Here is a 115,343-nt window from a genome sequence, read left to right on the forward strand (position 1 = left end):
GTTCGACACCGCCGACGTGGTCGTGGTGGTGATGGGTCACCAGGATATCGCTCAGGGCCCAGCCCGGGTGCCGCGTCAGCCAGTCCTGCACCGGGGCGGCGTCGCCCGGGTCGACCACCGCGCAGCGTTGCTGGCGATGATCCTGTAACAACCAGATGTAGTTATCGGTGAACGCGGGCAGGGCACTGATCTGTATCATCGTTGGAGTCGCCAAGCGGAAAACATTGGCGCATCTTAGAACTTCTTGGCGGGTTGGAGAATGCAATGACCGATAAAGCGTTCGCTCAGGCCGATCCTGACTGGCTGGCCCTGATCAGCTCGGCCCGTGAGTGGCTGTCCGGGCCATTGGGGCAATTTCTGCTGGATGAAGAGCGGCGCATGCTCGACGACGAGCTGGGGCGTTTCTTCGGCGGTTACCTGGTGCATTACGGCCCGTCGGCGCAGACCCCGCCCGCCGCGCCCCAGGTGCAGCGCAACGTGCGCCTGGGCGCGCCGTTGCCCGGCGTCGAGATCGTCTGCGAGGAACAGGCCTGGCCGCTTACCGAGCATGCCGCCGATGTGGTGGTGCTGCAGCACGGCCTGGATTTCTGCCTGTCGCCCCATGGCCTGCTGCGCGAGGCCGCCAGCGCCGTGCGGCCGGGCGGGCACCTGTTGATCATCGGGATCAATCCCTGGAGCAGTTGGGGCCTGCGCCATGTGTTCGCCCATGACGCCCTGCGCCAGGCGCGCTGCATTTCGCCGTCGCGGGTCGCCGACTGGCTGAACCTGCTGGGCTTCGCGCTGGAGAAACGCCGCTTCGGGTGCTATCGTCCGCCGCTTGCTTCGCCAGCCTGGCAGGCCCGGCTGGCCGGCTGGGAGCGCAAGGCCGGCGATTGGCAACTGTCCGGCGGCGGCTTCTACCTGCTGGTGGCGCGCAAGATAGTGGTGGGCCTGCGCCCGGTGCGCCAGGTACGCCGCGAGCCGATGGGCAAGCTGGTGCCGTTGCCGATGGCCAAGGTCAACCGCCGGCACAGCGAACCTCCTCTTTAATTCGGCCGGGCCCAGTCAGCCCGGCCTTGGCGTTGCCGATCGACGATCGGCGAGCCACAGGTATTTTCGATTGGAAGTCTGGCATGAGCGATAGCGTAGAAATCTTCACCGACGGCGCCTGCAAGGGCAATCCTGGCCCGGGGGGCTGGGGCGCGTTGCTGGTGTTCAAGGGCGTGGAGAAGGAACTCTGGGGCGGCGAGGCCAACACCACCAACAACCGCATGGAGCTGATGGCGGCGATCCGTGGCCTGGAGGAGCTCAAGCGCGAGTGCCAGGTGATCCTGGTCACCGACTCGCAGTACGTGATGAAGGGCATCAACGAGTGGATGGCCAACTGGAAAAAGCGTGGCTGGAAGACCGCCGCCAAGGAGCCGGTGAAGAATGCCGACCTGTGGCAACAGCTCGACGAGCAGGTCAATCGTCACCAGGTCACCTGGAAGTGGGTGCGCGGCCATACCGGGCACCACGGCAACGAGCGGGCCGACCAGTTGGCCAACCGCGGTGTCGACGAAGTGCGCGGCTACAAGCAGGTCTGATCGACCGACCGATGCCCCGCGGGGGCATCAATCACAGCGCGGCGGCCATTCGAGCTGCCGTTTCACAGCCCCCATGGCGCGGGGCGAATCCACCAGCACCGCCTCCATGTTCAGGCAGGCGGCTGCGCGGTAATCCTCGGCCGTATTGACCCCTATCGCCAGCAAGGCCACCTTGCCCCGGGACTGGAAACAGTCGACCGCGGCGGGTGTCCAGAGCAGGGCGTTCGCCTTCGAGCGGGCCTCGCCCAGGGTAAAGGTCTCGACCAGTTGCACCGCGCGCCGATATTCGAAGGCCGCCCAACTGCCGGGCGCTGGCGGCAGGGTGCAGCTATGGGCCAGGGCGACATTGGCCAGGCGATCCCGGGTCGCGTCCCGGGACTCGAACAGCCGCGCCTGCGGATAGGCGGCGAATGCCTGCTGGTAGCTGGCATCGGTGGAGTAGATCAGCACCCGTCGCCAGGCGTGCAGGCGCTCCAGCAACTGGGCCACCGCCTTGGCCTGGGGCGCGGCGGGCAAGGCTTTCATGTCGAGAATCACCGGTACCGTCTCGGGGATCGCCGCCAGGGCCTGCTCCAGCGACGGGATGTTCACCGCCTGGCTGCGATAGGGATAGGTCACTTGGCCATCGGCCGCGGTCTGCTTGAAGTTCCAGCCGGCATTGAGCTTCTGCAACTGCGCCAGGGTTTTCTCGCTGACCGTGCCGGACTCCGCGGTATTGGCGTTCAGGTCGGCCGGTCGATAGAGCACGGGCACGCCGTCGCGGCTCAGTTGCACCGTCAGCCAGAGCATGTCGACGCCATTAGCCAGGGCATTGTCGATGGCCAGCAGGGTGTTTTCCGGAAAGTCCGCGGCGCCGCCGCGATGGGCGACGAGCAGGGGGCGTTGCCCTGTGTCGGGATCGCTGGGCGGAACGGAGGAGCAACCGCTGATGAAGGCTGTGGCCAGCAGCGATGCGATGATCTGTCGGGTTTGAATCATGGGGGACTCCCGGCATGGACGGACCGGCAAGGCGGTACATCGGCAAGTGGATGCTCGACCACGACAAAGCCCTTGGCCGGTGCGTCAGGGGGAGTACGGTAGCGCACTACCGCGGGTCGAGCACGCTCATTTGAAGAACGCATTCGGCACAGGTTAAATTAGCCGCCCACCATCGCCGAAGCCCGTCATGTCTGCCGCATCCGATGCCGATACGCTGGAGTTCCTGCGCGAGTCGCTGGACACCGAACCTGAAGGCTTGAGTTATAGCCCGCAGGGCATTACCCAGATGATTCACCGGCCCCTGCCGCCCTGGGGTGTGATCGAGTGTGTGCGGGTGGCTGAGCAGCCGCATCGGTTCGAGATGCGTCGCAGCCAGCATCAATTTGTGCTCTACCATCAAGGCGCTGTCAGTGATGGTGAGGTCAGCATCGATGGCCAGCGCATGGCAGGGGCCCGGATGCTCGACCAGGTCATCGATTTCGTGCCCGCAGGGGTAGTGTTCGAGGGCTGGACGGGCGAGCGGGCCCGGATAGGTTATGTCCTGGTATCCATCGATGACGAGCAACTAAGCGAGATTTCTCCGGCCTACCAACCCCAGCAGAACCTCAACCCGCTGATCAGTTGCCATGATGTGTTCCTGCGAGGGCTGTTGGAGCGCCTGTACCGAGTCACGCGTGCAGCCGGCACCGAGACGCTGTATCTGGAGTCCCTGGTCATGCTGTTGATGTACGAGGTCTGCAAGTTGCAACAGTTGCCCGACAACCTGCCGGCCAGCGACGGAATGCTGGGGGTGCAACAGCGCCAGCGCCTGGACGACTACATTCGCTCGGCGCTGGCCAGTGATGTACGCCTGGCGGACATGTCGAACGTCGTCAACTTGAGCCCCTATCATTTTTCTCGGGTGTTTCGACGTTCTTACGGGATGTCGCCGTATCAGTACCTGCTGCACTGCCGGATCGAGCGGGCCAAGGCGCTGATCAGCACCAGCGATCGCAGCCTGTTGCAGATTGCCCTGGATACCGGGTTTGCCGGTGCCAGCCAGTTCTCCCGCACCTTCCGGCGCATTGTCGGTCTTGCGCCGAGCGAGCTGCGCCGGCCCTGAGGGCGAAGTCAGCAAGAAACATCAACACAACAGCAAACGCTGCAAAGCCCGCGTGGGGCCCGCTGGTTAGTCTGCTCCTCACTGACCGTCGGTGCCCCGCCAAGTAGGGCTGGAGCGACCTGACTGTTGCATTTGTCGATGTGTTTGCTGAGAGACGCTCCCATGAAAATTCTTGCTGCCGTGACCGAGGGTCAAGGCCCTCTATTCGATCTGCGCCACCTGCGACTGGGTACTCCGCGCAGCGGCGAAGTCCTGGTAAAAATCATCGCCACTGGCATCTGCCATACCGATCTTGCGGTCCGCGACCGGCAGATCGAGGTCACCATGCCGGTAGTCCTGGGCCATGAAGGCGCAGGAGTGATCACGCAGGTGGGCGACAACGTCGGTCATTTGCGGGTCGGTGACAAGGTCATCCTCTCCCTCGGCTCCTGTGGCCAGTGCAGTCATTGCGCCAGTGGGCTGCCGACCTATTGCGACCAGCATTTCGACTACAACTGGAAGGCCTCGCGGGCTGACGGCACGGTGGCGCTGGATGACGACGGGCAACCGGTGCATAGCCACTTTTTCGGCCAGTCTTCCTTTGCCAGTCATGCCGTAGTCTCCGCCAGCAGTGTGATCAAGGTCGCGGAGGATGTGCCGCTGGAATTTCTCGGCCCCTTTGGCTGCGGCATCATGACGGGCGCCGGAGCAGTGATGAACACTCTGAAGCCCGCACCCGGCACCGCGCTGGTGGTGTTCGGCATGGGGGCGGTGGGCCTGAGTGCGGTTATGGCCGCACGGGCGATCGGTTGCTACCCGATCATCGTCGTGGACCGGCACCCGTCTCGCCTGGCCCTGGCCGAGGAAGTCGGCGCCAGCCACCTGATTGACGCCAACGAGGATGATCCGGTGCAACGGATCATGACGCTGACGGCAGGCCGGGGAGTGCCCTGTGTACTGGAGTGCGCCGGTCACGTGGCGGTGATGGCCGATGCCGTCAAGGTGCTGGAGGAGGGTGGGCAGGCGCTGCTGACGGGAGTGGTCGCGCCTGGAACACCGTTACCGTTGGACATCATGCATCTGATCCGTGGTCGTAGCGTGCGTGGCAGCATCATGGGCGATGCCGCGCCATCGGTGTTCCTGCCCAGGCTGGTGGCGTTGTTCCAGCAAGGCCGCTTCCCGGTGGACAAGATGATGCGCTTCTACGATTTACGCGATATCAACCTGGCGGTTTCCGACCTCGAGTCGGGCAGCACCATCAAAGCCGTGCTGCGTATGCCGCACTGAGTGCCGGCCACGGCCGTGGCTCACGCTCTATAAACCCGAATTCTTCCCTGGCAGCCAAGCGCCGGGAGAGTCGCACCCGCCTGTCGGGCAACCTAGTGGGCCAGGCCCACGATCAAACCTAATGGAGAAACAATGATGAAGAAGATTCGTGGATGGTGGTTCGTTGTGCTGGCGAGCATGCTGTTCGCCAGCATCGCGAGTGCGAAAGTGCAGGGCGAAATCAAGAGTAAGGACGGGTTGTATTACCTGACCGAGGGCTACACCGCGGCACAGGTGGCGGATTTCTACTGGCGAAGTCTCAATGGCTGGTCCGAGCATCCGGAGCAGTTGGCCAAATACTACACCGCGGATAGTACCTTCGAGCTGGCTTATGCTCCCGTTGCCGATTTTCCCAACAGTGGTTTCAAGCGTGTCAATCGCGGGCGACAGGAAATGACCGACTACTTCACCAATTTCAGCAAGCAGCTCGGCAGCCTGAAATACAGCGCCCCCGGTAGCTGGACGATTCTGCAGACTACCGACAAGAATACCTATGTGTTCGAGTACAGCAGCGATGGCGTTATCCGGGCCAGTGGCAAGCCCTATCACCAGAACTTCATTGCCATCCTGCGTATGAGTAACGGCCAGATCCAGCATGTGCGTGAGTACTACGATCCCTATGTGGCCCTGCGAGACTTCAATCTGATCCAGAAGACCCAATAATCGACCGATGACCCGGGGGCGGTGGCTTCCGGGTCATGGCGTGTGTCATAGCGTCAGGATGGCCGCAGCCAGTTGCAGGTCCGAATGAAGGGGGTGCCCGAGCGCTTCGCGGATATACCTCAAGGCCGCTTCCAACTGGGCGCCGCGAATATCGCCCGCGCTGGCGACAAAGCTGGCGGCGTCGCTCTTGGCCGCGAGAACCAGTTTGTCGTCCTTGAACGAACTGGTGGCCTTGGAGCTGCTTTCGGTGCTGCTCAAGGCCATGCTCATGGTGATATCGGTGCTGATCACCAGGCTAGTGGCCTGGCCGCTGCTGGCCAACAGGCAGGCGCAGAACAGTAACGGGAGTCGGATGGTATGGGGTGTCATGACAGGGAAAGTCCGCAGGAAATATCGGCGGGCACCCTAACAAGGCCCCGGGCGGCGAACTTTATGAGCTTTGCTAATGATTGTTAAAAACTGCGCAACGAGCGCTCGCCCGCGGGCAAAAGTGACAGCTCGACCTTGGCTGGTCAGAGCCTCGGGAACGGCCCTTGGCCTGTGCGCACAGGCCAAGGGTGTTGCATGCGGCGCTAAGCCTCCCAGCCTGCGCCGCTGACCGCCGCCTGCGCCAGAGGGTGCAAATCCGCCCCCTGGTGCTCGGTTTGCCAGGCCAGCAGTTCCTTGCGCATGCCGGGCGTCCAGAACATCTGCAAATGGTTGCGCACGCTGAGCACTGCTTGTTGCTGGTCCGGTTCGCCGGCGAAGTACTGGGCGATCTGGTTGGCCATTTTGATCAGGTTGGCGGTGCTCATCGGCGTACCTCCGCTTTGCTGCCCGCGGCGCGTGCCTGGCGGCGCTGGTCGAGCAGGCGTTGTTGTTCGTCGCTGAATGCCTGGTAGCGTTTCTGCCACTCGGAAGGGTGGTAGACGCGGCTGACTTCCACGGCCGTCACCTTGTACTCCGGACAGTTGGTGGCCCAGTCGGAGTTGTCGGTGGTGATCACGTTGGCCCCCGACTCAGGGAAGTGGAAGGTGGTGTACACCACGCCCGGGGCGACCCGTTCGCTGACCCGCGCCCGCAGTACGGTCTGCCCGGCGCGGCTGCCGATACCGACCCAGTCGCCTTCGTTGATGCCGCGGCTTTCGGCGTCGGTCGGGTGGATTTCCAGGCGGTCCTCGTCATGCCAGGCGACGTTGTCGGTGCGCCGGGTCTGGGCGCCGACGTTGTACTGGCTGAGGATGCGTCCGGTGGTCAGCAGCAGCGGGTAGCGGTTGTTGATCTTTTCCTCGGTGGGCACATAGCCGGTGAGCATGAAGCGCCCCTTGCCGCGCACGAATTCCTCGATGTGCATGGTCGGCGTACCGTCCGGCGCCGCGGCGTTGCACGGCCACTGCAGGCTGCCGTGGCTGTCCAGGGCTGCATAGCTGACATGGGTGAAGGTCGGCGTCAGGCGGGCGATTTCATCCATGATCTGCGACGGATGCTGGTAGTTCATCGGGTAACCCAGGGCGTTGGCCAGGGCCACCGTGCCTTCCCAGTCGGCCTTGCCGCCCAGCGGTTCCATGACCTTGCGCACCCGGGAGATGCGGCGTTCGGCATTGGTGAAGGTGCCGTCCTTTTCCAGGAACGAGCTGCCCGGCAGGAACACATGGGCGAACTTGGCGGTTTCGTTGAGGAAGATGTCCTGCACCACCACGCACTCCATCGCCGACAGGGCCGCGGTGACGTGCTGGGTATTGGGGTCGCTCTGGGCGATGTCCTCGCCCTGGCAGTACAGGCCCTTGAAGCTGCCGCCCAGGGCCGCCTCGAACATGTTGGGGATGCGCAGGCCCGGGTCGGGTTGCAGGCTGACGTTCCAGGCCTGCTCGAATTGCGCCCTGACGCCTTCGTTGGAAATGTGCCGGTAACCGGGCAGCTCGTGGGGGAAGGAGCCCATGTCGCAGGAGCCCTGCACGTTGTTCTGCCCGCGCAGCGGATTCACGCCCACGCCTTCGCGGCCGATGTTGCCCGTGGCCATCGCCAGGTTGGCGATGCCCATGACCGAGGTGCTGCCCTGGCTGTGCTCGGTGACGCCCAGGCCGTAGTAGATCGCCGCATTGCCGCCGGTGGCATACAGCCGGGCGGCGGCGCGGATGTCTTCGGCGGGCACGCCGCAAATCGGGCCAATCACTTCCGGTGCGTTCTCTGCACGGCTGACAAACTCGCGCCAGCGGGCGAAGTCGCCGGCCTCGCAGCGGGCGTCGATAAAGGCCTGGTCCTGCAAGCCTTCGGTGATGATCGTATGGGCCAGGGCGTTGAGCATGGCGACGTTGGTGCCCGGGCGCAGGGCCAGGTGCAGTTCGGCGCGGGCATGCACCGAGTCCACCAGGTCGATGCGCCGCGGGTCGATGACGATCAGCCGCGCACCCTCGCGCAGGCGGCGCTTGAGCTGGGAGGCGAACACCGGGTGGGCGTCGCTGGGGTTGGCGCCCATCACCAGGATCACGTCGGCCTGCATCACCGAGTCGAAGCTCTGGGTGCCGGCCGATTCGCCCAGGGTCTGTTTGAGGCCATAGCCGGTCGGCGAATGGCAGACCCGGGCGCAGGTATCGACGTTGTTGTTGCCGAAGGCCGCGCGCACCAGTTTCTGCACCAGGTAGGTCTCTTCGTTGGTGCAGCGGCTGGAGGTGATGCCGCCGATGGAGTCGCGGCCGTATTTCTGCTGCAACCGGCGGAATTCACTGGCGGCGTAGGTGACCGCCTCGTCCCAGCTGACTTCCTGCCACGGGTCGTTGATGTGCTTGCGGATCATCGGCTTGGTGATGCGATCCGGGTGGGTGGCATAGCCCCAGGCAAAACGCCCCTTGACGCAGGAGTGGCCATGGTTGGCCTGGCCGTTCTTGTCCGGGACCATGCGCACCAGCTGGTCGCCCTTCATCTCGGCGCGGAACGAGCAGCCGACGCCGCAGTAGGCGCAGGTGGTAATCACGGCGTGTTCCGGCTGGCCCAGTTCGACCACGCTCTTTTCCATCAGGGTCGCGGTCGGGCAGGCCTGCACGCAGGCACCGCAGGACACGCATTCCGAGTCGAGGAAATCCTCGCCGCCGGCGGCCGCGACCCGGGACTCGAAGCCGCGCCCGGTAATGGTCAGGGCGAAGGTGCCCTGGGTTTCCTCGCAGGCGCGTACGCAGCGGTTGCAGACGATGCACTTGCTCGGGTCGTAGTCGAAGTAGGGGTTGGAGGTGTCTTTCCGCTCGGCCAGGTGGTTCTCGCCTTCATAGCCGTAGCGCACTTCCCGCAGGCCGACCTGGCCGGCCACGGTCTGCAGCTCGCAGTTGCCGTTGGCCGAGCAGGTCAGGCAGTCCAGTGGGTGGTCGGAGATGTACAGCTCCATGACGTTGCGCCGCAGGGTGGCGAGTTTCGGCGTCTGGGTGTGGACCACCATGCCCTCGGTCACCGGGGTGGTGCAGGACGCCGGGTAGCCGCGCATGCCGTCGATCTCCACCAGGCACATGCGACAGGAGCCGAAGGCTTCCAGGCTGTCGGTGGCGCAGAGTTTGGGAATGCTGGTGCCCAGCAGCGCGGCGGCGCGCATCACCGAGGTGCCTTCGGGCACGCTGATGCTGCGGCCGTCGATGTTCAGGGTGACCTGCACCTGGCTGTCGCGGGCCGGGGTTCCAAGGTCAAGAGCGCCCAGGACGATATCGGCTTTCGGGTCGAAGATAGTAATCATTGGTCGGCCTCCGAAGGCTGCAGACCGAAGTCGGCGGGGAAATACTTGAGGGCGCTGGCCACCGGGTAGGCGGTCATGCCGCCCAGGGCGCACAGCGAACCGTACTGCAGGGTGTCGCACAGGTCCTTGAGGATGATCGCCTGTTGATCGCGGCCGCCCTGGTCCGGCGCGGCCAGCAGGCGATCGATCACCTCCACGCCGCGAGTCGAGCCGATGCGGCAGGGCGTGCATTTGCCACAGGATTCCTCGGCACAGAACTGCAGGGCGAAACGCGCCATGCGCGCCATGTCCAGGCTGTCGTCCGCCACCACTACGCCGCCATGGCCGAGCATGGCGCCGATGGCGGCGAAGGCTTCGTAATCCAGCGGGGTATCGAACTGCTCCGGCGGCACCCAGGCGCCGAGCGGGCCGCCCACCTGCGCGGCCTTCAACGGCCGGCCGCTGGCAGTACCGCCGCCGTAGTCTTCCACCAGTTCCCGCAGGGTCAGGCCGAAGGCCCGTTCCACCAGGCCGCCGTGACGGATATTGCCCGCCAGCTGGAAGGGCATGGTGCCCAGGGAGCGGCCCATGCCGTAGTCGCGATAGAACTGCGCGCCCTTGGCCAGGATCAGCGGCACCGAGGCCAGGGTCAGCACGTTGTGCACCAGGGTCGGCAGGCCGAACAGGCCTTGCAGGGCGGGAATGGGCGGCTTGGCCCGGACCACGCCGCGCTTGCCTTCCAGCGAGTCCAGCAGGGCGGTTTCCTCGCCGCAGATATAGGCCCCGGCACCGACGCGCACTTCCAGGTCGAAGGCCAGGCCGCTGCCACAAACATTGGCACCCAGGTAGCCGGCGCCGCGGGCGATCTCCAGGGCCTCGCGCAGCACGGCCACGGCCTGCGGGTATTCCGAGCGAACATAGATGTAGCCGTAGTTGGCGCCGACAGTGAGGCCGGCGATGGCCATGCCTTCGATCAGCAGGAAGGGGTCGCCTTCCATCAGCATGCGGTCGGCGAAGGTGCCGGAATCGCCTTCGTCGGCGTTGCACACGACGTACTTCTGCACCGCCTGGGTGCCGCGCACCGTGCGCCACTTGATGCCGGCCGGGAAGGCCGCGCCGCCGCGACCGCGCAGGCCGGAATCGAATACCGCGGTGGCGGTCTGTTCGCCGCCCAGGGCGATGGCCCGGGCCAGGCCCTCGAAGCCGCCGTGGGCGCGGTAGTCGTCCAGGGACAGCGGCCGGGTGATGCCGGCGCGGGCAAACAGCAGGCGTTGCTGGGTCTTCAGGTAAGGCAGCTGCTCCACCGGGCCCAGGGCCAGGGGATGGCTGGAAGGCTCGCCTTGCAGGGCATCAAGCAGGGAAGGAAGGTCGGCGGCGGTCAGCGGGCCGAAGCCGAGCCGGCCTTGCGGGCTATCGATTTCCAGCAGCGGTTCCAGCCAGTACAGGCCGCGCGAGCTGGTGCGTTGCAGTTCCAGCGGCAGTTGGCGCTCCCGGGCCTGGGTGGCGAGGGCCTCGGCCACCTCATCGGCGCCCACGGCACGGGCCAGGGAATCGCCGGGCAGATAGAGGATCGGCATCATGCGTCCTCCTGGCAGGCGTCGAGCAGGGCATCCAGGCGCTTGGCGTCGAGCCGTGCATGCAACTGGCCATCCAGCTCCAGGGCCGGAGAGCAGGCGCAGGCACCCAGGCAGTACACCGGGCGCAGGCTGATGCTGCCGTCGGCGCTGCTGCCGTGGTCGTCCAGTTGCAGGCGTTCGCGCAATTGCGCGGCGAGCTGTTCGGCGCCGCGGCTCTGGCAGGATTCCGCCCGGCACAGGCGCAGGATATGCCGCGCGGGCGGCGCGGTACGGAAGTCATGGTAGAAGCTGATCACCCCGCGAACCTCGGCCTGGCTCTGGTTGAGCGCGTGGGCGATCTCGGGGATGGCGGCATCGGGGATATAGCCGATGCCCTCCTGAATCTCATGGAGGATGGGCAACAGTGCGCCGGGGGAGCCTTTGTGGCGTTCCAGCAGGCTGTTGACCATGGGCAGGTGCAACATCTCATCAGGCATACGGCATTCCTCACGGTCACGGACGACCAGGCGGTTGTCCGAAAATGTTCGGCTGCGGCATTCACACCACGTCACGGTAGCGTGGTTTTTCAGGCCGTTGGCCAGGCACCCTGAGCGGGCATCTTGTCGGGCCCGGCGCGGTCTTCGCCGCACCTCTTCGGGGCATAAAAGGCAGCTTGCCACGCCACCCTGGATTCATCTGCACCAAAGCGACGTGTTCGGTTCTCTCAGCGACCACGGCTTGAGTCTAGAAGGTCGCGCCCGGATACGGGCGGCGGGAGTGCATCCGGATGTGTGGGCGTTTGCTTGCCCTCTTATATAGGCAGGCAGGAATGCGCCGTGCGGCGCTGATGTCGATCCGATATCGACGCCGCTCGGGTGGCGAGATCAGACAAAACGATGGCGCGCTCAGGCAACTGAGCCGCCGGGCGGGGCAGGTAAGGTGGCCCACCGATTCATTGCAGCGCCCGTGTTGCGATGGCTGACAGAGCAGGGCGTGGCTGGCACGGGCCGCACCCGAGCAGCGGTCAGTGCGTTCCTGCATCGATCACAAGGGAATAAACCCAATGGGCCTCATGGATTCGAGCGGTCAGTTGGCGCAGGGCTTCAAGCCGCGTCACGTCACAATGTTGTCTATCGCGGGCATTATCGGCGCCGGGCTGTTCGTCGGTTCCGGGCATGCCATCGCCGCCGCGGGGCCGGCGGTGATGCTGGCGTATCTGTTCTCCGGGTTGCTGGTGGTCCTGGTGATGCGCATGCTCGGGGAAATGGCCGTGGCCAACCCGGATACCGGTTCCTTCTCGACCTACGCCGACCAGGCCATCGGGCCATGGGCGGGCTTCACCATCGGCTGGCTGTACTGGTGGTTCTGGGTGCTGGTGATTCCGATCGAGGCGCTGGCCGCGGGCCATGTGCTGCACCAGTGGTTTCCCCAGGTCGATGCCTGGCTGTTCGCCCTGGCGTCGATCATTGCGTTGGTGATCACCAACCTGTTCAGCGTTGCCAAGTACGGCGAGTTCGAGTTCTGGTTCGCGATGGCCAAGGTCGTGGCGATCATCGGTTTCATCGCCCTGGGCTTCGCGATTCTGATGGGCTGGGTGCCCGAGCGCCAGGCCAGCGGCTTGAGCCGCCTGATGGCCGAGCACGGCGGCTTCGCCCCCAACGGCCTGTCGGCGGTGGTGGGCGCCTTCATCACCATCATGTTCAGCTTTATCGGCACGGAAGCGGTGACCATCGCCGCCGCCGAGTCCAGCGATCCCGCGCGGAACATCGCCAAGGCCACACGCTCGGTGATCTGGCGCATCGGGGTGTTCTACGTGCTGTCGATTTTCGTGGTGATTTCCGTGGTGCCCTGGAACGACCCGCTGCTGGCCTCGGTCGGTTCCTACCAGCGGGCGCTGGAGCTGATGAACATCCCCCATGCCAAGTTCATGGTGGATGTGGTGGTGCTGATCGCCGTGGCCAGTTGCATGAATTCGTCGATCTACATTGCCTCGCGCATGCTGTTTTCGCTGGGGCGGCGCGGCGATGCGCCGCAACGGCTGAAGGCGACGTCGGCGGCCGGGGTGCCCAGGGCCGCCGTTCTCGCCAGCACGGTGCTGGGGGCCGGCGTGACCCTGCTGAGCTACTTCATGCCCGCCGGCCTGTTCGAATTCCTGCTCGCCAGTTCCGGCGCGATTGCCCTGCTGGTGTACCTGGTGATCGCGGTGTCGCAGTTGCGCATGCGCGGCAAGCTGCGCCGGCAGAATATCGAGCCGACCTTCCGCATGTGGCTGTTTCCCTGGCTGACCTACCTGGTGATCGTATTCATCGTCGCAGCCCTGTCGGTCATGCTGGTGACCCCCGAGCACCGTTCCGAGGTGACCACCACCATCGGCCTGGCCTTGGCGATTTCCTTCCTCGGCCTGGTGCTGACCCGCCAGCATGCCGAGCCCGAGAAAGTGGCTTCCGCAGGCTGACTCCGGGCTCCGGCGAAAGCCCCGAGGCAAAGGCGTTCCGTCGCCCGGCGAGCGGCCGCTGACGGCGGATGGGGGCGGCGGCGACGCGATAGGGCGTGCCGCAACCCCGTCGGCGCGGTTATCATGTCGCACCGCGTCCGCCGCCGAGGGTCGGGCGATTCCTCGCCAGATGCCCGTCGGGGCGTGTTTCAGCGGATTTTGTGTCTCTGGTTTTTACCTTTTATATTTCCTGGCCGGATTCTGGCAGGTGCCTTCTGCTGGAAGGCCGACCCCAGGGCTCCCAGGTTGAGGTTGTTGACGGTTTATGGCTGAAAGGAAAGTAGTACTCGATACCGAAACCACCGGCATGCCGGTGACCGACGGGCATCGGATCATTGAAATCGGTTGCGTGGAGCTGATCGGCCGACGCCTGACCGGCCGCCATTTCCACGTGTACCTGCAACCGGATCGCGAGAGCGACGAGGGCGCGATCGGCGTCCACGGCATCACCAACGAGTTCCTGGTGGGCAAGCCGCGTTTCGCCGAGGTCGCTGATGAATTCTTCGAGTTCATCCAGGGTGCGCAACTGATCATCCACAACGCGGCGTTCGACGTTGGCTTCATCAACAACGAATTCGCCCTGATCGGCCAGCACGACCGCGCCGACATCACCCAGCATTGCAGCATTCTCGACACCCTGTTGATGGCCCGGGAACGCCACCCCGGCCAGCGCAACAGCCTCGACGCCTTGTGCAAGCGCTACGACGTCGACAACTCCGGCCGCGAACTGCACGGCGCCTTGCTCGACTCGGAGATTCTCGCCGACGTCTACCTGACCATGACGGGTGGCCAGACCAGCCTGTCCCTGGCCGGCAACGCCTCGGACGGCAATGGCGACGGCTCGGGCAACCGCGCCAGCGAAATCCGTCGCCTGCCGGCGGATCGCCAGCGCGGCCGGATCATCCAGGCCAGCGAGGCGGAACTGGCCGAGCACCTGGTACGCCTGGAACTCATCGCCAAGTCCGCCGGCGCACCGGCGCTCTGGACCCAGCTGGCCGAAGCCGAAGCCCAGCAGTCGTAGTTGTTCGAGGGCGACCTTTTATTACAGGAGGTCGTTGACGGGGTTACGCGGCGGGCCGCGAGCTTCTACCCTGAGGGCATTGGCGGACGTTTGTCCGCCGCCTCTGGATGCCTGCCCCATGTATAAAGACCTGAAGTTCCCCGTCCTTATCGTGCATCGCGACATCAAGGCCGATACCGTCGCCGGCGACCGGGTGCGGGGGATCGCCAGGGAGCTGGAGCAGGAAGGCTTCAGTATCTTTTCCGCCGTCGACTACGCCGAAGGACGCCTGGTAGCCTCGACCCACCACGGCCTGGCCTGCATGCTGATCGCCGCCGAGGGCGCCGGGGAAAACACCCACCTGCTGCAAAACATGGTCGAGCTGATCCGCCTGGCCCGGCTCCGCGCCCCGCATTTGCCGATCTTCGCCCTGGGCGAGCAGGTGACCCTGGAAAACGCCCCGGCCGACGCCATGAGCGAACTCAATCAGTTGCGCGGCATCCTCTACCTGTTCGAAGACACGGTGCCGTTTCTGGCACGGCAGGTGGCGCGGGCGGCGCGCAATTACCTCGATGGCCTGTTGCCACCCTTTTTCAAGGCCCTGGTGCAGCACACGGCCGATTCCAATTATTCCTGGCACACCCCGGGGCACGGCGGGGGCGTGGCGTATCGCAAAAGCCCGGTAGGGCAGGCGTTCCATCAGTTCTTCGGCGAAAACACCCTGCGCTCGGACCTGTCGGTATCGGTGCCGGAGTTGGGCTCGCTGCTCGACCACACCGGCCCCCTGGCGGAAGCCGAGGCACGGGCGGCGCGCAATTTCGGCGCCGATCACACCTTCTTCGTGATCAATGGCACCTCGACCGCCAACAAGATCGTCTGGCACTCCATGGTCGGCCGCGACGACCTGGTACTGGTGGATCGCAACTGCCACAAGTCGGTGCTGCACTCGATCATCATGACCGGCGCGATCCCGCTGTTTCTCTGTCCGGAACGCAACGAGCTGGGGATCATCGGCCCGATTCCGCTGAGCGAATTCAGCCGCGAGTCGATCCAGGCCAAGATCGACGCCAACCCGCTGACCCGCGGGCGGCCGGCCAAGGTCAAGCTGGCGGTGGTCACCAACTCGACCTACGACGGCCTCTGCTACAACGCCGAGCTGATCAAGCAGAGCCTGGGCAACAGTGTCGAGGTGCTGCATTTCGACGAGGCCTGGTACGCCTACGCGGCCTTCCATGAGTTCTTCGACGGGCGCTACGGCATGGGCACCTCGCGCAGCGCCGACAGCCCGCTGGTGTTCACCACCCATTCCACCCACAAGCTGCTGGCGGCCTTCAGCCAGGCATCGATGATCCACGTGCAGGACGGCGGCGCCCGGCAGCTGGACCGCGACCGCTTCAACGAAGCCTTCATGATGCATATCTCCACCTCGCCGCAGTACAGCATCATCGCCTCGCTGGACGTGGCCTCGGCGATGATGGAGGGGCCGGCGGGGCGCTCGCTGCTGCAAGAGATGTTCGACGAGGCCCTGAGTTTCCGTCGGGCGCTGGCCAACCTGCGCCAGCACATTGCCGCGCACGACTGGTGGTTCTCCATCTGGCAGCCGGATCGGGTGGAAGGCATCGATCAGGTCAATACCGCGGACTGGCTGCTGGAACCGGAAGGCGAGTGGCACGGCTTTGCCGGGGTGACCGACGACTATGTGCTGCTGGACCCGATCAAGGTCACCCTGGTGATGCCCGGACTCACGGCCGGCGGCGCGCTGAGCGAATGCGGGATCCCGGCGGCGGTGGTCAGCAAGTTTCTCTGGGAGCGCGGGCTGGTGGTGGAGAAGACCGGCCTGTATTCGTTCCTGGTGTTGTTCTCGATGGGCATTACCAAAGGCAAGTGGAGCACGCTGCTCACCGAACTGCTGGAGTTCAAGCGCAACTACGACGCCAATGTCGGCCTGGCCGCCTGCCTGCCGAGCATCGCCCAGCAGGATATGGCGCGTTACCAGGGCATGGGTCTGCGCGACCTGTGCGATCAACTGCACGCCTGTTACCGCAGCAATGCCACGGCCCGGCACCTCAAGCGCATGTACACGGTGCTGCCCGAGGTGGCGATGAAACCGGCCGACGCCTACGATCAACTGGTACGGGGCGAGGTCGAGGCCGTGTCCATCGACGCGCTGGTGGGCAGGGTCGCAGCGGTGATGCTGGTGCCTTACCCGCCGGGCATTCCCCTGATCATGCCGGGCGAGCGCTTTACCGAGTCGACTCGCTCGATCATCGATTACCTGGCTTTCGCCCGTACATTCGATAGCAGCTTTCCCGGCTTTGTCGCGGATGTGCATGGATTGCAGCATGAAGATGAGGGCAATGGGCGGCACTACACCGTCGATTGCATCAAGGTTTGAGGACGTTTCCCGCTATGCAGCCAATGATCCACCCCCAGTACCCCGGCCTGTCGGTGCGGGTGGCCGACGACGGCTTCGCCGACTACGTCTGGAGCAGTGATTTCAGCTTCGAGGTCAGCGCCTACGCCCAGGTCGTGAGCGGCCAGGCCGTGGCCAAGTGGCCGTTGCGGCACGTCGCCCCTTACCGCAAGTGCTACGGCATCGACCCCGAGGAGTTCGCCAGCTACCGCGACGCCGCCGACAGCGCGGTGTTCATGGCCTACCTGGACGACGAGCCGGTCGGCCATGTGGTGGTCAGCACCAACTGGAACGGCTATGCCCATATCGACGAACTGGCGGTGCACGCGGCGGCGCGCCGGCACGGGGTGGCCAAGGCCTTGCTGGATGTGGCGCTGTTCTGGAGCCGCAAGAAGAAACTGCCGGGCATCATGCTCGAGACCCAGAACAACAACCTGGGCGCTTGCCGGCTGTACGAGCGCTGCGGCTATCAGGTCGGCGGTATCGATCATCTGCGTTATCGCGGGATCGATCCGACCACGGCCGAGGTGGCGATTTTCTGGTACCGGCTGTTCAGCGACGAGTTGGCGCGGGAAGCCGAGGGCTAGCCGGCCAGCATGGCTTCGGCCTTTTCCGTGAGGGTTTCCAGCAGCGTCGCCAGGGTCGCCGAGGGCGCGCTGCCGCTGCGGGTCAGGGCATAGAGCGTGACCGGGATCGGCGGCGACAGCGGGCAGACGTCCAGGCCGCTGTCGCGGGCGCCGAGCGCGGTGAAGGGGTCGACGATGGCCAGGCCTTCGCCGGCCTCGACCATGCTGCGCATCATCTGGTGGGTCTGCACGCGGGTATGGATGACGGGGGCCGGGCGCAGGTTCTGCAGTTTGCTGTCCAGGGTCACGCTCAACGGGTCCTGGCCTTCCAGGCCGACCATGGCCTGGCCGGCCAGGTCCTGCAGGGCCATGTATTTCTGTTTCGGTTGCAGCCAGCCGTGGGGCGCCAGCAGTTGCAGCTTGCCCTGGGCCAGGGCGGTGCAGTGGATATCGGCATGGTCGGGGTCGTGCAGGCTCAGGCCCAGGTCGCATTCGCGCAGCAAGAGGCTCCTGACCATCTCGCGAGTGCCCTGGCTGGCGAGATTGCACGGGGTATCGGGAAAACGCCGGCGCAGGGCGGCGATGCTCTGCGGCAACAGGCGTTGGGCCAGGGGCGGGGTGCCGATCACGCGCAACGGCGGCGCCTGGTATTGCCTGAGGCTGTCGGCCAGGCGTTGCACAGGGTCGAACGCATCGTAGACGGCGGTGATCGCAGGTTGCAGTTCCCGTGCTTCCCGAGTGGCTTGCAGGCGTCCGCGAACGCTGGCGAAGAGCATGAAGCCGAGCTGGCTTTCGGCATCGCGCAGGATCGCTTCCACTTCAGCCACCGACAGTTGCAGCAGCTCGGCGGCCGTGCCCAGGTGGCTGGTTTGCAGGATGGCCTGAATCACTTCGATGTGACGTAAACGCATGCTTGAAGTCCATGTCCAGCCGGTGAGGGATTCTGGCTGAATCCTAACTCAAGTCCACGTCCATGACTTCTGCTCATAACGCTGCGTTATGAAGGAATGGCCTCGGGCTCGCGAATGAGGGTGATGCCCGATTGCACGAGCAAGAACTGGTTGTCGTCCATTTTGTTGACGCGGTCGCCTATGGCCAGGCGGTAGGTGGTGACTGGCTCCGAGCCGGCGCTGCCCTCTGGCGAGGGGGTGGATTCCTGGAACTCATGCACCGAATAGACACGACCTTCCGCATCCCGCGCATGAAACTGCCCGACGAGTACTGCTGCCATCTTTAGAGCCTCTGGAAATAAAACACTCAATTCGCGGTGCTGTAGACCCTGTAGGGACGAACTAAGTTTAGCGGCGTGAAAAAAATAGTCCGGGGCCCCGGATGCCGCGGCGGCGAGCCGCAAAAGCCGGCGATTTCCTTGCGTGCGGGGTGGCTGGAGGCGGGGTGGATCATCTATAACTACCAGCTTCCTCAACCAGAAGTCGGGAATTCACTATGAGCAACGTCTACACCATTGCAGTGCTGGTCGGCAGCTTGAGAAAGGCCTCGATCAACCGGAAAGTGGCGCTGGCCCTGGCGGAACTGGCGCCGGCCAACCTGCAGCTGAAGATCGTCGAGATCGGCGACCTGCCGCTCTACAACGAAGACATCGACGTGAATCCGCCGGCTGCCTACCAGACGTTTCGCGAGCAGTTGAAAGCCGCCGACGCCGTGCTGTTCGTGACCCCGGAATACAACCGTTCGGTGCCCGCGCCGCTGAAGAATGCCATCGACGTCGGTTCGCGCCCTTATGGCCAGAGCGCCTGGAGCGGCAAGCCGGGGGCGGTGATCAGCGTGTCCCCGGGCGCCATCGGCGGTTTTGGCGCCAACCATCACCTGCGCCAATCGCTGGTGTTCCTGAACGTGCCGTGCATGCAACAGCCGGAAGCCTACCTGGGCGGCGCCGGCTCGGCCTTCGACGAGGCGGGCAAGCTGTCCGAGTCGGTCAAGCCGTTCCTGCAGAACTTCATCAATGCCTACGGCCAGTGGGTCGAGCAGCACAAGAAAGCCTGAGCCGTGCTCGGCGGGAGTCGCCAGCCCGGCTCCCGCTTCGTGCGAAGCGCTTTACCGCCCGCCCGGGCATCCCTATATTGCCCCTCGTTCCGCCAGGTGCGCCCCTGCCCATGGCCCGCTCGGGCTTGCAGGTCTTGAGCCTGACCGCGAACGCCCCATTCACTTCCCCTGTTTCGCTCAAGGCTGTCCGGCATGCTGACTGCATCACTGATTTTCCTGTTGACCATCACCCTGGTGATCTGGCAGCCCAAGGGCCTCGGCGTGGGCTGGAGCGCGGTGCTCGGCGCGGTGCTCGCCTTGCTGTCCGGGGTGGTGCAACTGACCGATATCCCGGTGGTGTGGCAGATCATCTGGAATGCCACCGGCACCTTCGTGGCCCTGATCATCATCAGCCTGTTGCTCGATGAAGCCGGCTTCTTCGCCTGGGCTGCCTTGCATATGGCGCGCTGGGGGCAGGGCCGTGGACGCCGGCTGTTCGCCTTGATGGTGCTGCTGGGAGCCCTGGTGTCGGCGCTGTTCGCCAACGACGGGGCGGCGCTGATCCTCACCCCGATCGTGATTTCCATGCTCCTGGCGCTGCGGTTTTCCCGGGCGGCAACCCTGGCGTTCGTCATGGGCGCGGGGTTTATCGCCGATACCGCGAGCCTGCCGCTGGTGGTGTCGAACCTGGTGAACATCGTGTCCGCGGATTTCTTCCGGATCGGTTTCAACCAGTACGCGGCGGTGATGCTGCCGGTGAACCTGGTCAGCGTGGCGGCGACCCTGGCGGTGCTGCTGTGGTTCTTCCGCCGCGACATCCCGCGGGCCTACGACCCTGAGGAACTGGAGGCGCCGGGCAGCGCGATCCGCGACCGGGCGACCTTCGTTGCCGGCTGGTGGGTGCTGGCGATCCTGTTGCTCGGGTGTTTCGCCCTGGAGCCGCTGGGCATTCCCGTCAGCGCGATTGCGGCGGTGTGCGCGGCCTTGCTGCTGGGCATCGCCGCCCGTGGCCACAGGATCTCGACCCGCAAGGTGCTCAAGGAGGCGCCGTGGCAGATCGTGATTTTTTCCCTCGGCATGTACCTGGTGGTGTATGGCCTGCGCAATGCCGGCCTGACCACCTACCTGGCCGGCTGGCTCGATCGCTTCGCCGAGTACGGCATCTGGGGCGCGGCCTTGGGCACCGGGCTGCTGACGGCGGTGCTGTCGTCGATCATGAACAACCTGCCGACGGTGCTGGTCGGCGCGTTGTCGATCGATGCCAGCCAGGCCAGCGGGCTGGTCAAGGACGCGATGATCTACGCCAACGTGATCGGCAGCGACCTGGGGCCGAAGATCACCCCGATCGGCAGCCTCGCCACCTTGCTCTGGCTGCATGTGCTGGAGCGCAAGGACATCCATATCGGCTGGGGGCGCTACTTCAAGGTCGGCATCGTGCTGACCCTGCCGGTGCTGCTGGTGACCCTGGCGGCGCTGGCCGTGCGCTTGTCGGTGATGTGAGGGGCGCTGCAGGAACTCGTTTGATGTGTGGAGGGCAGGGACGACGTTATCGCGAGCAAGCTTCGCGCCTACAAGGATCGAGGCGTGCTTGCGATGGCGTGCGAAGGCCGACTACTGAAACTCAAGCGGTTCCGGGCACGTTCGGCCAGAGGTCGGCCACCAGGAACAGGCGTTCGGCCTCTTCCCAGTCGCCGCTGTCGTTCTGCGTCAGGCGCACCAGCAGTTGCGCCGGGGCGTGGGGATCCAGTTCCTGCAGCCAGCCCTCCAGCTGGGCGGCGCTCCAGGCTTGTTCCGCCGGGTAGCGCGCGGGTGCCAGCCAGGCCTGGCGCGGCAAGGGTTGCCAGCGTCCGGGTCGGCTTTGCGCGATAAAGGCGGGCCAGTCCCGCTGGTGCAGCCAGCGCCCGCGCAGGTGGTGCGGGTGGGCGCCGCACGGGGGCAGGGTGGTGCCGGGCCAGGGGTAGAGCAGGTAGCCGCCGAGCCACAGGTGGGCGCTGAAGTCGCGGATATCCAGGGCGGCGAGCACCTCCAGGCTGTCGGCCCGGGTGGAGATCGGCAACTGGTGTTCGCTCAGGTGCGCCAGCTTGCGGTCCAGGCGGTCGTGGCAGCCCGGGCCGAGCCAGGACGAGGCTTGCGTGCCGTCGCCGTGCTGCGGTCCGAGGTAGAGCTTGATCGCCAGTTCCAGGTGATGGATGCCGTCGCGGTCGCGCAGCAGCATGTCCAGCTCGCCGAGGGTATGGCCGGCGCGGCGGATCGGCAGGTTCGCCGCCAGCAGCTCGACGCCGGGCGCCTGCTGCACGGCAAATTGCCATAGGCGTTCATAGTAGAGGCCCAGGCGGCGGGTCGGTCCGAGAGCCAGCCAGCGCTGCAGGGCGCGGCTGTCCTGGTCCAGTTCGCGCAGCCAGTGCGCCAGCCGTTGCGGCGCCTGCACCCAGTCGCTGCCCGCCAGCGGATGACGTTGCGGCCAGGGCGTCTGCTCGAGCATCGGCGGGGCGAGGATGACCCAGGCCAGGTCGCGCACTTCGGGGTGGCGCAACTGGCGGGGAAGGTCGAGCAAGCCGGGGAACAGGATCATTCAGCGAGCATAGCGCCTAACGTCGCGGCTGAAAGGATTTTGTCTATGGCCGGCTTTCGCCCATAATCTCTGCTTTGCCCGTCCCAGAACCCCGCAGGAGCCCCATGGAGCAATTTCGCAATATCGGCATTATCGGTCGCCTGGGCAGTTCCCAGGTGCTGGACACAGTTCGCCGACTGAAAAAGTTTCTGCTCGCCCGCCACCTGCACGTGATCCTCGAAGACACCATCGCTGAAGTCCTGCCCGGCCACGGCCTGCAGACCTCCTCGCGCAAGCTGCTGGGCGAAGTCTGCGACATGGTGATCGTGGTCGGCGGCGACGGCAGCCTGCTGGGCGCGGCCCGGGCGCTGGCGCGGCATAACATCCCGGTGCTGGGGATCAACCGCGGCAGCCTGGGCTTCCTCACCGACATCCGCCCGGACGAGCTGGAGGTCAAGGTCGCCGAAGTCCTCGACGGCCACTACCTGGTGGAAAACCGCTTCCTGCTGCAGGCCGAAGTCCGCCGCCACGCCGAGGCCATCGGCCAGGGCGACGCGCTCAATGACGTGGTGCTGCACCCGGGCAAGTCGACGCGGATGATCGAATTCGAGATCTACATCGACGGCCAGTTTGTCTGCAGCCAGAAGGCCGACGGCCTGATCGTCGCCACGCCGACCGGTTCCACCGCCTACGCCTTGTCCGCCGGCGGGCCGATCATGCATCCCAAGCTCGACGCCATTGTGATTGTGCCGATGTACCCCCATACCTTGTCGGGAAGGCCGATCGTGGTCGATGGCAACAGTGAGCTGAAAATCGTCGTGTCCAAGGATATGCAGATCTACCCGCAGGTTTCCTGCGACGGGCAGAACCACTTCACCTGTGCCCCCGGTGACACCATCACCGTGAGCAAGAAGGCGCAGAAACTGCGCCTGATCCATCCGCTGGACCACAATTATTACGAGGTCTGCCGCACCAAGCTCGGCTGGGGCAGCCGCCTGGGCGGTGGAGGCGACTGATGCTCGATCCCGCGCGTAGCTACGACCTGATCGGTGACGTGCACGGATGCGCCCTGACCCTCGAGCACTTGCTGGACCGGCTCGGTTACCACAAGCAGGGCGGCGTCTGGCGGCATCCGTCGCGCATGGCGGTATTCCTCGGCGATATCATCGACCGCGGCCCGCGTATCCGCGAAGCCCTGCACATCGTGCATGACATGGCCGAAGCCGGCCAGGCGCTGTGCATCATGGGCAACCACGAGTTCAACGCCCTGGGTTGGACCACCCCGGCGCCGCCCGGCAGCGGCCAGCAGTTCGTGCGCGAGCACACGCCGCGCCATGCCCGGCTGATTCACGAAACCCTGGTGCAGTTCGAGCAGCACCCCGGCGACTGGCACGACTTCCTCGGCTGGTTTTATCAGATGCCGCTGTTCGTCGACGCCGGGCGGTTCCGCGTGGTGCACGCCTGCTGGGACGCCGGGCTGATCGAGCCGCTGCGCGGGCAATACCCCGACGGCTGCATCGACGAGCCTTTCCTCCAGGCCTCGGCGGTGCCCGGCAGCTTCGCCAACACCGTGTTCGACCGCCTGCTGCGCGGCACCGACATGCGCTTGCCCCACGGCATGACCATGACCAGCGGCGACGGCCTGACCCGTTCGTTCTTCCGGACCAAGTTCTGGGAGGACAACCCGCAGACCTACGGCGACATCGTGTTCCAGCCCGATGCGCTGCCCGAACCGGTGGCGCGCACACCGCTGTCCGCGGCGCAAAAGAACAACCTGCTGCGCTACGGGGCCGACGAGCCGATGCTGTTCGTCGGCCATTACTGGCGCAGCGGCAAACCGGCGCCGATCCGCGCCAACCTGGCCTGCCTGGACTACAGCGCTGTGCTCTACGGCAAGCTGGTGGCCTATCGCCTGGACCAGGAAACCCGCCTGGACCCGAACAAATTCGTCTGGGTCGATGTCGAGCGGCCGGAGGTCGTGCAATGAGTGCGGTGGCGGTATTGCGTCTGCCGTTGAGCGTGGACCTGAGCGGTTTCGTCAAGCTGTTGCAGCGCATGCAGGTGCCGCACCGGGTCAGCGAGGAGTCCGGGGAGCAGGTGCTCTGGGTGCCGGACGCCATCAGTGCGGACGTGCGCTCGTTGTATGAGCGCTTCCCGGCGGGCGATCCCGAGCATCAGCTGGACATTCCCGAGGCCGGCACCGCGCTGCGCCGCCCGGGCTTCGTCGAGCAGCTGCGCCAGAGCCCGGCCACCGCGCTGATCCTGCTGCTGAGCCTGGTCGTCGCCGGCCTGACCCTGCTCGGGGAAAACCTCGACACCCTGCGCTGGCTGACCTTCCTCGAATTTCGCGTGGTCGGCGACTACCTGCAATTCACCCCCCTGGCCGACAGCCTGGCGGCGGGGCAGTGGTGGCGCCTGGTCACGCCGATGCTGATCCATTTCGGTTTCCTGCATATCGCCATGAACGGCATGTGGTACTGGGAGCTGGGGCGGCGCATCGAGGCGCGCCAGGGCAGCATCAACCTGCTGGGCCTGACGCTGCTGTTCAGCCTGGTGTCGAACTACGCGCAATACCTGTTCGGCGGGCCGAGCCTGTTCGGCGGCCTGTCCGGCGTGCTGTACGGCCTGCTCGGGCACTGCTGGATCTATCAGTTGCTCTCGCCCAACCCGGCGTATCGCCTGCCTCGCGGGGTCCTGGCGATGATGCTGGTGTGGTTGCTGATCTGTCTGTCGGGGCTGGTCTCGATGATCGGCTTCGGCCAAATCGCCAACGCCGCCCATGTCGGCGGGTTGCTCGTCGGATGCCTCACCGGTTTGTTGGGCGGCTTGTACAGTCGCCGTAAACTGGCCCTCTAATGCTGGAGACCGCTTATGTCGTCCTTTATCGAAATGATTGAAAACATCACCCCGGACATCTACCAGAGCCTGAAACTGGCGGTGGAGATCGGCAAATGGTCCGATGGCCGCAAGCTCACCGCCGAGCAGCGCGAGCTGTCGCTGCAGGCGATGATCGCCTGGGAAATGCACAACCTGCCCGAGGAAGAGCGGACCGGCTACATGGGCCCGCAGGAGTGCTCGTCGAAGTCGATCGAAGTGCCGAACATCCTGTTCAAGTCGGATGCCATCCATTGATCGAGATCGGCCGTGGCTCCATCAGCAAAATGTCGGCGCGCCTGGACGGGCCGAACGTGCAATATGCCTTCCGTCTCGGCGACAGCGAGGTGCCGGTCAATCCGTTGATCGGCCGCACCCTGCGCCTGGAATACCTGGGGGCGATCCACTGTACCCACTGCGGGCGCAAGACCAAGACCAGCTTCAGCCAGGGCTACTGCTACCCGTGCATGACCCGGCTGGCCCAGTGCGACGTGTGCATCATGAGCCCGGAACGCTGCCACTACGACGCCGGCACCTGCCGCGAGCCGTCCTGGGGCGAGCAGTTCTGCATGACCGACCATGTGGTGTACCTGGCCAACTCGTCGGGGATCAAGGTCGGCATCACTCGCGCCACCCAGCTGCCCACCCGCTGGCTCGACCAGGGCGCCAGCCAGGCGCTGCCGATCATGCGCGTGGCGACTCGCCAGCAGTCCGGTTTCGTCGAGGACCTGTTCCGCAGCCAGGTGGCCGACAAGACCAACTGGCGCGCCTTGCTCAAGGGCGATGCGGCGGCGGTGGACCTGCTGCAGGTTCGCGACCAGCTGTTCGCGACCTGCGCCGACGGCCTGCGCGCCTTGCAGGAGCGCTTCGGCCTGCAGGCCATCCAGCCGGTGACCGACGTCGAGCCCATCGAGATCCGCTACCCGGTCGAGCAGTACCCGGCCAAGATCGTCAGCTTCAACCTGGACAAGAATCCGATTGCCGAGGGCACGTTGCTGGGCGTCAAGGGCCAGTACCTGATCTTCGATACCGGGGTGATTAATATTCGTAAATACACGGCCTACCAGCTCGCCGTGCATCAGTAGAAGGAATTCGCCATGCGCACCGAACAACCGAAGATGATCTACCTGAAGGACTATCAGGCCCCCGAGTACCTGATCGACGAGACGCACCTGACCTTCGAGTTGTTCGAGGACCACAGCCTGGTCCATGCGCAACTGGTGATGCGCCGCAACCCGGCCCGTGCCCAGGCTGGCGCAGCGCTGCCGCCGCTGGTGCTCGACGGCCAGCAACTGGAGCTGTTGTCGGTGTCCCTCGGCGACCGCGAGCTCACAGCCGCCGATTACCAGCTGGACGCCAACCACCTGACCCTGCAGCCGACTGCCGAATCCTTCACCGTCGACACCAGCGTGCGCATCCACCCGGAAAGCAACACCGCCCTGGAAGGCCTGTACAAATCCAGCGGCATGTTCTGCACCCAGTGCGAGGCCGAGGGTTTCCGCAAGATCACCTATTACCTGGACCGCCCGGATGTGATGAGCAAGTTCACCACCACGGTGGTGGCCGAGCAGCACAGCTATCCGGTGCTGCTGTCCAACGGCAACCCGATCGCCAGCGGCCCGGGCGAGGACGGCCGGCACTGGGCGACCTGGGAAGACCCGTTCATGAAGCCGGCCTACCTGTTCGCCCTGGTGGCGGGCGACCTGTGGTGCGTCGAGGACAGTTTCCGCACCATGAGCGGCCGCGATGTGGCGCTGCGCATCTATGTCGAGCCGGAAAACATCGACAAGTGCCAGCACGCCATGACCAGCCTGAAGAAATCCATGCGCTGGGATGAGCAGACCTATGGCCGCGAGTACGACCTGGACATCTTCATGATCGTCGCGGTCAACGACTTCAACATGGGCGCGATGGAGAATAAGGGCCTCAACATCTTCAACTCCAGCGCCGTGCTGGCCCGCGCCGAGACCGCCACCGACGCCGCGCACCAGCGGGTCGAGGCGATCGTCGCCCACGAGTACTTCCACAACTGGTCGGGCAACCGCGTGACCTGCCGCGACTGGTTCCAGCTGTCGCTCAAGGAAGGTTTCACCGTATTCCGCGACGCCGGTTTCTCCTCGGACATGAACTCGCGCACGGTCAAGCGCATCCAGGACGTGGCCTACCTGCGCACCCACCAGTTCGCCGAAGATGCCGGCCCCATGGCCCACGCCGTGCGCCCGGAAAGCTTTATCGAGATCTCCAACTTCTACACCCTGACCGTGTATGAAAAGGGCTCGGAAGTGGTCGGCATGATCCGCACCCTGGTCGGCGCCGAAGGCTTCCGCAAGGGCAGCGACCTGTATTTCCAGCGCCACGACGGCCAGGCTGTGACCTGCGACGATTTCGTCAAGGCCATGGAAGACGCCAACGGCGTCGACCTGACCCAGTTCAAGCGCTGGTACAGCCAGGCCGGCACCCCGCAGCTGGTCGTCAGCGACGCCTATGACGCGGCGGCGCAGACCTACAGCCTGACCTTCCGCCAGAGCTGCCCGCAAACCCCGGACAAGGTGGAGAAGAAGCCGTTCGTGATCCCGGTCGAGCTGGGCCTGCTGGATGCCACAGGCGCGGCGATTGCCCTGCGCCTGGCCGGCGAAGCCGCCGCGCAAGGCACGTCGCGGGTGATCTCGGTGACCGAGGCCGAACAGACCTTCACCTTCGTCGACATCGCCGAGCGCCCGCTGCCGTCGCTGCTGCGCGGCTTCTCGGCGCCGGTGAAGCTGAGCTTCCCGTACGACCGCGACCAGCTGATGTTCCTCATGCAGCACGACAGCGACGGCTTCAACCGCTGGGACGCCGGCCAGCAACTGGCGGTGCAGGTGCTGCGCGACCTGATCGCCCAGCAGCAACAGGGCAAGGCGCTGCAGATGGACCCGCGCCTGGTCACCGCCCTGGGCACGGTCCTGGCGGACGAGCGCCTCGACCAGGCCATGGTCGCGGAGATGCTCTCGCTGCCGGGCGAGGCCTACCTGACTGAAATCAGCGAAGTGGCGGATGTCGAAGCCATTCATGTGGCGCGCGAGTTCGCCCGCCGGCAACTGGCCGACAGCCTGTTCGATGCTCTGTGGCGGCGTTACCAGGCCAATCGCGAAGTGTCCCGGAGCACCGAGTATGTCGCCGAGTCCGCGCATTTCGCCCGGCGTGCCCTGCAGAACATCGCGCTGTCGTACCTGATGCTCACCGGGAAGCCGCAAGTGCTGGCGGCGGCCATCGAGCAGTTCGATGCCGCCGACAACATGACCGAGCGCCTGACGGCCCTGGCGGTGCTGGTCAACTCGCCGTTCGAGGCCGAGAAGGCCAAGGCCCTGGCGGTGTTCGCCGAGCACTTCAAGAGCAACGCCCTGGTCATGGACCAGTGGTTCAGCGTGCAGGCCGCCAGCCCCTTGCCGGGCGGCCTGGAGCGGGTCAAGGCGTTGATGCAGCACCCGGCGTTCAACATCAAGAACCCGAACAAGGTGCGCGCCCTGATCGGCGCCTTCGCCGGCCAGAACCTGGTCAACTTCCATGCGGCGGACGGTTCCGGCTATCGCTTCCTGGCCGACCTGGTGATCCAGCTCAACGGCTTCAATCCACAGATCGCCTCGCGGCAACTGGCGCCGCTGACTCGCTGGCGCAAATACGACAGCGCCCGCCAGGCGCTGATGAAGGCCGAGCTGGAACGCATCCGCGCGTGCGGCGAGCTGTCCAGCGATGTCTTCGAGGTGGTGAGCAAGAGCCTGGCCTGACTCCTCCCGGCAGGGGGTGAGCTTGCTCGCGAAAAAACACGTCAACGCGCGGCCTCGGATGCCGCACGTTTTCGTTACAGGGGCGGGCTGGCGGGGCGCTCGCTCTGCAACGCCTGCGACAGATTCCGGTGATAGTTCTGCGCGCCTATGGCGTGCAGGATGCCGACCCGCTCCAGTTTGGTATGCACCTTGAGGTTGGCTTCGCACAGCTTCACCACAATCCCGCGCTTGTGCAGTTCGCCTATCACTTCCTCCAGGGTCTGCAAGCCGGTGATGTCCATGAAGGGCACGTGTTTCAGGCGAATGATCAGCATCTGCGGGTCGCTGTGGGTCTGGGCCAGGGCGCGTTCGAAGGTCTCCGCGGCACCGAAGAACAACGGCCCCTCGATGGCATAGATCAGCACGCCCGGTGGCAGGTAGCGCTGGCCGTTGCCCAGCAGTTCGTGTTGCAGGTCCTGTTCCACCACTTGTTGCACCTCCACCGAGGACGCCATGCGCCGCAGGAAATGCAGCATCGCCAGGATCACCCCGATGTTCACGGCGATCACCAGGTCGCTGAACACCGTGAGGGCAAAGGTGCACAGCAGGATCGCCACGTCCGCCCGGGGCGCCCGTTGTACCATGCGCTTGAAATGGTGCAGTTCGCTCATGTTGTAGGCCACCACGAACAGGATCGCCGCCAGCGCGCACAGCGGGATATCGGCCGCCAGCGGCGCGAGAAACAGGATGATCAGCACCAGGACCAGGGCATGGGTGATGCCCGCCAGCGGGCTGCTGGCGCCGTTGCGGATATTGGTGGCGGTACGGGCGATGGCGCCGGTGGCGGCGAATCCGCCGAACAGCGGCGTGGCCAGGTTGGCGAGGCCCTGGCCGATCAGTTCCTGGTTGGAGTCGTGGCGGGTGCCGGCCATGCCGTCGGCCACCACCGCCGACAACAGCGATTCGATGGCGCCGAGCATGGCGATGGCGAAGGCCGGACCGATCAGGTCCAGCACCCGGGGCAGGCTGATCGCCGGCAGGTGCAATTCCGGCAGGCCCTGGGGAATGCCACCGAAGGCACTGCCAATGGTGGCGACGCCTTCGAACTGGAACAACGACTGCAGGAGCGTGGCCAGGGTCATGGCGACCAGGGGCGCCGGCAGGCGTTTGAGCCGGGGAACCTTCGGCACCCACAACAGCAGCGCCAGGCTCAGCAGGCCCAGCAGGGTGGTGGCCAGGTGCAGGTCGGGCAGGGCCAGCAGCAGGTGCCAGAGTTTCTGGTGAAAGTAGTCACCCTGGACAGCGGGCAGGCCGAAGAAGTCCTTCCACTGGCTGACCCAGATGATCACCCCGATCCCCGCGGTAAAACCGAGAATCACCGGGTCCGGGATGAACTTGATCAGTGCCCCCAGGCGGCTGATGCCCAGCAGGAACAGGATGATCCCGGCCATCATCGTCGCCAGTTGCAGGCCATCGACCCCGTACTTGGCTGTGACCCCGGCGAGAATCACGATAAAGGCCCCGGTGGGCCCGGCGATCTGCAACCGGCTGCCGCCGAACAGCGACACCAGCAGGCCCCCGACGATGGCGGTGTAGATACCCTGTTCCGGCTTGACCCCGGAGGCGATGGCGAAAGCCATGGCCAGGGGCAGCGCGACCACGCCGACGATCAGCCCGGACACCAGGTTGCGGGTCCAGTGGGCGCGTCCCAGCAACCCGGCTTTCCACGCTTCGCGTATGGCAATCATGGCCCGCTCCCGAAGTCCGACTCGCTCATCATAGCCAAGCCGGGGAGTGGTGGCCCTGGTCCTGGATCAGTCTTTGCGCGATGGCCCGCTACAGGCGCCTGGATCGGCCGTGGCCATGGTTAACAAAAGATAACGTGGTGTCGATTGTCAGACGTTTCTAAAGCCCGATAGGATAGGCCAGCTTCCGAAGGGGCTCTAGATGGCAGGTTTCAGGACGATGTCCGGGGATCCGCAGTCGATTGGCATGCCTCGAACGGCGCCCTGTAAAGGTTGAACGACCTAACAATAATAAATGGGGGAAAGGTCTATGAGTGAGCCTGTCATGGGTGTGGGTTCCTGCCGCCCGCCGGTGTTGCGCCGAGTGGCGCTGCTGGCTACAGCGCTCTCGCTGTTGGGGGCCGCCCTGTTGCCGGCGCCCGTCCTGGCTGCCGCGTCCGCGGCGGACACTGTCTATTCCACCGAATCGGCCAAGGCCAGCAAGGGCCTGATGCTCGATGTCGCGCATGCCGGCGCGCGCCTGGTCGCGGTCGGCGACCGCGGGCACATTCTCTATTCCGACGACCAGGGCCAGACCTGGACCCAGGCCAGGGTGCCGACCCGGCAACTGCTGACCGCAGTGTATTTCGTCGATGACAAGCACGGCTGGGCCGTCGGCCACGATGCCCAGGTCCTCGCCAGCGAGGACGGCGGCGCCACCTGGAGCAAACAGTTCGAGGATCTCAAGCGCGAAGCGCCGTTGCTGGATGTCTGGTTCCAGGACACCCGCAACGGCTTTGCCGTGGGCGCCTACGGTGCGCTGCTGGCCACCACCGACGGCGGCCAGCACTGGGAAGACGCCAGCGACCGCCTGGACAACGAAGACCAGTACCACCTCAATGCCATCGCCGCGGTCAAGGATTCCGGGCTGTTCATCGTCGGCGAGCAGGGCAGCATGTTCCGTTCCGCCGACTGGGGGCAGACCTGGGAACGCCTCGAAGGCCCGTACGAAGGTTCCTTCTTCGGGGTGATCGGCACCGCCCAGCCGGCCACGCTGCTGGCTTACGGCCTGCGCGGCAACCTCTATCGTTCCACCGACTTCGGCAGCACCTGGGAGCAGATCGAGCTCAAGGCGGCCCGCGGCAACCTGGAGTTCGGCCTGTCTGGCGCGACCTTGCTGGACGACGGTTCGCTGGTGATCGTCGGCAACGGCGGCAGCGTGGTGCGCAGCACCGACAACGGCCTGACCTTCAACGTCTACAACCGTGCGGACCGTATCTCCCTGGCCGCGGTGACGGCGGCCGGCAATGGCAACCTGATTCTGGCGGGGCAGGGCGGCGTACGCTCGACCACGGCGGACGGCGCCGATCTGGGAAAATAATCAGGGCAAGCAAGCCGGGCCAATAATAAGAAGGCGGGAACACTTCCATGAGCAGTCATCAAACCGACAAGGCGACGTTTCTCGAGCGTCTGATTTTCAATAACCGCCCGGCAGTGATCGTCATCTGCCTGCTGGTCAGCATCTTCCTGTTCTGGCAGGCGACGCTGATCCGGCCGTCCACCAGTTTCGAAAAAATGATCCCGCTCCAGCATCCCTTCATCGAAAAGATGATGGAGCATCGCAACGACCTGGCGAACCTGGGCAACACCGTGCGCATTTCGGTGGAGGCCAAGGATGGCGACATCTTCACCAAGGACTACATGGAGACGCTGCGGCAGATCCATGACGAGGTGTTCTACATCTCCGGCGTCGACCGCTCGGGCCTGAAATCGCTGTGGAGCCCCAGCGTGCGCTGGACCGAGGTGACGGAAGAGGGATTCGCCGGCGGCGAAGTGATTCCGCAGAGCTATAACGGGTCGGCCGACAGCCTCGACCTGCTGCGCAACAACGTGCTCAAGTCCGGGCAGGTCGGGCGCCTGGTGGCCAACGACTTCAAGTCGAGCATCGTCGACATCCCGCTGCTGGAGTCCTACCCGGACCCGCAGGACCAGGGCAAGCTGCTGGCCCTGGACTACCAGAAGTTCTCCCACCAGCTGGAAGAAAAGATCCGCGACAAGTTCGAGGCGCAGAACCCCAATGTGAAGATCCACATCGTCGGTTTCGCCAAGAAGGTCGGTGACCTGATCGACGGCCTGATCATGGTGGTGATGTTCTTCGGCATCGCCTTCCTGATCACCCTGGTGCTGCTGTACTGGTTCACCTGGTGCATTCGCAGCACCATCGCCGTGCTCATCACCACCCTGGTGGCGGTGGTCTGGCAACTGGGTTTGATGCACGCCGTGGGCTTCGGCCTCGACCCGTATTCGATGCTGGTGCCGTTCCTGATCTTCGCCATCGGCATTTCCCACGGGGTGCAGAAAATCAACGGTATCGCCCTGCAGTCCAGCGGGGCCGACAATGCCCTGACCGCGGCCCGGCGCACATTCCGCCAGCTGTTCCTGCCGGGGATGATCGCGATTCTCGCCGACGCGGTGGGCTTCATCACCTTGCTGATCATCGATATCGGGGTGATTCGCGAGCTGGCCATCGGCGCCTCCATCGGCGTGGCGGTGATCGTGTTCACCAACCTGATCCTGCTGCCGGTGGCGATTTCCTACGTCGGCATCAGCAAGCGCGCGATCGAGCGCAGCAAGAAGGACGCCACCCGCGAACATCCGTTCTGGCGCCTGCTGGCGAACTTCGCCAGCCCGAAAGTCGCGCCGGTGTCGATCTTCCTGGCCCTGCTGGCCTTCGGCGGCGGCCTCTGGTACAGCCAGAACCTGAAGATCGGCGACCTCGACCAGGGCGCGCCGGAACTGCGTCCGGACTCGCGCTACAACAAGGACAACAACTTCATCATCAGCAATTACTCCACCAGTTCCGACGTGCTGGTGGTGATGGTCAAGACCGCCGCCGAAGGCTGCTCGCGCTACGAAGCGATGGCGCCGATCGACGAGCTGATGTGGAAGATGCAGAACACCGAGGGCGTGCAGTCGGCGATCTCCCTGGTGACCGTGTCCAAGCAGATGATCAAGGGCATGAACGAGGGCAACCTGAAATGGGAAACCCTGTCGCGCAACCCGGATGTACTGAACAACTCCATCGCTCGCGCCGACGGCCTGTACAACAACAACTGCTCGCTGGCGCCGGTGCTGATCTTCCTCAACGACCACAAGGCCGAGACCCTCGACCGCGCGGTGCATGCGGTGCAGGAATTCGCCAAGGAGAATAACAAGGACGGCCTGGAGTTCCTGCTGGCGGCGGGTAACGCCGGGATCGAGGCGGCCACCAACGAAGTGATCAAGACGTCCGAGCTGACCATCCTGATCCTGGTGTACATCTGTGTGGCGGTGATGTGCATGATCACCTTCCGCTCCTGGGCGGCGACCCTGTGCATCGTGCTGCCGCTGGTGCTGACCTCGGTGCTGGGCAACGCGCTGATGGCGTTCATGGGCATCGGGGTCAAGGTCGCGACCCTGCCGGTGGTGGCGCTCGGGGTGGGGATCGGCGTGGACTATGGGATCTACATCTACAGCCGCCTGGAGAGCTTCCTGCGCGCGGGCCTGCCGTTGCAGGAAGCCTATTACCAGACCCTGAAATCCACCGGCAAGGCGGTGCTGTTCACCGGCCTGTGCCTGGCCATAGGCGTCGCCACCTGGATCTTCTCGGCCATCAAGTTCCAGGCCGACATGGGCCTGATGCTGACCTTCATGCTGCTGTGGAACATGTTCGGCGCACTGTGGCTGCTGCCGGCGCTGGCGCGGTTCCTGATCAAGCCGGAAAAACTGGCGGGGCAGAAGGGCAACTCGCTGTTCGCCCACTAAGCAGCGATGGGCCAGACAAAACCGCGACCCAGGTCGCGGTTTTTTTATGCCCGCCGCCCCGATCCTGTAGCCGCTGCCGAGCGACAGCGAGGCTGCGATCGACCGGCACGGTCGTAGCGCTCTTCCGGGCGCAGGAGGGCCTGCGGCCCTTACGCAGCCTCGCTGGCGCTCGGCAGCGGCTACAGGGAACAGGGAACAGGGCGTAAGGCATAGGGGGGCAGGGGGTGGAATAGCGGGCCAGCGAACTTTGTCGTGCCACTACAGCCGCGCCGCGTCGGACCCGCTATCATGGCCGCTTTCCAACCGATGATTGAGCACCATGACTGCCGCCACAGACACCTTGCTGACCGCCCTCGAAGCCTGCGACATGCTGGAAATCGACGGGCTGCATGCCTTCGACTTCACCCTGGACGACCAGCAACTGCTGATCGAGTGCATGGACGGCCGCGCCGCCAAGCGCTGGAGTTTCAGCCTGGCGCAGGTCAATGCCGCGACCTTCGACGCCAGCCTGCAAAGCTGGACCCTCGTCGGTGACTCGGGTGAGCACCGCCTGGTGTGCATGAACGCGTTCAGTGGCCGTAACGACGAGGAGGATGAACATGAGGATGCGTAATTTCTGGCCATTGCTGATGGCGGGCAGCGTCGGCGCCATGTCCGTGCAGGCCGCGCCGGTCGAGACCCAGGAACTGCTGGTCGGCTCCTATACCCAGGGCCAGAGCGAAGGCATCTACCGCTTCAGGTTCGACGGCCGTACCGGCAAGATCGACGCCAAGCCGTTGCAAGTGGTCAAGAGCGCCAACCCGTCCTGGCTGACCCTGTCCAAGGACCAGAAGCAACTGTTCGCGGTCAACGAGAACGGGCCGGGGCAAGCCGACCCGGTCGGTCGCGTCAGCAGTTTCAGCATCGAGGCCAAGAGCCATAAGCTCAGCCCGATCAGCCAGGTGCAGAGCCTGGGCAACGAGCCGACGCATTCCAGCCTGAGCGGCGACGGCCGCTACCTGTTCGTCAGCAACTATTCGGTGGTCGCGGACCCGGGCGGCAGCCTGGCGGTATTGCCGGTCGGCACCGATGGCAAGCTGTCGCCGGTGGTCCAGCTCAGCAGCCACCCGGGCAGCGGGGTCAATCCCGAGCGCCAGGTGTCGGCGCATGTGCATTCGGTGGTGTCGTCGCCGGACGGCCGCTTCGTGTTCGCCAGCGACCTGGGCGCCGACAAGGTCTTCGTCTATCGCTACGACCCCAAGGCCAACGCCGAGTATCCCCTGAGCGCGGCCGAGCCGGCCTTCGTCGAGCTGCCGCCGGGCAGCGGTCCGCGGCACCTGTTGTTCAGCGCCGATGGCAAGCACGCCTACCTGACCATGGAAATGAGCGCCCAGGTGGCGGTGTTCGACTACCAGGACGGCAAGCTGACCCAGAAGCAGATCCTCGACTTGACCAGCGGCTCCAAGGACAAGAAGGCCGCGGGGGCGCTGCATGCCTCCAAGGATGGCAAGTACCTGTACGTCAGCAACCGTGGCACCGCCAACCAGTTGCTGGTGTTCGCCATCGACGAGGCCTCGGGGGAGCTCAAGGAGATCCAGCGCCGTTCGGTGGAGGGCGATCACCCGCGTGAGTTCAGCCTCGACCCGAGCAACCGGTACGTGCTGATCGGCAACCAGAAGAGCAACGAAATCGTGGTGATCGAGCGCGACGCCAAGACCGGTTTCCTTGGCAAGACCGTGCAGAAACTGCCGTTCGATTCACCCAGCGATATCAAGTTTCTGGTGCGTCAATAGGCCGCAGGCCCCGGTCGACGGGGCCTGAGCCGTTCTATTAATGACGCTGATATCTGCTACTGCTGGAAAAAATTTCAACCGCTCGACCCTCGGGCGTAGTTTTGCTTCACGGCCCGGCGCAACAAGGCTTCCGGGCAAACAAGCCGACTGCATCCGAGGGTTACCGACATGAACTTCAATCTCTTCTCCGTCATCGCCGCTTCCGCCATCTCCGCCAGCGTGGCCCTGCCAGCCAGCGCCAACGTGGAAATCAGCGAGAAAAAATCCGCGACCAACACCTACACCCAGAAATACCTGCAACAAAGCGCCAACTTCTACGCTGCCCTGGATCACAAGATCCAACACTGAAATTCCCCGCACCGCCCTGGTATGCAGGAGCGAAGTCACTGGCTGCCCTGGAGGGACGTGTTTCCCCAGGGACCGGCAGTGATGTCGCTCCTGCATCACCTGTCTGCGACGTTTTCGCTGCTGCCGGGCAAATTGGCTTGGTAATGTCATATCGCCATGTGTTTAAATTTGACGCTGATTTATTGACTCCTTCGCTCTAAGGATCGACAGCATGGTGATGCGTCTGGCAGTGATTCTTCTGTTCCTCTATTCCACCCCGATCCTCTCCGCCGCCCAGCCTGTCGAAGGCGAGCCGGAAACCTCGCGCGAGCGCCTGTTGGCCTTGCTGCACGATTGATTTGCCGCAGCGTCACGATCAATCCAACTGATGGTGACTATGCTCCGCGGTTGTTTTTACGGCGGGGGTTTTTAACGGATTCTGTGGGCACGCAAACCTGCCCACGGAGAACCCCATGGCCCGTTCGATCCTCACTTCTGCCAAGCGCGGCGCCTATGTCGCCATTGGCCTGTACCTGGCCATGGTGCTGCTGGTCAGCCTCTCGGCCCAGACCCAATCGGTGCTGCAAGCGCCGATCCAGGTCGCTGCCCCGGCCATTCCGTTCGAACAGCCAGTGAACGGCGCTCACGCGGCCCATGCGGGAGCGGCGTTGTCATGAAAGGGCGGGGATTCTGGGTCATCGCCTTCCTGGCGTTCATGACCAACGGCGCTTCGTTGCTGGGAGTGGGGCAGGGATCGGCCGGGTCGCTGGCGCGGGCCATCGAGTGCAATCACAACATCGCCCACAACATTGAAACCGCCCGGGCCCACGGCCTGCTGGCCGGTAACCCGCCGGCCAAACCCAGGGCGGCGTCTTTCGGGCCGTTCAGCGTCGATTGCTCGGCCTTGCAGATGTGCGGCGTGCTGGGCTGAGCCCAATTCTCGAAACAACCCCCAACCTGTAGGAGCGAAGCTTGCTCGCGATAGCGGTATTTCCATACACCGCGTCAGCGTTGTCGATTTATCGCGAGCAAGCTGCGCTCCTACAAAAGCGCGGCGGGTTCAGGGTTTGGCCATCACCTGGATGAACAGCTCGGAGTCGAGAAACCGCTGCAACCAGCGCTGCAGGTTCCGATAGGGCGTCTGCTCGAACCATTCGCGGTCGACATGGGCGAACTGCCGCACGAAGGGGGCCAGGGCCATGTCCGCCAGGCTCGGGTGGTCGGCCAGCAGGTAAGGCCGCTCGTTCAACAACGCCTCCAGTTGCCGCAGGAACACCTCGCCCTGGGCGCGGTAATGCTCCATCGAGTGTTCCGGATAACGCTCGGCGTACTTGTAGCGATTGAGGTGCAGCTTGAACACCTGGTCGTTTTCCGCGATCAGCGCCTCGATGTGTTGCCGGGCCGGCTCGTCGTCCTGCAACAGCCAGTCCTGCGGATCGTGCTGGGCCAGGGCCCAGCGCATGATGTCCAGGCTCTCATCGATCACCCGCCCGTCGACGCCCCGCCCGTCGACGCTCAGCACCGGCACCGTGCCCTTGGGCGACAGCGCCAGCATCTCGGCCGGCTTGGCCTTGAGGCTGACCTCGACGATCCGCAGCGGCACCCCGCTGTAGCGCAGCGCCAGGCGAGCGCGCATGGCGTAGGGGCAGCGGCGGAACGAATACAGGGTATTCATTTCACCTCCAGGGTGCTCAGGCCGTTGCCCTGGCGCCGTACCTGAATCTGCACCGGAATCCGCTCGTGCATTTCCTGCACGTGGGAAATCACCGCCACCTTGCGCCCCTGGGCCTGCAGGCCGTCGAGGGCGTCCATCGCCAGTTGCAGGGATTCCGGGTCGAGGCTGCCGAAGCCTTCGTCGATGAACAGCGACTCGATCTTCAGCGTGCTGGACGCCATCGACGCCAGGCCCAGGGCCAGCGCCAGGGACACCAGGAAGGTCTCGCCGCCGGACAGCGAATGCACCGAGCGCAGTTCATCGCCCATTTCCGTATCCAGCACCAGCAGGCCGAGCATGCTGCCGCCGCGCTTGAGGCGGTAGCGCCGCACCAGCTGGCGCAGTTGGGCGTTGGCGTGATGCACCAGCAGGTCGAGGTTGTAGGCCTGGGCGATCTTGCGGAAGGTATCGCCGCTGGCCGAGCCGATCAGCGCGTTGAGGCACGCCCAGCGTTGCCATTCGGCATAGGCCTGGGCGATCTGCGCGGCCAGCGCCTGGTTGGCGTCCTGGCGGCGCTGGTCCTCGGTTTGCTGGGCGCGCAGTTCGGCGCTCAGTTGTTCGCTGGCGGCCAGTTGCTCCTGCAGTTCGCGCAGGGCAGTGGCCAAGTGTTCGGCGTCGGGCTGTGCGTCGGACTGGGCCTGGTGGCTGTGCAGGCGCTGCTCGCGTTCGGTGAGCAGGACCCTGGCCTGTTCCACCGCCTTTTCGCTGGCTTGCAGGTGCTGGCGCAGGGCGGCGACCTGCTGGTCGTCGAGGCCCAGCAATTGTTCCAGCCCGCCATCGTCCAGTTCCGGGTGCTGCTGGCGCCAGTCGCTGATCTTGCCGCTCAGTTCTTCTTGCTCGGCCTCCAGCGCCCGCAGGCGTTCCTCCTTGCCTTGCAGTTGCGCGGCCAATTGCACTAGCAGCCGGCCGGTTTCCTGCAACTGCTGGCTGGCCAGGGCTTCGGCGGCCCGGGCCTGTTCGACGGCCTGTTCCAGATGCTGTTGCCACTGCTCGGCACTGGCGTGTTCTCCCAGCAGTTGCGCGAGCTTGTCCCGGGCCGCCTGCTGCTGCCCGGCCAGGCTGTCGAATTGCGCCTGGGCCTCTTGCAAGTGCTGGACGCGGGCCTGCTGGCGGTCCTGTTCCTTGTCCAGGGCCAACTGGCGCTGTTGCTGCTCCTGCTGTTCGTCCTTGTGCTGTTCGAGTTGTTCCAGGCGCTGCATGACCTGCTGGTCGATCTGCATGAAGGTCGCCGCCGGGTCGCTGCGCAGGGCTTCGAGGGTGGCGGCCGGCAGCAGGGTGGCGAAGGCAGAGAGTTCTTCTTCCAGGCGCTGGCGGTCCGCGCCCAGTTGCTGTTGCTGCTGGGTCAGGTGGTGCGAGGCTTCCTGGCTGGCCTCGACGGCCGTCTGCAATTGCTGTTGCAGGCGCCCGGCATCCTTTTGCAGTTTCAACAGGGCGTCCTGGCGTTGCTCGTCCTGCTGGATGCGCTGGTTCAACTGGCTCAGTTGCTGGTTCAGCCAGGCGTCGCGCCGGCCGGGGTCCTGGTCGAGCAGCGCCGCCGACAGCGGGTGGGCCTCGATGCTCGGGGCGAGGGCCTGCTGCTGCGCTGCCAGTTGCTCCTGTTGCTGGAGGAATTCCTTTTGCTGGGCGATCAGGCCGCCGACCTGGCTGCGCAGCTCCGCGAGTTTTTCCTTGAGTTCATCCACCGCCTGGCGCGCGCTGGCTTCTTCGCTTTCGTCGTGGCGGCCCAGGCTCTGCAACAGTGCCTCGGGCTGATGGTAAGGATGCTCGATGCTGCCGCAGACCGGGCAGGGCTGGTCGTCCTGCAATTGCCCACGCAGCTCTTCGACGCTGGCACTGCGCGCCAGGCGCTGGCGTTCCAGCAGTTGCCGGGTCACCGTCAGGGTCTGTTCGGCGATGGTCAGTTCGGCCTTGCCTTGCAGGCCGAGGCGGTTCAGTTCTTCGCGCTCGCGTGCGGCGTTCTGCAACTTTTCGCTCAGTTGCGCGCCGCGGCTGTCCAGTTCCTGCTGGCTGGCCCAGAGGCGCGCCAGTTCTTCGAAGGCGCGCTGTTGCTTGCGGTTGTCCTGCAGCAGTTCGCTGAGCAGTTGCAGTTGTTCGGTCACCGCTTCGGGCTCGGCGCCGGCTTCGCTGTACAGCACCTGCAGCTCGTCACGCTGCGCGGCCAGTTGCTGCGCCGCGCTGGCGGCCCGCTGTTGCAGGGCGGGCAGTTCTTCCTGGCCCTTGTTCAGCCGGTTGCCGGCCAGCATCAGCTGTTGCAGGCGGTCGCGATAGGCATTCCAGGCATCGCTGAGCGGTGCCAGGTGGCTGCTGTGCTCCAGTTGCTCGGCGATCCGTTGCAGGCGCTCGGCCACTTGCCGTTGCTGTTCGAGCATGCCCTGGATCGCCTGCTGGCCCTGGTCGCTGGCGGCTTGCAGCTTGTCCTTGAGCTCGCCGGCTTCAGCGCAGCGCTGGCCCAGGTGGGCGAGGCTGCCTTGCTCGGCAAAGGCTTCGCGCAAGGCTTGCGCGCTGGCGCTCTGTTGTTCCTGGGCGGCGAGCAGCGCGGCCTGGGCCGTGGCCAGTTGCTGCTGCAACTGTTCCTGGCGTTGCTGCTCGGCGTCCTGTTGCTCGCGCTGTTGCTGCAGTTGTTCGCGCAGCGGCGTCAGTTGCTGGTTCAGCTCCACTTGCCGGGCGAACTGATGACGTTGCGGCGCCAGCTGTTCCAGGCGTGTCAGCCGCAGCCGGTCGCTGGCCAGGCCGTCCCAGGCGGCCTGGGCCTGCTGCACTTGCCCGGCGGCGTCCTGCTGCTGCGCCTGCAACTGCTGCAGTTCCTTGAGCCAGGCGTGTTGCTGCTCCAGTTGCCTGAGCCCGGCCTGCTGGTCCTTGAGCTGTTGCTGGGCGGCGTCGAAGCGCTGGTCGAGCTCGGCGCGGGCTTCGGGTTCCAGCGGGGTGATGCCGCTGGCCTGGGCCTTGAGGGTCTTGTGCTGTTCCTCGGCGTCCTTGCTCTTGCTGTAGGCGCGCCGCCCGAGCTGGCTGTAGATCGAGGTGTTAGTGAGCTTTTCCAGGAGCTCGCTGCGTTCCTTGTCGTCAGCCTTGAGGAAGGCGCTGAACTCGCTCTGGGCCAGCATCACCGCGCGGGTGAATTGCTCGAAGTTGAGCCCCAGACGCGCTTCGATCAGTTGTTCGTACTCGCGCTTGCTGCTGGCCAGCAATTGGTTGCTGTCGAGGTCGTGCAGGCTCTGCTTGCTGGCTTGCAACTTGCCGTTGGCCTTGTCCCGGGCGCGGTTGGTTTCCCAGCGGGCGCGGTAGCGGTGGCCGTCGATGCCGACGAAGTCGACCTCGGCGTAGCCGCTGCCGGTGCCGCGGCGCAGCAGGGTGCGCGGGTCGCTGGTGAGCAGTTCGCTGTCCACCTCCGGCACCTTGGTTTCGCGGCCGATGTTATTCAGCCGCGGCACCGCGCCGAACAGCGCCAGGCACAGGGCATCGAGCAGGGTGCTCTTGCCGGCGCCGGTGGGCCCGGTAATGGCGAACAGCCCGGCGCTGGCCAGGGGCTCGGCGGTGAAGTCGATCTCGAACGGGCCGGCCAGGGAGGCCAGGTTCTTCAGGCGGATGGCCAGGATCTTCATGCGTGCTCCTCCTCGTGCTGCACTTCCTGGAGCAGTTGCGCGAAGTCCTTGAGGGTCTGTTCGTCCACCTCGCTGCCGTAGCTGTCCTGCCAGGCGCGGCTGAACAGCTCCTGGGGGCTGAGCTGGTCCAGTTCCACCAGTTGCGCGGCGCCGTCGTCGCCCTCGCGGCCGCCGCTGCCGGCGTACTCGGCGGCGATGCGCACCAGGCGCACGGCCTTGCCGTGCAGGGCGCTTTCCACCTGCTGGCGCAGGTCCGGCTGCGGCTCGTTCAGGCTCACCCGCACTTCCAGCCAGGGCTGGCGCTGTTCATCGGCCAGCAGGTCGATGTCCGGCAGTTCCGCCAGTTGCAGCAGGATCTGCGTCAGCGGCGCCGGGCCCAGGCGTTGCAGGTTGACCGCGCGGGGGATCAGCCGCGGCTCGACGCTGACCAGGGTCTCGCCGTCGAGCTGGATATCGAGGATCTGGTGCTGATAGCCGATCTCGGAGAACGACAGCGGGATCGGCGAGCCGCTGTAGCGGATGCGTTCCTCGCCATTGACCTTCTGGGGCTTGTGCAGGTGCCCCAGGGCCACGTAGCTGATGCTCGGGCCGAACAGGCTGGCGGGCAGGGCCTCGGCGTTGCCGATGATCAGGCTGCGCTCGGAGTCTTCCGAGACCGAGCCGCCGGCCATGTGCGCGTGGCTGACGGCGATCAGCGCCTGGCCCGGCTGGCGCTTGGCATTGGCCGCGGCGATCAGCCATTCGTGCACCTGGGCGATGCCCTTGAGGTAGTCGTCGCCCAGCTGCGGGCCGGTGACCTCCGCCGGTCGCAGGAACGGCAGCGCCAGGCACCAACCGGCAATCGCGCCGCTGGCGTCGGGCAGCGGCAGCAACAGGCGCTCGCTGTCGAGTTGGCCGTCGTCGAGCCACAGCACCCGGCCCAGGGCATGGGTGCGCAGGCGCCGCATCAGCGGCGCCGGCAACTCGATACGCGAGCCGGAATCGTGATTGCCGGCGATCATCACAATGGTCAGCCCGGGCTGCTGCTCATGGGCGCCGACAATAAAGTCGTACAGCCGCTCCTGGGCTTTGACCGGCGGGTTGACCGTATCGAAGATATCGCCGGCGATCAGCAGCACATCAGGGCTGTGCAACGCCAGCTGGCGCAACAGCCACTCAAGAAAACAGGCGTGCTCGAAATCGCGTTCCTGGCCATGGAGGTTCTGCCCCAGGTGCCAGTCGGAGGTGTGAAACAGACGCAAGGCAAACTCCGCAAACAATCGGGTGGGCCGCAAAAGAAAGTGACCGCGGCGTGGAGGGGGAGAGTTTACTGGCAAATCCGTCGTGGGGCTCGGTCCGATGCTGCGGCCTTGCCGGCTAATGCCCTGACGGGTTGCCCTCAGGCTCCACGGGCTAACTGACTAGAGTCTGAAGCGGCACGCATGACTACCGAGGAGCATGCACTCGTGCGCGACCTCTGCGTCGCCCAGCGTCCCGATCAACGCCAGATCCAGTTCGCAGACCACCGGGTGGGCCGCGGCTAGGCGATGGAACACGCAGTGTGGGCGACGATTTTCGGGGCGTCGGAGAAGTGATAGAACACCTCGGTTTCGTAGCACAGCTGGTTTATGTGCTGAAAGGTTCTGGCTTCGTTGACCACCTCGCGCGATCAGTCCCAGGCCAGCGGTACTGGCAGCCGTCTGGTCTCCGTTAGCCGTGAGGATCGCTGATGGTCGCAAAGAACTCTCGAGTCTTAGGAGGCATTCCACCAATCGCCTCCAGCATGTTCATTAGTTGATAGGCTTTGTCAGCGTAATATATGAGAACAGGCGCAAAACCTTTTGCCTTGTATTTTGAGTAATGTTCCAGGAATTCTTGCAGCTTGTTCACGAGGTATTTGATTTCACGGACGGGAGCTTCCACAACTGAACCGGGAGAGTTTGCATAGTGCAGGAATTGGGTAAAAGCGGGAGAACTCCCTCCTTGCATCTCAATGCGATCAGCTTCTGCAACCATTTGAGATATGGTAATTGCTTGAGATGCATTCGGAGGAGATATGACCTCCAGAAGCAGGGCGGAAAGCCGCTGGTCAATATCCCGAATCACGTGCAGAAACTCCTCTCCGAGCCTCTCGGAGCTGAATGCCTCCAATTCTTTCCGTGCAATTTCGGTTTGTGCCGCCAATTGTTTTGAGGCCGCTCGGGATTCCCGCTGCTGCAAGCTAATCGACCAAAGAGCAGACAAGAATGCAGCAAGGGCGAACAAGGGATTCAAGACCCCCCCAAAGTAGTCACCAAACTGTCCCCAGATTGCTGGGTCAGTAGAGCGAGCTGTTCCGAATGCAATGATGTAGATGATGCAAACTATCCCGATCGCGGAGATGGCGGCAATTGCGGCGACAGCGAGAATTCGTAGGTTCATGGCGTTGACGTTTGACGTGAATGGTCCACAACTTTAGCTCACCGCAGATTGCAGGGATAAATTACTCTGGAGCTGCTTCTGGCTGTTTACTGGCCTCGCGAATGGCTCCTATGGATTGCAACCGTTAGCGACTGTCAGCTTCTGACCCGGTTCCGCTTATGTGCCAGACGTAGGGCTAGCCCATTGGCTGATAAAGTCGCCAACTCTCTGCGTAATGTCACTCTCGACTGTCCGCAGCCGCAGGATGGGAATGCCGCTTTTAGCCAAAATGTCATTCTTCAAGGCGTCCCGAGCCGCCTGCTCGGGGCGGTCGTGGTACCCGCCATCGACCTCGATTACCCCTAGTGGGGTCTTGCCTACTTTGAAATAGATCACGAAATCGCAGCTGGCACGCCTCATGAAAGCCCGCTGGTGCTCCGTCCATTCTGGATTACCCGGCGATGCAAGCTGATCCAGCTTGATCTGAGCGTGGTACATCAATGCTTGGCACGCTGGGGCGGACAGTGCTTCGCGCAGCAACTGCGCCACGATCTGCTCGGACTTGTAGCGCGAATCCTCGGGTCGCAGGCGGGCGTCCAAGCGTGCCAGGGACTGATCGTACTCGCGGTACAGCAAATCGAATGCCGACACCACCGGCGCGCGCACGATCTGCTCGTCCTGCGCGTAATAGCTGATGTAGCGGATCAGCGCGGCGATGTGGCCATTGTTGTCGGCGAACACCTCGTCGCCGGTTACTAGAGTGAAGCGATGTTTGGCCCGCGACACTGCCACGTTGATCATGCGTGGGTCGTCGACGAAATCCAGGCGTGTTCGCGCCTGGTTGTAGCGCTTCTTGTCCAACACGGTGGAGAAGACGATTTCGTCGCATTCGCGCCCTTGAAACTTGTGCACGGTGTCCTTGACGAAATCCGCCGGCAGGCGCGTCTCGGAAAGGTTGACCTGCGCCCGGAATGGGGCGATGTAACCGCGGCCTTCGCCGTCCATTTCGACGGGCTGCCCCTCGTCCTCAAGCACCTTCAACAAGGAGTCCAACTCCCGAAGGTTGGTGTTTTTACGTGCGTGATTGCCCTTGGCCGTCACCACGAGGCGCAGGGGTTCTTCGCCCTTGTCCTCCGTCATCGGCACTAGTGCGTTGTCGTAGAACTGCTGGTTGCAGAACTGGATGATCCTAGGGTGGCAGCGGTAATGCTCTTTAAGCAGAGTTCTGGGCAACGCATCCTGGAAAACGGCAATGCACGAATCCAGCAGGCTGTACTGCTCGCAATCGTAGGCCTCGGCGGGCGCTTGAAGCCCCAGTGCCACTGGGATGTGCGGCAACTGGCGGTTGTCTCCAACGACGATCAGATTCTTTGCGCAGCCCAGTGGCAGGATGCCTGGCACGATATCCTGCAAAGAGGCTTCGTCGATGATCACATAGTCGAGGATCGCCCCCCGTGCGATCGAATTAACGATGGAGTGCGTGCCGCTGCCCAGGATAGGGAAACGCTGTAGGAAGGCATCGAAACTCTTGCGGTAAGTTTTAGCATCGAAGCTGTCTGACGGCGGCACCTGACAATGCAGATGCTGCTTCAGATGGCGCATCGATGCTGTTGTTAGTTGTTCCAGTAAGGCTGTGAAATTTGCGCTTGCTAAGGATTCACGGCACGCCAGCAGCTCTGCTTCCTTGTCCCGTAGTGACTTGTCGTAATAATGCATCTGCAGGGCATGGAACACGGCCATGCGCGAGTCGCCCTCAGCAAAGGGTTTGGCACGCAAAATTCTGAACTTGAACAGTAGCTCGATGCGGTCTTTGAGATGAATACGCTGCTCGCCGAGGTGAGCCAGATAGGCCATGAGGTCCGCAGTCTTGCGCGGGGTCAGCCCGTACTTGTCCAGAGAGCCTGTGACCCGCACCTCGTTTTCTATCTGCCACTGCTGCAGGTAGCGCCGCTCGATGACCAGTTCGTCAAGCTCGATTTGCAGTTGTGCCGCCCTGTTGTGGTCTTGCAGGTGCTGCTTCAAGCGAGTCAGCAACGCCTGGATCTCATCTAGGGACGGCGCTGGCTCGGGTGCGTTGGATGGCCAAGTAGGCAGGTCGGCGAAGAACGCCTCGCGGTTATCCTGGTTGCCGAGCTTGGCGATCAAGTGGCCCAGGTCGTATTTCTCCAACTTTTCGTAGACGTTTTCCACGGCAGCATTGTTGTTGGACAGCACTGCTACCGTCTGCCCGCGTAACAGAATATTGGCGAGGATATTGAGGATGGTTTGGGTCTTGCCTGTCCCCGGCGGGCCTTCGATTACGCTGATCTGTGCGCTGAACGCCCGCTCGACCGCCTGGACCTGGCTTTCGTTCAGCCCGAACGGATAGATGAATCCCTGGCCCGCCCCCCGTGTACCGTTGGACCCCGTGCAATAGGCTTGCAAGGCAGTGCCATCGATGGCGGGCAGGTTTTCAAGCTGGCGCACGACATTGCTGGCGATTTCTCGATCAGTCTTCGACTCAGCGTGTTCCTGTCGGGCATTCGCCACAGTAGTGAGATAGCGGAAGACCGGTGTGTCCTTAATCGATGTCGGGACGGTAAAGCCAATGCCGTCCATTTTGTAGACATAGGGCCTAGCGGCGCCCGGATAATGCACGATGGCATAGCGCTCACCGTAGATTGTTGCTTTGGCAATGGGCTTGACGATCCTGCTGCCGGGCTTGTGCAGAAATACATTGGTCAGCTCGCGGGTAGGCGAAACTTGGCAGTTGCTGAGTGGGCGGGTGTATTTTTTCTTGGAGGGGAAGTGACAGGTCAATTCCAGGGCTTCGTACTTGTCGCTCCAGCGAATCGCCCAGTCGCTGATCTTTGCAGTCTTGTCCTCACCATCCACCTGAATCGAAGTCATATTCCCTTATTCCTATGCGCACGATATCCGGCTTCGCCCCACGCCGGATGCTACTTTCTCCAAGAGGAGTCATTTTGCCATTATTGCGCGTAGGGTCGATAGCCGACTCATGCTTTTAGTCAACTTCCGAGTTGGTGGCCGAAACTAGTCCATCGCTACCGCCCACTTTTGGTCGATTGCCGTCTCTCATGACGAGCTGCAATCAAGCAAAGTGGACATCACATCTTTATAGAGACAAACATCAATCACCTAATCTGAAAAAGACCAGCAATCACGACCAACGCCTTCCCACCGTCAGCCTCATAGAGCCCCCGCAAACAAGCTTGGTCTGCAAGTCGATGCAGGCGAAAATGATTGTAGAAGGCCTGGCCCAGGCGTTGCTTCTCGAATTTTCCCTGGTCCCAGAGGCGTAGAAAATCGTCATAAGCCGCGTGCTCTATTTCCAGCTTCGGTGGGTTGTTCATGTGCGCAGTCTCTCTATTCCGGACAGGCTGCCGCGGCAGCGGGCAGGTTATCGAGAAAGGCGGCGATTTCCTGCGCACCGCGCAAATGCAGCGTGGGAATCTGTGGCGCTACGGCCAGGCGCACGGCTTCGATGCCTGGGCGGTAGCCGCGATCGAACGTCCAGACGAAGTCCAGGAAGGTGAGGAATTTCCGGTCGAGTTTTTCGCGGCAACCTGCTGGAAGGTCGGGGCGCGGGCGGTTCATGAGGCTGCGCAGGATTACCCGGGTGAAGCAGGTGAGCCGGGGCGTGTCGAGCCAGATGACCAGGTCAGCGCGGGGCAGGCGCAGGTCGAAGGTGCGGCGGGCATAGTTGCCTTCGCAGATCCAGGCCGGCGATGAGATGGCTGCGCGCACCCGGGTGCGGAACTGTTCGGCATCGGGTTCGACCCAGCCGGGTTCCCAGAACAGTCGGTCCAGGTGCACCACGGGAAGGTTGAGGCGTTCGCCGAGGGCGCGGGCGAGGGTGGATTTGCCGCTGCCGGCGTTGCCCAGGATCACAATCCGTTGCATGGGGAGCTTCCTGTCGCGAAAAAAGCCGGCCATTGTGCCTAATGTCGATGCGTTTACCCAGTCGGTGCGCGCTAATGCTAACGACTATCGCGAGCAAGCTTCGCTCCTACAAGCGATCACCTTCGCTTGACTGACCGGCGCACTCCGTGGCTCTCAAGCAAACGCTCCCTCGATAAACGCCTCCAGCGTCCGCTCCTCCAGGATCTCGATGGAGAAATGCCCGAACTGCTTGGGCAGCCAGAGGATGCGTGTCCCGGAAGGCGACTGCAGGTCGGCGCGGGCCAGGGGATTGCCGTTTTCGTCTTCGGGCTGGACCCCGGAGGCGATCAGTTCGTCGTAGGCGAACTCGATGTCCGGGGTCGAATAGCAGTGGCGGTAGATCATGCCTTCGCCGGCGCAGTCCAGCAGTTGCTTCAGGTTGCCGGCCAGGGGCTGGACCAGCATGAAGCGTTCCTGGCCGATCAGTGCGACGGCGTAGCGCACGTGCAGGCCGCCCCGTTCCCAGACTTGCGTCCTGGAGATCCGCGCCTTGAGTATCCGGGCGTAGTAGGCGCAGGCCGCTTCCAGATCCTGTACCAGTACATCGACGTGACTGAATTTCAACTCCATTGAATCGCTCCTGATGAATCGGCGCCCATGGTAGCCAAGCCCGCCAGGGAACTCGATGGCCCACGCATGACAAAAGGCCCGCACGCTATGCGCCCGGGCCTTTTGTCGTTGCTGGAGCGGGCGGGCTGTTACGCCGCGTCGCTCAAGGCGGCGTCGGTGGCCTTGCCGCGCCCGCCGACCCACACCAGCAGCAACCCCGCCGCGGCCAGCAGGCCGCCGGCGACCGGTACGACGGCGTAGCCCAGCCCCTGGCTGATGACCGCGCCGCCCAGCGCCGCGCCCACCGCGTTGCCGAGGTTGAAGGCGCCGACGTTGATCGACGAAGCCAGGCCCGGGGCCTCGGCGGCGGCGATCATCACGCGCATCTGCAGCGGCGGCACCACCGCGAAGGTGAACACGCCCCAGACCAGCAGCGCCAGGGCCGCGCTGACATGGCTGCCGAGCAGCAGCGGCATCAGCACCATGATCACCGCCAGGGCGCCGAGGAAGATCTTCGCCGCGCCGTCCAGCGACCAGTCGGCCAGGCGGCCGCCCAGGCTGTTGCCGAGGGTGAAGCCGACACCGATCAGCACCAGGCCGAGGGTGACGAAGCCGTTCGAGGCGCCGGTCAGCTCGGCCAGCACCGGGGCCACGTAGGTGTAGAGGGTGAACATGGCACCGGCGCCGAGCACGGTGGTGGCCATGGCCAGCAGCACGTTCGGCCGGGCGATCACCGCCAGTTCGCGACGCACATGCGGCACGCTGCCGCGCTCGCCCTTGGGCAGGGCGTACCACAGGGCGGCGATCGCGATCAGGCCGAGTACCGCGGTGCCGGCGAACGCCAGGCGCCAGCCGACCTGCTGGCCGATCCAGGTAGCGGCGGGCACGCCGCCGATGTTGGCGATGGTCAGGCCCATGAACATGGTGGCCACGGCGCTGGCTTGCTTGTCTTTGGGCACCACGCTGGCGGCCACTACCGCGCCCAGGCCGAAGAACGCGCCGTGGTTGAGGCTGGTGACCAGGCGCGAAGCGAGCAAGGTGTAGTAGTCCGGCGCCAGGGCTGAGAGCAGGTTGCCGAGGGTGAAGATGCCCATCAGCATCATCAGCGCGGCGCGCTTGCCGAAACGGCTGAACAGCAGGGTCATGATCGGCGCGCCGACCATCACGCCGATGGCGTAGGCGGTGACCAGCATGCCCGCGCTGGGAATGCTGGCGCCCACGCCTTCGGCGATCACCGGCAACAGGCCCATCGGCGCGAACTCGGTGGTACCGATGCCGAAGGCGCCGATGGCCAGCGCGAACAGAACGCGTCCGGATTTCATTGTGGCTGCTCCTCGTGGTCCCAGACCGGCGCCAGGCCTTCCGGGCTGACTTCGCGGCCGTTGCGTTCGAGCGTGGCGATCAGGGTCATGTCTTCGTCGTCCAGGCGCAGGCCGATGGCAAGCAGGTTGCTGGCCAGGTTCTCAGGCTTGGTCGAGGACGGAATGACCGCATAGCCCAGTTGCATGGCCCAGGCCAGTGCCACTTGCGCCACGGTGGCCTTGTGCTTGGCGGCGATGGCGGCCAGTACCGGGTCCTTGAGCACCTTGCCGTAGGCCAGGGTCATGTACGAGGTGACGCTGATCCCTTGTTCCTTGAGGAACGCGGTGAGGCGGCTGCCCTGCAAGTAGGGGCTGAGCTCGATCTGGTTGGTGGCGATCTGGTCTTTGCCGACCACTTCGATGGCCTGCCGGGTCAGCTCGATGTTGAAGTTGGAGATCCCGATCTGGCGGGTCAGGCCCAGCTTCTTGGCTTCTGCCAGGGCGGTCATGAACTCCGGCAGCCCGACGCCGTTGCCCGGGGCCGGCCAGTGGATCAGGGTCAGGTCGACGTAGTCGGTGCGCAGCTTCGCCAGGCTTTCGCGCAGGCTCGGGATCAGCTTGTCGGCGGCGTAGTGGTCGACCCAGATCTTGGTGGTGAGGAACAGCTCGGAACGCGGCACGCCGCTCTCGGCGATCGCCTGGCCGATATCGGCCTCGTTGCCGTAGATCTGCGCGGTGTCGATCGCCCTATAACCCAGGGCCAGCGCGGACTTCACCGAGTCGATGACAGCCTGGCCAGTCAGACGGAAAGTGCCGAGGCCGAAGGAAGGAATACTCATGAATCTGCTCCAGATGATTGAGGCGGTTAGACGACTGCCGTGGCGCCGAGCGTTGTGGCCCGTGGTGGGGTAGCCGTTTGGATGGGGCCTAGTATGTCGATCCGCGGGAGAGGGATTAAGCCGCGGGCGGACCAAAGTCTTTTGACTTGGAGTCACGAATCGGAGGGGTAAGGGTGGGGTTTTGGAATGGATTCGGGGTTTCAGGCGACCCGTTGCGCAGCTGCCGGCCGAGAACTCCCAGGGCGGCTCGGAACAACAGTTGCCCAACTAAAAATCCAACTTGCCCCCTCAATATAAAAAATGAATGTTCCTGTTTTTATGCAGGGAAAAGATATTTTTAGTTGAAGTTAGATTGGTGTTTTAGAGTTTTGTTAAAGCTTTAAACTATTAATGCCAAGTTTTTAACAAAGGTTTACATCGATGCTTTATTTCATTGGATATAGTTTTTCGCAACTAGAGAACTTGGAATGATTCAATGCAGTTGGGCAATAATCTGCTGGACCCTGAACGGATAAAGATCCGACGATTGTTCGCAACTCCGCTGGCGAGTATCCAGCATCCCGACGCCGAACGACTCAATGCCGAATTGAAAGCCGTGGTCATCCGCCGGATGGCCGAGGATCGCGGTGGCGCGCAGCGCAGCAACGACGGTGGCTGGCAATCGGCGAACGATTTTCCTGAGTGGGGAGGCGAGGCCTGCGACGCGCTGGTGAAGTTCGCGAAAGAGTTCGCCCGGCAACTGACCGCGGTACACAGCGAGCAATACGGGCTGATCGAGCCCGGTTTCGAATGGACGCTCAACGCCTGGGCAAATGTTAATGAGGCGGGCCACAGTAATGCGCTTCATGGACACCCGGGCGCCTTCTGGTCAGGGGTTTACTGGGTCGACGCCGGGGGCAGGGAAGAGGACCCGGCGGTCGGCGGGGATATTGAGTTCATCGATCCGCGCGGCATGGTCGCATCGACCTATAACCCGGCTCTGCGAATGAGAGTCGAAGATTGCCTTGCCGCAGGTTTCAGCAGTACCTGTGCGGCCAGAAGTGGAACCTTCATCCTGTTTCCTTCATGGCTGATGCACTCGGTTCAACGCTTTGAAGGAAACCGGCCGCGCATCTCCATCGCCTTCAACTTCGGCGTTTGAGAAGTTGTCGTTGGCGCGCAGCGCTATCCGTTTCCTCGACATGCTCCCATGATTGTTTTGGTCGTTAGCAGTCCGTCATGACTGGCCGCTACCGGCCGAAAGTGCACTCCCGTCATACGCCCGCTTACACCTGCATCAACAGCCGCAAGCGCATCCTCCCGGCCAGGCTACGGCACCAGCGCCAGGCAGCCGCCAATCCGCGCTGTTGGTATTGCTCGAACAGTTCGAAGCGCTCCAGGCGCAGTCCGGCGGCCTGCAGTTCGGGGCTGTCGGGCTGGGCCAGCCGCGCCAGGCCGGCGTCCAGCCCGCGGTAGTCCCGGTCCGACTGAACGAGCCAACCCAGCTCGCCGCGTTTTTCGTCGCAGAACAGCAACCGGCAGCGGCTGTGCAGTTGCCGGTCGAGGATCGCGTTCAAGCGCTGGCCCAACTGCGCCGTCTGCAGCGACGCGCTGCGCACTTGGGTGACCAGTAGAAAACGGTGGTTATAAGAGGGAATCAACGCCAGCCCAGCCTCGATGGGAGAGGGCAGGAATTAACACATTCTCATGACGGATTGAGGAATAGGAAGTGTCCTAAAGTGGCCCTGGGCCATTCTGATCGGCCCTGGCCGGCGCGGCTTTCAGGGGGGATCTGGGGTACAGCGGAGTCAGGCTGCTGGCTTCCTGTTGCGGGAGGACAAAGTATGAGCGTCTGCTAGCCTTAGCCAAGTCATCGAGGTCGGCCGTTCTCACTCCCTGACATTGATCCAGTCCTCTCAAGCCTGTCTGACCACATGAGGTGGGACGATGCGCATTTCATTACTGTACGCGGTGTCGGCTGCACTGCTTCTAAATGGCTTTTCTTGCCTGGCGCAGACACCGGAGGCGCCTGCCAACGCTGCCGCTACGGCGCCCCTGACGACACCGGCCAAAGAGGCCGTGTTTACCCAGGAGCAGTTGGATCAAATGCTGGCGCCCGTTGCGCTGTATCCGGATCCGCTGTTGGCGCAGGTCTTGATGGCCAGTACCTACCCCGGGGAAATCGCCGAGGCGGTCACCTGGTCCAAGGCGCATCCGGATGCCAAGGGCGACGAGGCGGTCAAGCAAGTGGCGAACCAGACCTGGGACCCGAGCGTCCAGGCGCTGGTGGCCTTTCCGCAGGTGCTGGCGACGCTGGGGCAGGGCCCTGTCTGGGTCCAGCGCCTGGGCGATGCCTTCCTGGCGCAACCCGACGATGTCATGGACGGCGTGCAACGCTTGCGGCATCAGGCGCAAGCCGCAGGCAACCTGCAGAGCAACCAGTATCAGAACGTGACGGTCCAGGCTGCGCCGGCATCGGCACCGGCCGCCCCCGCCAGCCGCTCTAGCACCATTGTCATCGAGCCTGCCGACCCGCAAGTGGTCTACGTCCCCGCGTACAATCCGACCACGACCTATGGCACCTGGGCCTACCCTGCGTCGCCACCCGTCTACTATCCGCCGCCGCCCGCTTATTATCCCGGATCGGCCTTGGTGGCCGGGCTGGCGTTCGGCACCGGAGTGGCGATCGTCGCCTCGCTGTGGGGCGACTGTGACTGGAACAACCACGATATCGACATCGACGTCGACCGCTACAACAACCTCAATCGCAACACCCAGATCAACAACAACCAGAACAAGTGGCAGCACAACGCCATGCATCGCGATGGCGTTCCCTATCGAGACAGCAGGAGCCGCGAACAGTACGGTCGCCAACTGGACGGCGCCCAGCAGCGTGAGGCCTTCCGCGGGGATGATGCCCAGCGCGCCCGGGCGCGTGAAAACGCCCGCAGCGCAATGGACAGGCACGGCATCGAACGACCGGCCACCAGCAATCGCCAGGCCCGTGAGCAAGTGCGCCAAGCCGAATCCGCACCTTCCGGTAATCGCCTGCAAGCCGGGGCAGATAGGCCAAAACAGGGCGCCCAGGCGAATCAGCGTCGCCAGGAATCCTTCCAGGCGCGCCAGGAACCGCCAAGGCGCCCGACCGCCAGCCCCGGCAGCGCGCGCAACAACGCTTTTGCCGGCGCGCGCGCGCCGGCCCGGTCGAACGACCAGGCCCGCCGTGGCCAAGCCAGCCAGGCATCGGCCATGCGCCCCAACGCTGCGCGAGCCGCCGGCCATCAGGTCAGCAGGCCGTCCAGCGCGCCCATGCGCCAACGAGGAGGGGGCCGGCGGTGAAAACACTTCCTCGAGTGAAAGCCTTCATGGGCTCGTTCCCGCGTCTCCTGATGATCGGCGCCAGCCTGGCATGGGCCTGCACGGCCACGGCGCAGCAGGCCTTTCCCACCCCGGAAAAGGCCGCCCAGGCGTTCGTCGAAGCCTTGGGTACACAACAGGCCGACCAGGCGCGCCTGGTGCAGTTGCTGGGTGACGACTGGCGCAGTTTCATCCCGCGAGAAGGCGTCCAGCGCAGTGACGTGGATGCGTTCTTGACGCTCTACCGCGAGCGCCATGCCATTGAACAAACCGGCGACGGCAAGGCAGTCCTGTCGGTTGGCAATGCCCACTGGACGCTGCCGATACCCCTGGTAAAAGCCGCAACGGGTTGGCGCTTCGACATCAAGGCCGGTAGCGCCGAAGTCCGTGCGCGGCGCATCGGTAGCAACGAACTGGCCGCGGTGCAATCGGTGCTGACCTATCACGATGCCCAGATGGACTATGCGTCGGTGGATCGTGACGGTGACGGTGCCCTCGAATATGCGCGGAAAATCTTCAGCACGCCCGGCAAGCACGACGGACTCTATTGGGCGGACGACGATAGCGGTCAACTCAGCCCGCTGGGGCCGCTGTTCGGCAATGCCATCGGCGATGAAGACTGGCATGGCTACCGCTTCCGCATCCTCGAGGGCCAAGGCCCCTCGGCGCCGGGTGGCGCCTACAGCTACCTGATCGGCGACAAGATGAGCCGTGGCTTTGCCCTTATCGCCTGGCCGGCGAAATACGCCGACACCGGGGTGATGAGTTTCATGATCAGCCATGAGGGCCAAGTGTTCGAGAAAGACTTGGGACCCGAGGGCGATAAATGGGCGCAGTCGGTGAAGCGGTTCGATCCCGATGACAGCTGGCAGGAAGTCAGCGTGGATCAGAAGCCGTAAACGGGGCTGTCCCGGGGTTATTTCGGATACAGCGGCGGCAGGCTGCTGGTGTCGGCCACCGGGTCCTGCACGCGTTCGGTGATGGGGATGGTACGGATCGCGCGCCACAGTTCCTCGCCTTGCCAGTACTGGCCGGTCTCGCTGTAGAGGGCGCCGTTGAGGCCGTCCAGGGCGTCGGACAGCGGCACGAAGCGCGCGGCCATGTCGGCCAGGGTTTCCGGTTGCTGGCGGGCCCAGGCGTCGAGGGCCTGGCGCGTGGCTTGCGGGTCGTTGGCCAGGCAGGCGCGCTTGAGGTCGTCGAGCAGGGTCCGCGGGCTGGGGCCGGCTTGCACGGTGCGCAGGATCGCCGGCTGCCAGCGCGCGCGCCACCACAGGCCGAAGCCGAGCAGGGTGGTGCAGGCCAGGACCAGGGTGCTGAGTTTCCAGGCCCAGAGCGTGCCGTCTTCGCTGCCCAGGCCGGTCGGCGCGGCACCGGCCGGGGTGTCCACCACCAGGCTCGGGTTGTTCGCCACCTGCAGGGTGCGCGCCGGCAGGCTGCTGCGTTCGAGATGATCTTCGTGGGTGTTCCACCAGACCACTTCCACCGCCGGCAGCTCGATGCTGCCGCTACGGTTCGGCACCAGCGCCTGGCTGTCTTCGCGGCTGCCGATCAGGCCGCGGTCGCCGATCTGGTTGCTCAACTGCGGCTGGTCCGGGTAGCTGCGCAGGCCGTTGGCCTCGGTCAGCGGCAGGGGCGGCAGTTGCGAGCTGGACAGGCCTTCGGCCTTGAGGGTCAGGCTGCGGGTCAGCGAGTCGCCGACCTGGCTGTGATCCGGCTCGGGGTTCCAGCTTTCGCCCAGGCTCAGGCTGCGGGCCGGGAGCCAGGGCGTGTCGGCGGGGTATTCGGCCGGCTTGGCCTTGACCGTCAGCGGCATCTGCGCGGAGCTCACATGCATCAGCTTGCCCGGCTTCAGGCCCAGGGGTGCGGGGCTCTGGGGGGCGGCGTCGGCCAGGGTGGCGCTGAAGGTCAGCGGCGGAATGTCCAGCACGCCGCTGTGCTGGGGGAAGATCGCGTAGCGGACTTCGATCACCCCATGGCGCACGCCGTTGATGACCTTTTCATAGGTGCGCGACTCGCCGAGCTGCTCGACCCGGGCATCGCCGATCTGCAGCGGCGTCAGGCTGCTGTCGTCGTACAGCGACACCGAGTGATAGATGTGCAGGGTCAGCACGGCCTGGGCCTGCACGTAGACGCTGTCCTGGTCGAGGCTGGCGTCGATGAACACCGGCTCCAGCGGCGCGCTGTCGTCACGGCTTGCGCTTTGCAGCACTTGCAGGGTGATCGGCTGGCTCCGCGCTTCGCCCAGTTGCAGCGGCGGAATCACCACGCTGCCGGTGGTCCGCGGCAGCAGGGTGACGATCCAGCGGGTGATGGCGCGGTTGTCGCCGTTGAGGCTGGTCAACTGGTTGACCTGGCGCGTGCCCTGGACCTCGAACTGCGCTTGCAGCGGCGCCAGGTCCGGCTTGCCGAACAGCGTGACGTCATTGGATTCCAGGGTCAGTTCGACGGTTTCCCCGGAGTTCACGCGGCTGCGGTCGACACTGGCGAGCAAGTCTGCGGCCTGGGCCTGGACGGCGCCGAGCAGCAGGGTCAGCACAAGCGTGAACGCACGGGTGGTGAAGCGGGTCATCGAATTTTTCCCTGATCCTGATGTTGTTGCTGTTCGTACCAGAACTTGCGGCGCAGCAGCTCGCCCGGGTCGTCCGGGATCTTGCGCAGCCATTGTTCCAGTGCCTGGCGGCGTTCGCCGTCGAAATCTTCCTGGGCGTTGCGCAGCGGTGGCGTGGTGGTCTGCTCGTCATCCAGTTCGCTGCCCGGGACGCTGTCGTCGTCGGGGGTGGTGAGCTCGTCGTCGGTCGAGGCCTCGGCGCTGGCCGGGTGGCTGTTTTCCGGCGGCTGCTGGCCCGGCGTGGCCGGCGCCTGGGTGGCGGCGCCGGCCTGTGGCGGCTGGCGGGTTTCGTCACCGTCTTCGGCGCCCTTGCCGGGCGGGTCTTGCGGCGTCGGCGCGGCTTCTTGCAGCAGGCGCTCGACCAGGGCCTTGTTCTTTTGCGCGACGGCCAGCTCCGGTTGCAGTTCCAGGGCCTGTTCGTAGGCATCCAGCGCGGCCTCCAGCTCGCCGCTGCGGGCCAGGGCATTGCCACGATTGTAGTGGGCGCGGGCGTCGCTGCCTTCGGCAAAGCGCTGAGCGGCAGCGGCGTAGTCGCCGGCCTCGTACAGCGCCACGCCTTGCCACTGCGGGTCCTGGAAATGCCGCGCCGCGTCCTTGGGGCGGCGCTGTTCGAGCAGGCGCTGGCCCTGCTGGTCGGGGCGCAGCCACAGGTCGCTGAACTCGAAGGCATAGCTGGGCTGCGGCGCGGCGAACAGCAGCAGCGGCAGGCAGAACAGCCAGCCACGGCGCCCGGCGCAGGCCGCCAGCAGCAACAGCGGCAGGAGCAGCCAATAGCCCTGGTCGGCCCAGGTGTCCAGGCGCAGGGTCTGGCCGTCGGTGCGCAGGTTCTGCGGGCCGCTGAGCAGGCCCAGGCCGCGCAGGTCGGCATCGTCCAGGCGCGCGGGGCGGTAACGGCCGCCGACACTGCCGATGAATTGCCGTAGGTCCGCGCTGTCCAGGCGCGACATCAGGATCGCGCCCTGGTCGTCCTTGAGAAAGCTGCCGTCTTCCAGGGTCACCGGCGAGCCCTGGCGGCTGCCGACGCCGAGCATCAACAGTTGCGGCGCCTGGCCGCCGAGAGCCTGGCGGATGCCCTGGCGTTCCTGTTCGCTCAGGGACGAGCCGATCAGCAGGATCCGGCCCTGGCCCAGCGCGCCCTGGTCCAGCAGCTGCAAGGCCTTGTGCAGCGCCAGGTCGGCGCGCTGGCCGGGCTGGGGCATGATCGACGGCTTGAGCGCTTCGAGCAGGTTGCGGCTGGTGGCCAGGTCGTCCGACAGCGGCACCAGGGTATGGGCGCTGCCGGCATAGACCACGATCGCCGTCTGCGCGTCGCTGCGCGCCTGCAACAGGTCCAGCAGCTTGCGCCGGGCCTGTTCCAGGCGATTGGGCGGGACGTCGCCGGCGAGCATCTGCGGGGTCAGCTCCAGCAGCACCACCAGCGGGTCGGCGGGCTTCTGGCTGGTCTGTTCCACCCGCTGCCAGCCGGGGCCGAGCAGCGCCAGCACGGCCAGGAACCAGGCCAGGCCGAGGGCGATCCACGGCAGCTTGCTTTCGCGGCCGTTGCCGCCGCTGAGCAGGGCGGCATGGAAGGCCGGCGGCAGGATCATCTGCCAGCGGCCGGCGCGTTTCTGCCGGTGCCACAGCTGCCACAGCAGCCAGCCGAGCAACGGCACCATCAGCAGCCACCAGGGACGGAACCAGTGGGGCCAGAGTTCGGCCCAGAACGGCACGCTCATCGACGCCTCCGCAGACGCAGGCGCTTGAGCCGTTCGCGCCAGTGGGGCAAGGGTTGCAGCAAGCGCTCGCGGCTGAAGAAGCGTTGCAATGGATGGTCCGGCCAGCGTTCGCGCACCACCAGCAGCAGGCTCAGCAGCAGCGCTGCGGCCAGCGGCCAGCTGTACAGGGCCTGCGCCGGGCGCGCCTGGGTCGGCTGCTGGGTCACCGGTTCCAGTTGGTCGAGGGTGTCCTTGATCGCTTGCAGTTCCTGGCCGTCGCGGGCGCGGAAATAACGCCCGCCGGTGACCTCGGCGATGGCCTTGAGGGCCGGCTCGTCCAGGTCCAGGCTCGGGTTGATGCCGAGAAAGCCCAGGCTGCCGTTTTGCTCCGGGTCGGCACCGATGCCGATCGGGTAGATCTTCACGCCTTCTTCGGCGGCCAGGCGGGCGGCGGTCAGCGGGTCGATCTCGCCACCGTTGTTGGCGCCGTCGGTGACCAGGATCAGCACCCGGCTCTGCGCCGGGCGCTGGCGCAGGCGCTTGAGCGCCAGGCCGATGGCGTCGCCGATGGCGGTGTTCTTGCCGGCGATGCCGATCTTCGCTTCGTCCAGCCACACGCGCACCGTGTGGCGGTCGAAGGTCAGCGGCGCCTGCAGGTAGGCCTTGCTGCCGAACAGGATCAGGCCGACCCGGTCGCCTTCGCGGCTTTCCAGGAAGTCGCCGAGCAGGTGCTGGACCAGGTCCAGGCGGCTGACGTCCTCGTCCTGCCACTGCATGTCGGGGAAGTCCATGGAGCCGGAGACGTCCACCGCCACCAGCAGGTCGCGGCCGCTGGCAGCCACCGGCAGCGGTTCGCCCAGCCATTGCGGGCGAGCGGCGGCGAGCAGCAGCAACAGCCACAGCAGCAGGAACGGCGTCTGCTGGCGCCAGGCCGGCAGGTTGGCCCGGGCGCGCCGCCGGGCCAGGCCTTCCAGGTCATCGAGGAAGCTGACCTTGAGCGCCGGCTCGCCGCTGTCGGCCGCCGGCAGCAGCACCCGCAGCAGCCAGGGCAGCGGCAGCAGGACGAAGATCCACGGCCAGGCGAACTCAAACATGTTTGCGGATCCAGGTTTCGACCGCCTGGGTCAGGCCGGCGATGGCCTTGTCGTCGAGCTTGCATTCGGGCTTGTAGGCGCCTTCGACCAGCACCATCCAGCGCGTCAGGCCGGCCGCCGGGCAGCGGTTGTCGAGGAACGCCAGCCACTTGCGGCCGTTGAGGGTATGGCTCTGGCTGTAGGGGTAATGGTTGCGGCACAGGCGCTTGAGCAGACCGTTGAGCTGTTGCAGCCAGGCGCCGGCGGGCGCGCCGTCGTAGGGCTTGGGCAGCAGCGCGAGTTCGGCCAGCGCGGCCAGGCGCACCGGGTCCAGGGGCTGTTCGGCGCGGGGCAGGGGTTGCCGGCGCGGCCAGAAACGCTTGAGCCGCCACAGGCCGAAGCCGAGCAGCGGCAGCAACGCCAGCAACAGCCACCAGCCCGGCGCCGGCGGCCACAGGCCGATGACGGGCGGGGCGAGCAGCGGTTGCAACTGGTCCAGGCTGCTCATCGGGTTTTCCCCGGGCGTTGCGGGTTCAGGTATTCGCGCAGTTGCTCGACCATTTCGCTCTGGGTGCTCAGGGGCATCAGCAGCACCCGCAGTTTCTGCGCCAGCAATTCCCAGCGGGCGATGCGCGCTTCGCTCTGCGCCCGGTAGGCCTGGCGCAGTTCGTAGTTGAGGGTGTCCAGTTCCAGTTGCGCGCCGCGTTCGGCGAAGCGCAGCAGGCCGGCGGCGGGCAGGGCGTGGTCCAGCGGGTCGGACAGCGGCATCAGCAGCAGGTCGCAATGGCGCGACAGCAGGCTCAGTTGCTGCTCGGCGGCGTCGCTCAGGGCGCGCTCGTCGCAGATCACGATCACCAGGCTGCCCGGGCGCAGCACTTCGCGGCCACGGCGCAGGGCGGTGCCCAGCGCGTCGCGCTCGGGTTCGGTCTCGCTGTGCAGCGACTGGTTGACCCGCACCAGGCGGTTGAGCAGTTGCAAAAGGCTCTGCTTGCTGCGCCGCGGCTTGATCTCGTAGTGCTCGTTGTCGCCGAACACCAGGCCGCCGACCCGGTCGTTATGGCCCAGGGCGGCCCAGCCGATCAGGCTCGCGGCCTGGGCGGCGAGCACCGACTTGAACATCAGCCCCGAGCCGAAGAACAGCTGGCGGCTCTGCTCGACCATGATGAAAATCGGCCGTTCGCGTTCTTCGTGGAACAGTTTGGTGTGCGGTTCCTGGGTGCGCGCGGTGACGCGCCAGTCGATGCTGCGCACGTCGTCGCCGGCCTGGTAGACCCGCACCTGGTCGAAGTCGACCCCGCGCCCGCGCAGCTTGGAATGGTGCAGGCCGATCAGCGGGCTGCGCTGGCTCGGCGTGGAAAACAGCTGCACCTCGCGCACGCGATGACGCATCTCGATCAGTTCGGCGAGGCTGGTGCGGATGCCGGGGGCATCGACGGGGCTGGCGTTCATCGGGGTCAGGCGACGGCGACGACGTCGAGGATCCGCTGGACCACCCGGTCCTGGTCGATGCCGGCGGCCTCGGCCTCGAACGACAGGATGATGCGGTGGCGCAATACGTCGAACAGCACGGCCTGGATGTCCTCGGGGCTGACGAAATCGCGCCCGGCCAGCCAGGCGTGGGCCCGGGCGCAGCGGTCGAGGGCGATCGAGCCGCGCGGGCTGGCGCCGTAGGCGATCCACTCGGCCAGTTCCGGGTCGAACTTGGCCGGGTTGCGGGTGGCCATCACCAGTTGCACCAGGTATTCCTCCACCGCGTCGGCCATGTACAGGCCGAGGATTTCCTTGCGCGCGGCGAAGATCGCCTGCTGGCTGACGCGGCGCTCGGGCTTGGTTTCGCCGTTCAGCGCTTCGCCCCGGGCCTGTTGCAGGATGCGCCGCTCCACCGCGGCATCGGGGAAGCCGATTTTCACGTGCATCAGGAAGCGGTCGAGCTGGGCTTCGGGCAGCGGGTAGGTGCCTTCCTGCTCGATCGGGTTCTGCGTGGCCATCACCAGGAACAGCGGCGACAGCTCATAGGTGCTGCGCCCGACGCTGACCTGACGCTCGGCCATGGCCTCGAGCAGCGCCGACTGGACCTTGGCCGGGGCGCGGTTGATTTCGTCGGCCAGCACCAGGTTGTGGAAGATCGGCCCTTGCTGGAACACGAAGCTGCCGGTTTCCGGGCGATAGATTTCGGTGCCGGTGATGTCGGCCGGCAGCAGGTCGGGGGTGAACTGGATGCGATGGAACTGTGCCTCGATGCCTTCCGCCAGATCCTTGATGGCCTTGGTCTTGGCCAGCCCCGGGGCGCCCTCGACCAGCATGTGGCCGTCGGCGAGCAGGGCGATGAGCAAGCGCTCGATGAGCTTTTCCTGGCCGAGAATCTGCGTTGAAAGAAAGGTTCGCAGCGCCAGTAGCGCTTCACGATGTTCCATCGATGACTGTTCCTGCAGAGGGGGACCGAAGGCGTTCGGATAACGCCAGGGCTGGGGGCGTTACTTTAATCCATCCGGGCCCCCGGCGACTAACGGCAGCAGGCAAATTTGTGCAAATAACTGTAATGCCGCTCCGCCGGCGGAGCGGCCTGGCGCGCCGCCAGGACGGCGCGCCAGCGGGGTGGGGCTCAGTTCTTGAAGCTGGAGTGGCGGCGGCCCTGGTCGCACAGGGCGAAGACCACCACCATCACCCCCGAGATCGCCAGGATCAGCGCCACGCCGTCGGTCGAGTGGGTGGCGGAGCCGGCCACCAGCGCCAGGCCACCCAGGGGCGCCAGGCCGCCGGCGATGGCGGTGCCGATCTCACGCCCGGTGCCGAAGCCGGAGGAGCGGGTCTGGGTCGGGAACTGGCGGCTGAGGAACGAACCCTGGGGCGCGAACATCATCGGTGCGAGGATCCCGGTGCCGATGGCGATGGCCAGGTAGATCATCAGCGGCTCGCCGGTATTGAGCAGGCTCAGGAACGGATAGGCGAACAGCGCCGAGCACAGGCCGCCGAGCATCAGCACCTTCTTGCTGCTCCAGGTGTCGCAGAGCCAGCCGAAGCAGGGCACGGCGACGATCGCCACCAGGCTGGCGATGGTCACCGACAGCGAGGTGACGTGCGCCTCGATGCCCTTGTACTGGGTCAGGTAGGCCAGGGAGAAGGTCTTGAAGATGTAGCTCAGGGCGTTGTAGCCGATGGCGACGAACAGCACCACGGCCAGGCCCTTGAGGTCGTTCTTGAGCAGCAGCTTGAGGGGCGAGGCCGGGGCGCTGTCCTTGCCGGGCGCCTGGTCGAGTTGTGCGAACTGCGGGGTTTCCGGGATGCTGCGCCGCACCCACAGGCCGACGCCGACCAGGGCGATGCTGCAGATGAACGGAATGCGCCAGCCGCCGGCGAGCAGGAACTCGTTGCCGTTCATGGTCAGCAGGTAGACGGTCAGCGACGACAGCAGCAGGCCCAGGTTCAGGCCCAGCGCCGGCCAGGCACCCTGGCTGCCGCGCTTGCCTTCGCTGGCATGCTCGTAGGAGGTCACCGCCGCGCCGGACAGTTCGGCGCCGGCGCCCAGGCCCTGGATGATCCGCACCAGCACCAGGATGATCGGCGCCCAGATGCCGATCGAGGCATAGCTGGGAATCAGGCCGATCAGGGTGGTGCACACGCCCATCATGCAGAAGGTGATCACCAGCACCTGCTTGCGTCCGAAGCGGTCGCCCAGGTAGCCGAACAGGATGCCGCCGAAGGGCCGGGCGATAAAGCCGATGGCGAAGGTGGAGAAGGCCAGCAGCGAGGCGACTTTCGGGTTGCCGGGATCGAAGAAGATTTTCGAGAAGACGATGGCCGCCATGGTGGCGTACAGATAAAAGTCATACCACTCCAGCATCGAGCCGAAGATGGTCGCCGCCGCGACCTTGCGCAGGCGTTTCTGCTGCTGGCGTGGTGTTTCGCATGCGGCCGGGGCCGCCTCATGTACTGACATCCGGGGATTCCTTGTTGTTTGTAGTTATTTTCAAGCGGGCGCCAGGCGCCCGTGCAGCGGGGTTCAGCGGGCCTTGAGAATCCTCTCGGCAATCATCTGGCCGATGGGGATGGCCGAGGTCGCGGCCGGCGAGGGGGCATTGCACACGTGGACCATGCGCGGGGTTTCGGCGAACAGGAAATCGTGCACCAGGGTGCCGTCGCGCATCACCGCCTGGGCGCGAATCCCCGCCTCGTAGGGCAGCAGGTCGGCGATTTCCAGGGACGGGCAATATTTGCGGCACTGTTCCAGGTAGCCGCGCTTGAACAGCGAGTTCTTCATTTCCGCGGTGCCGGAACCCAGGTTGTTCCAGATGGTTTTCCAGAACCCGGGGAAGGTCGCGTATTGGGCTACGTCGCGCCAGTTGACGGAGAACTTGCGGTAGTTCTCCCGACCCAGGCCGAGCACCGCGTTCGGCCCGACCGTGACGCTGCCGTCGATCATCCGGGTCAGGTGCACGCCGAGAAACGGCAGTTGCGGATCGGGGATCGGGTAGATCAGGTGGTTGACGATCTGGTTCTTGGTTGCCGGCAGGCGGAAGTATTCGCCACGGAAGGGGATGATCTGATGGTCGATCCTGACCCCGGCCAGGGCCGCCAGGCGATCCGACTGCAGGCCGGCGCAGGCCACCAGTTGGCGGGCATTCCAGACCTTGTCCTGGCTGCTGATGACCACCTGGTCGGTGCTTTCGCGGATGGCGGTGACGCTGGTCCGCAACTGGATCTCGCCGCCCGCGGCCTCGATCTCCCGGGCCATGGCCTGGCAGACCTGCCGGTAGTCGACGATCCCGGTGGCATCGAGGAACAGGCCGCCGAGGCCGACGATGTTCGGCTCGCGCCGGCGCAGCTCGGCGGCGTCCAGGCGTTCGACCTTCAGCCCGTTCTGCTGGGAGCGTTCGTACAGCGCGTGCATGCGCTCGACTTCCAGGGGCGTGGAGGCCACCAGCAGCTTGCCGCAGACCTCGAACTTGATCCCGTGGCGGCTGCAGAAGTCCTTGGTCGCCTGGGCGCCGCGCTTGCACAGGTCGGCCTTGAGGCTGCCCGGGGCATAGTAGATGCCGGCGTGGATCACCCCGCTGTTATGGCCGGTCTGGTGCCGGGCCAGGACGTCTTCCTTTTCCAGGATCAGCAGCGAGGCGCCGGGCTGGCGCTCGAGCAGCGCCATGGCGGTGGCGAGGCCAACGATGCCGCCGCCGATGATGCAGTAGTCGTAGATCATGCAGATGTCACCTTGGTGGTTCTTGTTCGAGTCTGATCAGCAGGTTGTCAGACAAATACAGGTAAACGAATAAAGGACGCCGTATGGCAGCGTCCGTCCGGGCGTTCTCAGGGGATCAATCGGTGCTCAGGTCGATGTTCAAGCGCTTGGCCGCGGCCCGCAGGTGCGCCTCGGCGCAGGCGGCGGCTTGCAGCCGGTCGCCGGCGGCAATGGCTTCGTACAGCGCCTGGTGTTCGCGACCGGCATCGGCAGAACCGCCGACCGAGTGCGCCGCCGAGTTTTCCCAGGCGGTGCGCCGCGCTTCGGCCAGCTGGCCGCGGAGAAAATCATGGAAGGCGACGAAATAGTGGTTCTTGCTGGCGTCGGCGATGGCCCGGTGGAATTCCACGTCGGCCAGGGCCGCCGCGGCGAAATCGCTGCGCTTGTCGTGCATCTCCTGCAGGGCGCTACGCATGCGTTGCAGATCGGCGTCGTCGCGGCGCTGGGCGGCGATGGACGCGGCCTGGGTCTCGATCCACAGGCGCATTTCGAACATCTGCGCCAAGTCGGGCTTGCGGCCTTTCTGGCTAGGAAAGCGGAACACGCTGCCGCTGGGGTTCTGCGAAATGAACGAGCCCAGCCCCCGGCGGCTGACGAGGATGCCGTCGGCCTTGAGCTGCGCCACGGCCTCGCGCACCACCGAGCGGCTGACATTCAGCTGCTCGGTCAACTGCTGCTCGGTGGGCAGGCGCGATTCGGCGGTCAGGCGGCCGGAGTCGATTTCCTTGCGGATGGCATTGACCACTCGTTCGACCAGGGTATCGGGGCGCTGGAGCTGAAGCATGGAGGAGGGGGCTCGTAAGTCAGGTTGTCAGACAATGCCGGGGCGCCGGTTGCTTGTCAAGAAAGGAGCTCCAAGCTGCAATTCATAAGCTTGGAGCTTGGAGCTTGGAGCTTGGAGCTTGCGGCTTAGAGCTTATAGCTCGCTGACATAGGTGCCGGTGCCGTCGAGGATATTGCGCAGGGTCTGCTCGACTTCCGCCAGCTCCGCCGCCGCGGTGCCGTGCAGGATCTCCAGGTGGTCGCTGCCGTTGAGTGCGTCGGCGTCGGCCGCGGCGATTTCGATCAGCAGGCGGGTCGGGCCCAGGGTGACTTTCACCCCGTCCAGGGTCGAAGGTTCGCCGTCCAGGGTGATTTCCAGTTCGTCCTCGTCCGGGTAGCGGGTCATCAGGAACATCTCGCCGCGGGTGCTGTGGCAGCACAGCATGGCCATGTTGTCTTCTTCGTCGTCGCAGGGATTGGCGATCAGGTGGGCGGTGGTCATTTGCATGGGGCAGGTCCTGGGGCTGGCTCCGACGGAGAGCGGGAGCGAACAAAAAGGCAATTCTGCCAGCGCGGAGGAATTTCTGCTGCCTTGTGTGTCAGAGGACAGGTCGGGCGGGCGCCGCTGGCACCTGGCGTTCCTGGCACGAAAGTACCGTAAAGCCGGGTGGCGGCCGCGGTTTTTGCCGCTGGCTGCTAGTGTTGTTCAAGGCCTTGCCCGCCAATGACCGAATATGTCGCAGCACCGCAAGCAGCGTGCTTGCCGCTCTCGTTAAGCTGCGCAACGGATGTGCACCTGCCAAGGCGTTGCCCGGTGGCTCGGGGCAGTGGTTTTGAGCGATGCCCGTCCGGGACCGGTGAATGTGACCTGAGCGTCTCGTACAGCTTCACCACCCTGTCGTCCTGCGACCTCTGCCCGAGATCCAGGAGCAGGATGACCGGCCCCCCGAAAGAATGGGGGGCGCATGCGACGCTTTCATCAATAACAAGCCCAAGCGGAGTACCACAGATGGCGTTCTTCACCGCAGCCAGCAAGGCCGACTTCCAGCATCAACTGCAAGCGGCACTGGCGCAGCACATCAGTGAACAGGCACTGCCACAAGTGGCGCTGTTCGCTGAACAATTCTTCGGCATCATTTCTCTGGACGAACTCACCCAGCGTCGCTTGTCCGACCTGGCGGGCTGCACCCTGTCTGCCTGGCGCCTGCTTGAGCGCTTCGACCACGCGCAACCGCAAGTGCGCGTCTACAACCCCGATTACGAACGTCATGGCTGGCAGTCGACCCACACCGCGGTCGAAGTGCTGCACCATGACCTGCCGTTCCTGGTGGACTCGGTCCGCACCGAGCTGAACCGCCGCGGCTACAGCATCCACACCCTGCAGACCACCGTGCTGAGCGTGCGTCGCGGGAGCAAGAACGAGCTGCTGGAAATCCTGCCCAAGGGCACCCAGGGCGAAGGCATCCAGCAAGAATCGCTGATGTACCTGGAGATCGACCGCTGCGCCAACACCGCCGAGCTCAATGTGCTGAGCAAGGAGCTGGAGCAGGTACTGGGCGAAGTGCGCGTCGCTGTCGCCGATTTCGAGCCGATGAAAGCCAAGGTCCAGGAACTGATCGATGGCATCGGCAACAGCCAGTTCGTCATCGACAGCGATGAAAAGGTCGAGATCAAGAGCTTCCTGGAATGGCTGGTGGGCAACCACTTCACCTTCCTCGGCTATGAAGAGTTCGTGGTGCACGAGGACCAGGACGGCGGTCATATCGAGTACGACCAGAACTCCTTCCTCGGCCTGGCCAAGCTGCTGCGCGCCGGCCTCACCGCCGACGACCTGCGCATCGAAGACTATGCCGTGAACTACCTGCGCGAACCGACGCCGCTGTCGTTCGCCAAGGCGGCCCACCCGAGCCGCGTGCACCGTCCGGCCTACCCGGACTATGTGTCGATCCGCCAGATCGATGCCGACGGCAAGGTGCTCAAGGAATGCCGCTTCATGGGCCTGTACACCTCCTCGGTGTATGGCGAGAGCGTGCGGGTGATTCCTTATATCCGCCGCAAGGTGCAGGTCATCGAGCAGCGCTCCGGCTTCCAGGCCAAGGCGCACCTGGGCAAGGAACTGGCCCAGGTCCTCGAAGTGCTGCCGCGCGACGACCTGTTCCAGACCCCGGTCGACGAACTGTTCAGCACCGTGATGTCGATCGTGCAGATCCAGGAACGCAACAAGATCCGCGTGTTCCTGCGCAAGGACCCGTACGGCCGCTTCTGCTACTGCCTGGCCTATGTGCCGCGCGATATCTACTCCACCGAAGTGCGGCAGAAGATCCAGCAGGTGCTGATGGATCGCCTGAAGGCCAGCGACTGCGAGTTCTGGACTTTCTTCTCCGAATCCGTGCTGGCGCGCGTGCAACTGATCCTGCGGGTCGATCCGAAGAACCGCATCGACATCGACCCGCTGCTGCTGGAAAAGGAAGTGATCCAGGCCTGCCGCAGCTGGCAGGACGACTACGCGGCGCTGACCGTCGAGAGCTTCGGCGAAGCCCACGGCACCAACGTCCTGGCGGATTTCCCGAAAGGCTTCCCGGCCGGCTACCGCGAGCGCTTCGCCGCGCATTCGGCGGTGGTCGACATGCAGCACCTGCTGAGCCTGTCCGACGCCAACCCGCTGGTGATGAGCTTCTACCAGCCGCTGGGCCAGGTCACCGGCCAGCGCGAGCTGCATTGCAAGCTCTACCACGCCGACACCCCGCTGGCGCTGTCCGACGTGCTGCCGATCCTGGAGAACCTCGGCCTGCGCGTGCTCGGCGAGTTCCCGTATCGCCTGCGCCACACCAATGGCCGTGAGTTCTGGATCCACGACTTCGCCTTCACCGCGGCCGAAGGCCTGGACCTGGATATCCAGCAGCTCAACGACACGCTGCAGGACGCGTTCGTCCACATCGTCCGCGGCGATGCCGAGAACGATGCGTTCAACCGCCTGGTGCTGACCGCCGGCCTGCCATGGCGCGACGTCGCGCTGCTGCGTGCCTACGCCCGTTACCTGAAGCAGATCCGCCTGGGCTTCGACCTCGGCTATATCGCCAGCACCCTGAACAACCACACCGACATCGCGCGCGAGCTGACCCGGTTGTTCAAGACCCGCTTCTACCTGGCGCGCAAACTCACCAGCGACGACCTGGAAGACAAGCAGCAGCGCCTGGAACACGCGATCCTCACCGCCCTGGACGAAGTCCAGGTGCTCAACGAAGACCGCATCCTGCGTCGCTACCTGGACCTGATCAAGGCCACCCTGCGGACCAACTTCTACCAGACCGACGCCAACGGCCAGAACAAGTCCTACTTCAGCTTCAAGTTCAACCCGCACCTGATTCCCGAGCTGCCCAAGCCGGTGCCGAAGTTCGAGATCTTCGTCTACTCGCCGCGCGTCGAAGGCGTGCACCTGCGCTTCGGCAACGTGGCCCGTGGCGGCCTGCGCTGGTCCGACCGCGAGGAAGACTTCCGTACCGAAGTCCTGGGCCTGGTAAAAGCCCAGCAAGTGAAGAACTCGGTGATCGTGCCGGTGGGCGCCAAGGGCGGCTTCCTGCCGCGTCGCCTGCCACTGGGCGGCAGCCGCGACGAGATCGCGGCCGAAGGCATCGCCTGCTACCGCATCTTCATCTCCGGCCTGCTGGACATCACCGACAACCTGAAGGACGGCGCCCTGGTGCCGCCGGCCAACGTCGTGCGCCACGACGACGATGACCCGTACCTGGTGGTGGCGGCGGACAAGGGCACCGCGACCTTCTCCGACATCGCCAACGGCATCGCCATCGACTACGGTTTCTGGCTCGGCGACGCGTTCGCTTCCGGCGGTTCCGCCGGCTACGACCACAAGAAGATGGGCATCACCGCCAAGGGCGCGTGGGTGGGCGTGCAGCGCCACTTCCGCGAGCGCGGCATCAACGTCCAGCAAGACAGCATCACCGTGGTCGGCATCGGCGACATGGCCGGCGACGTGTTCGGCAACGGCCTGCTGATGTCCGACAAGCTGCAACTGGTCGCGGCCTTCAACCACCTGCACATCTTCATCGACCCGAATCCGGACCCGGCCACCAGCTTCGCCGAGCGCCAGCGCCTGTTCGACCTGCCGCGTTCGGCGTGGAGCGACTACGACACCAGCATCATGTCCGAAGGCGGCGGCATCTTCTCGCGCAGCGCGAAGAGCATCGCCATTTCGCCGCAGATGAAGGAACGCTTCGACATCCAGGCCGACAAGCTGACCCCGACCGAGCTGCTCAACGCCTTGCTCAAGGCGCCGGTGGACCTGTTGTGGAACGGCGGTATCGGCACCTACGTCAAGGCCAGCAGCGAAAGCCACGCCGACGTCGGCGACAAGGCCAACGACGCGCTGCGGGTCAACGGCAACGAGCTGCGCTGCAAGGTGGTGGGCGAGGGCGGCAACCTCGGCATGACCCAGCTGGGGCGTGTGGAGTTCGGCCTCAACGGCGGCGGTTCCAACACCGACTTCATCGATAACGCCGGTGGTGTGGACTGCTCCGACCACGAAGTGAACATCAAGATCCTGCTCAACGAAGTGGTGCAGGCCGGCGACATGACCGACAAGCAGCGCAACCAGCTGCTGGCGAGCATGACCGACGAAGTCGGCGGCCTGGTGCTGGGCAACAACTACAAGCAGACCCAGGCTCTGTCCCTGGCGGAGCGTCGCGCCTTCGCGCGGATCGCCGAGTACAAGCGCCTGATGAGCGACCTGGAAGGCCGCGGCAAGCTGGACCGCGCCATCGAGTTCCTGCCGTCGGAAGATCAACTGAACGAGCGCGTCGCTGCCGGCCACGGGTTGACCCGTCCGGAACTGTCGGTGCTGATCTCCTACAGCAAGATCGACCTCAAGGAGCAGCTGCTCAATTCCCTGGTCCCGGACGACGACTACCTGACCCGCGACATGGAGACCGCGTTCCCGCCGACCCTGGTCAGCAAGTTCGCCGAAGCCATGCGCCGTCACCGTCTGAAGCGCGAGATCGTCAGCACCCAGATCGCCAACGACCTGGTCAACCACATGGGCATCACCTTCGTGCAGCGCCTGAAGGAGTCCACTGGCATGAGCCCGGCCAACGTGGCGGGCGCCTATGTGATCGTGCGCGACATCTTCCACCTGCCGCACTGGTTCCGCCAGATCGAAGCCCTGGACCACCAGGTCTCGGCCCAGGTGCAGCTGGAGCTGATGGACGAGCTGATGCGCCTCGGCCGTCGCGCTACCCGCTGGTTCCTGCGCAGCCGCCGCAACGAGCAGGACGCGGCGCGCGACGTGGCGCACTTCGGTCCGCACCTGGCGGCGTTGGGCCTCAAGCTCGACGAGTTGCTGGAAGGCCCGACCCGCGAGGGCTGGCAGACCCGCTACACCGCCTACGTCGAGGCCGGCGTGCCTGAGCTGCTGGCGCGCATGGTGGCAGGCACCACGCACCTGTACACCCTGTTGCCGATCATCGAGGCCGCGGATGTCACCGGGCACGACGCCGCCGATGTGGCCAAGGCCTACTTCGCCGTGGGCAGCGCCCTGGACCTGCCGTGGTACCTGCAGCAGATCAGCGATCTGCCGGTGGCCAACAACTGGCAGGCCCAGGCACGCGAAGCCTTCCGCGACGACGTGGACTGGCAGCAGCGGGCGATCACCATCTCGGTCCTGCAAATGGCCGACGCGCCGCAAGACATGGAAGCCCGCGTGGCCCTGTGGCTTGAGCAGAACCAGAGCATGGTCGAGCGCTGGCGCGCGATGCTGGTGGAAATCCGTGCCGCCAGCGGCACCGACTACGCCATGTACGCGGTGGCCAACCGCGAACTGCTGGACCTGGCCATGAGCGGTCAATCGAGCCTGGTAACGGCCTGATCGAACGCTGAATGAAAAGCCCCGTATCGCGAGATACGGGGCTTTTTTATTGGCCTCGTTGTAGCCGCTGCCGAGCGCAGCGAGGCTGCGATCGACCGCGAAGTGGTCGTAAAACCGGGCAACTTGTTCTTCCTGACACACCGCATGCTCAGATTTTGCGAGGACTGCGCCGGAATGCCATCCTCCTCGATCGCAGCCTCGCTGCGCTCGGCAGCGGCTACAGGGGCAGGCCCGGTGTTGTCTGTACCGGCCTTATCGCGGGCAAGCCTCGCTCCTACGGTCTTCGCGATCTGTAGGAGCGGCCGGTCGACGCTCGATTGCCCGCGATCCGCGCAGCGGCCAGGCGCTTACTTGTTCAGCGGCGTCAGCACTTCGTCCTTGGCGTCCTTGAGCATGAACACCAGCAACTTGGCCGGCTTGCTGGCGCTGGCGTTGGCCGATACCGGGTGCTGCGAGCCGGCCGGCTCGTACCAGGATTCGCCGGCCTTGTAGGTGATGGCCGGTTCGTCGTTGACCCGCGAGGTGATCTCGCCTTCGAGCACGTAGGCGATGGCGGCGCCCCTGTGCATGTGCGGCACCGTGGCCTGGCCCGGGGCGTAGTCGACGGTGAGCATCAGCGCGGTCTTGCCGGGGAGGTTGGTCAGCGCGTGCTCCTGCAGGATCTTGAGCTTCTCCTGGCCGTACTCCAAGTCATGGGCGGTGGCGCCCAGGGCGGCGAACAGGGTCAGGCCGGCGAGGGCGCCGGCCAGGGCATTGAGGGTTTTCATGCGGGGTTCTCCGGTGCGAAAGGGGCCGACTCAAGGTAAGCCCGCTGGCGCGACCGGCCTATAACCAATCCCGGTAAAGAACGGCAGACCAATGCTTCAGTGGTCGAAATCCAGGGCGCAGGCCAGGCGTCGGGCCAGCAGGTCGATGAAGCCCTGGGCCGCCGGCAGGTTGAAGTGTGCCTGCATCTCGGCCGCGGAGCGCCACTGGCCGTGCACGCTCCAACGCTGCGGGTCGAGGTGGTCGCGGCGCAGTTCGTAGCCCAGGCAGCCGGGGGCCTGGCGCAGGGTCGCCAGCAGCTGGTTCAGGTGTTCGCCGAGTTCGTCCGCGCGGCCCTGGGCGGCGCGGATCCGAATGCTGTTGCTCGCGGTACTGGACATAACCAAGCCTCCGGAAATGCGCTGGCCGAGGCGCCGGGCGATGACGCGGCGCGAACGGCCGGGGGGAGGCTCAGGGTAGGGCGCCAAGGTGACAAGGCCAATAACCAATGCGCGGGAAAAGCCCGGGGCCAATCAGGCGATCTGGAGCAGGATGTCGCGCACCTTGTCCAGGGCCGGGTCGATGTCCAGGGTCTCGATGGCGCCGAAACCGATGAACAGCCCGTCCCTGGCCGGCTCCTGGTAAAAGAAGCCGTGCAGCGAATAGAGCCCGACCTCGACCTTCTTCGCCAGCTCCAGCAACAGCGGGATGTTCACCGGCACCTTGCACAGCGCCGCCATGTGGAAGCCGGCGCTGGACGGCACCGCCTGCAGCCAGGGCGAAAGGTCGCCGTTCAGGCGTTGCAGGATGCGCTCGCGGCGCCCGGCGTAGACCGTGTGGCAGCGGCGGATGTGCTTGAGCAGGTAGCCTTCGGCGATGAACTTGGCCAGGGCCCACTGCGGCAGGGTCGAGGTGTGGCAGTCGCTCAGGCGCTTAGCCTTGATCACCGCGCCGAGGATCGCCGGCGGCAGCACCGCGTAGCCCAGGCGCAACTGCGGCAGCATGGTTTTCGAGAAGGTCCCGACATAGGCCACCACGCCACGGCTGTCCAGGCTTTGCAGGGAGTCGGTAGGCCGCCCCTCGTAGCGGAACTCGCTGTCGTAGTCGTCCTCGATGACGATCGCCCCCAGTTCCCGGGCCCGTTCCAGCAGGGCCAGGCGCCGCGCGTGACTCATGGCCATGCCCAGCGGGAACTGATGGGACGGGGTGACATAGATCAGCCGCACACCGTCGGGAATCCGTTCCACCTGCAAGCCCTCGTCGTCCACCGGCACGCCGATCACCGTCGCGCCCTGGGCGTTGAACAACAGGCGCGCCGGGGTGTAGCCGGGGTCTTCCATGGCCACCAGGCTGCCCGGTTCCAACACCACCCGGGCGATCAGGTCCAGGGCCTGTTGCGCGCCGTTGCAGACCACGATGTCGGCATCGGTGCAGGCCACGCCACGGGAGAACGAGACGTGCCCGGCAATCGCGCTGCGCAGCGCCGGCAGGCCTTCGGGCTGGCTGTAGAAACCGCCGCCCTGGGCGATCCGCCGCAGGGCGTCCTGGGTGCAGCGCCGCCATTCTTCCTGGGGGAACTGGTTGCGTGTGGTGGCGCCGCCGATGAACTCGTAGCGCGAGGTGCCTTCCAGGGTCGGGTGGCGCAGGGGCGTGGGCAGCTCCTGCCATTTTTCCAGGCTCTGCGCGCAGGCCAGGTCGGCGGCGCGCTGCTTGCGTTCGGCCTTGACCGGCCGGGCGTTGACGAAGGTGCCGCGGCCGATCCGGCCGATCAGGAAGTTCTCGTAGGTCAGCAGGCTGTAGGTGTCCGACACGGTCTTGCGCGAGATGCCCAGCTGTTCGGCCAGCAGACGGCTGGGCGGCAGTTGCGCGCCGGCCGCCAGGCGCCCGCACTCGATGGCGTCGCGCAATTGCCGGTACAGCTGGTCGGCCAGGTCCTTGCGCCCGTTGATGACGACATGCAGTTCCATCGATGAGATTCCAGAACGATCGGTGCCCGCCAGATTACCCGCAAGGCCGGGTTTGGTGTAGCAGCCTACGGTGGACTGCCGATAAACCCGCGGATTGGCTATAGGGGTGGGCGGGGGCGGCCCTTAGGCTAGGAACCACATGATTGCAACGCTACGGTGCCCGCCGATGGAACCCCGTCTGGATTACTACACCGCCTCGCCGGAAGCCCTCAAGGGATTGCTGCTGCTCGAAGCCCAGAGCTTCGAGCTGTCGATCGAGAAGCCGTTGCTGGAACTGGTGAAGATCCGCGTCTCGCAACTCAACCACTGCGCCTTCTGCTGTGACATGCACGCGGTGCAGGCGCGGCAGAACGGCGAGGATGAGCGGCGCCTGTATGCCCTCTGCGTGTGGCGCGACTCGGGGCTGTTCAGCCCGCGGGAAAAAGCCGCGCTGGCCTGGAGCGAGGCGGTGACCCGCTTGCCCGAGGGCGCGGTGCCGGACTCGCTGTTCCAGGCCGTGCGCGGTGAATTCAGCGAGCGCGAGCTGGTCGACCTGACCGTCGCGGTGGCCGCCATCAATTGCTGGAACCGCCTGGCCGTGGCGTTCGGCCAGCAGCCCAGCCCCTGACCCCATTCTTTCAACCCAACCAAGGTAACTGTGATGAAACTGCTGCACGTCGATGCCAGCGCCAAAGGCGAACGTTCCAACTCCCGCGCCCTGGGCCGCCACTTCATCGAGCGGCTGCAAGGCCTGGGGGTCGATCTGCAGATCGACTACCTGGACCTGGCGGTGGACGCCCCGGCCCCTGTCAGCGAGGCCTTCGCCATCGCCACCTACACCCATCCCGAGGCCCGCACGCCGCAGATGCGCCAGACCCTGGCGGCCTCGGATGCCTTGTGCCGGCGAGTGATGGACGCCGATGCCTGCCTGTTCGCCATGCCGATGTACAACTGGTCGATGCCCTCGACCTTCAAGGCCTTCATCGACAGCATCACCCGCACCGAGCTGACTTACCTCAACACCCCGGACGGCATCGTCGGCCAGCTGACCCGGCAGAAGGTGCTGTTCCTCACCAGCCGCGGCGCCGACCTGCGCCCGGGCAACCCCATGGCCTGGATGGACGCCCTGACCCCGGCGCTGAAAGCCGCCTTTGCCTTTATCGGCGTGCGCAGCCCGCTGTTCGTCGATGCGCAGCCGCTGCAATTCGCCGACCCCGAGGCACGGGAGCAAGCCCTGCAGCGGGCGAGGGGCGAGTTGGATGTGGTGGCCAGGCAGTGGGCCGCCGCGTAACGGCGACGGCTGCGCCGTCTATCGCGGGCAAGCCTCGCTCCTACAGGTCATGCGTACCTTGTAGGAGCGAGCGGGCGGCGATCCGACTTGCCCGCGATAAGGCCCGAAAGGCCAACGCAAAACTCAAGGCCGCTGCGGCTTCACCGAACTGCCAAAGGTATTGCCCATCCGCGTGCCGGTGGCCGCCGGCGTGGATAGGCCCATCTGGTTCGGCGCGCGCCGCTCGATCGGCACCTGCATGGCCTCGCGGTTTTTCTGCGCGGCCTTGGCGGCGTCGGGGTCGTTGCCCATCTGCTTGCTCAGGCAGCCATAGTCCGGGGCCTTGTAGCCGCCCACGCTGACGTCGACGCAACCCTCGGTGGCCGGTGTGGCCTTGGGGGGGGCCGCGGCCTGGACGGCCAGCGACAGGGCACCGAGCAGCAGGCTGCCGGCGAGGGGGAAAAGGTGTTTCATCGGGGGCCTCCTGGCGGGCCCGCGAGGGCCGTTGTGGGCCTTGAGTGTAAAGCAAGGCCGGCCGCGCAAAGGTGATGGTTTTTTTGCGCGTGCGGTAACACCAGATTCATAAACTGGCCTCAGGATGACGGTTTTCAGGGACAGGTCAGCCGTGCAGCGACGCCGGGCGAAGGTCGGTTATCGGTGTTTCTTTCACGCGGGGTTCGCGCGCTGTGGCCTTGCGCTGCTGTTGGCGCTGGCGGTCGCGCCTGCCAGCGGCGCGACGCCTGTCGCGGCGGCGCCGGCCGACTCGCGGCAACGGCTGGACCTGGACATCGCCGCGCAAGACCTGGCCGACGCCCTGGAACTGTTCAGCCGTTCGACCGGGATGGCGGTGCTGGTCGACCGCGAGCTGACCCGCGGGCGCCGCTCGGTGCGGGTCCAGGGACGCTACAGCGCCCGGGATGCCTTGAGTCGCTTGCTGACAGGGAGTGGTTTGATGGCCCGTTACGCCCGTTCCGATGCCTTTACCTTGCAAGTCGCCCAGCTCAGCGATCCGCCCACCGCCAGCAGCGCGGGCGGCAGCGCCGGGGCCTGGGCCGGCAGCAGTTTCGCCAGTGCCCTGCAACGCGCGGTGGAGGCCGGCCTGTGCCGTTCGGAACTGACCCGGCCCGGGCGCTACCGTGCGGTTCTGCAACTGTGGATCGACCGCGGCGGGCATATCGAACACAGCCGCCTGCTCACCACCACCGGCGATCTGCAACGTGACGAGGCGCTGGTGCAGCGCCTCGCCGAGACCTGGGTCGAACGACCCGCGCCGAGTTCGCTGCGCCAGCCAGTGACCTTGCTCCTGTTGCCCGACAGCACAGGAAAACCCATGGATTGCCGACAACGGGAAGGAGCCTCCGGGGCATGAAGAATACCGGACACAGTCCGATGGTCAGGTTGTTCCTGACCTCCTATGACGACTTCAAGGCGCGCCTGCGCCGCCGGCTGGGCTCGGAGGACCTGGCCAACGACGTGCTGCATGAGACCTACCTGCGGGTCGACCGCATGGAAACGCCGCCGGACCTGGCCCAGCCCAATGCCTACCTCTATCGCATGGCCCTGAACATCGCCGCCGACCGCCGCCAGGCCGATGCCCGGCTGCTCACCGGCAGCGAGGTCGAGGAGCTGCTGCAGATCGGCGACGAGGCCCTGGACCCGTCGCGGGTGGTGGGCGGGCAGAAGGAAATCCAGTGCCTGCTCAAGGCGCTCTACGAGTTGCCGGCGCGGCGCCGGCGGATCTTCATCGCCGCGCGCCTGGAAGAGGCGCCGCACCTGGAAATATCCCAGCGCTTCGGCATTTCGACACGGATGGTCGAGAAGGAAATCAAGGCGGCCCTGGGCCATTGCGCCGCGCGCCTTGAAAGAAAAGTGATTCGGCGGTTCGGTCCCGGGGCCGGAAAACCGTCCTAGTCACTAGAGTCCCCCGAATAATCCGTGAGTACCCGCACGCTTGAACATCTTTAGCATCTCCACCTCTCGGGCCGCACCGGACCACCGCTTGCGCAACGAGGCCCAGGATTGGCTGCTCCTGCTGACGTCGGGGCGGGCTACTGCCGCCGATGCCCGGGCGCTGCAACAGTGGTGCGCGCAGAGCCCGCAGCATGCCGCGGCGTTCGAGCAGGCCAAGCGCCTGTGGCACGGGCTCAAGCCCGCGGCCGAGGCGTGCCAGGCCACAGGGCCGCGGCACTTCGGCCGGCGGGCGTTCCTCGGCGGCGCGTTGGCGGCCTCGGTGGCGCTGCTGGCGGTGCGGGTCTCGGTGCCCGGCGGTTTTGCCGGGCTCGGCGCCGACTACCAGACGGCGGTCGGCGAGCAGCGCCGGGTCGACCTGGACGACGGCCTGAGCCTGGAACTCAACACCCAGACCCGCCTCAGCCGCCGCGAACTGGCCGCCGGCGGGCAGGGCCTGGAGCTGCTCGAAGGCGAGGTCGAGGTGTCGAGTCGCGGTGCGCTGCCGGTTCGGGTCCAGGCCGGCAACGGCTGGCTGAGCGCGTCCCGGGCGCGCTTCAATGTGCGCAATACCGACCACAGCGTGTGCGTGACCTGTATCGACGGCGCCTTACAGGTCGAGGTCGGCGGCCGCCTGATCCGCCTGGACAGCGGCCGCCAGCTGACCTACGACAGCCAGCGGGTGGGCGAGCCGAAAGCGGTGGATCCGACGACGGTGATCGCCTGGCGCGAGCAGGTCCTGGTGTTCGACAACGCCACCCTCAACACCGTGATCGACGAAATCAACCGCTACCGCCCGGGCATGCTGGTGCTGCTCAACGCCGAACTGGGCAAGCGCAAGGTGCAGGCGCGTTTCAACCTCAACCAGCTGGCCGGCGTGGCCCTGCTGATCCGCGACGCCTACGGCGCCAAGTGCACCGAACTGCCGGGCGGGGTGGTGCTGTTGAGCTGATGCGTGGCAAGCCGGCACGAAACCGGTAGGCGCGAAGCCTGCTCGCGACGGCACCCGTTCAGACGCCCCGCAGCGCCTGCATCGCGGGCAAGCCTCGCTCCTACGGCCCACGGATTTCCGCGACTTTATACACCTACCCTGTAGCCGCTGCCGAGCCTTGGCGAGGCTGCGATCGGCCCGCAGGGCCGCCAAACCTGCTGCCGCGCAATAGCTGGAAAAACACGGTGCCTGCCTGGCGAGTCCTGCGGCCTCGATCGCAGCCTCGCCGGGGCTCGGCAGAGGCTACGGGGATGGGGTTCCGGCAGGTGGTTTCGCGGCGTTTTGGCATCGATGCAGATCGGTTCTTGCGGCCGACCTGCTTTGTGTAGCCGCTGCCGAGCGCCAGCGAGGCTGCGATCGGCCCGCAGGGCCGCCAAACCTGCCGCCGCGCACTATCTGGAAAAACGCGGTGTCTGCCTGGCGAGTCCTACGGCCTCGATCGCAGCCTCGCCGGGGCTCGGCAGCGGCTACGGGGATGGGGTTCCGGCAGGTGGTTTCGCGGCGTTTTTGGCATCGATGCAGATCGGTTCTTGCGGCCGACCTGCTTTGTGTAGCCGCTGCCGAGCGCCAGCGAGGCTGCGATCGGCCCGCAGGGCCGCCAAACCTGCTGCCGCGCAATAGCTGGAAAAACACGGTGCCTGCCTGGCGAGTCCTGCGGCCTCGATCGCAGCCTCGCCGGGGCTCGGCAGCGGCTACGGGAATGGGGTTTCGGCAGGTGGTTTCGCGGTGTTTTTGGTATCGATGCAAATCGGTTCTTGCGGCCGACCTGCCTTGTGTAGCCGCTGCCGAGCGCAGCGAGGCTGCGATCGGCCCGCAGGGCCGCCAAACCTGCCGCCGCGCAATAGCTGGAAAAACGCGGTGCCTGCCTGGCGAGTCCTGCGGCCTCGATCGCAGCCTCGCCGGGGCTCGGCAGCGGCTACGGGGGGAGTTCTTTGGCGGGTTAGTCCAGGGGGCCGAGCACCTGGCGGTAGCGCTCTTCGCCTTGCGGCGTCTGGCGCACCAGGCGGATTTCCAGGCCGGGCGGGTTTTCCTTGCGGTTGCCGCTGAGCTGGCGCCAGCCCTTGTCCCGGTCCCAGACCCGGACCTGCAGCTCGCTGACCTGCTCCAGCACCGCCACGGGGTTTTTCGGCGCGGGCAGCGGGTAGCGGTCCCGGGCCGGCGCCGCCGCGCGGTACAGGGTGTCGCCCTTGAGCCACCAGCGCACCCGTTGCAGGCCGTCGCCGGGTGTGGCCGCGCTGCGGATCACGTCCAGGCGGAAGGTGCCGCTGTCGGTGCCGCGCACAGTCAGGGCCGCCGGCACGTCGGCGGCTTCATTGTCGACCCCGGGCAGCGCCGGTTCCGCCAGTTCGACGCTGGCCCGCAGCGCCACGTCCCGCTCCAGCTGGTGCAGAGTGCGCAGCAGCACCTCGGTCTGTTCGCTGCTGGCCTGCAGATGGCTGTCGGCGCGGCTGACGCTGTCCAGGCCGCGCCAGGCGATCACGCTGACCACCGCCATCAACAGGATCGCCACCATCACTTCGATCAAGGTGAAGCCGCCTTGCCGGGGCGTTGGGCCGGCCCTCATGGCAGCGCCACCACACGCACCTGGCCGGTGGCCGAGCGCTGCACCGTCAGGCTGTACTGGCCGTCGGACAACTGCACCTGCAACGGCGCGTCGATCCACTCGGCATTGAGCACCAGGCGCGGGCCGGGCTCCACCCGTGCCTTGACCGAGGGGCTGGCCCAGCGCCGCGGCCGCAGCTGCGGGTCGTCCTTGAACCGATCGACACCGCGCCCGTCGTCGCTGGGGCGGCTGAAGGCGAAGCCCTTGGCGTCCGCCTGCCAACTGATCGGCCGGCCGTCCACCCGCGCCTCGGCCTGGGCCACCTGGAGCAGCTGGGCCAGGCGCTCGGCGTCCTGGCGCAGGCCCTGCAGCGGGTCGGGGCGGATGCTCAGGCTGATGGCGGCGCTGGCGATCCCGATGATCACCAGCACCACCATCAGCTCGATCAGGGTGAAGCCCTGTTGTCGGGATGGGGTCATGGGCGCGCCTCCTGTGCGTTGCTTTTTATCCTGCCCGGCGAATGTGAAATAAAAACGTGACCATTGCGCGCTAGGCTGCCCCTACGGACAACAGGAGGTCCTTGCCATGGCATTCGTCCATCGATTTTCCCCGCCGCAGCTGGTGCAGTCCCTGGCGCTGCTGGCGATAGTGGCCGGGGTGGCGACCTGGTCGTCGCTGCTGCTGACGCCGGCCGAGTCGCGCACCCCGCAGGCGCCGCCGCAAACCCTGGCGGCCCAGGCCCGGAGCCCGGCGCAGCAGTGGTTTTCCAACCAGCCGCTGGTGCTGGACATCAAGGTCACCGGGCTGTTGGCCAGCCCCCGGGGCGCGGTGGCGATCCTCAGTCTCAACGACGCGCCGCCGCGCAGTTTCCTGGTGGGCGAGCGCCTAGGCCAGGGCGTGCAATTGGTGGCGATCGAGGGCGACGGCGTGGTGATCGAGCGCGGCGGCGAACGCTCGCGGGTGGAAGTCGGCAAGTTGCCGCAGGGCCTGGTTCTGCCGGTGTTGATCCGGCAATAAGCACGCACCAGGCGCGGCGTGCCTGGTGCACCGCGTTGTCCCGATCGCCGGCAAGCCTGGCTCCTACAGTCCGAGGCGGACATGCATTGGCGGCAACCCCCGCACCTGTAGGAGCGCAGCTTGCGCGCGAGGCGTTGTGCCTGATGCACCGCGTTGTCCCGATCGCCGGCAAGCCTGGCTCCTACAGTCCGAGGCGGACATGCATTGGCGGCAGCCCTCGCACCTGTAGGAGCGCAGCTTGCGCGCGAGGCGTCGTGCCAGACACACCGCGCTGCCCTTAACGATTGGCGTTTTTCGGCATACGGGCGAGCAGGGTGTCCAGGCGGGCCAGGGGCGGGGCCTCGCGGCTGCGGTCCAGGACCTGCACGCTGACCCTGGCCAGGCGCGGGTCGGGGCTGGGTCCGATGGTCTGTTCGCAGCGCAGCTTGAGCCGGCCCTGGTCGCATTCCAGGCTCTTGCTGCCCGGCGGCAGGCGGCCTTCCAGGCGCAGCTGGGCCAGGTGCGACTGGGCCGCCAGCAGGGCGATGGACTTGTCCCGCAGCAGGCCGTTGCTCTGGGTCATCAGGCCGGCCACGCGCACCGCCGCCGACATGGCCACGGCGATGATCGCCAGGGCGACCAGCACTTCGATCAAGGTGAAACCCTGCTGCCTGGCAGGTGCTCCGGAGGCTGGCTGGCGTGGGCCCGGCATGGATGTCTCGCAGCGTGGATGAAGGCTTGCAGGCTAACCGGCAAATTTGACCGATTGGCTACGGGCGCTCCCGAGCAACGTCAATATCACTGACATATTTTCTTGCAACACTGCGCGACGAATCGAAATCAAGCCAAGGAATGTCGAGATGGATGTCGTGTACCGCAAGTCGCAGCCACAGCCCCGGTTTCAGCCCCGACGCCCGCGCGGCCAGGGCGGTTTCACCCTGATCGAGATCATGGTGGTGGTGGTCATCCTCGGGATCCTGGCCGCCATGGTGGTGCCCAAGGTGCTCGACCGTCCGGACCAGGCCCGCGCCACCGCGGCCAAGCAGGACATCGGCGGGCTGATGCAGGCCCTCAAACTCTATCGCCTCGACCACGGCACCTACCCGAGCATGAACCAGGGCCTGAAAGTGCTGGTGGAACGCCCCGCGGACGCCAAGAACAGCAACTGGCGCTCTTACCTGGAACGCCTGCCCAACGACCCCTGGAGCCGTCCTTACCACTACCTCAACCCGGGCGCCAACGGTGAAGTCGATGTGTTTTCCCTGGGCGCCGACGGCCAGCCAGACGGTGACGGCGTGAATGCCGATATCGGCTCCTGGCAGCTATAAGCGCCGCCATGACAGCCCGTTCGCCGAGCGCGGCGCAACAGCGTGGCATGGCCATTATCAGCGCCTTGCTGATCGCCGCCGTGGTGGCGGTGATCGCCGGCGGCATGCTCACCCGCCAGACCCTGTTCACCCGCGCTCTGGAGAGCGAGCAACTGCGGGTCCAGGGCAGCTGGCAGCTGCAGGGCGGCCTGGAAGTCGGCCGCCAGCGCCTGTGGGAAGACCGCCAGCGCGACGTGCTGACCCGTCCCGGCCAGGCCTGGGCGCGGCCGATCCAGCTGGCGGCGCTGGGCCCGGGCAGCGGGCCGTTCGAAGGCCGGCTGGAAGACGAGCAGGGCAAGTTCAACCTGCGCAACCTGCTGGCCAATGACCGCCTGGACCCGTTGCAGATCGAGAATTTCCAGCGCCTGTGCGCGTTGCTCGGGGTCAACGCGGCGGTGGGCCAGCGCATCGGCCAGCGGGTGATCGCCTCTTACCCGCGGCTGTTGGGCCCGGAAGGCGCGGCGCCGGCCGCCAGCGGATTGCACAGCGGCCGCGACACCTCGCCGGACGCCGCGCGCAAGCCGCTGCTGGCCAGGCAACCGATGCTGCGCAGCCTCGACGACCTGCTGGGCATCGAGGGCGTCGACGAACCGCTGCTGGCGCGCCTGGCGCCCTTTGTCACCATCCTGCCGGCCAACACCTGGCTCAACGGCAATACCGCCAGCGCCGAAGCCCTGGCGGCGACGGTGCCGGGGCTGACGCTGCCGCGGGCCAGGGCGCTGATCGCCGAGCGCGACAGCGGGCAGTGGTTCATCAACCAGGGCGACTTCATCAACCGCCTGCGCCTGCCCGAGGTGCCGGCGGACAAGGTGCGGGTCGGCATCACCAGCGAGTGGTTCCGCCTGCAGGGGCTGGCCCGCGGCGAGCGGCGCCGGGTCAGGCTGCTGGCGTTGCTGCATCGCAGCGAAGACAACATGCCGCGGGTGATCTGGTCGCGGGTGGGCGTATGAGCCGCCTGCGCGTCAGCCTGCCGCCGCTGCACAGCCTCACGGCCCAGAGCCAGGTCAGCCATGCCTGGCTGGATCGCCAGGGGCAAGTCAGCGAGGGACGGATCGGCCGGGCCAGCCTGATGCAACTGGGGCAGACGCCCAAGGTGCCGGCCGTGGAGTGTTTCCTGCACCCCGAGGACAGCCTGCTGGCGAGCATCGAGCTGCCGGCCCTGGCGCCGGCCAAGGTCAGCGCGGCGGTGGCCTGCGCCGCCCAGGCGCTGATCCTCGGCCAGAGCGACGACATGCACGTGGCCCATGGCCCGCGCGACGCCGAGGGCCAGGTGCCCATCAGCTGGTTACCACGCACGGCGCTGGCGCAGCTGGGGCAGGTACTGGAACAGGCCGGCCTCAAGCTGCGCGGCCTGTACCCGGCGCCCTATGCCTTGCCGGTGCCGCTGAGCGGGCAGGTGACGGCCAGCCTGCTGGAGGGGCATTTACTGCTGCGCCACAGCCCGCAGCAGGGCAGCGTGCAACCGCTGCCCGAGGAAGCCTTGCAGGCATTGCTGGCCAACGGCGCCGGGTTGCAATGGATTGGCGACGGGGCCCCGGAAGCGGCCCTGGCGCACCTGCCGGACAGCCAGCGCTGGACCGGCCCGCTGCCCGACTGGGGCCTGCACGGTGGCGTGCAAAACGCCGGGCGGCGCCAGCCGGGCTGGGGCCGCGCCGCGGCCTTGTGCGCGGCGGCGCTGGCGGTCTGGACCCTGGGCCTGAACCTCTACGCCGCGCGCCAGGCGGACCAGGGCCAGCAGCTCAAGGCGCAGATGAGCCAGCGGGTGCGCCAGGTATTTCCCCAGGTGCCGGTGATCCTCAACCCCCTGCAACAGGCGCGTCAGCAACTGGAGGCGCAGCAGAACGGCAGCGGCGGCGACGCCCCGCAGAGCTTCAACAGCCTGGTGCAGCAGGCGGGCAACGCCATGCCGTTCATGGTCGGCGGCGTCGAGCAACTGAACTACGCCAACGGCGAACTGCAACTGAGCCTGCTCGGCGACACCCGCGTGCCACCGCCGGACAGCGGCTGGCAGGGCCTGCTGAGCCAGGCCGGGATCGAAGCCAGCCCCGGCGACCAGGGCTGGACCCTGCGGGTGGGCAGCGGGGCCGCCGGCGCCGCGCCGATGGCCGCCGACGACAGCGATGCCAGCGAGGAAGACGACGATGAATAAGCAGACCCTCGGCCGCTATCGCGAGCGCTGGCAGCGCCAGGCCAGCCAGGCGCGGCTGTACTGGAACGGCCTGGCGCTGCGCGAGAAGCGCCTGCTCGGCGGCGCGTCGGCGCTGCTCGGCGCGGTGCTGGTGTGGCTGCTGCTGATCGAGCCGGCCGTGAAGAAGATCGATTACTGGCAGGCCGAGATTCCCAAGCTGCGCTCCCAGGCCGAGGCCCTGGAAGTGCTGCTGCACCAGGCCGGCGGGCCCCGTGGCGACGCGTCGGGGCAGAACCTGGAGCAGGCCCTGCGCCAGACCCTGGACGCCGCCGGCCTGCAGGGGGCCTACCAGTTGCAGGCGGCGGACGAGGGCGAAGCCCAGGCCTGGCACTTGAGTTTTCAAGAGGCCCCGGCGGACGCCGTGGTCGGTTGGCTGCTGGGCAATCCCCGGCAGTTTTCCCTGGAAGTGATGGAGGCCCGCCTGCAACGCGCGGGGCCGGCCGACATCGATGGCACGGCAGGCAAACTGTCTGGAACCGTTCGCATGGATCAGGCGCTGGGCGCTAAGGAAGCTTCATGAAGTGGTCAGGTGGTTTTTCCCCACGCCAATCGCGCAAGGCCCTGTCCTGGTGCCTGCTGGCGCCGTTGGCGCTGGCGCTGGCGGCGTGCACGAACAACAAGGAACCGCAGGCGCCGCTGCTGGTGGACAGCGAGCTGGGGCGGCCCCTGGCCGAAACCAATCGCCAGGGCGGCGATGTGGTCGCCGAGCGGGAAAAGGCCCAGGCGCAACAGACCCAGCGGCCCAGGTACCAGCATCCGATCAGCCGCAGTGCACGCCCTTCCGGCGCGAGCAGCAGTACCGGCAACACGGTGGTGCGCAACCCCCTGGGCGACCAGCCGGTGCGCCTGAATTTCGTCGACGTCGATATCCAGGCCGTGGTCCGGGCCCTGGCACGCTCCACTGGCCAGCAGTTCCTGGTGGACCCGCGGGTCAAGGGCAACCTGACCCTGGTCAGCGAGGGCGAGGTGCCGGCCCACCAGGCCTACGACATGCTGCTGGCGGCGCTGCGCATGCAGGGTTTCAGCGTGGTCGACGTCGGCGGCGTCGCCCAGGTGGTGCCCGAGGCCGACGCCAAGCTGCTCGGCGGGCCGATCTACAACGCGAGCAAGCCATCGGCCAACGGCATGCTGACGCGCACCTTCCGCCTGCAATACGAGAACGCGGTGAACCTGATCCCGGTGCTGCGCCCGATCGTGTCGCCGAACAACCCGATCAACGCCTACCCGGGCAACAACAGCATCGTCATCACCGACTACGCCGAGAACCTCACCAGGGTGGCGCAGATCATCGAGGGCATCGACATCCCCAGCGCCCTGGACACCGACGTGGTGGCGGTGCAGAACGGCATCGCCGTGGACATCGCCGGGATGGTCTCCGAGCTGCTGGAGGCCCAGGGCGCCGACCCGACCCAGAAGATCAGCGTGGTCGGCGACCCGCGTTCCAACTCGATCATCATCCGCACCGGCAGCCCCGAGCGCACTGAGCTTGCGCGCAACCTGATCTACAAGCTGGACAACGCCCAGAGCAACCCGAGCAACCTGCACGTGGTGTACCTGCGCAACGCCCAGGCCGGCAAGCTGGCCCAGGCCCTGCGCGGCCTGCTCACCGGCGAGAGCGACAGCGGCACCGGTGACAACGCGCGGGCCATGCTCGGCAGCATGGGCGGCAGCCTCGGGCAGGGCGGCAGCAGCGCCAGCGGCCAGAGCGGCAGCGGCAGTTCCACCGGCGGCAGTTCGAGCTTGGGCAGCAGTAGCAGTTCCGGCAGCGGCTATGCCCAGGGCGGCAGTGGCGCCAGCAGCCAGGGCGGCACCCAGGGCGGCGACCAGAACACCGCTTTCAGCGCCGGCGGCGTGACCATCCAGGCCGATGCGACTACCAACACCCTGCTGATTTCCGCGCCGGAACCGCTGTACCGCAACCTGCGGGAAGTCATCGACATGCTCGACCAGCGTCGCGCCCAGGTGGTGATCGAAAGCCTGATCGTCGAAGTCGGCGAGGACGATGCCGCCGAGTTCGGCGTGCAGTGGCAGACCGGCAACCTGGGGGGCAGCGGCATCATCGGCGGCGCCAACCTGGGGGGCAGCGGCCTGAACCTCAACGGCAAGACCAGCATCGACGTGCTGCCCCAGGGCCTCAACCTCGGCCTGGTCAACGGCACCGTGGATATCCCCGGGATCGGCAAGATCCTCGACCTCAAGGTCCTGGCCCGGGCCCTGAAGACCAAGGGCGGGACCAACGTGCTGTCGACGCCGAACCTGCTGACCCTGGACAACGAGGCGGCGAGCATTTTCGTCGGCCAGACCATTCCCTTTGTCACCGGCAGCTATGTCACCGGCGGTGGCGGCAACAGCAACAACCCGTTCCAGACCGTGCAGCGCGAGGAGGTGGGCCTGAAGCTCAATGTGCGGCCGCAGATTTCCGAGGGCGGCACGGTCAAGCTCGACATCTACCAGGAGGTCAGCAGCGTCGACCAGCGCGCCTCGGTGCAGGCCGGCACCGTGACCCAGAAGCGCGCGATCGATACCAGCGTGCTGCTCGACGACGGGCAGATCATGGTCCTGGGGGGCTTGCTGCAGGACGGCTACAGCCAGAACAACAACGCGGTGCCGTGGCTGTCGACGATCCCGGGGATCGGCGCGCTGTTTCGCAATGAGAGCCGTTCGACCACCAAGACCAATCTGATGGTGTTCCTGCGGCCCTACATTATTCGCGACAGCGCCGCGGGGCGCAGCATTACCCTCAACCGCTACGACTTCATGCGCCGTGCCCAGGGCGGCCTGCAGCCGGAGCGCAGTTGGGCCATGCCGGATATGCAGGCGCCGCAGTTGCCGACGGCGGAGCAGGGGGTGCCGGGGGCGGTGCCGACCTCGGCGCAGCAGCCTCGCGCCACGATTCGGGCTGTGCCGGTTAAGCCGGTGATTACGCAATGAACGGCGGCGAGGGCTGCGCCACCCTGGCTTTTCGTAGCCGCTGCCGAGCGCAGCGAGGCTGCGATCGGGCGCGCAGCGGCCGCCAGGGCGGGCAGCGCGGTGTATCAGGCGGATCGAGGCGGATGGTTTTGCGTCTGCTGCGCAGCCGATCGCAGCCTCGCCGGGGCTCGGCAGCGGCTACGGGGATGGTGCAGACGTGCGCGTGTAGCCGCTGCCGAGCGCAGCGAGGCTGCGATCGGGCGCGCAGCGGCCGCCAGGGCGGGCGGCTCGGTGTATCGGGCAGAGCGAGGTGGAGGTTTTTGCGTCTGCTGCGCAGCCGATCGCAGCCTCGCCGGGGCTCGGCAGCGGCTACGGGGATCACCGTCGAATCCAGGCCGACCGGCAGGTCGCCTTGCTTTAGCAACGGATATGTACACCGCCAAGGCCAGGAGGCCCTCCCATGAACCCACAACTCCCCTACGCCTGGGCCAAATCCCAACGCATCCTCCTGCGCCATAGCGAGGAGGGCGCCGTCCTCCTGGTCTGTTCCTCGACCCCCGGCTGGTCGATCAGCGAGGTCCGTCGCCAGTTCGGCCCGGCGCGGCTGGAGCGGGTGCGCGACGAGGAGCTCGATGGCCTGTTGGCCAGCGCCTATTCCGATACCGGCAGTGCCGCCGCGGTGGTCGGGGCGGCGGAGAACGAAGTCGATCTCGACCGCCTGATGCAGGACATCCCGGAAATCACCGACCTGCTGGACACCCAGGACGGCGCGCCGGTGATCCGCATGATCAACGCCTTGCTGACCCAGGCCGCGCGGGACGGCGCCAGCGATATCCATATCGAGCCCTATGAAAGCCATTCGGTGGTGCGCTACCGGGTCGACGGCACCCTGCGTGACGTGGTGTCGCCGCGCAAGGCGCTGCATGGCGCGCTGGTGTCGCGGATCAAGATCATGGCCCAGCTGGATATCGCCGAAAAACGCCTGCCCCAGGACGGCCGCATCGCCCTGCGCGTGGCCGGGCGACCGATCGATATCCGCGTCTCCACCGTGCCCACCGGCCACGGCGAACGGGTGGTGATGCGCCTGCTGGACAAGCAGGCCGGGCGCCTGCAGCTGGAGACCCTGGGCATGGACCCGCAACTGCTGGCCAGGCTCGACGGTCTGATCCGCCAGCCCCACGGCATCGTGCTGGTCACCGGGCCCACCGGCAGCGGCAAGACCACCAGCCTCTACGCCGCCCTGGCGCGGCTGGACGCCAGCACCAGCAATATCCTTACCGTCGAAGACCCGGTGGAGTACGACCTGCCGGGCATCAGCCAGATCCAGGTCAACGCCAAGATCGACATGACCTTCGCCCTGGCCCTGCGCGCGATCCTGCGCCAGGACCCGGACATCATCATGATCGGCGAGATCCGCGACCTGGAGACCGCGCAGATCGCCGTGCAGGCCTCGCTCACCGGGCACCTGGTGCTGGCGACCCTGCACACCAACGACGCGGTGTCGGCGATCAACCGCCTGATCGACATGGGCGTCGAGCCGTTCCTGCTGGCCTCGTCGATGCTCGGGGTGCTGGCCCAGCGCCTGGTGCGCCGCCTGTGCCCGCAGTGCAAGGAAGAGGACCCGAGCGCCCCCGGCACCTGGCGCCCGGTGGGCTGTCCGGCCTGCAACCAGATCGGCTACAGCGGCCGGACCGGCATCCATGAGCTGTTCTGCGTCGACGACGATGTGCGCAGCCTGATCCACCAGGGCGCCGACGAGCAGGCGCTGAGTGCCGCCGCCCGCCGCGCCGGGATGCTGAGCATGCGCGAGGACGGCGAGCGCTGGGTGCGCAGCGGCGCCACCGCCCCCGAAGAAATCCTCCGTGTGACCCGGGACGCCTGATGAACCGTTATCGCTACGAAGCCGCCGACGCCCTCGGCAAGATCGAGTCCGGGCATCTGGAGGCCGACAGCCAGGGCGCGGCCTTCGCTGCGTTGCGCAGCCGCGGCCTGACCGCCCTGGCGGTGCAGCTGGAGGGCGGTACGCCCAAGGCCGGAGGCGGCGGCCTGTTCAGCGCCAAGCTGTCGGACAACGATCTGGCCTGGGCCACCCGCCAGCTGGCCAGCCTGCTGGGCGCCAGCCTGCCGCTGGAGGCGGCGCTCAGCGCCACGGTGGAGCAGGCCGAACGCAAGCACATCGCCCAGACCCTCAGCGCGGTACGCGCCGACGTGCGCAGCGGCATGCGCCTGGCCGAGGCGCTGGCGGCGCGGCCGCGGGATTTCCCGGATATCTACCGCGCGCTGATCGCCGCCGGTGAAGAGTCGGGCGACCTGGCCCAGGTCATGGAGCGCCTGGCCGACTACATCGAAGAGCGCAACACCCTGCGTGGCAAGATCCTCACGGCCTTTATCTATCCGGGGGTGGTGGGACTGGTCTCGGTGGGCATCGTGATCTTCCTGCTCAGCTACGTGGTGCCGCAGGTGGTCAGCGCCTTTTCCCAGGCGCGCCAGGATCTGCCGGGGCTGACCCTGGCGATGCTCAACGCCAGCGACTTTATCCGCGCCTGGGGCTGGCTGTGCTTCGGTGTGCTGGCCGGTGGTTTCTGGAGCTGGCGCCTGTACCTGCGCAATCCGCTGGCGCGCCTGAACTGGCACAGCCGGGTGCTGCGCCTGCCGCTGATCGGGCGCTTCGTGCTGGGCTTGAACACCGCGCGGTTCGCCTCGACCCTGGCGATCCTCGGCGGTGCCGGGGTGCCGCTGCTGCGCGCCCTGGAAGCGGCGCGCCAGACCCTGTCCAACGACCGCCTGAGCCAGAGCGTCAGCGACGCCACCGCCAAGGTTCGCGAAGGGGTCAACCTGGCCGCCGCGCTGCGGGTGGAAAAAGTCTTCCCGCCGGTGCTGATCCACCTGATCGCCAGCGGCGAGAAAACCGGCGCGCTGCCGCCGATGCTCGAACGCGCGGCGCAAACCCTGTCCCGCGACATCGAACGCCGCGCCATGGGCATGACCGCCTTGCTCGAACCGCTGATGATCGTGGTCATGGGTGGGGTGGTGTTGGTGATCGTCATGGCGGTGCTGCTGCCGATCATCGAGATCAACCAGCTGGTGCAATGACCAACCCTGTAGGAGCGAAGCTTGCTCGCGATGGCGTCCGTCCAGGCAGACCGCGGCGCCTGCATCGCGGGCAAGCCTCGCTCCTACGGATTGTGAGTTTCGTATGCGAACGCTCTGTAGCCGCTGCCGAGCCCCGGCGAGGCTGCGATCGAGGTGGGCGGCATTCCGACGAAGTCCTCGCTAAACCTGTGCACGCGGTTTGCCAAGAAAAACAGCGCGGGGTTGCCTCAACATTTTTTCTGCCCCGACGCCCGCCACCCGAGCCGCCATCCCGGCGAACTCGGGTTCCTCGTTCTGTCATGCGCGAACCCGGGTATCGACCCCGGCCCAACCCCCGCGCCGCGCCCAGCCGCAAGCGGGCACAAAGCCCACGGAAACCTCGCTGTCACCTGCGCGCAAACCCTTGCGCCAGGGCCCTCGAACACCCGAGAAAAGTTTTGAAAATCAAGCGCTTCCTCCCGAGGTTTTTTCCTTTATCTGTCACCGGAAACTGCGAACTTCTTACCCATGGCCTCACCCACACAACGCTCTCCGAGCAGGGCAGAGGATCTGAGCGCCATGGCGTCATGCAAGAACCATTGACCTCCGTATACACACGACGAAAGGAGATTCTTCATGTTTAAGCGCACTATGATCGCGGCTTCCCTGGCCGTAGCCGCCCTGGCTTCGGCTCAATCGATGGCTGCTGTCGTTGGTGGCGGTGCCACTCTGCCTCAACAGCTGTACAACACTCCGGGCGTACTGAGCGCCGGTTTCAGCGCCTACTTCGGCGTCGGCAGCGGCGGCGGCAAGACCGCTGTGCTGACCAACAACATCGGTGTGCTGAACTCCGGCCTGCCAGCCGGCACCACCGTCGACTACGCCGGCAGCGACTCGATTCTCAACGCCACCGAAATCAGCACCTACCAGGCTGCCCACCAGTCTCCGGGCGTACCAGCCACTTCCCCTGACAACTGGGGCCCGCTGCTGCAATTCCCGTCGGCCGCCACCTCGGTGACCATTCCTTACAACAAGGCCGGCACCACCAACCTGAACCTGACCAGCGAGCAACTGTGCCTGGCCCTGTCGAGCAACAACGGCGCCGCCCGCACCTGGGGTGAAGTGCTCGGCACTTCCGATACCACGCCGGTGCGCGTGGTGTACCGCTCCAACAGCAGCGGCACTTCGGAAATCCTCACCCGTCACCTGAACAACCGTTGCGCCTCGCTGTTCACCACCGTCAGCAGCACCTTCGCCAACGCCCAGCCAGGCGCCAAGCCTGCCACCTGGATCGGCGTCACCAGCAGCGCCGCTGTCGCCAGCACCGTGGCTTCCACCGCCGGTGCCATCGGTTATGTCGGCCCTGAAGATGTCGACGCCACCAACAACGCCGTCGTGGCTCGCGTCAACGGCCTGCTGCCTACCGTAGGCAACGTGCAGACCGCCCTGAGCACCATCGCGCCTCCATCCACCGCCGCCGACCGCGCCGACCTGACCAAGTGGGCACCGGTACTGCCTAACCCGGACAGCGGCTACTCGATCGTCGGCTACACCAACTTCATCTTCGGCCAGTGCTACAAGGACGCTGCGGACGTCACTTCGATCCGTACCTTCCTGGGCAAGCACTACAACGCCACCTTCGCCAACAGCAACGACCAGGCGATCATCGACAAGAAACTGATCCCGCTGACCGCGGCCTGGAAAACCGCGATCCGCGGTGCCTTCATTCCGCCAACCAGCGCCCAGGGCGTGAACAACGCCAGCGTGTGCAACGGTATCGGCCGTCCAGCCTGATCCAGGCCGCGGTTCGCTAGCTGCAACACCGATCGGCAACGGCGCCCGCCGTTGCCGATTTTTTCGTCCAGCGAATTTCCAGCTGCCGGCGCCCAGCGCCCGGCAGCGCAGGGGGGTGTCATGTCCCGATATCTGTTGCTGGCCCTGGCCGGGGCCTTGGCCGGCCTGGTCGGCGCACCGGCCTCGGCGGCCCTGGACGGTGGCGGCTCGTACCTGATGCAGGGCTTCTACAGCAGCCCCGGCGTATTGCCGCCGGCGGCGGGGCCCTACCATGCCGCCGGCAGCGGCGCGGGCAAGCAGGCGCTGCTGAACAACGACAGCCAGGCCCTGGTCCCGGGCTCGCCCCAGCGCTTCTCCGTGGATTACGCCAGCAGCGAATCCCGGCTCGCTGCCGTCGAGTTCGACCACTACCGTGGCGTGCACCAGGCACCGGGGGCCGTGCCCGGCTCGGCGGCGGACTGGGGCCCGCTGATCCAGGTGCCGGTGGCGATCACCTCGGTGGCGCTGCCTTACCGGGTGCGCCAGGCCAGCGGCCAGCCAGTGACCGACCTGGACCTGAACGGCGGCATGCTCTGCGGCCTGTTCGCCGGCACCCTTACCCGCTGGAGCGAGATCGACCCGGGCTATGCCAACGTGCCGGTGAAGGTCTTCTACCGCGCCGACCGCAGCGGCACCAGCGAGTTGCTCACGCGCCATCTCAACAGCCTCTGCCCCCAGGCGTTCCGCGTCGGCAACCTGTTCGCCACGGCGCACCAGGGCCCGCTGCCCGCGCACTGGCAGGCGGTGAGCAGCGACCAGGCCCTGCAGGCCGCGGTCGCCGCCAACGACGGCGCCATCGGTTATACGGGCCCCACGGCCCTGGACATCACCAGCAACGCCCAGGTGGCGCGGGTCAACGGCCTGTTGCCGCCGACAGCGGGCGATCCGGTCGGCCTGGCGCAGCTCGCTCCGCCGAGCAGCCCCGCCGAGCGCGCCGACCCGTTCAAATGGGCGCCGGACATCGCCAACCCGGCCTATGGCTACGCCATCGTCGGCTACAGCTACCTGCTGTTCGGCCAGTGCTACCGCGACCCGCAGGACGCCGTTGCCCTGCGGGTTTTCCTCGGGCGCCACTTCAGTGCCAACCCCGAGGTGAGGCACGACGCCCAGCTGAGCGCGCAGCACCTGATCCCGCTCCCCGCCATCTGGAAGAGCGCCATCCGCAACGCCTTCATCCCCCCCACGAGCGCACAAGGCCTGAACAACCCCAGCGTGTGCAACGGCACCGGCCGGCCGCGGTGAGCGCACAGGCGGATGAAGTTTTCATGACAAAGGTTCGGTGCCGGGTGGCGCCAACCGCCTATTAGCGAGCGCTGTGTCTGTCACCGCGGATGCAGCCGCCGACCTCTTTCGCGACGATGTAAAAGGATAAGTGAGCGATGCGCCTCGGTAAGCCCAACCCTGTTCTGAAGTCCGCCAGCCGCGGCGAGGCATTGCCTGTCCTGCGCCTCCATCCGTTGGCGCATGCCATCGCCCTGTTGCTGGTGGCGGGTAGCGCCCAGGCCGACACGGCGTTCAGCGCCGGCTGGTTCGCCAGCAAGGGCGCGGCGCAGCAGGCGGTGGGGGCGGGCGCCGTGGCGGGGAACCTGCCGCGGCCCGGGTCGCCGCCGCCCCTGGCCCAGCAACTGAAGGCCAACCAGCAGTTGCAGCAGTCGTTGAGCAACGTCAATAACACCGTGGCGGCGATCGCCGCGCAGCAGGCGGCCCAGGCGGCCGGGCGGCGTTCGGCCCTGGTGGCGGCGGCGAGCATTCCCGACGGCTTGGGCGAGGGTGGGCTCAAGGTCGACGAGAACGCCCTGACCAAGGGCTGGACCAACGCCCGCAACCCGCTGCAGACCCAGGCCGACGGCAAGACCACGGTGAGCATCGGCCAGACCGCGGACAAGGCCATCCTCAACTGGGAAACCTTCAACGTCGGGCGCAACACCACGGTGGATTTCCAGCAGCAGGCCGACTGGGCGGTGCTCAACCGGGTCAACGACCCGCAGGCGCGGCCCAGCCAGATCCAGGGCCAGATCAAGGCCGCCGGCACGGTGATGCTGGTCAACCGCAACGGGGTGATCTTCAGCGGCAGCAGCCAGGTCGATACCCGCAACCTGGTGGCCGCCGCCGCGACCATCAGCGACAGCCAGTTCCGCGAGCGCGGGCTGTATGTCGACAGCAGCGGCTCGCAACCGACCTTCACCGACGCCGCCGGCAAGATCCAGGTGCAACAGGGCGCGCTGCTCCAGACCCGCACGCCGGGGGTGTCCACCGAGTCCGGCGGTTATGTCCTGCTGCTGGGCAGCGAGGTGGACAACGCCGGCAGTATTGTCACGCCCAAGGGCCAGACGACCCTGGCGGCCGGCGACAGCTTCTACATCCGCAAGGGCGCCGGCACCGCCGGCAACACCACCTCGACCACCCGCGGCAACGAGGTGGCCAGTACCCGCAAGGCCGGCAGCCAGGCCGGCACGGTCAGCAACAGCGGCCTGATCCAGGCCGCCACCGGCGATATCACCCTGACCGGCCACCAGGTGCAGCAGAACGGTGTGGTCCTGGCCACCACCTCGGTGGACAGCCGCGGCACCGTGCACCTGCTCAACTCGGCCAGCGACAGCGGTTCCAGCGTGACCCTGGGCCAGGGCAGCCACACGGCGATCCTGCTGGACGCCGCCAGCGGCAGCGCCCTGGACGGCCAGCGCAGCGCCGGCCTGAACGGGCTGGGTGGCCCCGGCAACACCATCGGTGGCGCCTTCGACAACCTCAGTACTGTCGTCGACCGTACCGACCAGTCGCGGGTGGAGATCGTCAGCGGCGGCACCGTGGATTTCCAGTCCGGCTCCAGCACCCTGGCCACCGGCGGCCAGGTGGCGGTCAGCGCCGGCCAGCGCAGCCTGGTGCGCGACGGTGCGCTGATCGATGTGGCGGGGGCGGTGGGGGTCAAGGTGGCCATGGAGGCCAACAGCGTCAAGGTCAATATCCAGGGCAACGAGCAGCGCGATGCCGCCGGCAACCGCGACCGGGGCAGCCTGAACAACAACGATGTGTGGGTCGATGTGCGCGAGCTGGTGTATGTGCCGGCGGGGACCAACGGCTACGCCACGGACCGCTGGTACACCGCCGGCGGCCTGCTGGAGGTGGGCGGCTACCTGGGCACCCAGGCCCACGGGGTGGGCGAGTGGATGGCCCAGGGCGGCAGCGTGACCTTCAGCGGCCGCGACGTGGTGACCCAGGCCGGGTCGAGCATCAACCTGTCGGGCGGCACGCTCGACGTGCAGGGCGGCCTGGTGCGCCAGACCTGGCTCAAGGGCCCGGACGGGCGCCTCTACGAGTTGTCCCGGGCCCCGGGCGACATCCTCTACAGCGGTATCTACAAGGGCTACGAGGACAGCAGCCAGCGCTGGGGCCAGACCGATTACTACTACAACCCGCTGATCGCGCCGCAGCAGCGCTACGAAGAGGGCTACAGCGTCGGCCGCGATGCCGGCAGCCTGGTGATCGGCACCGGCAGCGCGGTGCTCGAAGGCCAGTTGCTGGGCAGCACCTACCAGGGCGATCGCCAGACCCAGGCCGCCAAGGCCGGGCTCGACGGCTACAGCCAGACCCAGAACGCCGTGGCCCGCGGCGCCCAGTTGCTGGTCGGCAGCTACACACCGTTCTGGCACAAGGACAGCGGCACCTTGCAGAACGCCTTGCAGGCCACCGACCGCACCCTCAAGCAGGTGGTCCTGGCCCCGGGGCAGGTCGCCCAGGCCCTGGACATCGGCCTGGACTCGGCCCTGGGCGAACGCCAGGGGCGGCTGCAACTGGACACCGGGCTGCTCAACGGCTTCGACCTGGGGACGGTGCGGATCGCCGCCTATGAGCAGGTGACGGTCGACGGCGACCTGCGGGTCGGGGCGGCGGGGGAGATCGGCCTGCACGGGCCCCAGGTACGGGTCAATGCCGGGCTGACCAGCCATGGCGGGCGTATCGCCCTGGGCAATGTGCTGTTGCAGAGAGGCTCGCCCGGCGCCCCCCTGGAAGACACGCAGATCGGTTCGACTGGCGGTCCCCTCGCCAGCCTGGTGCTGGGCGAGCGGGCGCGCCTGGATGCCAGCGGCCTGTGGAGCAACCTGTTACTGGCGCCGCAGGACAACTCGGGCCTGGCGTTTATCAACGGCGGTAGCGTGTCGCTGCGCAGCCGCGGCGACCTGACCCTGGCCGCCGGCAGCCAGGTGGATGTCAGCAGCGGCGCGGCGCTGCTGGTCAACGGCAGCCTGCGCGGCGGCAAGGGCGGCGATCTGACCCTGGCGGCCAATGCCGGCACCAGCGCCAGCCTTGGCGTGCTGAGCCTGGCCGGCCAGCTCAAGGGCCAGGGCGTGAGTGGCGGTGGCACCCTGAGCCTGCAGGCGGGCCAGGTGCGGATCGGTGGCGCCGCAGCGGCCGAGGCCAAGACCCTGGTCCTGGCCGAGGACTTTTTCAACAAGGGCTTCGGCGCCTACGACATCACCGGCAACCAGGGGCTGAAGGTCGCCGAGGGCGCCCGGGTGGACGTGCGGGCGCCGGTCTATGCCCAGGCTGCCGGCACCGCCAGTGTCGCCAGCGGCGAGCCGGCCGCCGATGCCTTGCAGACCTGGTTGCCGGACGCCTACCAGGAGGATCCGCTCAAGGGCCGCCTGAGCCAGCGGGCGGGTGCCAGCCTGACCCTGCAGGCCGGGGGGCTCGCTCCGAGTGCCGCCGATAGTGCCAGCGTGGTCCTGGACGTCGGCCAGGGCGCCGCCTTGCGGGTCGACGATGGCCAGTCCATCGCCTTGCGCGGCATCGGCCAGGTCAACGTTGACGGCGAGTTGATCGCCCATGGCGGCAAGGTCTCGATCAGCGCCACGCGCATGCCGCAGGTGGACGGCGAGGCCCTGAGCGTGGCGCATCAGCGCTCGATCCGGCTGGGCGAACAGGCTGTGGTGGATGTTTCCGGGCGCGCGGTCACGGCCCTGGATGCCCAGGGCCGGCGTTACGGCAAGGTCAGCGACGGTGGCAGCATTGTCATTGGCGGCACCCTGGACCCGGCCACGGGCCGCGCGGCGGCGCCGGACCTGTTCGTGCAGCTCAAGGCCGGTTCGCGCCTCGAGGCTTCCGGTGCCCAGGCGACCCTGGATATCAAGGGCGCCGGGCCGATGACCCTGGCCAGCAATGGCGGCAGCATCAGCCTCAGTTCGCTCAATGGCCTGCTTCTCGACGGCGACCTGCGCGCCGCCGCTGGCGGCCAGGGGGCGGCGGGCGGTAGCCTGGCGGTGGTCCTGGAGACCGCCGCCTATGATTACGGCCAGTTGGGCAGCGATGCGCCCCTGGTCGCGCGGGAACTGCGGCTCAGCCAGCGTCGTCAGGCGCGCGAGGGCAGCGCTTCCGGCACCTTGGCCTATGGACAGGGCAACCTCAGCGTGGAGCAGGTCGACGCCGGCGGCTTTGGCAACCTGGCGCTGCTGAGCCATGGCCAGATCAGTTTCGACGGAGATATCGACCTGGCCCTGGGCCAGAGCCTGCAACTGTATTCGGCCTCCCTGGGGCTGGCCGAGGGCGCGGCGGCCGATACCCGGGTCAGGCTCGACGCCCCTTATGTGCGGCTGGCGGAGGTCGCCAAGAACACTAACGGCAGCCCGGTGGTGACGGTGCCGGTGGTCCGCGGTGGCACCTCGACCCAGGCGACCCAGGCGCAATTGCGCGTGACCAGCCAGTTGCTGGATATCCGCGACGAGGTCAGCCTCGGCGCCCACGGCAACATCAACCTGCGCAGCGGCCAGGTGCCGCTGGACCAGCGCGGCTTCGCCACGATGGAGGTGCACAGCACCGGCGACATGCGCCTGCTGCGCCCCACCGGCGCGACGCCGCTGACCCGCCTGAGCACCCCGGGCGACCTGAACCTGACGGTGGCCCAGCTTTACCCGCAGACCCTGGCCCGTGCCGAGATCCGCGCCCGCCACCTGGGCATTGGCCGCAGCAGCGTCGAGAATCCCGCGGTGCCTTATTCGGCCTATGGCAGCCTGTTGCTGTCCGCCCAGAGCATCGACCAGGGTGGGGTGGTCCGCGCGCCGCAGGGCAGCCTGGTGCTGGGCTTCAACGGCGGCCCGCAAGACAACAGCTCGACCGTGCGCCTGCTACCCGGCAGCCTGACCTCCCTGAGCGCGGCGGGGCTGGTCATGCCGTTTGGCGGCACGGTGGACGGCCAGACCTGGACCCAGGACGGCAAGCCGCTGGCCGAGAGCCTGCTCAACCCCATCCTGGGGGCCGACTGGCTGACCCTGACGTTGGTGGGGCAGTCGATCGATGTCCAGGGCGGCGCGGTGGTGGACCTGTCGGGCGGTGGCGAACTGACCGGCGCCGGCTTCGTCTCCGGGCGCGGCGGTTCTACCGATGCGCGCTTCAACCCCTTGGTGCAGATCGGCGCCGACGGGCGCTTCAGCCTGCCGGGGCGAGCCAGCAACCCGGTCTACGCCATCGTCCCCGGCCACCAGGCCGGTTATGCCCCGGGCGCCGGGCAGAGCGGCGCCCAGGATCCGCTGGTCGGCCAGCAGATCACTCTGGACGCCGGGGTGCCTGGGCTGGCCCCAGGGGTCTATACCCTGTTGCCGGCCAACTATGCGCTGTTGCCCGGGGCGTTCCGCGTCGAGCTCAACGGCGCCGCGGGCCTGGCCGCCCAGCAGCCGGGCCTGGCGATGGCCAACGGTTCCTGGAGTACCTCGGGCCGCTTGTCGGTCCTCGGCACCTCGATCCAGGACAGCCTGTCGCGCCAGGTGATCCTGACCTCGGCCGACGTGTTGCGCCGCTACTCCCAATACAACGAAACCTCCCTCAGCCAGTTCCTCGCCAACGACGCGGCGCGCCTGGGCATTCCCCGTGCCGCGCTGACCGCCGACGCCAAGGGCCTGACCCTGAATCTGTTGCAGAACCAGACCGGGCAGGCGTCCTTCACCTATGCCGGCACCAGCCGCTTCAGCCCGGACAAGGGCGGCTACGGCACCGTCGCCAGCGTGCTCAGCCAGAACCAGAGCTCACAGCTGGAGATCGTCGCCGGCGGCCCGAGCGCGGGCTTTAGCGGCACCTCGATCGACGCGGCGCAGCTCAATGCCCTGGGCGCGGCCAGCCTGCGGATCGGCGGCAACGGCTTGCGCCAATATGGCCAGGGCGGCAACTACATCGCCTTCAGTTCCAACCTGAGCGACCTGACCCTGCGTTCGGGGGCCGTGCTGTCGGCCCCTGAAGTGATGCTCCTCAGTGGCATGACCACCGGGGGCATCGTGGTCGAGCAGGGCGCCGGGATCGATACCCTGGGGCGCGGCCCCAGCGCCTACGACTCCCGCGATGGCTTTATCTACGACCCCGGCCGGACCAGCCTGCTGGCGGTGTCCAACGGCTGGCTCGACCTGCTGCCGCCGACCCCGGCGCAGAACGGCCAGGTGGGCCCGGGCAGCATTCGCATCGGCAGTTGCGCCGGCCAGTGCAGCGGCGTGACCCAGCTGTATTCCGAAGGCACCCTGGCGGCAGCCACCAACAACCTGTTCGAGCTGGGGGACGAGGTGCGTTATGGCACCCGCAACCTGACCCTGGCGGTGGGCGGGGTCAATATCGGCAGCAGCCAGAGCCTGGCCGACGCCGCGGCGCGCCATGCCCTGGCGCCGGGCCTGACCCTCAACCAGCAGGTGCTCGACCGCCTGCTGCGCGGCGACCGCGAGCGCGGCGCCCCGGCCCTGCAGACCCTGACCCTGAATGCCCGGGATTCGCTGAATTTCTATGGCTCGACGCAGTTGAGCACCCTGGACCCGGTCACCGGCGTCTCCAGCCTGGGCAACCTGATCCTCGGCACGCCGGCGATCTACGGGTATGGCGACGCCGGGGATGTGGCCAGCATCCGCACCGCCAACCTGACCTGGAACGGCGCGGCCGGGTTGCCGGGCACGGTGATCAACCAGGGCGCCGGCACCGGCAGCGGGCGCCTGGAACTGGCCGCCGAACGCATCGAATTCGGCTACGGCCCGCAATCGCAACCCGACAGCCTGGCGTCCTTCGACCGCCTGGCCCTGGGGTTCGCCACCGTCGACCTGCGCGCCAGCCAGCGCCTGACCGCCAATCACAAGGGCAGCCTGGCGGTCTACCAGAGCCAGGGCGCCTACGAGAGCGGCAAGGGCTACCGCTACAGCGGCGGCGACTTGAATATCGTCACGCCGTTGCTGACCGGCGAAGCCGGCTCGGTGAACCGGATCAAGGCTGGCGGCGATATCCGCATCGCCGGCGCTGGTGGCGTGCCCGCGCCGATCAACACCCTGGGCGGCGAACTGGCGCTGCAGGGGCGCAGCATCAACCTGGACACTGCGGTGGTGCTGCCCAGCGGCAAGCTGAGCCTGCTGGCCGAGCGCGACCTGGTACTGGCGGACCATGCCCGGCTGGACCTGGCCGGGCGCACCGTGGCGTTCAACGACCTGAACAAGTACAGCTGGGGCGGCGATGTGCTGCTGGAAAGCCGCGGCGGCGATATCCGCCAGGCTGCCGGCTCGCGGATCGACCTGTCGGCACAGAACAACAAGGCCGGGACCCTGAGCGCCATCGCCCTGGACCCGGCCGCCGGCCAGGTCGAGCTGGCGGGGGCGATCCTCGGCGGCAGTTCCGGGCATTACGACGCCGGCGGCACCCGGGTGGCGTACAAGGCTGGCGCAGTGGATATCCGCGCCCAGGGCGTGGGGGATTTTGCCGCTCTCAACCAGCGCCTCAACGACGGCCAGGTCTATGGCGCGCGCAGCTTCCAGCTCAAGCAGGGCGACCTGCAACTGGGCAACGAGCTCAAGGCCGGGGAGATCAACCTGTCCCTGGACAATGGCCGGCTGACGGTGCTCGGCACCGTGGATGCCAGCGGCGAACAGGTCGGCAGCATCCGCCTGGCGGCGCGCAACGGCCTGATCCTGGGCGGCTCGGCGCTGCTCGACGCCCACGGCACGCAACTGCGGGTCGACAGCTACGGCAAGATCATCGACGCGCCGAACCGCGCGGTGGTGGAACTGACGTCGGGCGACGGCCGCCTGGTGCTGGCCGAGGGCAGCCGCATCGACCTGCGCCACGGCACCGCCGCGACCCCGGGCAGCCAGCCCGGGCAGCATGACGGCCAGGCCCGGGGCACCCTGGAACTCAATGCGCCGCGCCTGGGCGGGGTCAGTAGCGGCGATATCGATATCGACGCCAGCGGCCGCCAGCAGATCGCCGGGGCTCGCTCGATCGCGGTCAATGGCATCTGGCGTTACGACGACAGTGACAGCGACGCCGTGCTCAAGGACGGCAGCGAGGCCGTCAGCGGCAAGCCGTACCGGGTGATCAACCAGGCGTACATGGACCTCAAGCACGCCCAGAGCACGGCCTTCATCGACGCCGCGCTGAGCAACCCCACGCTGCTCGACGGCAAGCTGGCCGGCCTGACCGCGGGCGGTTACGACGATGCCCTGCACCTGCGCCCCGGGGTGCAGCTCAGCAGCGAGCGGGACCTGGTGATCCAGGGCGACCTGGACCTGTCCGGCTACCGCTACGCCAGCCTCAATCCGCATTTCGCCCGGACCGCGGTCTACGGCTCCGGCGAGACCGGCAGCCTGGCGATCCGCACCGCCGGCAACCTCGAAGTGCGCGGTAGCCTGACCGATGGCTTCACGCCACCGCCGGCGACCCCGGACGACGCCGGCTGGGTATTGCTGCCGGGCAAGCAGCCGTTTGGCGGCGAGCTGGTGGTGCCGGGCCTGGGTGTGACGCTGGCCGACGGCACGCTGTTCCTCGGCGGCAAGACTCTCAACTACGACCTGCCGCTCAAGGCCACCACCTTCGCCAGTGGCGTGGTGCTGCCCACCGAAGGGCGCCTGGCGCAAGCGCTGACCCTGGAGGCCGGCAGCGTATTGCGCGGCGAGGTGCGCGCCGCCGACGGCAGCCTGCTGTACGCCGCCGGCACCTTGCTGGAACAGGCGGTGACCCTGCCGGTCGGCACCCGGCTCGGCGCCGGGACCCTGCTGGGCAGCCGCACCACCTTGCAGGCCATGCTCTGGCCCAAGGGCGTGGCGCTGCCGGCGACCCTCGATCCGGCGACCGGGCAGCAGGATACGTTTGCCCTCAATGGCGACCTGGCGCTGAAAGCCGGCGCGCTGATCCCGTCGCAGACCGAGGTCAAGCTGCCCAACGGCGCCTTGTCGGTGGCGCTGCGCCCGGCCGACGGCGAGCGCCAGGGGCGCAACTGGGCGGTCGCCGGGCTGCTGCCCGAGGGCTCGCAATCCTGGTCGCTGCGCCTGGTCAGCGGCGCCGACACCGCGGCTGCCGACACCCGCAGCGTCCGGCCCGGGGTGGTCGATGGCCAGTTAATCCTGGCCGATACCCATTACTCGCTGTTCCGGGACCGCGAGATCGTGCCCGGCAAGCCAGGGGGCAATTGGGTCTGGGGGCCGGAGGCGGAGAGTCCGGACTGGAGCTGGTTGGGTGGCGTGGTAGGGCAACCGCTGACCCCGGAAGACCTGGCTAACGGTTATTGCGACTGGGCCCCGGGACTCTGCGAGTTCAAGCCCAGTGTCGATCATTGGGTCTGGGGGCCTGAAGCGGAAAGTCCGGACTGGAGCTGGCTGGGGGGCGTGGTGGGGCAACCGCTGACCCCGGAAGACCTGGCGAATGGTTATTGCGACTGGGCGCCAGGGCTCTGTGTGTTCAAGCCGGGCGAGCCGGGCGAACCCGACAAGCCGGGAGAGGTGATCGCGGTGCGCGCCATGGCGCCGATCTTCAGCGTGCTGCGCACCGGCACCGGCGACCTGGACCTGATCGCCGGCGGCGACCTCGCCATGCAATCGGTCTTCGGCGTCTATACCGCCGGCACCCAGTCCCCGACGCGGGGCGCGGGTTTTGCCGCGCCCCGCGGCGTGGGCAGCAAAGGCACGGTGCTGGGGGCCTACGACAGCCTCTCGCTGTACCAGGACGCCAACTACAAGGCCGGTTTCGACGAGCAGGTGGCGGCCTACGAAAAGCTGGTATCGGGCGATAGCCTCTACCAGGCCTGGTACCCGGAGCAAGGCGGCAACCTGTTGCTGTCGACGGCGGGCAGCCTGCGCGGCGATGCCCTGGGCAGTACCTGGGACCAGGACCAGAGTACCGGCAGCAGTGCCCTGTCGAGCGTCGGCACGGGCAATTGGTTATGGCGCCAGGGCAGCGGCTCGGCGGCGCTGGACCAGGCGGTCCCGAGCGCCTGGTGGATCAACTTCGGCACCTATGTCACCCCGACCGTAGGCGTGCCCATGCCCCAGGTCACCGGCTTCACCGGGATCGGCACCCTGGGCGGTGGCAATCTGGACGTCCGGGTCGGCGCCGATGCCGGCACCTTGCTGCGGCGTGGCGACCGTTCGACCCGGGCCGCGCCGCGCAGCGAGGCGCTGATCCTGGCGGTGGGCGGCACCGGGCGGGTGGCCGCCGATGGCAGCCTGGCCCTGACCGGGGGCGGCGACCTCAAGCTGAACATCGGCGGTGGCCTCAATCCTTCCCTGGACGCCCGGGCCTCCAGTGTCGGCGGCGGGGCCGCGGTGGGGCAGAACCACGACTTGAACGGCGCGCTGATCAACCTGCGGGGCAATGTGCAGGCCAATGCCGGGGCCATGGGCGGCATCCAGCAGAGTTTCGGCCGCTTCAGCCTCAATCAGGACGCCCGCGAAGTGCGGGCCTACGATCCCTATTCGGCTTCGGTGGCCAATGCCACCGGCGGGCTGGTGATCATTCCCGGCGACGCCACGGTCAGCCTGAATACCCGTGGCGACCTGGTGCTGGGCGGTGCGGTCGATCCGGGCCGCACGCGGCAGCACAATACCTCGGCGTTCAGCCTGGACGGCACCGCCTACGCGGGCGGCGGCAACGGCTGGTTTTCGCTGTGGACCGAGCACACCGCCATCGACCTGTTCGCGGCGGGGGGCAACCTGACGCCTTCGACCCAGGCCGGCGAATTGGCGGTGGGCAACAGTGAGACGCCACGCAGCCAACTCAATACTTCGCCTACCGACCGGCGCTTTATCTATCCCTCGATCCTGCGGGCCGTGGCCCCCGGCGGCAACCTGTACTACGGCTCTTCGGCGCTCTACACCGGCAGTGGCCAGAGAACCTCGGCGTATTCCCTGGTACTGGCGCCTTCGCCCGGCGGTCAGTTGCAGCTGCTCGCGGGCGGCTCGATCTTCGCCGGTGGCTACGCGCTCAACCAGTCCGGGGCCGACAGCCGCCTGTTGCCGACGCCGTTCGCGCCGGCCTTCGAGGGGCGCACACAGGACAGTGACGAGCGCTTGCTGGTGAGCAACCTCAGCGCCGACGGTTTGTCTTCCACCCAAGGCATGGGCAACTTCCCGCTCTTCGCCTTTGGCGGCGACACCCTGACCACCCTGGACGGTCGCCGGGACCCGGCGCGCTTCTATGCCATGGCCGGCGACCTGGTGGGCATCCGCTCGGGCGAGCAACTGAACTTCAGCGCTTCCGGCCTGCGTCCGGGCCAGACCTGGTACGACGCGGCCGCGCCGGTCTGGATGCGGGCGGGCCGGGATATCGTCAACAGCGGCACCCAGCTGGGCCAGGCCACGGCCATCGTGCCGTTGCTGGGTGGCGGCACCAGCAGCGGCAACCTGTTCGTGCACAGCGACCCGCTGGACATCTCCCTGGTCTCGGCCGGGCGCGACATCCTCTACAGCAGCTTCAATGTCGCCGGGCCCGGCCTGCTGCAAATCAACGCCGGGCGCGATATCCGCATGGAAGACAGGGCCTCGGTCACCAGCCTCGGCGCCCTGGTGCCGGGCGACAGCCGGCCGGGGGCGAGCATCGTCCTGCAGGCGGGGGCCGGCGCCAGTGGGCCGAACTACGGGGCTTTCGTCGCGCGTTATCTCGACCCGGCCAACCTGGCGAGCGACAGCGCGTCGCTGGCCGCGCAACCGGGCAAGGTGGCCAAGACCTACGAGACGGAACTGGCCAGCTGGCTGAAGCTGCGCTACGGCTTCAGCGGCAGCGCCGAACAGGCCCGGGCCTACTTCGCCGGCTTGCCGGCGGTGGAGCAGGGGCTGTTCGCGCGCCAGGTGTATTTCGCCGAACTGCGCGCCGGCGGCCTGGAATACAACCAGGCCGATGGCCCGCGCCGCGGCAGCTACCTGCGCGGGCGCAACGCCATTGCCGCGCTGTTCCCGGACACCGACGTGGCCGGCAACCCGATCGTCTACCAGGGCAACATCACCCTGTACGGCGGCGCCGGGGTGCACACCAACCTCGGCGGCGATATCCAGATGCTCGCCCCGGGCGGGCAGCAGGTGTTCGGCATCGAGGGTGAGGCGCCGCCGGCCACCGCGGGGGTGATCACCCAGGGCCAGGGCAATATCCAGCTGTACGCCAAGGGCAGCATCCTGCTGGGCCAGAGCCGGATCATGACCACCTTCGGCGGCTCGATCCTCGGCTGGTCGGCCGAGGGCGATATCAACGCCGGGCGTGGTTCCAAGACCACCGTGGTCTACACCCCGCCCAGGAGGGTCTATGACAACTGGGGCAACGTGACCCTGTCGCCGTCGGTGCCGAGCACCGGCGCCGGGATCGCCACGCTGAACCCGATCCCCGAGGTGGCGCCGGGGGATATCGACCTGATCGCGCCGCTGGGCACCATCGATGCCGGCGAGGCGGGCATCCGCGTCTCGGGCAACGTCAATATCGCGGCCCTGCAAGTGGTCAACGCGGCGAACATCCAGACCCAGGGCAAGTCCTCGGGGATCCCGGTGGTGGCAGCGGTCAACACCGGCGCCCTGACCTCGGCCAGCGCGGCCGCGTCTTCGGCGACCCAGGCCGCCGAGGACGTGGCGCGGCAGCAGCAGGCGGCATCGCGGCAGAACCTGCCGTCGGTGTTCACCGTGCAGGTCCTGAGTTTCGGCCAGGAACGCCTGGCGCCCAGCCAGGACGGCGCCAGCCGGGCCAACCCGGGCTACAACCCGGACAGCCCGGTGCAGGTCCTGGGTGCCGGACCGCTGAGCGACCAGGCGCGGCAGCAGTTGACCGAGGAAGAGCGGCGGCAACTGACCTTATAGGTTCTCTCGTGGCAACACTGTTCGGGGCGATCGTCGATCGCCCCTTTTTTTTGCCCTGGCACAAAGGCGTGCGCCTTCTCGTAGAAAAGGCAGCGAAGGCTCTAGCTCAAGGGTTCTACGCGGCGGCCAAAAACCGTCAACCGACCAGGGAGGCGCGTGGCGTATCAAGCGGTCCGACGAATGATTGACGGCAAAATAATGGCAAATTAACATCGCGCCACTATTTTGATATCAGTTGTGTCGAGGGATCGAACATGTACTCACCCGCCCTCGCGGGGAGGTTGTGCCTGGCTTTGCTGTGCCTGACTCCGCTGCACTCCGTTCATGCCGCTCCCACCCCCGGTGATACCGACCTGATCCGCGAACGCCAGGACCGCCTGCTCGAAGAGCAGCGCCGGCGCCTGGAAGAACTCAAGGACCTGCCCGGCAAGGAGGCTGTTCCCGAGGCCCCCGCGACCCCTGTCGATAGCCGCTGCTTCGTCATCCGGGACATCGAGCTCAAGGGCGCCGACAGCCTCGGCGCCGACGAGCAGCAGCGCCTGCTCAAGCCCTACATCGGCCAGTGCCTGGGCGTCAGCCAGCTCAACGAACTGCTCAAGGTCATCACCGACCGCTACATCGACAAGGGCCTGGTCACCAGCCGTGCCTACCTGCCGCAACAAGACCTGTCCACGGGCCATTTGCAGGTGCTGGTGGTCGAAGGCCGGCTCGAAGGCCTGAAGGGCGCCGAGGGTAGCCAGCTGTCGGACCGTGAGCTGTCCATGGCCTTTCCCGGCCAGGTCGGCGAGCGGGTCAACCTGCGGGAAATCGAACAACTGGTGGATCAGCTCAACCGCCTGCCGTCGAACCAGGCACAGATGGAGCTGGCGCCCGGCGCGGCCGTCGGCGGCAGCACGGTGCTGGTCAAGAACACCCCGCAGAAGCCCTGGCGGGTCGGCCTGTCGCGCAGCAACGACGGCCAGCGCAGCACCGGCGAACAGCAGTGGGGCACCACCTTCGACTGGGACAGCCCGCTGGGGCTGGCGGACCAGCTGGCGTTGCGCGGCGGCCACGATGCCATGAGCGACCACCAGCACACCTCCAACAACGCCATGCTCAATTACAGCCTGCCCTGGGGCTGGTGGAACTTCAGCTACACCTACAGCCAGAGCGAGTACCGCTCCCAGGCCCAGGCCAACGGTTTCAATTTCAAGCAGACCGGCGACAGCCAGAACCATCAGTTGCGCGCCGAGCGCGTGATCTATCGCGACGCGCTGAGCAAGACCTCCCTGAACGCCGGTCTGGCCTACCTGCGCACCAACAACTTCATCGAAGACAGCAAGCTCAAGCTGAGCAGCAACCGCCTCAGCGAAGCCCAGTTCGGCCTCAACCACGGGCGTCGGGTCGGCAGTGCCTTCGTCAACCTCGACCTGGGGATGCAGAACGGCATCGGTGCCTTCGATGCCCAGGGCAACGACCACCCGGGGCCGGGCGAGCCGAATGCGCGCTACCGCAAATACACCGCCACCCTGAGCTATTTGCAGCCGTTCAAGCTGTGGGGCGAGTCCCTGAGCTTCAGCAGCCTGATGACCGGCCAGCGCAGCGAAGACGTGCTGTTCAGCCCGCAGCGCACCAGCCTGGGCGGGCAGTCGTCGATCCGTGGCTACAAGGATCAGTCGCTGTCCGGCGACAGCGGCGGCTACTGGCGCAACGACCTGCGCTGGAGCCGGCCGGTGACTCTCGGCTGGTTGCGCCCGGTGTTCGCCGAATACGGCAGCAGCCTGGGCTACGACCAGGGCGTGATCCGCGGCGACCGCTACAACGGCGACCGCCACGGGCGGATGTCGAGCAACTCCCTGGAGCTGTTCGCCCGCGGCCAGCACCTGGCTACCAGCGTGACCTTCGCCCATTCCCTTGAACGTCCGGATGCTCTGAGCGAGCGCGAAGCGCCGATCTACTTCCGCCTGGACTTTTTCCTCTAAATCGCGTTTTCCCGAGACTTCGACATGGACGTTCGCCACTTCGCCTTCCTGGCCCGCCAGCCTTCGGCTGCCTTGCAAACCCGCGAGCACTTCTGCGGCATGCCCAAGCGCGGCCTGGCGTTCGTCCTGGCCAATGCCCTGTTCTGGCAACCGCTGTGGGCCCAGGCCGAAGGCATCGTGGTCAGCGCGCCGGGCACCAGCCTGGGGCAGGCGGGCAACGGCGTGCCGATCGTCAACATCGCCACGCCCAACGGCAGCGGCCTGTCGCATAACCAGTTCCAGGACTACAACGTCGGCCAGCAAGGGCTGATCCTCAACAACGCCACCGACCGCACGCAGAACACCCAGCTGGGCGGGCTCATCGTCGGCAACCCCAACCTCAAGGGCAGCGCGGCCAGCGTCATCCTCAACGAAGTCAACGGCGGCAGCCCGAGCCAGTTGCGCGGCTACACCGAGGTGGCGGGGCAGTCGGCCCATGTGATCGTCGCCAACCCCTATGGCATCAGTTGCAACGGCTGCGGTTTCATCAACACCCCCAAGGCCACGCTGACCACCGGCAAGCCGGTGATCGAGAACGGCCAGCTCGGCCGCTATCAGGTCGACCAGGGGCAGGTGAGCATCGAGGGCGAAGGGCTCAACGCCAACAACGTCGACAGTTTCGAGATCATCACCCGCAGCGCCAAGATCAATGCCCGCATCCAGGCGCGCAACCTGGCGCTGGTCGCCGGCCGCAACGATGTCGACGCCCGCACCCTGGATGCCACTGCCCGGGCCGACGATGGCAGCGCCAAGCCGGAACTGGCCATCGATTCCTCGGCCCTGGGCGGCATGTACGCCGGGGCGATCAAACTGGTGGGCAGCGAAGCCGGGGTCGGGGTGAAACTCGACGGCAAGTTGATTGCCAGCGGCGGCGATATCCAGCTCGATGCCAACGGCCAGTTGCGCATGGTCGAGGCCTCGGCCTCTGGCGCGGTCAACGTCAAGGCCGCCAGCCTCGATGCGCAAGGGCCGGTCTACGCCGGCAGCACCCTCGAGGTGCAGACCCGCGGCGACCTGACGAGCCGGCAAAACCTCGCCGCGCGCGACCGCATCGCCCTCAGCGCCGGTGGCCGCTTGAGCAACGGCGGCATCATTGAGGCCGGGGTCAATGCCGATAACAGCCGCAACGCCAATGGCGATGTCAGCCTTGTGGCGCAGGACCTCGACAACAGCGGCCAGAGCGTGGTCGCCAGCCGTCGTCTGACGATCGCCACCGCGCAGACCTTGACCAACCAGGGCGGCACCCTGAGTGCGGGGCAGGGCGCCAGCCTCAAGGCCGGCACCCTGGACAACCGCAACCAGGGCCGGGTGCTGAGCAGCGCCGACCTGAACCTCGAAGCCGACCGATTGCTCAATGCCCGGGGCGGGCTGGTGAGCAGCAATGCTCAGCTGCACGCCAACCTGACGGCGCTGGACAACACCGCTGGCGAAATCTCCAGCCTCGCCGGGGTCATGCTGAATGTGGCCGCCCTGGACAACGTCGCCGGCCTGATCGCGGCGGGGAGCACGCTGGACATCAATGCCAGCGGCGCCTTCAACAACCAGGCCGGGCGCCTGGCCGCCCGGCAAGACCTGCAACTGGTCGCGGCGTCCCTGGACAACAGCCGGCAGGGCTCGATCGCCAGCCAGGGCAGCCTGGGCCTGACCACCCGCGGGGCACTGGACAACCATCAGGCGGGCCAGATTCAGAGCACTGGCCGGGCACAGGTCACGAGCGCCAGCCTGGACAACCACCAGGGAGGCGTGCTGAGCAGCAGCGATGCACTGAGCCTGACCAGTGGCCAGGTGAACAACAGCGAAGGCGGCCGCATCGCCAGCGCCATGGCCCTCACCGCCAGTGTCAGCGGCCTGGACCAGCACGACCTGGGCCAGTTGAGCGGCGTCTCGGGCCTGACCCTGGACCTGAACAATGGCCTGCTGGATAACCGCAATGCGCTGATCAGCACCCCGGGCGCGCTGCTGCTCAAGAACCTGAACGCGGTGGCCAATCAGAAGGGTGAAATCTCCAGTCGCCAAGCCTTCACCCTGGCGGCCGGCAGCCTGGACAACAGCGCCGGCAAGGTCCTCAGCGAGCAGGCCCTGACCCTGCGTATCGCCCGGGCCCTGGACAACAGCGGCGCGTTGATTTCCGCCTCGGCCCTCGACCTGCAAGCCGACAGCCTGAACAACCGGCAGGGCACGATCAACGCCGTGGCCGGGCTGGACCTGCTGCTGGCCGGCCGCCTGGACAACCAGGGCGGCAAGCTGCGCGGTAGCGATCTCAGCGTCCAGGTGGGCGCTCTGGACAATCGCCAGGGGCAGGTGGTGGCCGATGCCAGCCTGACGCTGGGCAGCCAGGGCGCGATCGACAATGCCTCTGGCTCGATGACGGCCGGGCAGGCCGCGAGCGTGCGCGGCGCCAGCCTCGACAACAACCAGGGGACGCTGCTGGGCGGTTCGACGCTGACGGCGAAGATTGCCGGGCAGTTGCTGAACCAGGCCGGCCTGTTGTCGGCCAATGCCTTGCTGAGCCTCGATAGCGCCAGCCTCGACAACCAGCTCAAGGGGCGGATCGTCAGCCAGGCCGACGTCACGCTCAAGACCGCCGGAACGCTGGATAACCGCGGCGGCAGCGTCAACGCCGGCGGCGGCCTGACGCTCAACGCCAACCGCGTGGACAACCGCCAGGGCGGCTCGCTGAGCGCGGCGCGGGGCGCCAGCCTGGGCATCGATTATCTCGATAACCAGGGCGGCAAGGTGGCCAGCCAAAGTGACTTGCACTTGACGGGGACCACGCTCGATAACCAGGGCGGCCAGGTGCTCGCCAATGGCGACCTTGACCTGGCCCTGGTGCAGCTCGACAACCGGTTCGCTGGCCGGTTGTCCGGGCAGGCGGCGGTCACGCTCAAGGCGGCGCGGCTGAACAACGGCGAGGGGGGCAATCTCTACGCCAAAGGCTTGCTGGACCTGGCGCTGAGCGAGCACTTGCTCAATGCCCGGGGCACGCTCAAGGGCGATGGCGCGCTGTTGCTCAAGGCCGGCAGCCTGAACAACGACGGTGGCCAGCTCGCCAGCGTCAAGGGCATGCAGCTCACCAGCCTGGGCACCCTGAGCAACCTGGGGGGCAGCCTGACCAGCGGCGACACGCTCGACCTGGTCAGCGGCCAGCTGAACAACGGCGCCGCCGGCACTATCTCCAGCACCAAGACCCTGACGGCCAGCGTCAGCGGCCTCGACCAGCAAGGCGGCAAACTGTTCAGCAACACGGGGCTGACGCTGGACCTGAACAACGGCCAGTTGAACAACCGGGACGGCCTGATCAACGCTCCAGGTGCGTTACTGCTGAAAAACCTCAACGCGGTGGACAACCGCGGCGGCGAGATCTCCAGCGACCAGGGCTTCACCCTGGCCGCACAGACGCTCGACAACACCGACGGCACCCTGGGCAGCCACCAGGCGCTGATCGTGCGGATCGAGCGCAACCTGGACAACCTCAGGGGCCGGGTGTCGGGCAATGGCCTGGCACTGCAGGCCGCCAGCGTCGACAACAGCGCCGGGAGCATTGACAGCGATGCGGACCTGAGCCTGACCGTCGCGCAGGCCGTGACCAACCAGGGCGGCGAGCTGTCCAGCGCCGGTGTGTCGACCCTCAAGGCGGCCAGCCTGGACAATGCCCGGGGCAAGCTCAAGGGCGACCTCGGGCTGAGCATCGACCTGGGCGGGGCGCTGAACAACCAGGGCGGGCTGCTCGGCTCCGGCAAGGCGCTGACGCTCCAGGCGGGCAGCCTCGACAACCGCGCCGCGGGCGTCGTGCTGGCGGTCGATGGTGCCCTGACGGGCAAGATCGGCGGCGCCGTCGATAACCGCGAGCAGGGAAAATTCAAAGCCGCCGCGGGCATCGACATGACCACCGGCAGCCTGGATAACCGTGGCGGCAGCCTGGCCGGCGAGGGGCGACTGACCCTGCGCAGCGACCTGGCGGATAACCGGGGAGGGCTGATCCAGGCCGGCCAGGACCTGGAGCTACAGGTCAAGCAGCTGGATAACCGCGACAAGGGCGTGGTCAGCGGCAAGGCCGCGATCGCCTACGAGGGCGTGCGGCTGGACAACAGCGGTGGCCTGCTCAGCGCGGTCGGCCCGCTGACGCTCAAGGCCCGGGAGGCCATCAACGCCCGGGGCCGGATCGCCAGCCAGGGCGACCTGAGCGCCACCCTCGACAGCCTGGAACAGCAGGGCGGTACGCTGGTGGCCCAAGGCAGCCTGCTGCTAACCGGCAACAGCCTCGACAACCGCAACGGCGGCCTGGTCGGCAGCACCAACGCCATGACCCTGAATGTCGACCAGGTCGACAACCGCGCCGGGGAAATCTCCAGCACCGCCAGCAGCCTGGAGCAGACCGGCCAGCGCCTGGACAACAGCGAGGGCGGCAAGCTGCTGGCCGCGACCGACCTGCGGCTGACGGTGGCGCAGGTGATTAACCAGAGCAAGGGACGGCTGGTCGGCACGGGCCGCACCTACCTGACGGGCAGCGCGCTCGACAACGCCGGCGGCAGCCTTTCCGGCCTCAAGGGGCTGGATATCCGCCTTGACGGTGCCTTGCTCAACAACAGTGGCTCGCTCAGCAGCGAAGGGGGCCTGACCCTCACTGCCGCCTCCCTGGACAACACCGCGGGCAAGCTCGGCAGCGCCGGCGTGCTGTCGGTCAGCAGCCTGGGCGCGTTGCTCAACCAGGGCGGCTCGATCCTCACCGAGCAAGGGCTGATCCTGGCCAGTGAGCGTCTCGATAACAGCCAGGGCGGCGTGATCAACGGCAAGGGCGCCACCCGCATCACCACCGGCGCTCTGGACAACCACCAGGGCGGCCGTCTCACCAGCGACGACACGCTGGATCTCTCGGCCGCCCAGGTCGACAACGGCGCCAGCGGCCGCATCGCCAGTGAAAAGGCCCTGACGGCCAGCATCGCCGGCCTGAATCAGCACGGCGGCGAATTCTTCAGCAAGACCCGGCTGCACCTGGACCTGAACCACGGCCGGCTCGACAACCAGGGCGGCCTGATCAATGGCCCGCTGCTGGTGCTCGATAACGTCAAGGAGGTCGCCAACCAGAACGGCGAGATCTCCAGTGCCCAAGCCTTTGCCCTGAGCACCCAGAGCCTCGACAACAGTGGCGGCAAGCTGCTCAGCCAGCAGGGGCTGAGCCTGCGTGTCGCGCAGGCGTTGAACAACCGCAACGGATCGATTTCAGCGGCCTCCCTCGACAGCCGCAGCGCCAGCCTGGACAACAGCCACGGCCTGATCAGCAGCCGTGGCGAGATCGACCTGGGCGTGAGCCAGTCCTGGACCAACCAGGAGGGCAAACTGATCGGCGACGGCAAGGTGCTGCTGGCCGCCAACAGCCTGGACAACCGCAAGGGCTCGGTCGCCGGCAAGGCCGACCTTGTAGCAACGCTTAGCACCCTGGACAACCGCGACGGCCAACTGATCGCCAGCGGCGCCCTGGACCTGGCGGGCGCTGCGCTGGACAACCGCGACAACGGCCTGGTAGGCGCTACAAAAGCGCTGAAACTCGAGGTCGACAGCATCGATAACCGTGGCGGCGAACTCTCCGCCGGTGCCGACATCGGCCTGACAGCCCGGCGCCTGGACAACAGTGACAATGGTCAGATCCTGGCCGCCATGGGCCTGCGTATGAGCCTCGACCAGTTGCTCAACCGCAACCGCGGGCTGATCGAGGCCAAGGCCGCTCTGAGCCTGGATGGCCAGACCCTGGACAACAGCGCGGGGCGCCTGCTCAGCGGCCAGGACCTGCGTCTCGGCCTGGGCGGCGACCTGACGAACGAGCAGGGGCTGATCAGCAGCGAAGGCCGGCTCGACGTCGGCAGCGCCAGCCTGGGCAACACCGGCGGCAGCCTGTCGAGTGCCGGCGTGCTCAAGGTCGACAGCCGTGGCGCGCTGGGCAACCAGGGCGGGCAACTGCTCAGCGACAGCGGCATCGAACTGCGCAGCGCCAGCCTCGACAACCGCCAGCAAGGCGTGATCAGCGGCAAGGGCACCGTGGGGGTGACCACCGGAGCGTTCGATAACAGCCAGGGCGGGCGCCTGAACAGCGGCGACAGCCTGGACCTCTCGGCCGGCCAGGTCAGCAACCGCAGCGGTGGCAGCATCGGCAGCGCCAAGGCCCTGACCGCCAATGTCGCCAGCCTCGACCAGGCGAGCGGCAAGCTGTTCAGCAACACCAGCCTGACCCTCGACCTGAACCAGGGCCAGTTGAATAACCAGGGCGGCCTGATCAATGCCCCCGCGCTGTTGCTGCGCAACCTCAAGGGCGTCGACAACCAAGGAGGCGAGATCTCCAGTGCCCAGGCCTTCAGCCTCGCGGCCGAGCGCCTCGACAACAGCAACGGCAAACTCCTCGGCAACCAGGGCGTGACCCTGCGGGTCGATCAGGCCTTGACCAACCTCAAGGGGCAGATCGCGGCGGCGGCCCTCGATGTGCGGGCCGCCAGCCTGGACAACGCCGAGGGCAGCCTTAACAGCCGCAGCGACCTGAAACTGAATGTCGCAGGGCTGCTGAGCAACCGGAACAAAGGCCTGATCAACGCGGCACAGGACCTGACGCTGGCCAGCGCCGACCTGGACAACCAGGGCGGCACCGTGCTCGGCGGCCGTGCCGCGACCCTCGACGCAATGGCGTTGAACAACAGTGGCAACGGCCTGATCAACAGCCAGGGCACCCTGGACTTGACCGCCAGCAGCCTGGACTCCTCCAGCGGCGGCGAGGTTTCGGCCAAGGGCGGGATCAGCCTGAAGCTCGGCCGCTTGACCCAGAACGGCGGGCGCCTGCTGGGCGACAGCACCGTGCGCCTGGACCTGGCCGGCGGCGACCTCGACAACCGCAACGGCTTGCTGAGCGCGAAAGGCCCGCTGAGCATCGAACGCCTGCGCGACCTGGACAACCAGGCAGGCGAAATCTCCAGCGGCCAGAGCTTCGACCTCGTGGCGCGCACGCTGAACAATAACGCTGGCCAGTTGATCAGCAACGGCCAGTTGGGAGTGCGTGGCGACACGCTGCTCAACCAGGGCGGCCTGATCTCGGGCTGGCAGGGGCTGACCGTCAACGGCGGCAGCCTCGACAACCGTAGCAGCGGCACGCTGTCCAGCCGCAGCGGCGATCTCACGGTGAACCTCGGCGGGGCGTTGCTCAACAGCGGCGCCGGTGCGCTGGTCAGCCAGAAAGCGCTGACCGTCAACGCGGCCAGCCTGGATAACCGCGCGGGCATCCTGTCCAGCGGCGCGGGCCAGCAACTGACCGTCGACGGCCTGCTGAACAATGCCCAGGGCGGTTCGATCGACAGCGGCATGACCCTGACGTTGCGCGCCATGGCCTTGAACAATGGCGGCAGCATCGGCGCCAGGCAGGCCCTGAGCCTGACCGGCACCACCCTGGATAACTCCGGCGGCAGCCTGGCCAGCAACGGCGCGGTGAACCTCGACCTGCTCGGCAAC

86 protein-coding genes and 1 pseudogene (2 of these 87 only partly in view) are annotated in these 115,343 nt (G+C 66.4%); 47 read left to right on the forward strand and 40 right to left on the reverse strand.

The window, feature by feature from the left end; genetic code table 11:
• Positions 1-199 carry the beginning of a hydroxyacylglutathione hydrolase gene (gloB, locus tag TO66_RS13710; protein ID WP_044462827.1) on the reverse strand. It extends 569 nt beyond the left edge of the window, so 199 of the gene's 768 nt are visible here — the first part of the coding sequence; it begins with the start codon at positions 197-199; its stop codon lies off the left edge, out of view.
• A 65-nt stretch (positions 200-264) separates the two neighbouring features.
• On the opposite strand from gloB, the gene TO66_RS13715 reads away from it, so the two are divergent.
• Both TO66_RS13715 and rnhA read left to right on the forward strand, forming a co-directional pair.
• Positions 265-1,029: a class I SAM-dependent methyltransferase gene (locus tag TO66_RS13715; RefSeq protein ID WP_044462828.1), complete on the forward strand. Its 765-nt coding sequence runs from the start codon at positions 265-267 to the stop codon at positions 1,027-1,029.
• 83 nt (positions 1,030-1,112) lie between these two features.
• Entirely contained in the window at positions 1,113-1,565 is a 453-nt protein-coding gene (gene rnhA / locus TO66_RS13720) for a ribonuclease HI (RefSeq protein WP_044462829.1), read from the forward strand.
• A gap of 27 nt (positions 1,566-1,592) precedes the next feature.
• Here rnhA and TO66_RS13725 read toward each other — a convergent pair whose 3' ends face one another.
• The gene (locus TO66_RS13725) at positions 1,593-2,543 is read right to left on the reverse strand and encodes a glycerophosphodiester phosphodiesterase family protein (protein ID WP_044462830.1); all 951 of its coding nucleotides are present in this window, start codon (positions 2,541-2,543) and stop codon (positions 1,593-1,595) included.
• Positions 2,544-2,730: 187 nt separating this feature from the next.
• Here TO66_RS13725 and TO66_RS13730 point away from each other — a divergent pair, with 187 nt between their 5' ends.
• The 3 genes from TO66_RS13730 to TO66_RS13740 all read left to right on the forward strand — a co-directional run bounded on the left by TO66_RS13730 (position 2,731) and on the right by TO66_RS13740 (position 5,613).
• Positions 2,731-3,645 carry an AraC family transcriptional regulator gene (locus TO66_RS13730; RefSeq protein ID WP_044462831.1) on the forward strand — a complete coding sequence of 305 codons (915 nt, stop codon included), beginning with the start codon at positions 2,731-2,733 and terminating at the stop codon, positions 3,643-3,645.
• A 162-nt stretch (positions 3,646-3,807) separates the two neighbouring features.
• A complete protein-coding gene (locus TO66_RS13735) occupies positions 3,808-4,911 on the forward strand; it encodes an NAD(P)-dependent alcohol dehydrogenase (protein ID WP_044462832.1) in 1,104 nt (367 codons plus the stop codon).
• Positions 4,912-5,043: 132 nt separating this feature from the next.
• On the forward strand, positions 5,044-5,613 hold the full coding sequence (locus tag TO66_RS13740; protein ID WP_156162069.1) for a nuclear transport factor 2 family protein: 570 nt from the start codon (positions 5,044-5,046) through the stop codon (positions 5,611-5,613).
• A gap of 45 nt (positions 5,614-5,658) precedes the next feature.
• Here the strand turns inward: TO66_RS13740 and TO66_RS13745 are convergent, their stop codons facing one another.
• The 5 genes from TO66_RS13745 to TO66_RS13765 form a co-directional block, all read right to left on the reverse strand.
• Positions 5,659-5,982, reverse strand: coding sequence for a DUF2388 domain-containing protein (locus TO66_RS13745; protein WP_044462834.1), 324 nt, complete (start codon positions 5,980-5,982; stop codon positions 5,659-5,661).
• A gap of 203 nt (positions 5,983-6,185) precedes the next feature.
• Positions 6,186-6,407 (reverse strand): formate dehydrogenase subunit delta, encoded by a 222-nt coding sequence (locus TO66_RS13750; protein ID WP_044462835.1) that lies wholly within the window; start codon positions 6,405-6,407, stop codon positions 6,186-6,188.
• Positions 6,404-9,307 (reverse strand): formate dehydrogenase subunit alpha, encoded by a 2,904-nt coding sequence (fdhF, locus tag TO66_RS13755; protein ID WP_044462836.1) that lies wholly within the window; start codon positions 9,305-9,307, stop codon positions 6,404-6,406. The genes TO66_RS13750 and fdhF overlap by 4 nt, the downstream gene beginning before the upstream one ends.
• Complete coding sequence (locus tag TO66_RS13760) at positions 9,304-10,866, reverse strand: NADH-quinone oxidoreductase subunit NuoF (protein WP_177330401.1); 1,563 nt, start codon at positions 10,864-10,866, stop codon at positions 9,304-9,306. The genes fdhF and TO66_RS13760 overlap by 4 nt, the downstream gene beginning before the upstream one ends.
• The gene (locus TO66_RS13765) at positions 10,863-11,339 is read right to left on the reverse strand and encodes a formate dehydrogenase subunit gamma (protein WP_044462837.1); all 477 of its coding nucleotides are present in this window, start codon (positions 11,337-11,339) and stop codon (positions 10,863-10,865) included. The genes TO66_RS13760 and TO66_RS13765 overlap by 4 nt, the downstream gene beginning before the upstream one ends.
• 566 nt (positions 11,340-11,905) lie before the next feature.
• On the opposite strand from TO66_RS13765, the gene gabP reads away from it, so the two are divergent.
• From gabP to TO66_RS13785, 4 genes are all read left to right on the forward strand, one after another.
• Positions 11,906-13,297: a GABA permease gene (gabP, locus tag TO66_RS13770; protein ID WP_044462838.1), complete on the forward strand. Its 1,392-nt coding sequence runs from the start codon at positions 11,906-11,908 to the stop codon at positions 13,295-13,297.
• 304 nt (positions 13,298-13,601) lie between these two features.
• Positions 13,602-14,357, forward strand: coding sequence for a DNA polymerase III subunit epsilon (gene dnaQ / locus TO66_RS13775; RefSeq protein WP_044462839.1), 756 nt, complete (start codon positions 13,602-13,604; stop codon positions 14,355-14,357).
• Positions 14,358-14,475: 118 nt separating this feature from the next.
• Positions 14,476-16,731, forward strand: coding sequence for an arginine/lysine/ornithine decarboxylase (locus tag TO66_RS13780; protein ID WP_044462840.1), 2,256 nt, complete (start codon positions 14,476-14,478; stop codon positions 16,729-16,731).
• A gap of 14 nt (positions 16,732-16,745) precedes the next feature.
• Positions 16,746-17,336: a GNAT family N-acetyltransferase gene (locus TO66_RS13785; protein WP_044462841.1), complete on the forward strand. Its 591-nt coding sequence runs from the start codon at positions 16,746-16,748 to the stop codon at positions 17,334-17,336.
• Here the strand turns inward: TO66_RS13785 and TO66_RS13790 are convergent.
• Positions 17,333-18,226 carry a LysR substrate-binding domain-containing protein gene (locus TO66_RS13790; RefSeq protein WP_044462842.1) on the reverse strand — a complete coding sequence of 298 codons (894 nt, stop codon included), beginning with the start codon at positions 18,224-18,226 and terminating at the stop codon, positions 17,333-17,335. The two genes, TO66_RS13785 and TO66_RS13790, sit on opposite strands and share 4 nt — an antisense overlap.
• A gap of 86 nt (positions 18,227-18,312) precedes the next feature.
• Positions 18,313-18,546 (reverse strand): hypothetical protein, encoded by a 234-nt coding sequence (locus TO66_RS13795; protein WP_044466027.1) that lies wholly within the window; start codon positions 18,544-18,546, stop codon positions 18,313-18,315.
• Positions 18,547-18,761: 215 nt separating this feature from the next.
• Here TO66_RS13795 and TO66_RS13800 point away from each other — a divergent pair, with 215 nt between their 5' ends.
• The gene (locus tag TO66_RS13800; RefSeq protein ID WP_044462843.1) at positions 18,762-19,319 is read left to right on the forward strand and encodes an NADPH-dependent FMN reductase; all 558 of its coding nucleotides are present in this window, start codon (positions 18,762-18,764) and stop codon (positions 19,317-19,319) included.
• A gap of 192 nt (positions 19,320-19,511) precedes the next feature.
• The gene (locus tag TO66_RS13805) at positions 19,512-20,798 is read left to right on the forward strand and encodes an arsenic transporter (RefSeq protein WP_044462844.1); all 1,287 of its coding nucleotides are present in this window, start codon (positions 19,512-19,514) and stop codon (positions 20,796-20,798) included.
• 121 nt (positions 20,799-20,919) lie between these two features.
• Here TO66_RS13805 and TO66_RS13810 read toward each other — a convergent pair whose 3' ends face one another.
• Positions 20,920-21,870 (reverse strand): DUF1853 family protein, encoded by a 951-nt coding sequence (locus TO66_RS13810; RefSeq protein WP_044462845.1) that lies wholly within the window; start codon positions 21,868-21,870, stop codon positions 20,920-20,922.
• A gap of 104 nt (positions 21,871-21,974) precedes the next feature.
• Here TO66_RS13810 and TO66_RS13815 point away from each other — a divergent pair, with 104 nt between their 5' ends.
• The 6 genes from TO66_RS13815 to pepN are packed head-to-tail and all read left to right on the forward strand — an operon-like array spanning position 21,975 to position 28,487.
• Positions 21,975-22,865 carry an NAD(+) kinase gene (locus TO66_RS13815; RefSeq protein WP_007920913.1) on the forward strand — a complete coding sequence of 297 codons (891 nt, stop codon included), beginning with the start codon at positions 21,975-21,977 and terminating at the stop codon, positions 22,863-22,865.
• Positions 22,862-23,836 carry a metallophosphoesterase gene (locus tag TO66_RS13820; protein ID WP_177330438.1) on the forward strand — a complete coding sequence of 325 codons (975 nt, stop codon included), beginning with the start codon at positions 22,862-22,864 and terminating at the stop codon, positions 23,834-23,836. Before TO66_RS13815 ends, TO66_RS13820 begins: the two co-directional genes overlap by 4 nt.
• Positions 23,833-24,705: a rhomboid family intramembrane serine protease gene (locus TO66_RS13825; protein WP_044462847.1), complete on the forward strand. Its 873-nt coding sequence runs from the start codon at positions 23,833-23,835 to the stop codon at positions 24,703-24,705. The genes TO66_RS13820 and TO66_RS13825 overlap by 4 nt, the downstream gene beginning before the upstream one ends.
• A 15-nt stretch (positions 24,706-24,720) precedes the next feature.
• The gene (locus TO66_RS13830) at positions 24,721-24,981 is read left to right on the forward strand and encodes a YeaC family protein (RefSeq protein WP_044462848.1); all 261 of its coding nucleotides are present in this window, start codon (positions 24,721-24,723) and stop codon (positions 24,979-24,981) included.
• Positions 24,978-25,808: a DUF2797 domain-containing protein gene (locus TO66_RS13835; protein WP_044462849.1), complete on the forward strand. Its 831-nt coding sequence runs from the start codon at positions 24,978-24,980 to the stop codon at positions 25,806-25,808. Before TO66_RS13830 ends, TO66_RS13835 begins: the two co-directional genes overlap by 4 nt.
• 12 nt (positions 25,809-25,820) lie before the next feature.
• A complete protein-coding gene (gene pepN, locus TO66_RS13840; RefSeq protein ID WP_044462850.1) occupies positions 25,821-28,487 on the forward strand; it encodes an aminopeptidase N in 2,667 nt (888 codons plus the stop codon).
• A 74-nt stretch (positions 28,488-28,561) separates the two neighbouring features.
• Here the strand turns inward: pepN and TO66_RS13845 are convergent, their stop codons facing one another.
• On the reverse strand, positions 28,562-30,214 hold the full coding sequence (locus TO66_RS13845; RefSeq protein WP_044462851.1) for a SulP family inorganic anion transporter: 1,653 nt from the start codon (positions 30,212-30,214) through the stop codon (positions 28,562-28,564).
• A 307-nt stretch (positions 30,215-30,521) separates the two neighbouring features.
• Here TO66_RS13845 and TO66_RS13850 point away from each other — a divergent pair, with 307 nt between their 5' ends.
• From TO66_RS13850 to TO66_RS13880, 8 genes are all read left to right on the forward strand, one after another.
• On the forward strand, positions 30,522-31,571 hold the full coding sequence (locus tag TO66_RS13850) for a YCF48-related protein (protein ID WP_044462852.1): 1,050 nt from the start codon (positions 30,522-30,524) through the stop codon (positions 31,569-31,571).
• Between the two features lie 47 nt (positions 31,572-31,618).
• Complete coding sequence (locus TO66_RS13855) at positions 31,619-33,994, forward strand: RND family transporter (RefSeq protein WP_044462853.1); 2,376 nt, start codon at positions 31,619-31,621, stop codon at positions 33,992-33,994.
• A 319-nt stretch (positions 33,995-34,313) separates the two neighbouring features.
• Complete coding sequence (locus tag TO66_RS13860) at positions 34,314-34,607, forward strand: DUF5629 family protein (RefSeq protein ID WP_044462854.1); 294 nt, start codon at positions 34,314-34,316, stop codon at positions 34,605-34,607.
• Positions 34,594-35,766, forward strand: coding sequence for a lactonase family protein (locus TO66_RS13865; protein ID WP_044462855.1), 1,173 nt, complete (start codon positions 34,594-34,596; stop codon positions 35,764-35,766). The genes TO66_RS13860 and TO66_RS13865 overlap by 14 nt, the downstream gene beginning before the upstream one ends.
• A 168-nt stretch (positions 35,767-35,934) precedes the next feature.
• Positions 35,935-36,114, forward strand: coding sequence for a hypothetical protein (locus TO66_RS13870; RefSeq protein ID WP_044462856.1), 180 nt, complete (start codon positions 35,935-35,937; stop codon positions 36,112-36,114).
• A 211-nt stretch (positions 36,115-36,325) separates the two neighbouring features.
• A complete protein-coding gene (locus tag TO66_RS33955; protein WP_256243539.1) occupies positions 36,326-36,451 on the forward strand; it encodes a hypothetical protein in 126 nt (41 codons plus the stop codon).
• Positions 36,452-36,566: 115 nt separating this feature from the next.
• On the forward strand, positions 36,567-36,770 hold the full coding sequence (locus TO66_RS13875; protein ID WP_044462857.1) for a hypothetical protein: 204 nt from the start codon (positions 36,567-36,569) through the stop codon (positions 36,768-36,770).
• The gene (locus TO66_RS13880; protein WP_044462858.1) at positions 36,767-37,024 is read left to right on the forward strand and encodes a hypothetical protein; all 258 of its coding nucleotides are present in this window, start codon (positions 36,767-36,769) and stop codon (positions 37,022-37,024) included. Before TO66_RS13875 ends, TO66_RS13880 begins: the two co-directional genes overlap by 4 nt.
• Positions 37,025-37,153: 129 nt before the next feature.
• On the opposite strand, the gene TO66_RS13885 is transcribed toward TO66_RS13880, so the two are convergent.
• From TO66_RS13885 to dkgB, 11 genes and pseudogenes are all read right to left on the reverse strand, one after another.
• Positions 37,154-37,768 (reverse strand): glutathione S-transferase, encoded by a 615-nt coding sequence (locus TO66_RS13885; RefSeq protein ID WP_044462859.1) that lies wholly within the window; start codon positions 37,766-37,768, stop codon positions 37,154-37,156.
• Positions 37,765-41,406, reverse strand: a complete 3,642-nt coding sequence (locus TO66_RS13890; protein ID WP_044462860.1) for an AAA family ATPase — start codon at positions 41,404-41,406, stop codon at positions 37,765-37,767. The genes TO66_RS13885 and TO66_RS13890 overlap by 4 nt, the downstream gene beginning before the upstream one ends.
• Complete coding sequence (locus TO66_RS13895; RefSeq protein ID WP_044462861.1) at positions 41,403-42,647, reverse strand: exonuclease SbcCD subunit D C-terminal domain-containing protein; 1,245 nt, start codon at positions 42,645-42,647, stop codon at positions 41,403-41,405. Before TO66_RS13895 ends, TO66_RS13890 begins: the two co-directional genes overlap by 4 nt.
• A gap of 159 nt (positions 42,648-42,806) precedes the next feature.
• Positions 42,807-43,051: pseudogene (locus TO66_RS33960) on the reverse strand (MarR family transcriptional regulator); the annotation flags it as partial.
• 44 nt (positions 43,052-43,095) lie between these two features.
• Positions 43,096-43,806: a hypothetical protein gene (locus TO66_RS13905; protein WP_044462862.1), complete on the reverse strand. Its 711-nt coding sequence runs from the start codon at positions 43,804-43,806 to the stop codon at positions 43,096-43,098.
• A gap of 156 nt (positions 43,807-43,962) precedes the next feature.
• Positions 43,963-46,674: an AAA domain-containing protein gene (locus TO66_RS13910; protein ID WP_044462863.1), complete on the reverse strand. Its 2,712-nt coding sequence runs from the start codon at positions 46,672-46,674 to the stop codon at positions 43,963-43,965.
• A gap of 245 nt (positions 46,675-46,919) precedes the next feature.
• Positions 46,920-47,138 (reverse strand): hypothetical protein, encoded by a 219-nt coding sequence (locus TO66_RS13915; RefSeq protein ID WP_044462864.1) that lies wholly within the window; start codon positions 47,136-47,138, stop codon positions 46,920-46,922.
• A 13-nt stretch (positions 47,139-47,151) separates the two neighbouring features.
• Positions 47,152-47,688, reverse strand: a complete 537-nt coding sequence (locus TO66_RS13920) for an AAA family ATPase (protein ID WP_044462865.1) — start codon at positions 47,686-47,688, stop codon at positions 47,152-47,154.
• Between the two features lie 153 nt (positions 47,689-47,841).
• Positions 47,842-48,297, reverse strand: coding sequence for a VOC family protein (locus TO66_RS13925; RefSeq protein WP_044462866.1), 456 nt, complete (start codon positions 48,295-48,297; stop codon positions 47,842-47,844).
• A 128-nt stretch (positions 48,298-48,425) separates the two neighbouring features.
• Entirely contained in the window at positions 48,426-49,598 is a 1,173-nt protein-coding gene (locus TO66_RS13930; RefSeq protein ID WP_044462867.1) for an MFS transporter, read from the reverse strand.
• Positions 49,595-50,416 (reverse strand): 2,5-didehydrogluconate reductase DkgB, encoded by an 822-nt coding sequence (dkgB, locus tag TO66_RS13935; RefSeq protein ID WP_044462868.1) that lies wholly within the window; start codon positions 50,414-50,416, stop codon positions 49,595-49,597. Before dkgB ends, TO66_RS13930 begins: the two co-directional genes overlap by 4 nt.
• Before the next feature lie 475 nt (positions 50,417-50,891).
• On the opposite strand from dkgB, the gene TO66_RS13940 reads away from it, so the two are divergent.
• The gene (locus TO66_RS13940; protein WP_044462869.1) at positions 50,892-51,557 is read left to right on the forward strand and encodes a TIGR02466 family protein; all 666 of its coding nucleotides are present in this window, start codon (positions 50,892-50,894) and stop codon (positions 51,555-51,557) included.
• Positions 51,558-51,681: 124 nt separating this feature from the next.
• On the opposite strand, the gene TO66_RS13945 is transcribed toward TO66_RS13940, so the two are convergent.
• Positions 51,682-52,056, reverse strand: coding sequence for a hypothetical protein (locus TO66_RS13945; RefSeq protein WP_044462870.1), 375 nt, complete (start codon positions 52,054-52,056; stop codon positions 51,682-51,684).
• A gap of 286 nt (positions 52,057-52,342) precedes the next feature.
• Here TO66_RS13945 and TO66_RS13950 point away from each other — a divergent pair, with 286 nt between their 5' ends.
• Positions 52,343-53,734 carry a DUF3300 domain-containing protein gene (locus tag TO66_RS13950; protein ID WP_044462871.1) on the forward strand — a complete coding sequence of 464 codons (1,392 nt, stop codon included), beginning with the start codon at positions 52,343-52,345 and terminating at the stop codon, positions 53,732-53,734.
• Positions 53,735-53,760: 26 nt separating this feature from the next.
• A complete protein-coding gene (locus TO66_RS13955) occupies positions 53,761-54,651 on the forward strand; it encodes a DUF2950 domain-containing protein (protein ID WP_044462872.1) in 891 nt (296 codons plus the stop codon).
• 17 nt (positions 54,652-54,668) lie between these two features.
• Here TO66_RS13955 and TO66_RS13960 read toward each other — a convergent pair whose 3' ends face one another.
• From TO66_RS13960 to TO66_RS14005, 10 genes are all read right to left on the reverse strand, one after another.
• Complete coding sequence (locus tag TO66_RS13960) at positions 54,669-56,321, reverse strand: BatD family protein (RefSeq protein WP_044462873.1); 1,653 nt, start codon at positions 56,319-56,321, stop codon at positions 54,669-54,671.
• Positions 56,318-58,075 (reverse strand): VWA domain-containing protein, encoded by a 1,758-nt coding sequence (locus TO66_RS13965; RefSeq protein ID WP_044462874.1) that lies wholly within the window; start codon positions 58,073-58,075, stop codon positions 56,318-56,320. Before TO66_RS13965 ends, TO66_RS13960 begins: the two co-directional genes overlap by 4 nt.
• Positions 58,072-59,148 (reverse strand): VWA domain-containing protein, encoded by a 1,077-nt coding sequence (locus TO66_RS13970; RefSeq protein ID WP_044462875.1) that lies wholly within the window; start codon positions 59,146-59,148, stop codon positions 58,072-58,074. Before TO66_RS13970 ends, TO66_RS13965 begins: the two co-directional genes overlap by 4 nt.
• Positions 59,141-59,635 carry a DUF4381 domain-containing protein gene (locus tag TO66_RS13975; RefSeq protein WP_044462876.1) on the reverse strand — a complete coding sequence of 165 codons (495 nt, stop codon included), beginning with the start codon at positions 59,633-59,635 and terminating at the stop codon, positions 59,141-59,143. The genes TO66_RS13970 and TO66_RS13975 overlap by 8 nt, the downstream gene beginning before the upstream one ends.
• On the reverse strand, positions 59,632-60,576 hold the full coding sequence (locus TO66_RS13980) for a DUF58 domain-containing protein (protein ID WP_044462877.1): 945 nt from the start codon (positions 60,574-60,576) through the stop codon (positions 59,632-59,634). The genes TO66_RS13975 and TO66_RS13980 overlap by 4 nt, the downstream gene beginning before the upstream one ends.
• Before the next feature lie 5 nt (positions 60,577-60,581).
• Complete coding sequence (locus TO66_RS13985) at positions 60,582-61,541, reverse strand: MoxR family ATPase (RefSeq protein ID WP_044462878.1); 960 nt, start codon at positions 61,539-61,541, stop codon at positions 60,582-60,584.
• Positions 61,542-61,729: 188 nt separating this feature from the next.
• Positions 61,730-63,064, reverse strand: coding sequence for an MFS transporter (locus TO66_RS13990; protein ID WP_044462879.1), 1,335 nt, complete (start codon positions 63,062-63,064; stop codon positions 61,730-61,732).
• 63 nt (positions 63,065-63,127) lie between these two features.
• Positions 63,128-64,321, reverse strand: coding sequence for an L-2-hydroxyglutarate oxidase (lhgO, locus tag TO66_RS13995; protein WP_044462880.1), 1,194 nt, complete (start codon positions 64,319-64,321; stop codon positions 63,128-63,130).
• 115 nt (positions 64,322-64,436) lie between these two features.
• Positions 64,437-65,144 carry a FadR/GntR family transcriptional regulator gene (locus tag TO66_RS14000; protein WP_044462881.1) on the reverse strand — a complete coding sequence of 236 codons (708 nt, stop codon included), beginning with the start codon at positions 65,142-65,144 and terminating at the stop codon, positions 64,437-64,439.
• A 132-nt stretch (positions 65,145-65,276) separates the two neighbouring features.
• Positions 65,277-65,630 carry a hypothetical protein gene (locus TO66_RS14005; RefSeq protein WP_044462882.1) on the reverse strand — a complete coding sequence of 118 codons (354 nt, stop codon included), beginning with the start codon at positions 65,628-65,630 and terminating at the stop codon, positions 65,277-65,279.
• 501 nt (positions 65,631-66,131) lie between these two features.
• Here TO66_RS14005 and TO66_RS14010 point away from each other — a divergent pair.
• Entirely contained in the window at positions 66,132-71,000 is a 4,869-nt protein-coding gene (locus tag TO66_RS14010) for an NAD-glutamate dehydrogenase (RefSeq protein WP_044462883.1), read from the forward strand.
• Between the two features lie 347 nt (positions 71,001-71,347).
• On the opposite strand, the gene TO66_RS14015 is transcribed toward TO66_RS14010, so the two are convergent.
• The 3 genes from TO66_RS14015 to TO66_RS14025 all read right to left on the reverse strand — a co-directional run bounded on the left by TO66_RS14015 (position 71,348) and on the right by TO66_RS14025 (position 73,711).
• On the reverse strand, positions 71,348-71,767 hold the full coding sequence (locus tag TO66_RS14015) for a cupin domain-containing protein (RefSeq protein ID WP_044462884.1): 420 nt from the start codon (positions 71,765-71,767) through the stop codon (positions 71,348-71,350).
• Positions 71,768-71,863: 96 nt separating this feature from the next.
• Positions 71,864-72,145, reverse strand: coding sequence for a putative quinol monooxygenase (locus TO66_RS14020; RefSeq protein ID WP_044462885.1), 282 nt, complete (start codon positions 72,143-72,145; stop codon positions 71,864-71,866).
• Positions 72,146-72,277: 132 nt separating this feature from the next.
• A complete protein-coding gene (locus TO66_RS14025) occupies positions 72,278-73,711 on the reverse strand; it encodes a PLP-dependent aminotransferase family protein (protein ID WP_044462886.1) in 1,434 nt (477 codons plus the stop codon).
• 166 nt (positions 73,712-73,877) lie between these two features.
• Between TO66_RS14025 and TO66_RS14030 the strand changes: the two genes are divergently transcribed.
• Positions 73,878-74,318, forward strand: a complete 441-nt coding sequence (locus TO66_RS14030; protein WP_044462887.1) for a carboxymuconolactone decarboxylase family protein — start codon at positions 73,878-73,880, stop codon at positions 74,316-74,318.
• A gap of 33 nt (positions 74,319-74,351) precedes the next feature.
• Positions 74,352-74,981 (forward strand): FMN-dependent NADH-azoreductase, encoded by a 630-nt coding sequence (locus TO66_RS14035; protein WP_044462888.1) that lies wholly within the window; start codon positions 74,352-74,354, stop codon positions 74,979-74,981.
• A gap of 123 nt (positions 74,982-75,104) precedes the next feature.
• On the opposite strand, the gene TO66_RS14040 is transcribed toward TO66_RS14035, so the two are convergent.
• A complete protein-coding gene (locus TO66_RS14040; protein ID WP_044462889.1) occupies positions 75,105-75,434 on the reverse strand; it encodes a hypothetical protein in 330 nt (109 codons plus the stop codon).
• Between the two features lie 151 nt (positions 75,435-75,585).
• On the opposite strand from TO66_RS14040, the gene TO66_RS14045 reads away from it, so the two are divergent.
• Genes TO66_RS14045 through TO66_RS14055 form a run of 3 tightly spaced genes read left to right on the forward strand, consistent with a single transcriptional unit; the run spans position 75,586 to position 77,859 of the window.
• Positions 75,586-76,329, forward strand: a complete 744-nt coding sequence (locus TO66_RS14045; RefSeq protein ID WP_193790150.1) for an STN domain-containing protein — start codon at positions 75,586-75,588, stop codon at positions 76,327-76,329.
• Positions 76,326-76,871 (forward strand): RNA polymerase sigma factor, encoded by a 546-nt coding sequence (locus TO66_RS14050; protein ID WP_044462890.1) that lies wholly within the window; start codon positions 76,326-76,328, stop codon positions 76,869-76,871. The genes TO66_RS14045 and TO66_RS14050 overlap by 4 nt, the downstream gene beginning before the upstream one ends.
• Before the next feature lie 40 nt (positions 76,872-76,911).
• Positions 76,912-77,859 (forward strand): FecR domain-containing protein, encoded by a 948-nt coding sequence (locus TO66_RS14055; RefSeq protein ID WP_044462891.1) that lies wholly within the window; start codon positions 76,912-76,914, stop codon positions 77,857-77,859.
• Positions 77,860-78,838: 979 nt separating this feature from the next.
• On the opposite strand, the gene TO66_RS14060 is transcribed toward TO66_RS14055, so the two are convergent.
• Together TO66_RS14060 and gspH are read right to left on the reverse strand one after the other, a co-directional pair.
• Positions 78,839-79,462 (reverse strand): type II secretion system protein J, encoded by a 624-nt coding sequence (locus tag TO66_RS14060; protein WP_044462892.1) that lies wholly within the window; start codon positions 79,460-79,462, stop codon positions 78,839-78,841.
• Positions 79,459-79,920, reverse strand: coding sequence for a type II secretion system minor pseudopilin GspH (gene gspH, locus TO66_RS14065; RefSeq protein ID WP_044462893.1), 462 nt, complete (start codon positions 79,918-79,920; stop codon positions 79,459-79,461). Before gspH ends, TO66_RS14060 begins: the two co-directional genes overlap by 4 nt.
• A 106-nt stretch (positions 79,921-80,026) precedes the next feature.
• Here gspH and TO66_RS14070 point away from each other — a divergent pair, with 106 nt between their 5' ends.
• Positions 80,027-80,458 carry a type II secretion system protein N gene (locus TO66_RS14070; RefSeq protein WP_044462894.1) on the forward strand — a complete coding sequence of 144 codons (432 nt, stop codon included), beginning with the start codon at positions 80,027-80,029 and terminating at the stop codon, positions 80,456-80,458.
• 277 nt (positions 80,459-80,735) lie between these two features.
• Here the strand turns inward: TO66_RS14070 and gspI are convergent, their stop codons facing one another.
• Positions 80,736-81,149: a type II secretion system minor pseudopilin GspI gene (gene gspI / locus TO66_RS14075; RefSeq protein WP_044462895.1), complete on the reverse strand. Its 414-nt coding sequence runs from the start codon at positions 81,147-81,149 to the stop codon at positions 80,736-80,738.
• Between the two features lie 148 nt (positions 81,150-81,297).
• On the opposite strand from gspI, the gene gspG reads away from it, so the two are divergent.
• The 12 genes from gspG to TO66_RS14135 form a co-directional block, all read left to right on the forward strand.
• Entirely contained in the window at positions 81,298-81,765 is a 468-nt protein-coding gene (gene gspG, locus TO66_RS14080) for a type II secretion system major pseudopilin GspG (RefSeq protein WP_044462896.1), read from the forward strand.
• 8 nt (positions 81,766-81,773) lie between these two features.
• On the forward strand, positions 81,774-82,754 hold the full coding sequence (gspK, locus tag TO66_RS14085) for a type II secretion system minor pseudopilin GspK (RefSeq protein ID WP_044462897.1): 981 nt from the start codon (positions 81,774-81,776) through the stop codon (positions 82,752-82,754).
• Entirely contained in the window at positions 82,751-83,953 is a 1,203-nt protein-coding gene (gene gspL / locus TO66_RS14090; protein ID WP_044462898.1) for a type II secretion system protein GspL, read from the forward strand. Before gspK ends, gspL begins: the two co-directional genes overlap by 4 nt.
• Positions 83,946-84,512: a type II secretion system protein GspM gene (gene gspM, locus TO66_RS14095; protein ID WP_044462899.1), complete on the forward strand. Its 567-nt coding sequence runs from the start codon at positions 83,946-83,948 to the stop codon at positions 84,510-84,512. Before gspL ends, gspM begins: the two co-directional genes overlap by 8 nt.
• Positions 84,509-86,923 carry a type II secretion system secretin GspD gene (gene gspD, locus TO66_RS14100; protein ID WP_044462900.1) on the forward strand — a complete coding sequence of 805 codons (2,415 nt, stop codon included), beginning with the start codon at positions 84,509-84,511 and terminating at the stop codon, positions 86,921-86,923. The genes gspM and gspD overlap by 4 nt, the downstream gene beginning before the upstream one ends.
• 439 nt (positions 86,924-87,362) lie before the next feature.
• Positions 87,363-88,784 carry a type II secretion system ATPase GspE gene (gspE, locus tag TO66_RS14105; RefSeq protein ID WP_044462901.1) on the forward strand — a complete coding sequence of 474 codons (1,422 nt, stop codon included), beginning with the start codon at positions 87,363-87,365 and terminating at the stop codon, positions 88,782-88,784.
• The gene (gene gspF, locus TO66_RS14110; RefSeq protein WP_044462902.1) at positions 88,784-89,995 is read left to right on the forward strand and encodes a type II secretion system inner membrane protein GspF; all 1,212 of its coding nucleotides are present in this window, start codon (positions 88,784-88,786) and stop codon (positions 89,993-89,995) included. The genes gspE and gspF overlap by 1 nt, the downstream gene beginning before the upstream one ends.
• A gap of 615 nt (positions 89,996-90,610) precedes the next feature.
• Positions 90,611-91,768 (forward strand): substrate-binding domain-containing protein, encoded by a 1,158-nt coding sequence (locus TO66_RS14115; RefSeq protein WP_044462903.1) that lies wholly within the window; start codon positions 90,611-90,613, stop codon positions 91,766-91,768.
• Between the two features lie 120 nt (positions 91,769-91,888).
• The gene (locus TO66_RS14120) at positions 91,889-93,049 is read left to right on the forward strand and encodes a substrate-binding domain-containing protein (RefSeq protein WP_052506119.1); all 1,161 of its coding nucleotides are present in this window, start codon (positions 91,889-91,891) and stop codon (positions 93,047-93,049) included.
• A 137-nt stretch (positions 93,050-93,186) separates the two neighbouring features.
• The gene (locus TO66_RS14125) at positions 93,187-105,858 is read left to right on the forward strand and encodes a filamentous hemagglutinin family protein (RefSeq protein WP_044462904.1); all 12,672 of its coding nucleotides are present in this window, start codon (positions 93,187-93,189) and stop codon (positions 105,856-105,858) included.
• A gap of 254 nt (positions 105,859-106,112) precedes the next feature.
• Positions 106,113-107,819, forward strand: coding sequence for a ShlB/FhaC/HecB family hemolysin secretion/activation protein (locus tag TO66_RS14130; protein WP_044462905.1), 1,707 nt, complete (start codon positions 106,113-106,115; stop codon positions 107,817-107,819).
• Between the two features lie 24 nt (positions 107,820-107,843).
• Positions 107,844-115,343 carry the 5' portion of a filamentous hemagglutinin N-terminal domain-containing protein gene (locus TO66_RS14135; RefSeq protein ID WP_082061083.1) on the forward strand. It continues 6,420 nt past the right edge of the window, so the window shows 7,500 of its 13,920 coding nt (coding positions 1-7,500); the start codon lies at positions 107,844-107,846; the stop codon falls past the right edge of the window.

The organism is Pseudomonas sp. MRSN 12121 (assembly GCF_000931465.1).
Taxonomy (GTDB): domain Bacteria; phylum Pseudomonadota; class Gammaproteobacteria; order Pseudomonadales; family Pseudomonadaceae; genus Aquipseudomonas.

Bases quoted from the DNA above. Each gene is read 5' to 3' on its own strand.
- TO66_RS13845 (WP_044462851.1), bottom strand. From the start codon at position 30,214: ATGATTGCCATACGCGAAGCGTGGAAAGCCGGGTTGCTGGGACGCGCC.
- TO66_RS13765 (WP_044462837.1), bottom strand. From the start codon at position 11,339: ATGCCTGATGAGATGTTGCACCTGCCCATGGTCAACAGCCTGCTGGAA.
- TO66_RS13735 (WP_044462832.1), top strand. From the start codon at position 3,808: ATGAAAATTCTTGCTGCCGTGACCGAGGGTCAAGGCCCTCTATTCGAT.
- TO66_RS14125 (WP_044462904.1), top strand. From the start codon at position 93,187: ATGCGCCTCGGTAAGCCCAACCCTGTTCTGAAGTCCGCCAGCCGCGGC.
- gspI (WP_044462895.1), bottom strand. From the start codon at position 81,149: ATGCCGGGCCCACGCCAGCCAGCCTCCGGAGCACCTGCCAGGCAGCAG.
- TO66_RS13990 (WP_044462879.1), bottom strand. From the start codon at position 63,064: ATGTCAGTACATGAGGCGGCCCCGGCCGCATGCGAAACACCACGCCAG.
- gspD (WP_044462900.1), top strand. From the start codon at position 84,509: ATGAAGTGGTCAGGTGGTTTTTCCCCACGCCAATCGCGCAAGGCCCTG.
- gspF (WP_044462902.1), top strand. From the start codon at position 88,784: ATGAACCGTTATCGCTACGAAGCCGCCGACGCCCTCGGCAAGATCGAG.
- TO66_RS13955 (WP_044462872.1), top strand. From the start codon at position 53,761: ATGGGCTCGTTCCCGCGTCTCCTGATGATCGGCGCCAGCCTGGCATGG.
- TO66_RS14010 (WP_044462883.1), top strand. From the start codon at position 66,132: ATGGCGTTCTTCACCGCAGCCAGCAAGGCCGACTTCCAGCATCAACTG.
- TO66_RS14040 (WP_044462889.1), bottom strand. From the start codon at position 75,434: ATGAAACACCTTTTCCCCCTCGCCGGCAGCCTGCTGCTCGGTGCCCTG.
- gspH (WP_044462893.1), bottom strand. From the start codon at position 79,920: ATGACCCCATCCCGACAACAGGGCTTCACCCTGATCGAGCTGATGGTG.
- TO66_RS13745 (WP_044462834.1), bottom strand. From the start codon at position 5,982: ATGACACCCCATACCATCCGACTCCCGTTACTGTTCTGCGCCTGCCTG.
- TO66_RS13905 (WP_044462862.1), bottom strand. From the start codon at position 43,806: ATGAACCTACGAATTCTCGCTGTCGCCGCAATTGCCGCCATCTCCGCG.
- TO66_RS13730 (WP_044462831.1), top strand. From the start codon at position 2,731: ATGTCTGCCGCATCCGATGCCGATACGCTGGAGTTCCTGCGCGAGTCG.
- TO66_RS14035 (WP_044462888.1), top strand. From the start codon at position 74,352: ATGAAACTGCTGCACGTCGATGCCAGCGCCAAAGGCGAACGTTCCAAC.
- TO66_RS13830 (WP_044462848.1), top strand. From the start codon at position 24,721: ATGTCGTCCTTTATCGAAATGATTGAAAACATCACCCCGGACATCTAC.
- dkgB (WP_044462868.1), bottom strand. From the start codon at position 50,416: ATGAGTATTCCTTCCTTCGGCCTCGGCACTTTCCGTCTGACTGGCCAG.
- TO66_RS13785 (WP_044462841.1), top strand. From the start codon at position 16,746: ATGCAGCCAATGATCCACCCCCAGTACCCCGGCCTGTCGGTGCGGGTG.
- TO66_RS13790 (WP_044462842.1), bottom strand. From the start codon at position 18,226: ATGCGTTTACGTCACATCGAAGTGATTCAGGCCATCCTGCAAACCAGC.
- TO66_RS13825 (WP_044462847.1), top strand. From the start codon at position 23,833: ATGAGTGCGGTGGCGGTATTGCGTCTGCCGTTGAGCGTGGACCTGAGC.
- TO66_RS14060 (WP_044462892.1), bottom strand. From the start codon at position 79,462: ATGAGGGCCGGCCCAACGCCCCGGCAAGGCGGCTTCACCTTGATCGAA.
- TO66_RS13880 (WP_044462858.1), top strand. From the start codon at position 36,767: ATGAAAGGGCGGGGATTCTGGGTCATCGCCTTCCTGGCGTTCATGACC.
- TO66_RS33955 (WP_256243539.1), top strand. From the start codon at position 36,326: ATGGTGATGCGTCTGGCAGTGATTCTTCTGTTCCTCTATTCCACCCCG.
- dnaQ (WP_044462839.1), top strand. From the start codon at position 13,602: ATGGCTGAAAGGAAAGTAGTACTCGATACCGAAACCACCGGCATGCCG.
- lhgO (WP_044462880.1), bottom strand. From the start codon at position 64,321: ATGATCTACGACTACTGCATCATCGGCGGCGGCATCGTTGGCCTCGCC.
- TO66_RS13725 (WP_044462830.1), bottom strand. From the start codon at position 2,543: ATGATTCAAACCCGACAGATCATCGCATCGCTGCTGGCCACAGCCTTC.
- TO66_RS13980 (WP_044462877.1), bottom strand. From the start codon at position 60,576: ATGAACGCCAGCCCCGTCGATGCCCCCGGCATCCGCACCAGCCTCGCC.
- gspM (WP_044462899.1), top strand. From the start codon at position 83,946: ATGAATAAGCAGACCCTCGGCCGCTATCGCGAGCGCTGGCAGCGCCAG.
- TO66_RS13915 (WP_044462864.1), bottom strand. From the start codon at position 47,138: ATGAACAACCCACCGAAGCTGGAAATAGAGCACGCGGCTTATGACGAT.
- TO66_RS13885 (WP_044462859.1), bottom strand. From the start codon at position 37,768: ATGAATACCCTGTATTCGTTCCGCCGCTGCCCCTACGCCATGCGCGCT.
- TO66_RS14030 (WP_044462887.1), top strand. From the start codon at position 73,878: ATGGAACCCCGTCTGGATTACTACACCGCCTCGCCGGAAGCCCTCAAG.
- TO66_RS14115 (WP_044462903.1), top strand. From the start codon at position 90,611: ATGTTTAAGCGCACTATGATCGCGGCTTCCCTGGCCGTAGCCGCCCTG.
- TO66_RS13800 (WP_044462843.1), top strand. From the start codon at position 18,762: ATGAGCAACGTCTACACCATTGCAGTGCTGGTCGGCAGCTTGAGAAAG.
- TO66_RS13795 (WP_044466027.1), bottom strand. From the start codon at position 18,546: ATGGCAGCAGTACTCGTCGGGCAGTTTCATGCGCGGGATGCGGAAGGT.
- gabP (WP_044462838.1), top strand. From the start codon at position 11,906: ATGGGCCTCATGGATTCGAGCGGTCAGTTGGCGCAGGGCTTCAAGCCG.
- TO66_RS13870 (WP_044462856.1), top strand. From the start codon at position 35,935: ATGAACTTCAATCTCTTCTCCGTCATCGCCGCTTCCGCCATCTCCGCC.
- gspK (WP_044462897.1), top strand. From the start codon at position 81,774: ATGACAGCCCGTTCGCCGAGCGCGGCGCAACAGCGTGGCATGGCCATT.
- TO66_RS13920 (WP_044462865.1), bottom strand. From the start codon at position 47,688: ATGCAACGGATTGTGATCCTGGGCAACGCCGGCAGCGGCAAATCCACC.
- TO66_RS13715 (WP_044462828.1), top strand. From the start codon at position 265: ATGACCGATAAAGCGTTCGCTCAGGCCGATCCTGACTGGCTGGCCCTG.
- TO66_RS14005 (WP_044462882.1), bottom strand. From the start codon at position 65,630: ATGCAAATGACCACCGCCCACCTGATCGCCAATCCCTGCGACGACGAA.
- TO66_RS14020 (WP_044462885.1), bottom strand. From the start codon at position 72,145: ATGTCCAGTACCGCGAGCAACAGCATTCGGATCCGCGCCGCCCAGGGC.
- TO66_RS13810 (WP_044462845.1), bottom strand. From the start codon at position 21,870: ATGATCCTGTTCCCCGGCTTGCTCGACCTTCCCCGCCAGTTGCGCCAC.
- TO66_RS13850 (WP_044462852.1), top strand. From the start codon at position 30,522: ATGAGTGAGCCTGTCATGGGTGTGGGTTCCTGCCGCCCGCCGGTGTTG.
- TO66_RS13940 (WP_044462869.1), top strand. From the start codon at position 50,892: ATGCAGTTGGGCAATAATCTGCTGGACCCTGAACGGATAAAGATCCGA.
- TO66_RS13855 (WP_044462853.1), top strand. From the start codon at position 31,619: ATGAGCAGTCATCAAACCGACAAGGCGACGTTTCTCGAGCGTCTGATT.
- TO66_RS13815 (WP_007920913.1), top strand. From the start codon at position 21,975: ATGGAGCAATTTCGCAATATCGGCATTATCGGTCGCCTGGGCAGTTCC.
- TO66_RS13910 (WP_044462863.1), bottom strand. From the start codon at position 46,674: ATGACTTCGATTCAGGTGGATGGTGAGGACAAGACTGCAAAGATCAGC.
- TO66_RS13950 (WP_044462871.1), top strand. From the start codon at position 52,343: ATGCGCATTTCATTACTGTACGCGGTGTCGGCTGCACTGCTTCTAAAT.
- TO66_RS13890 (WP_044462860.1), bottom strand. From the start codon at position 41,406: ATGAAGATCCTGGCCATCCGCCTGAAGAACCTGGCCTCCCTGGCCGGC.
- TO66_RS13860 (WP_044462854.1), top strand. From the start codon at position 34,314: ATGACTGCCGCCACAGACACCTTGCTGACCGCCCTCGAAGCCTGCGAC.
- TO66_RS13740 (WP_156162069.1), top strand. From the start codon at position 5,044: ATGATGAAGAAGATTCGTGGATGGTGGTTCGTTGTGCTGGCGAGCATG.
- TO66_RS14000 (WP_044462881.1), bottom strand. From the start codon at position 65,144: ATGCTTCAGCTCCAGCGCCCCGATACCCTGGTCGAACGAGTGGTCAAT.
- gspG (WP_044462896.1), top strand. From the start codon at position 81,298: ATGGATGTCGTGTACCGCAAGTCGCAGCCACAGCCCCGGTTTCAGCCC.
- TO66_RS13760 (WP_177330401.1), bottom strand. From the start codon at position 10,866: ATGATGCCGATCCTCTATCTGCCCGGCGATTCCCTGGCCCGTGCCGTG.
- TO66_RS13985 (WP_044462878.1), bottom strand. From the start codon at position 61,541: ATGGAACATCGTGAAGCGCTACTGGCGCTGCGAACCTTTCTTTCAACG.
- TO66_RS13930 (WP_044462867.1), bottom strand. From the start codon at position 49,598: ATGAAATCCGGACGCGTTCTGTTCGCGCTGGCCATCGGCGCCTTCGGC.
- TO66_RS13865 (WP_044462855.1), top strand. From the start codon at position 34,594: ATGAGGATGCGTAATTTCTGGCCATTGCTGATGGCGGGCAGCGTCGGC.
- rnhA (WP_044462829.1), top strand. From the start codon at position 1,113: ATGAGCGATAGCGTAGAAATCTTCACCGACGGCGCCTGCAAGGGCAAT.
- gspL (WP_044462898.1), top strand. From the start codon at position 82,751: ATGAGCCGCCTGCGCGTCAGCCTGCCGCCGCTGCACAGCCTCACGGCC.
- TO66_RS14015 (WP_044462884.1), bottom strand. From the start codon at position 71,767: ATGAAAACCCTCAATGCCCTGGCCGGCGCCCTCGCCGGCCTGACCCTG.
- fdhF (WP_044462836.1), bottom strand. From the start codon at position 9,307: ATGATTACTATCTTCGACCCGAAAGCCGATATCGTCCTGGGCGCTCTT.
- TO66_RS13875 (WP_044462857.1), top strand. From the start codon at position 36,567: ATGGCCCGTTCGATCCTCACTTCTGCCAAGCGCGGCGCCTATGTCGCC.
- TO66_RS13805 (WP_044462844.1), top strand. From the start codon at position 19,512: ATGCTGACTGCATCACTGATTTTCCTGTTGACCATCACCCTGGTGATC.
- TO66_RS13965 (WP_044462874.1), bottom strand. From the start codon at position 58,075: ATGAGCGTGCCGTTCTGGGCCGAACTCTGGCCCCACTGGTTCCGTCCC.
- TO66_RS13960 (WP_044462873.1), bottom strand. From the start codon at position 56,321: ATGACCCGCTTCACCACCCGTGCGTTCACGCTTGTGCTGACCCTGCTG.
- TO66_RS14070 (WP_044462894.1), top strand. From the start codon at position 80,027: ATGGCATTCGTCCATCGATTTTCCCCGCCGCAGCTGGTGCAGTCCCTG.
- TO66_RS14025 (WP_044462886.1), bottom strand. From the start codon at position 73,711: ATGGAACTGCATGTCGTCATCAACGGGCGCAAGGACCTGGCCGACCAG.
- pepN (WP_044462850.1), top strand. From the start codon at position 25,821: ATGCGCACCGAACAACCGAAGATGATCTACCTGAAGGACTATCAGGCC.
- TO66_RS14130 (WP_044462905.1), top strand. From the start codon at position 106,113: ATGTACTCACCCGCCCTCGCGGGGAGGTTGTGCCTGGCTTTGCTGTGC.
- TO66_RS13925 (WP_044462866.1), bottom strand. From the start codon at position 48,297: ATGGAGTTGAAATTCAGTCACGTCGATGTACTGGTACAGGATCTGGAA.
- gspE (WP_044462901.1), top strand. From the start codon at position 87,363: ATGAACCCACAACTCCCCTACGCCTGGGCCAAATCCCAACGCATCCTC.
- TO66_RS13780 (WP_044462840.1), top strand. From the start codon at position 14,476: ATGTATAAAGACCTGAAGTTCCCCGTCCTTATCGTGCATCGCGACATC.
- TO66_RS14120 (WP_052506119.1), top strand. From the start codon at position 91,889: ATGTCCCGATATCTGTTGCTGGCCCTGGCCGGGGCCTTGGCCGGCCTG.
- TO66_RS13750 (WP_044462835.1), bottom strand. From the start codon at position 6,407: ATGAGCACCGCCAACCTGATCAAAATGGCCAACCAGATCGCCCAGTAC.
- TO66_RS13975 (WP_044462876.1), bottom strand. From the start codon at position 59,635: ATGAGCAGCCTGGACCAGTTGCAACCGCTGCTCGCCCCGCCCGTCATC.
- TO66_RS14050 (WP_044462890.1), top strand. From the start codon at position 76,326: ATGAAGAATACCGGACACAGTCCGATGGTCAGGTTGTTCCTGACCTCC.
- TO66_RS13970 (WP_044462875.1), bottom strand. From the start codon at position 59,148: ATGTTTGAGTTCGCCTGGCCGTGGATCTTCGTCCTGCTGCCGCTGCCC.